The sequence below is a fragment of the Gordonia sp. McavH-238-E genome (assembly GCF_022348225.1).
In the GTDB taxonomy this organism is placed as follows: domain Bacteria; phylum Actinomycetota; class Actinomycetes; order Mycobacteriales; family Mycobacteriaceae; genus Gordonia; species Gordonia terrae.
In genome coordinates this window covers 113,409-228,751 of sequence record NZ_JAKRFE010000004.1, presented here as the reverse complement: position 1 = coordinate 228,751, position 115,343 = coordinate 113,409, and the positions used below count along the sequence as shown (strand labels likewise).

At 69.1% G+C, this 115,343-nt stretch carries 105 protein-coding genes and 2 pseudogenes (2 of these 107 cut by a window edge); 58 read left to right on the top strand and 49 right to left on the bottom strand.

All coding sequences use genetic code 11. The features are described 5' to 3' along the window. Positions 1-104: the end of a TspO/MBR family protein gene (locus tag MHN80_RS07390; protein WP_239400605.1), read on the top strand. 400 nt of this gene lie to the left of the window's left edge; only the last 104 of its 504 coding nucleotides appear in the window; its start codon lies off the left edge, out of view; the stop codon is at positions 102-104. Here MHN80_RS07390 and rocD read toward each other — a convergent pair. Continuing rightward, positions 87-1,349 (bottom strand): ornithine--oxo-acid transaminase, encoded by a 1,263-nt coding sequence (rocD, locus tag MHN80_RS07385; protein WP_239400603.1) that lies wholly within the window; start codon positions 1,347-1,349, stop codon positions 87-89. The two genes, MHN80_RS07390 and rocD, sit on opposite strands and share 18 nt — an antisense overlap. 97 nt (positions 1,350-1,446) lie before the next feature. Here rocD and MHN80_RS07380 point away from each other — a divergent pair, with 97 nt between their 5' ends. Then, the gene (locus MHN80_RS07380) at positions 1,447-1,893 is read left to right on the top strand and encodes an Lrp/AsnC family transcriptional regulator (protein ID WP_004019376.1); all 447 of its coding nucleotides are present in this window, start codon (positions 1,447-1,449) and stop codon (positions 1,891-1,893) included. Between the two features lie 249 nt (positions 1,894-2,142). Next, entirely contained in the window at positions 2,143-3,231 is a 1,089-nt protein-coding gene (locus MHN80_RS07375; protein ID WP_010841814.1) for a 3-deoxy-7-phosphoheptulonate synthase, read from the top strand. 19 nt (positions 3,232-3,250) lie between these two features. On the opposite strand, the gene MHN80_RS07370 is transcribed toward MHN80_RS07375, so the two are convergent. The 4 genes from MHN80_RS07370 to MHN80_RS07355 all read right to left on the bottom strand — a co-directional run bounded on the left by MHN80_RS07370 (position 3,251) and on the right by MHN80_RS07355 (position 7,824). Then, the gene (locus MHN80_RS07370; RefSeq protein WP_239400601.1) at positions 3,251-4,819 is read right to left on the bottom strand and encodes an alkaline phosphatase; all 1,569 of its coding nucleotides are present in this window, start codon (positions 4,817-4,819) and stop codon (positions 3,251-3,253) included. 113 nt (positions 4,820-4,932) lie between these two features. After that, positions 4,933-6,450 (bottom strand): PepSY domain-containing protein, encoded by a 1,518-nt coding sequence (locus MHN80_RS07365; RefSeq protein WP_081486969.1) that lies wholly within the window; start codon positions 6,448-6,450, stop codon positions 4,933-4,935. A gap of 94 nt (positions 6,451-6,544) precedes the next feature. Beyond that, entirely contained in the window at positions 6,545-7,096 is a 552-nt protein-coding gene (locus MHN80_RS07360) for a hypothetical protein (protein WP_239400599.1), read from the bottom strand. A gap of 59 nt (positions 7,097-7,155) precedes the next feature. Further along, positions 7,156-7,824 carry a hemolysin III family protein gene (locus MHN80_RS07355; protein WP_239400597.1) on the bottom strand — a complete coding sequence of 223 codons (669 nt, stop codon included), beginning with the start codon at positions 7,822-7,824 and terminating at the stop codon, positions 7,156-7,158. A gap of 155 nt (positions 7,825-7,979) precedes the next feature. Between MHN80_RS07355 and MHN80_RS07350 the strand changes: the two genes are divergently transcribed. Beyond that, on the top strand, positions 7,980-8,762 hold the full coding sequence (locus tag MHN80_RS07350; RefSeq protein ID WP_004019366.1) for an isoprenyl transferase: 783 nt from the start codon (positions 7,980-7,982) through the stop codon (positions 8,760-8,762). A gap of 27 nt (positions 8,763-8,789) precedes the next feature. Here MHN80_RS07350 and MHN80_RS07345 read toward each other — a convergent pair whose 3' ends face one another. Next, positions 8,790-10,256 carry a PLP-dependent aminotransferase family protein gene (locus MHN80_RS07345; protein ID WP_239400595.1) on the bottom strand — a complete coding sequence of 489 codons (1,467 nt, stop codon included), beginning with the start codon at positions 10,254-10,256 and terminating at the stop codon, positions 8,790-8,792. A gap of 82 nt (positions 10,257-10,338) precedes the next feature. Between MHN80_RS07345 and MHN80_RS07340 the strand changes: the two genes are divergently transcribed. Together MHN80_RS07340 and MHN80_RS07335 are read left to right on the top strand one after the other, a co-directional pair. Continuing rightward, complete coding sequence (locus tag MHN80_RS07340) at positions 10,339-11,136, top strand: SDR family oxidoreductase (RefSeq protein ID WP_239400593.1); 798 nt, start codon at positions 10,339-10,341, stop codon at positions 11,134-11,136. Positions 11,137-11,162: 26 nt separating this feature from the next. After that, complete coding sequence (locus MHN80_RS07335) at positions 11,163-11,642, top strand: carboxymuconolactone decarboxylase family protein (RefSeq protein ID WP_239400801.1); 480 nt, start codon at positions 11,163-11,165, stop codon at positions 11,640-11,642. Here MHN80_RS07335 and coaA read toward each other — a convergent pair. Next, the gene (coaA, locus tag MHN80_RS07330; protein WP_004019361.1) at positions 11,614-12,555 is read right to left on the bottom strand and encodes a type I pantothenate kinase; all 942 of its coding nucleotides are present in this window, start codon (positions 12,553-12,555) and stop codon (positions 11,614-11,616) included. The genes MHN80_RS07335 and coaA overlap by 29 nt on opposite strands. A 97-nt stretch (positions 12,556-12,652) precedes the next feature. Here coaA and MHN80_RS07325 point away from each other — a divergent pair, with 97 nt between their 5' ends. The 5 genes from MHN80_RS07325 (at position 12,653) to MHN80_RS07305 (ending at position 19,470) form a co-directional block, all read left to right on the top strand. Further along, positions 12,653-13,894 (top strand): DUF2268 domain-containing protein, encoded by a 1,242-nt coding sequence (locus MHN80_RS07325; protein ID WP_239400591.1) that lies wholly within the window; start codon positions 12,653-12,655, stop codon positions 13,892-13,894. A gap of 190 nt (positions 13,895-14,084) precedes the next feature. Further along, positions 14,085-15,392, top strand: coding sequence for a serine hydroxymethyltransferase (glyA, locus tag MHN80_RS07320; RefSeq protein WP_101819148.1), 1,308 nt, complete (start codon positions 14,085-14,087; stop codon positions 15,390-15,392). Between the two features lie 43 nt (positions 15,393-15,435). Further along, positions 15,436-16,302: an acyl-ACP desaturase gene (locus MHN80_RS07315; protein ID WP_239400589.1), complete on the top strand. Its 867-nt coding sequence runs from the start codon at positions 15,436-15,438 to the stop codon at positions 16,300-16,302. Positions 16,303-16,658: 356 nt separating this feature from the next. Continuing rightward, the gene (locus MHN80_RS07310; protein ID WP_004019356.1) at positions 16,659-17,951 is read left to right on the top strand and encodes a PhoH family protein; all 1,293 of its coding nucleotides are present in this window, start codon (positions 16,659-16,661) and stop codon (positions 17,949-17,951) included. A gap of 553 nt (positions 17,952-18,504) precedes the next feature. After that, positions 18,505-19,470, top strand: a complete 966-nt coding sequence (locus tag MHN80_RS07305) for a L,D-transpeptidase (RefSeq protein ID WP_101819146.1) — start codon at positions 18,505-18,507, stop codon at positions 19,468-19,470. A gap of 380 nt (positions 19,471-19,850) precedes the next feature. Here the strand turns inward: MHN80_RS07305 and MHN80_RS07300 are convergent, their stop codons facing one another. Both MHN80_RS07300 and MHN80_RS07295 read right to left on the bottom strand, forming a co-directional pair. Next, positions 19,851-20,750: a universal stress protein gene (locus MHN80_RS07300; protein WP_239400587.1), complete on the bottom strand. Its 900-nt coding sequence runs from the start codon at positions 20,748-20,750 to the stop codon at positions 19,851-19,853. Between the two features lie 136 nt (positions 20,751-20,886). Continuing rightward, positions 20,887-21,534 (bottom strand): response regulator transcription factor, encoded by a 648-nt coding sequence (locus tag MHN80_RS07295; RefSeq protein ID WP_239400585.1) that lies wholly within the window; start codon positions 21,532-21,534, stop codon positions 20,887-20,889. A 160-nt stretch (positions 21,535-21,694) separates the two neighbouring features. Between MHN80_RS07295 and MHN80_RS07290 the strand changes: the two genes are divergently transcribed. Further along, positions 21,695-23,416 carry a GAF domain-containing sensor histidine kinase gene (locus MHN80_RS07290; protein WP_239400583.1) on the top strand — a complete coding sequence of 574 codons (1,722 nt, stop codon included), beginning with the start codon at positions 21,695-21,697 and terminating at the stop codon, positions 23,414-23,416. On the opposite strand, the gene MHN80_RS25680 is transcribed toward MHN80_RS07290, so the two are convergent. From MHN80_RS25680 to glpX, 5 genes are all read right to left on the bottom strand, one after another. After that, positions 23,402-23,524 carry a hypothetical protein gene (locus MHN80_RS25680; RefSeq protein WP_255220170.1) on the bottom strand — a complete coding sequence of 41 codons (123 nt, stop codon included), beginning with the start codon at positions 23,522-23,524 and terminating at the stop codon, positions 23,402-23,404. The genes MHN80_RS07290 and MHN80_RS25680 overlap by 15 nt on opposite strands. Positions 23,525-23,722: 198 nt before the next feature. Beyond that, complete coding sequence (locus MHN80_RS07285) at positions 23,723-24,412, bottom strand: PIG-L deacetylase family protein (protein ID WP_239400581.1); 690 nt, start codon at positions 24,410-24,412, stop codon at positions 23,723-23,725. Between the two features lie 5 nt (positions 24,413-24,417). Continuing rightward, positions 24,418-25,824 (bottom strand): class II fumarate hydratase, encoded by a 1,407-nt coding sequence (locus tag MHN80_RS07280; RefSeq protein ID WP_239400579.1) that lies wholly within the window; start codon positions 25,822-25,824, stop codon positions 24,418-24,420. A 6-nt stretch (positions 25,825-25,830) separates the two neighbouring features. Continuing rightward, positions 25,831-27,528 carry a fumarate hydratase gene (locus MHN80_RS07275; RefSeq protein ID WP_101819276.1) on the bottom strand — a complete coding sequence of 566 codons (1,698 nt, stop codon included), beginning with the start codon at positions 27,526-27,528 and terminating at the stop codon, positions 25,831-25,833. Positions 27,529-27,649: 121 nt separating this feature from the next. Beyond that, positions 27,650-28,645, bottom strand: a complete 996-nt coding sequence (glpX, locus tag MHN80_RS07270) for a class II fructose-bisphosphatase (RefSeq protein ID WP_004019347.1) — start codon at positions 28,643-28,645, stop codon at positions 27,650-27,652. Between the two features lie 130 nt (positions 28,646-28,775). On the opposite strand from glpX, the gene MHN80_RS07265 reads away from it, so the two are divergent. Both MHN80_RS07265 and MHN80_RS07260 read left to right on the top strand, forming a co-directional pair. Next, the gene (locus MHN80_RS07265) at positions 28,776-29,354 is read left to right on the top strand and encodes a DUF4245 domain-containing protein (RefSeq protein WP_239400575.1); all 579 of its coding nucleotides are present in this window, start codon (positions 28,776-28,778) and stop codon (positions 29,352-29,354) included. Between the two features lie 57 nt (positions 29,355-29,411). After that, positions 29,412-29,741 carry a hypothetical protein gene (locus MHN80_RS07260; protein WP_239400573.1) on the top strand — a complete coding sequence of 110 codons (330 nt, stop codon included), beginning with the start codon at positions 29,412-29,414 and terminating at the stop codon, positions 29,739-29,741. Here MHN80_RS07260 and MHN80_RS07255 read toward each other — a convergent pair whose 3' ends face one another. The 3 genes from MHN80_RS07255 to MHN80_RS07245 are packed head-to-tail and all read right to left on the bottom strand — an operon-like array spanning position 29,742 to position 31,992. Next, positions 29,742-29,987: an exodeoxyribonuclease VII small subunit gene (locus MHN80_RS07255; protein ID WP_004019344.1), complete on the bottom strand. Its 246-nt coding sequence runs from the start codon at positions 29,985-29,987 to the stop codon at positions 29,742-29,744. It abuts the gene before it with no gap. Continuing rightward, positions 29,984-31,309: an exodeoxyribonuclease VII large subunit gene (xseA, locus tag MHN80_RS07250; protein ID WP_101819141.1), complete on the bottom strand. Its 1,326-nt coding sequence runs from the start codon at positions 31,307-31,309 to the stop codon at positions 29,984-29,986. The genes MHN80_RS07255 and xseA overlap by 4 nt, the downstream gene beginning before the upstream one ends. Then, positions 31,306-31,992: a lipid droplet-associated protein gene (locus MHN80_RS07245; protein WP_239400571.1), complete on the bottom strand. Its 687-nt coding sequence runs from the start codon at positions 31,990-31,992 to the stop codon at positions 31,306-31,308. The genes xseA and MHN80_RS07245 overlap by 4 nt, the downstream gene beginning before the upstream one ends. 52 nt (positions 31,993-32,044) lie before the next feature. Here MHN80_RS07245 and MHN80_RS07240 point away from each other — a divergent pair, with 52 nt between their 5' ends. Further along, complete coding sequence (locus tag MHN80_RS07240) at positions 32,045-32,998, top strand: 4-hydroxy-3-methylbut-2-enyl diphosphate reductase (RefSeq protein ID WP_239400569.1); 954 nt, start codon at positions 32,045-32,047, stop codon at positions 32,996-32,998. A gap of 37 nt (positions 32,999-33,035) precedes the next feature. Here the strand turns inward: MHN80_RS07240 and mycP are convergent, their stop codons facing one another. Together mycP and eccD are read right to left on the bottom strand one after the other, a co-directional pair. Continuing rightward, a complete protein-coding gene (gene mycP / locus MHN80_RS07235; protein WP_239400567.1) occupies positions 33,036-34,433 on the bottom strand; it encodes a type VII secretion-associated serine protease mycosin in 1,398 nt (465 codons plus the stop codon). After that, positions 34,433-35,986 (bottom strand): type VII secretion integral membrane protein EccD, encoded by a 1,554-nt coding sequence (gene eccD, locus MHN80_RS07230; RefSeq protein WP_239400565.1) that lies wholly within the window; start codon positions 35,984-35,986, stop codon positions 34,433-34,435. Before eccD ends, mycP begins: the two co-directional genes overlap by 1 nt. 98 nt (positions 35,987-36,084) lie before the next feature. Between eccD and eccCa the strand changes: the two genes are divergently transcribed. The 6 genes from eccCa (at position 36,085) to MHN80_RS07200 (ending at position 44,797) form a co-directional block, all read left to right on the top strand. Continuing rightward, the gene (gene eccCa, locus MHN80_RS07225; protein WP_239400563.1) at positions 36,085-40,164 is read left to right on the top strand and encodes a type VII secretion protein EccCa; all 4,080 of its coding nucleotides are present in this window, start codon (positions 36,085-36,087) and stop codon (positions 40,162-40,164) included. 13 nt (positions 40,165-40,177) lie between these two features. After that, entirely contained in the window at positions 40,178-41,584 is a 1,407-nt protein-coding gene (locus MHN80_RS07220) for a type VII secretion-associated protein (RefSeq protein ID WP_239400561.1), read from the top strand. A 195-nt stretch (positions 41,585-41,779) separates the two neighbouring features. After that, positions 41,780-42,223: a 50S ribosomal protein L13 gene (gene rplM, locus MHN80_RS07215; protein WP_004019336.1), complete on the top strand. Its 444-nt coding sequence runs from the start codon at positions 41,780-41,782 to the stop codon at positions 42,221-42,223. After that, positions 42,220-42,747: a 30S ribosomal protein S9 gene (gene rpsI / locus MHN80_RS07210; RefSeq protein ID WP_239400559.1), complete on the top strand. Its 528-nt coding sequence runs from the start codon at positions 42,220-42,222 to the stop codon at positions 42,745-42,747. Before rplM ends, rpsI begins: the two co-directional genes overlap by 4 nt. Before the next feature lie 2 nt (positions 42,748-42,749). After that, a complete protein-coding gene (gene glmM / locus MHN80_RS07205) occupies positions 42,750-44,096 on the top strand; it encodes a phosphoglucosamine mutase (RefSeq protein WP_004019334.1) in 1,347 nt (448 codons plus the stop codon). Next, positions 44,093-44,797: an HAD family hydrolase gene (locus tag MHN80_RS07200; RefSeq protein ID WP_239400557.1), complete on the top strand. Its 705-nt coding sequence runs from the start codon at positions 44,093-44,095 to the stop codon at positions 44,795-44,797. The genes glmM and MHN80_RS07200 overlap by 4 nt, the downstream gene beginning before the upstream one ends. Here MHN80_RS07200 and MHN80_RS07195 read toward each other — a convergent pair whose 3' ends face one another. The 13 genes from MHN80_RS07195 to MHN80_RS07135 form a co-directional block, all read right to left on the bottom strand. Next, the gene (locus tag MHN80_RS07195; RefSeq protein WP_239400555.1) at positions 44,798-45,550 is read right to left on the bottom strand and encodes an SDR family NAD(P)-dependent oxidoreductase; all 753 of its coding nucleotides are present in this window, start codon (positions 45,548-45,550) and stop codon (positions 44,798-44,800) included. It lies immediately after the preceding gene. A gap of 51 nt (positions 45,551-45,601) precedes the next feature. Continuing rightward, the gene (locus tag MHN80_RS07190; RefSeq protein ID WP_239400553.1) at positions 45,602-46,888 is read right to left on the bottom strand and encodes an acyl-CoA dehydrogenase family protein; all 1,287 of its coding nucleotides are present in this window, start codon (positions 46,886-46,888) and stop codon (positions 45,602-45,604) included. Between the two features lie 61 nt (positions 46,889-46,949). Beyond that, complete coding sequence (locus MHN80_RS07185) at positions 46,950-48,017, bottom strand: phosphotransferase family protein (RefSeq protein ID WP_239400551.1); 1,068 nt, start codon at positions 48,015-48,017, stop codon at positions 46,950-46,952. Positions 48,018-48,103: 86 nt separating this feature from the next. Next, positions 48,104-49,903: a GAF domain-containing protein gene (locus MHN80_RS07180; protein ID WP_308219765.1), complete on the bottom strand. Its 1,800-nt coding sequence runs from the start codon at positions 49,901-49,903 to the stop codon at positions 48,104-48,106. A 139-nt stretch (positions 49,904-50,042) separates the two neighbouring features. Further along, positions 50,043-51,323 carry a bifunctional 3,4-dihydroxy-2-butanone-4-phosphate synthase/GTP cyclohydrolase II gene (locus MHN80_RS07175; protein WP_308219763.1) on the bottom strand — a complete coding sequence of 427 codons (1,281 nt, stop codon included), beginning with the start codon at positions 51,321-51,323 and terminating at the stop codon, positions 50,043-50,045. Further along, positions 51,320-51,820, bottom strand: coding sequence for a flavin reductase family protein (locus MHN80_RS07170; protein ID WP_004019326.1), 501 nt, complete (start codon positions 51,818-51,820; stop codon positions 51,320-51,322). Before MHN80_RS07170 ends, MHN80_RS07175 begins: the two co-directional genes overlap by 4 nt. An 89-nt stretch (positions 51,821-51,909) precedes the next feature. Next, the gene (locus MHN80_RS07165) at positions 51,910-53,001 is read right to left on the bottom strand and encodes an LLM class flavin-dependent oxidoreductase (RefSeq protein ID WP_004019325.1); all 1,092 of its coding nucleotides are present in this window, start codon (positions 52,999-53,001) and stop codon (positions 51,910-51,912) included. A 64-nt stretch (positions 53,002-53,065) separates the two neighbouring features. Next, entirely contained in the window at positions 53,066-53,488 is a 423-nt protein-coding gene (locus tag MHN80_RS07160) for a nuclear transport factor 2 family protein (protein WP_239400547.1), read from the bottom strand. A 150-nt stretch (positions 53,489-53,638) separates the two neighbouring features. After that, positions 53,639-54,370, bottom strand: coding sequence for an SDR family NAD(P)-dependent oxidoreductase (locus tag MHN80_RS07155; RefSeq protein WP_004019323.1), 732 nt, complete (start codon positions 54,368-54,370; stop codon positions 53,639-53,641). After that, positions 54,367-55,167 carry an alpha/beta fold hydrolase gene (locus tag MHN80_RS07150; RefSeq protein WP_239400545.1) on the bottom strand — a complete coding sequence of 267 codons (801 nt, stop codon included), beginning with the start codon at positions 55,165-55,167 and terminating at the stop codon, positions 54,367-54,369. Before MHN80_RS07150 ends, MHN80_RS07155 begins: the two co-directional genes overlap by 4 nt. Next, the gene (locus tag MHN80_RS07145) at positions 55,148-56,326 is read right to left on the bottom strand and encodes an LLM class flavin-dependent oxidoreductase (RefSeq protein WP_239400543.1); all 1,179 of its coding nucleotides are present in this window, start codon (positions 56,324-56,326) and stop codon (positions 55,148-55,150) included. The genes MHN80_RS07150 and MHN80_RS07145 overlap by 20 nt, the downstream gene beginning before the upstream one ends. A gap of 10 nt (positions 56,327-56,336) precedes the next feature. Beyond that, positions 56,337-58,013, bottom strand: coding sequence for a long-chain-fatty-acid--CoA ligase (locus MHN80_RS07140; RefSeq protein WP_239400541.1), 1,677 nt, complete (start codon positions 58,011-58,013; stop codon positions 56,337-56,339). Next, positions 58,010-59,050 carry an LLM class flavin-dependent oxidoreductase gene (locus MHN80_RS07135; RefSeq protein WP_239400539.1) on the bottom strand — a complete coding sequence of 347 codons (1,041 nt, stop codon included), beginning with the start codon at positions 59,048-59,050 and terminating at the stop codon, positions 58,010-58,012. Before MHN80_RS07135 ends, MHN80_RS07140 begins: the two co-directional genes overlap by 4 nt. A 214-nt stretch (positions 59,051-59,264) precedes the next feature. Here MHN80_RS07135 and MHN80_RS07130 point away from each other — a divergent pair, with 214 nt between their 5' ends. The 6 genes from MHN80_RS07130 to MHN80_RS07105 all read left to right on the top strand — a co-directional run bounded on the left by MHN80_RS07130 (position 59,265) and on the right by MHN80_RS07105 (position 65,429). Then, the gene (locus MHN80_RS07130; protein ID WP_239400537.1) at positions 59,265-59,630 is read left to right on the top strand and encodes a hypothetical protein; all 366 of its coding nucleotides are present in this window, start codon (positions 59,265-59,267) and stop codon (positions 59,628-59,630) included. Then, positions 59,627-60,730: a hypothetical protein gene (locus MHN80_RS07125; RefSeq protein WP_239400535.1), complete on the top strand. Its 1,104-nt coding sequence runs from the start codon at positions 59,627-59,629 to the stop codon at positions 60,728-60,730. The genes MHN80_RS07130 and MHN80_RS07125 overlap by 4 nt, the downstream gene beginning before the upstream one ends. Further along, positions 60,727-60,987 (top strand): hypothetical protein, encoded by a 261-nt coding sequence (locus MHN80_RS07120; protein ID WP_064571971.1) that lies wholly within the window; start codon positions 60,727-60,729, stop codon positions 60,985-60,987. The genes MHN80_RS07125 and MHN80_RS07120 overlap by 4 nt, the downstream gene beginning before the upstream one ends. 10 nt (positions 60,988-60,997) lie before the next feature. Continuing rightward, positions 60,998-61,981: an alpha/beta hydrolase gene (locus MHN80_RS07115; protein WP_064571970.1), complete on the top strand. Its 984-nt coding sequence runs from the start codon at positions 60,998-61,000 to the stop codon at positions 61,979-61,981. Positions 61,982-62,081: 100 nt separating this feature from the next. Next, on the top strand, positions 62,082-63,944 hold the full coding sequence (gene glmS / locus MHN80_RS07110; protein ID WP_004019175.1) for a glutamine--fructose-6-phosphate transaminase (isomerizing): 1,863 nt from the start codon (positions 62,082-62,084) through the stop codon (positions 63,942-63,944). Between the two features lie 9 nt (positions 63,945-63,953). Then, positions 63,954-65,429, top strand: a complete 1,476-nt coding sequence (locus tag MHN80_RS07105; RefSeq protein WP_239400533.1) for an NAD(P)H-hydrate dehydratase — start codon at positions 63,954-63,956, stop codon at positions 65,427-65,429. On the opposite strand, the gene MHN80_RS07100 is transcribed toward MHN80_RS07105, so the two are convergent. Beyond that, complete coding sequence (locus MHN80_RS07100; RefSeq protein ID WP_239400532.1) at positions 65,377-65,847, bottom strand: hypothetical protein; 471 nt, start codon at positions 65,845-65,847, stop codon at positions 65,377-65,379. The two genes, MHN80_RS07105 and MHN80_RS07100, sit on opposite strands and share 53 nt — an antisense overlap. Before the next feature lie 173 nt (positions 65,848-66,020). Between MHN80_RS07100 and alr the strand changes: the two genes are divergently transcribed. The 8 genes from alr to groL all read left to right on the top strand — a co-directional run bounded on the left by alr (position 66,021) and on the right by groL (position 73,300). After that, positions 66,021-67,205: an alanine racemase gene (alr, locus tag MHN80_RS07095; RefSeq protein ID WP_239400530.1), complete on the top strand. Its 1,185-nt coding sequence runs from the start codon at positions 66,021-66,023 to the stop codon at positions 67,203-67,205. Next, positions 67,202-68,341: an alpha/beta fold hydrolase gene (locus MHN80_RS07090; RefSeq protein ID WP_239400529.1), complete on the top strand. Its 1,140-nt coding sequence runs from the start codon at positions 67,202-67,204 to the stop codon at positions 68,339-68,341. Before alr ends, MHN80_RS07090 begins: the two co-directional genes overlap by 4 nt. Continuing rightward, complete coding sequence (gene tsaE / locus MHN80_RS07085; protein WP_004019181.1) at positions 68,338-68,814, top strand: tRNA (adenosine(37)-N6)-threonylcarbamoyltransferase complex ATPase subunit type 1 TsaE; 477 nt, start codon at positions 68,338-68,340, stop codon at positions 68,812-68,814. The genes MHN80_RS07090 and tsaE overlap by 4 nt, the downstream gene beginning before the upstream one ends. Further along, positions 68,811-69,521, top strand: coding sequence for a tRNA (adenosine(37)-N6)-threonylcarbamoyltransferase complex dimerization subunit type 1 TsaB (tsaB, locus tag MHN80_RS07080; protein WP_064571652.1), 711 nt, complete (start codon positions 68,811-68,813; stop codon positions 69,519-69,521). The genes tsaE and tsaB overlap by 4 nt, the downstream gene beginning before the upstream one ends. Then, positions 69,518-70,027, top strand: coding sequence for a ribosomal protein S18-alanine N-acetyltransferase (rimI, locus tag MHN80_RS07075; RefSeq protein WP_064571634.1), 510 nt, complete (start codon positions 69,518-69,520; stop codon positions 70,025-70,027). Before tsaB ends, rimI begins: the two co-directional genes overlap by 4 nt. Next, complete coding sequence (gene tsaD / locus MHN80_RS07070) at positions 70,024-71,070, top strand: tRNA (adenosine(37)-N6)-threonylcarbamoyltransferase complex transferase subunit TsaD (protein ID WP_064571633.1); 1,047 nt, start codon at positions 70,024-70,026, stop codon at positions 71,068-71,070. Before rimI ends, tsaD begins: the two co-directional genes overlap by 4 nt. Positions 71,071-71,264: 194 nt before the next feature. After that, complete coding sequence (gene groES / locus MHN80_RS07065; protein WP_004019185.1) at positions 71,265-71,564, top strand: co-chaperone GroES; 300 nt, start codon at positions 71,265-71,267, stop codon at positions 71,562-71,564. 119 nt (positions 71,565-71,683) lie between these two features. After that, a complete protein-coding gene (gene groL / locus MHN80_RS07060; RefSeq protein ID WP_239400527.1) occupies positions 71,684-73,300 on the top strand; it encodes a chaperonin GroEL in 1,617 nt (538 codons plus the stop codon). A gap of 102 nt (positions 73,301-73,402) precedes the next feature. Here the strand turns inward: groL and MHN80_RS07055 are convergent, their stop codons facing one another. Next, positions 73,403-73,699 (bottom strand): WhiB family transcriptional regulator, encoded by a 297-nt coding sequence (locus MHN80_RS07055; protein WP_004019187.1) that lies wholly within the window; start codon positions 73,697-73,699, stop codon positions 73,403-73,405. 415 nt (positions 73,700-74,114) lie between these two features. On the opposite strand from MHN80_RS07055, the gene MHN80_RS07050 reads away from it, so the two are divergent. The 3 genes from MHN80_RS07050 to MHN80_RS07040 all read left to right on the top strand — a co-directional run bounded on the left by MHN80_RS07050 (position 74,115) and on the right by MHN80_RS07040 (position 76,855). After that, positions 74,115-75,047, top strand: a complete 933-nt coding sequence (locus tag MHN80_RS07050) for a hypothetical protein (protein ID WP_239400525.1) — start codon at positions 74,115-74,117, stop codon at positions 75,045-75,047. A gap of 175 nt (positions 75,048-75,222) precedes the next feature. Then, the gene (locus MHN80_RS07045) at positions 75,223-75,810 is read left to right on the top strand and encodes a sigma-70 family RNA polymerase sigma factor (protein WP_033203601.1); all 588 of its coding nucleotides are present in this window, start codon (positions 75,223-75,225) and stop codon (positions 75,808-75,810) included. Next, a complete protein-coding gene (locus MHN80_RS07040) occupies positions 75,794-76,855 on the top strand; it encodes an anti-sigma-D factor RsdA (RefSeq protein ID WP_004019190.1) in 1,062 nt (353 codons plus the stop codon). The genes MHN80_RS07045 and MHN80_RS07040 overlap by 17 nt, the downstream gene beginning before the upstream one ends. A gap of 133 nt (positions 76,856-76,988) precedes the next feature. On the opposite strand, the gene MHN80_RS07035 is transcribed toward MHN80_RS07040, so the two are convergent. Beyond that, positions 76,989-77,378, bottom strand: a complete 390-nt coding sequence (locus tag MHN80_RS07035) for a DUF5319 domain-containing protein (protein WP_064571630.1) — start codon at positions 77,376-77,378, stop codon at positions 76,989-76,991. Positions 77,379-77,525: 147 nt separating this feature from the next. Between MHN80_RS07035 and guaB the strand changes: the two genes are divergently transcribed. The 4 genes from guaB (at position 77,526) to MHN80_RS07015 (ending at position 83,164) form a co-directional block, all read left to right on the top strand. Next, positions 77,526-79,037, top strand: coding sequence for an IMP dehydrogenase (guaB, locus tag MHN80_RS07030; protein ID WP_064571629.1), 1,512 nt, complete (start codon positions 77,526-77,528; stop codon positions 79,035-79,037). Between the two features lie 88 nt (positions 79,038-79,125). After that, positions 79,126-80,283 (top strand): GuaB3 family IMP dehydrogenase-related protein, encoded by a 1,158-nt coding sequence (locus MHN80_RS07025; protein WP_033203751.1) that lies wholly within the window; start codon positions 79,126-79,128, stop codon positions 80,281-80,283. Positions 80,284-80,353: 70 nt separating this feature from the next. After that, complete coding sequence (locus MHN80_RS07020; protein ID WP_275447476.1) at positions 80,354-82,132, top strand: GMC family oxidoreductase N-terminal domain-containing protein; 1,779 nt, start codon at positions 80,354-80,356, stop codon at positions 82,130-82,132. 96 nt (positions 82,133-82,228) lie between these two features. Continuing rightward, positions 82,229-83,164, top strand: a complete 936-nt coding sequence (locus tag MHN80_RS07015; RefSeq protein ID WP_239400521.1) for an epimerase — start codon at positions 82,229-82,231, stop codon at positions 83,162-83,164. A 28-nt stretch (positions 83,165-83,192) separates the two neighbouring features. On the opposite strand, the gene MHN80_RS07010 is transcribed toward MHN80_RS07015, so the two are convergent. The 3 genes from MHN80_RS07010 to MHN80_RS07000 are packed head-to-tail and all read right to left on the bottom strand — an operon-like array spanning position 83,193 to position 85,120. Beyond that, positions 83,193-83,795, bottom strand: a complete 603-nt coding sequence (locus MHN80_RS07010; RefSeq protein ID WP_239400519.1) for an energy-coupling factor transporter transmembrane protein EcfT — start codon at positions 83,793-83,795, stop codon at positions 83,193-83,195. Next, complete coding sequence (locus MHN80_RS07005; RefSeq protein ID WP_239400517.1) at positions 83,792-84,466, bottom strand: energy-coupling factor ABC transporter ATP-binding protein; 675 nt, start codon at positions 84,464-84,466, stop codon at positions 83,792-83,794. The genes MHN80_RS07010 and MHN80_RS07005 overlap by 4 nt, the downstream gene beginning before the upstream one ends. Before the next feature lie 21 nt (positions 84,467-84,487). Next, the gene (locus tag MHN80_RS07000; protein ID WP_239400515.1) at positions 84,488-85,120 is read right to left on the bottom strand and encodes a biotin transporter BioY; all 633 of its coding nucleotides are present in this window, start codon (positions 85,118-85,120) and stop codon (positions 84,488-84,490) included. A 97-nt stretch (positions 85,121-85,217) separates the two neighbouring features. Here MHN80_RS07000 and guaA point away from each other — a divergent pair, with 97 nt between their 5' ends. Then, complete coding sequence (guaA, locus tag MHN80_RS06995) at positions 85,218-86,834, top strand: glutamine-hydrolyzing GMP synthase (RefSeq protein WP_064571626.1); 1,617 nt, start codon at positions 85,218-85,220, stop codon at positions 86,832-86,834. Between the two features lie 77 nt (positions 86,835-86,911). On the opposite strand, the gene MHN80_RS06990 is transcribed toward guaA, so the two are convergent. Both MHN80_RS06990 and MHN80_RS06985 read right to left on the bottom strand, forming a co-directional pair. Beyond that, complete coding sequence (locus MHN80_RS06990) at positions 86,912-87,157, bottom strand: hypothetical protein (RefSeq protein ID WP_101819109.1); 246 nt, start codon at positions 87,155-87,157, stop codon at positions 86,912-86,914. Then, positions 87,154-88,686: a PspC domain-containing protein gene (locus MHN80_RS06985; RefSeq protein ID WP_239400797.1), complete on the bottom strand. Its 1,533-nt coding sequence runs from the start codon at positions 88,684-88,686 to the stop codon at positions 87,154-87,156. Before MHN80_RS06985 ends, MHN80_RS06990 begins: the two co-directional genes overlap by 4 nt. 171 nt (positions 88,687-88,857) lie before the next feature. Between MHN80_RS06985 and MHN80_RS06980 the strand changes: the two are divergent. Next, a pseudogene (locus MHN80_RS06980) lies at positions 88,858-89,955 on the top strand (PspC domain-containing protein); the annotation flags it as partial. Positions 89,956-90,065: 110 nt separating this feature from the next. Here the strand turns inward: MHN80_RS06980 and MHN80_RS25885 are convergent. Next, a pseudogene (locus tag MHN80_RS25885) lies at positions 90,066-90,125 on the bottom strand (hypothetical protein); the annotation flags it as partial. A 36-nt stretch (positions 90,126-90,161) separates the two neighbouring features. Between MHN80_RS25885 and MHN80_RS06975 the strand changes: the two are divergent. Further along, entirely contained in the window at positions 90,162-90,866 is a 705-nt protein-coding gene (locus MHN80_RS06975; protein ID WP_101819107.1) for a response regulator transcription factor, read from the top strand. 21 nt (positions 90,867-90,887) lie between these two features. Here the strand turns inward: MHN80_RS06975 and MHN80_RS06970 are convergent, their stop codons facing one another. Then, positions 90,888-92,153 (bottom strand): serine/threonine-protein kinase, encoded by a 1,266-nt coding sequence (locus MHN80_RS06970; protein ID WP_101819106.1) that lies wholly within the window; start codon positions 92,151-92,153, stop codon positions 90,888-90,890. Between the two features lie 77 nt (positions 92,154-92,230). On the opposite strand from MHN80_RS06970, the gene MHN80_RS06965 reads away from it, so the two are divergent. From MHN80_RS06965 to MHN80_RS06940, 6 genes are all read left to right on the top strand, one after another. Then, complete coding sequence (locus tag MHN80_RS06965) at positions 92,231-93,256, top strand: Rv2578c family radical SAM protein (protein ID WP_239400511.1); 1,026 nt, start codon at positions 92,231-92,233, stop codon at positions 93,254-93,256. Between the two features lie 260 nt (positions 93,257-93,516). Continuing rightward, complete coding sequence (locus MHN80_RS06960; RefSeq protein WP_239400509.1) at positions 93,517-94,347, top strand: hypothetical protein; 831 nt, start codon at positions 93,517-93,519, stop codon at positions 94,345-94,347. After that, positions 94,347-96,053, top strand: a complete 1,707-nt coding sequence (locus MHN80_RS06955; protein ID WP_239400507.1) for a DNA polymerase Y family protein — start codon at positions 94,347-94,349, stop codon at positions 96,051-96,053. Before MHN80_RS06960 ends, MHN80_RS06955 begins: the two co-directional genes overlap by 1 nt. 61 nt (positions 96,054-96,114) lie before the next feature. Further along, complete coding sequence (locus MHN80_RS06950) at positions 96,115-97,344, top strand: UPF0158 family protein (protein ID WP_239400505.1); 1,230 nt, start codon at positions 96,115-96,117, stop codon at positions 97,342-97,344. Between the two features lie 106 nt (positions 97,345-97,450). Next, positions 97,451-99,361, top strand: a complete 1,911-nt coding sequence (locus tag MHN80_RS06945; RefSeq protein WP_239400503.1) for a S9 family peptidase — start codon at positions 97,451-97,453, stop codon at positions 99,359-99,361. A gap of 151 nt (positions 99,362-99,512) precedes the next feature. After that, positions 99,513-100,091: a DUF3159 domain-containing protein gene (locus tag MHN80_RS06940; RefSeq protein ID WP_239400501.1), complete on the top strand. Its 579-nt coding sequence runs from the start codon at positions 99,513-99,515 to the stop codon at positions 100,089-100,091. A 10-nt stretch (positions 100,092-100,101) separates the two neighbouring features. Here the strand turns inward: MHN80_RS06940 and MHN80_RS06935 are convergent, their stop codons facing one another. Genes MHN80_RS06935 through MHN80_RS06920 form a run of 4 tightly spaced genes read right to left on the bottom strand, consistent with a single transcriptional unit; the run spans position 100,102 to position 105,040 of the window. After that, positions 100,102-100,722, bottom strand: coding sequence for a DNA-binding response regulator (locus tag MHN80_RS06935; protein ID WP_239400499.1), 621 nt, complete (start codon positions 100,720-100,722; stop codon positions 100,102-100,104). Further along, on the bottom strand, positions 100,719-101,987 hold the full coding sequence (locus MHN80_RS06930; protein WP_239400497.1) for a sensor histidine kinase: 1,269 nt from the start codon (positions 101,985-101,987) through the stop codon (positions 100,719-100,721). Before MHN80_RS06930 ends, MHN80_RS06935 begins: the two co-directional genes overlap by 4 nt. Before the next feature lie 30 nt (positions 101,988-102,017). Further along, a complete protein-coding gene (locus MHN80_RS06925; RefSeq protein WP_239400495.1) occupies positions 102,018-103,100 on the bottom strand; it encodes an alanine racemase in 1,083 nt (360 codons plus the stop codon). Then, entirely contained in the window at positions 103,097-105,040 is a 1,944-nt protein-coding gene (locus MHN80_RS06920) for an SDR family oxidoreductase (protein ID WP_239400493.1), read from the bottom strand. The genes MHN80_RS06925 and MHN80_RS06920 overlap by 4 nt, the downstream gene beginning before the upstream one ends. A gap of 187 nt (positions 105,041-105,227) precedes the next feature. Here MHN80_RS06920 and MHN80_RS06915 point away from each other — a divergent pair, with 187 nt between their 5' ends. Then, complete coding sequence (locus MHN80_RS06915) at positions 105,228-105,983, top strand: hypothetical protein (protein WP_239400491.1); 756 nt, start codon at positions 105,228-105,230, stop codon at positions 105,981-105,983. Here the strand turns inward: MHN80_RS06915 and MHN80_RS06910 are convergent. Continuing rightward, entirely contained in the window at positions 105,919-107,862 is a 1,944-nt protein-coding gene (locus tag MHN80_RS06910; RefSeq protein ID WP_239400489.1) for a heavy metal translocating P-type ATPase, read from the bottom strand. The two genes, MHN80_RS06915 and MHN80_RS06910, sit on opposite strands and share 65 nt — an antisense overlap. A gap of 95 nt (positions 107,863-107,957) precedes the next feature. Between MHN80_RS06910 and MHN80_RS06905 the strand changes: the two genes are divergently transcribed. Genes MHN80_RS06905 through MHN80_RS06890 form a run of 4 tightly spaced genes read left to right on the top strand, consistent with a single transcriptional unit; the run spans position 107,958 to position 112,765 of the window. Continuing rightward, entirely contained in the window at positions 107,958-108,320 is a 363-nt protein-coding gene (locus MHN80_RS06905; RefSeq protein WP_004021707.1) for a metalloregulator ArsR/SmtB family transcription factor, read from the top strand. Between the two features lie 40 nt (positions 108,321-108,360). After that, positions 108,361-109,164, top strand: coding sequence for an enoyl-CoA hydratase (locus tag MHN80_RS06900; protein WP_239400487.1), 804 nt, complete (start codon positions 108,361-108,363; stop codon positions 109,162-109,164). 57 nt (positions 109,165-109,221) lie between these two features. Further along, complete coding sequence (locus tag MHN80_RS06895) at positions 109,222-112,509, top strand: error-prone DNA polymerase (RefSeq protein WP_239400485.1); 3,288 nt, start codon at positions 109,222-109,224, stop codon at positions 112,507-112,509. Positions 112,510-112,537: 28 nt separating this feature from the next. Then, positions 112,538-112,765, top strand: a complete 228-nt coding sequence (locus MHN80_RS06890; protein WP_101819092.1) for a DUF167 domain-containing protein — start codon at positions 112,538-112,540, stop codon at positions 112,763-112,765. Between the two features lie 2 nt (positions 112,766-112,767). Here the strand turns inward: MHN80_RS06890 and MHN80_RS06885 are convergent, their stop codons facing one another. Both MHN80_RS06885 and MHN80_RS06880 read right to left on the bottom strand, forming a co-directional pair. After that, positions 112,768-113,232, bottom strand: coding sequence for a tRNA (cytidine(34)-2'-O)-methyltransferase (locus tag MHN80_RS06885; protein WP_033203743.1), 465 nt, complete (start codon positions 113,230-113,232; stop codon positions 112,768-112,770). Positions 113,233-113,287: 55 nt separating this feature from the next. Further along, complete coding sequence (locus tag MHN80_RS06880; RefSeq protein WP_239400483.1) at positions 113,288-114,229, bottom strand: serine/threonine dehydratase; 942 nt, start codon at positions 114,227-114,229, stop codon at positions 113,288-113,290. Positions 114,230-114,303: 74 nt separating this feature from the next. On the opposite strand from MHN80_RS06880, the gene MHN80_RS06875 reads away from it, so the two are divergent. After that, positions 114,304-115,179: a bifunctional methylenetetrahydrofolate dehydrogenase/methenyltetrahydrofolate cyclohydrolase gene (locus tag MHN80_RS06875; RefSeq protein ID WP_239400481.1), complete on the top strand. Its 876-nt coding sequence runs from the start codon at positions 114,304-114,306 to the stop codon at positions 115,177-115,179. A gap of 110 nt (positions 115,180-115,289) precedes the next feature. Next, a protein-coding gene (locus MHN80_RS06870; RefSeq protein ID WP_004021699.1) for a DUF3017 domain-containing protein crosses the window boundary here: on the top strand, positions 115,290-115,343 show its 5' portion. The gene runs 210 nt beyond the window's last position; only the first 54 of its 264 coding nucleotides appear in the window; it begins with the start codon at positions 115,290-115,292; the stop codon falls past the right edge of the window.

The following is a 115,343-nucleotide window of genomic DNA, read 5'->3' as shown; positions in this document are numbered from 1 at the left end:
GTGCCGCGCTCGCGCCCTACCCGGCGTGGTGCGCATTCGCGACCGTGCTCTCGACGAGCACCTGGTGGCTCAACCGTGGCCGGGGGTCACCGGCGGTCTCGTAGGGTCGCGGCGAATCGTTCCATCGCCCAGTCGATCTCGGACTCGGTGACGACCAGCGGCGGCGCCAGCCGCAACGTCGACCCATGGGTGTCCTTCGCCAGCACACCGCGTTCGGAGAGCTGCCGGCAGAAGTCCGCACCGGTGCCGATCGCGGGGTCGAGGTCGATGCCCGCCCACAGTCCGATACCGCGGACCGTCACCACTCCGTCCCCGACGAAGTCGTGTAGCCGCCCGTGCAGGTGTTCACCGAGGTCGGCCGCCCGACGCTGCCACGTCCCTTCGGCGAGCATGTCGACGACGGTGTGACCGACGGCGGCGGCGAGCGGGTTGCCGCCGAAGGTCGATCCGTGTTCACCGGGGTGCAGGACGTCGAGAACGTTGCGGTCGGCCACCACCGCCGACACGGGCAGCAATCCGCCGCCCAGCGCCTTTCCCAGTAGGTAGACGTCGGGTTCGACGCCCCAGTGCTCCACCGCGAACGTCCGGCCGGTGCGGCCGAGGCCCGACTGGATCTCATCGACGATCAGCAGCGCGCCACGCTCGGTGCAGAGGGTCCGCGCGCCGGGGAGATAGTCATCGGGCGGGACGATGACGCCGGCCTCACCTTGGATGGGTTCGAGGAGGACGGCCACGGTGTTCTCGTCGACGGCGGCCTCCAGCGCGGCCAGATCGCCGAACGGGACGCGGACGAATCCCGGTGTGTACGGACCGAACCCGGCATAGGCAGCCGGATCGTCGCTGAACGAGATGATCGTCGTCGTGCGGCCGTGGAAGTTGCCGCCGGCCACGACGATCGTGGCACGGCCGTCGGGTACGCCCTTGACGTCGTAGCCCCATTTGCGGGCGACCTTGATGCCGGACTCCACCGCTTCGGCGCCGGTGTTCATCGGCAGGACCATGTCCTTGCCGCACAGGGAAGCCAGTGCGGCGCAGAACGGTTCGAGTCGATCGGACCGGAAAGCGCGGCTGGTGAGGGTGACCCGCGTGAGCTGATCCAGGGCCGCGGCGACGATGCGGGGATGGCGGTGACCGAAGTTGACCGCGGAATAGGCGCCGAGGCAGTCGAGGTGACGGCGCCCGTCGACATCGGTGATCCAGGCGCCCTCGGCGGTGGCGGCGATCACCGGCAGGGGCGAATAGTTGTGCGCTACATGGGGTTCGAGCAGATCAGTGAGGGCCGGACGGGCGACCGGGACAGGCGCGCCGGAACGTCCGGGCGTACCGGCTGCCGGGCTCGTCATGGTCATGGATCGAGCGTATCTTTGGGCTTCGGTGCAAACAATCGACGTTTCTTGCGTGATCGCGCAACGGATCGTCGAGAATTGTTGGCAGAGGAGGCTTCTGTTGCGACTATTAGACGATCTCGACGAACAGGTACTCGCCTGCCTCACCCGTGATGCCCGGGCCACCTACCAGCAGATCGGGGAGCGGATCGGACTGTCGGCTCCCGCCGTCAAACGGCGCGTCGACCGACTGGTTGCCGACGGGGTCATCCGGGGTTTCACCGCCGTCGTCGACCCCCAGGCGATGCAGTGGACCACCGAGGCCTACGTGCTCGTGTACTGCCGGGGCAACATCTCGCCCGAACAGCTCGAAGCCGCCTGGGACCCCATCCCCGAGGTCGTGAGCGCCGCGACCGTGACCGGTCAGGCCGATGCCATCCTGCGCGTCATGGCCCGCGACGTACGGCACCTCGAGCAGGCGCTCGAACGCATCCGGCGGGCGGGCCCGGTGGATCGGTCGGAGTCCATCCTCGTGCTCAGCGAGCTGATCGACCGGGGACACCCGTGAGACCGGGAACGTGAAACGCCTGTGCTAGTGTGGTCGCCGTGATCAGCACCGTGCGCGCGTATTGGCGCTTTATCGAGGCTCCGGGTGGGGCCACGATGATGCGTTTGATCTGACGCGCGTACGACACACCCGGAGCCCGAGCAGCGACCAGACGGTCGCTGCTCTTGTCGTTTGAGCGGGGCTCCGACCACACCCAGGGCATGCCTCGTCACCACATCGACACGGGCATGACCTCGAAAGGCACACAACGTGACCACCTTGCCGGACCTCCCGATCCGATCCGACGACAACGCCGAATCGACCTCTGACCGCCGGATCCGGGCCTTCCGTCCGATCCCCTCGCCCGACACCGTCCGCAGCGAACTGCCGCTGTCCGCACGACGCGCCGTCGCCGTCCAGCGCGACCGGGACGAGATCGCCGACATCCTCGCCGGGCGGGACGACCGCCTGCTCGTCATCGTCGGACCCTGCTCCGTCCACGACCCGATCGCGGCCATCGACTACGCGCGACGCCTCGCACCGCTTGCCGATGCCTACGCCGAGCGTCTGAAGATCGTCATGCGCGTCTACTTCGAGAAGCCGCGCACCACGGTCGGGTGGAAGGGGCTGATCAACGACCCCGGGATGGACAACACCTTCGACGTCGAGCGTGGTCTGCGCACCGCCCGGTCGCTGCTGCTCGACATCATCGACCTCGGTCTGCCCGTCGGCTGCGAGTTCCTCGAGCCGACCAGCCCGCAGTACATCGCCGACGCGGTGGCGTGGGGTGCCATCGGCGCCCGTACCACCGAGTCCCAGGTCCATCGTCAGCTGGCGTCGGGGCTGTCGATGCCGATCGGATTCAAGAACGGCACCGACGGCAATGTCCAGGTCGCCATCGACGGCGTGAAAGCCGCTGCGGCCGAACATGTCTTCTTCGGAGTCGACGACTTCGGCAATGGCGCCGTGGTGGAGACCGCGGGCAACGAGGACTGCCACATCATCCTGCGCGGCGGCACGCGTGGCCCCAACTTCGACGCGGAGTCGGTGTCGGCGGCGGCCGAGGCGCTCGCCGCGGCCGGGTTGCCGGCGCGGGTCATGATCGACTGCTCGCACGCCAACTCCGGCAAGGATCATGTCCGCCAGGCGGAGGTCGCCACCGAGATCGCCACTCGCCTCCGGGCGGCCCGCGAGGCCGGTGAGCCGTCGACCGTCAGCGGCGTCATGCTGGAGAGCTTTCTCGAGCCCGGCGCGCAGTCGACCGAGGCCACCCCGCTGGTCTACGGCAAGTCCGTCACCGACAAGTGCATGGGCTGGGAGGCCAGCGCTCAGGTGCTGGCGGCGCTGGCGCGGGGCTGATCCCCGAGAGGACCGGGGGTCAGACCACGTCGACCTCGGGGGTCGAGTCCGGGATCGTGATCAGTGCTCGACGCTGAAGCGTGCCGCGTGGCGACCGTACGGACGGCGCCACGCGGAACTCGGCCTCCCACCGGTCGGCGTGAATCCGATTCAGCAGGTAGCCGCGCTGTGAGTTGCCGAACCGGACGTGGGGCGAGGCCTCCTTCAGGCGGCGGTCGCCGTCGTCGCTGTCCTCTCCGTCGCCGCCGGAGGTGATCGACGTTGCGGCCAGTTCCACTCCGCGCGTAGCGGATTCAGCGGTGTACGAGGTACGGAGGTCGGCGACCACGCTGCGGTGGATGTCGCCGGCGAGGGACACCAGATTGCGTACCCCACGGTCCGCGGCGCCGTCGAGCACGCGGGCGCGCGAGGCCTCGTAGCCACTCCACCCGTCCATGCTGACCGCTCGGGTCGAGCCGACGGTCCGGGCGAGGTCGGCCATCGGAACCTGCTGGGCGAGAACGTCCCAGCGGTGTCGGGAGGACGCGAAACCGTCGAGCAACCATCGTTCCTGCTCGGCGCCGAGGATCGTCCGAGACGGGTCCGCGGTGGACGCGTTCTGACCGGTGTCGTTGTCTCCGTTGGCCTGATCGCTGCGATGACTGCGGGTGTCGAGGAGGGTGAGGTCGACGAGATCACCGAAACCCAGCCGCCGGTGCGCACGGATGACGGTTCCGTTCGGCCGGGCGGCGATCCGCACCGGGGTGTTCTCCCACCAGGCGCGCAGGGCGCGTGCGCGGCGCAGCGCGAACGCGGTCAGCGGTGCGTGGTCCTCGGGAACCGCACCCGCCCAGTTGTTGTCCACCTCGTGGTCGTCGAAGGTGATCACGAACGGTGCCGTCGCGTGGGCGAGTTGCAGGTCCGGGTCGGACTTGTACAGCGCGTACCGTTCCCGGTAGTCCTCGAGGTCGACTGCCTCCCGGGTCGCCGAGAGCGGAAGAGCGGCAGCGTTTCTCGCGCCGCCCCGCGCGGGGATCGGCTTCTCGTAGATGTAGTCGCCGAGGTGCAGGACGACATCGGGCGCGTGGGCGGCGAGGTCGGCGTAGGCGTGGTAGTAGCCGTCGGCCCAGTTCTGGCAGGATGCCACGGCCAGCGTGAGCGTGTCGACGCGTGCGTACGGGGCAGGCGCCGTCCGGGTTCGCCCGACGGTGGAGATCTCGCCGAGGGCGCGGAACCGGTAGAAGTAGTCGGCGGCGGGCGCGAGTCCGCGGACGTCGACGTGCACGCTGTGTCCCCATTCCGGTGTCGCGTGCACGGATCCGCGACGCACGATCCGGGTCATCGACTCGTCGGCGGCGACCTCCCAGTCGACCCGGACCGGTCCCGTCCCCATCCCGCCGCCCGGGGCGAAAGGGTTGCGCGACAAGCGCGTCCACAGCACAACCCCGTCGGGGAGCGGATCCCCGGACGCGATGCCGAGGCCGAACACGCCGCCGGAATGGGCCGGAGCGGGTACTGCCGGTGACGTGCCGCCGAGCAGGCCCGGGGTGAACGCCAGGCCTGTCACGAGCGCCGACCAGCCGAGGAATCGACGTCGCGATGTGCCCATGGGCACACCCGACCAGGACCACCTGACCTCGATTCCACCTGCAGGCGGCGGGGACATGATGGGGAGGTGAAGTCTGCGCCCCCCGGTGGAGTCCCCGCCGACCAGGCGCAGCGCTACGTCGAGGAGGCGGATCGGCCGCGGCGCTCGCGTAGTCCGAGCGCGACGTCGACCGCGAGGAAGGCGAGAAGGCTGAGTCCGAGCAGCGGCACGAACCAGCCCACCGCGGCCGCCACCACACCGACCGCGACGGCCGCGGGCACGGGCACCCGGCGCAGCGCGCCACGAGCCGGGGGGCGGCCCACGGCGAGCGCCCCGGAGCGTCGTGGCCGTCGTTGCCACCACATCTGGTAGCCGCGCACGATGAGCATCACCAGCGCAACCGCCAGCACCAGGAGTGCGAGCTGGCTCACCCAGCCGAACAGGATTCCCATGTGCAGGGCGATGCCCCAGGTGGTGAGTTTCGCGGCGAGCGGCCAGTCGGCGAACCGCGAGATGTCCACGACCCCACCGGTCGCACCGTTCACCGCGATCGAGTCCTGGCCGAACTGCCAGGGTTGCCTAGTCTGCGCGACGGTGAACGCCGTGTCCGCGGTGGCGGGAATGGTCACCTCGACCCTGCCGTCCACTCCCGCGACCCGCGCGGTGTCCAGGACGCGGTCGAGTTGCGCCACCGACTCACCGGACGAGCTCGGCAGATCCGGCACCTGACCCTCGTGTGCGCCATGGTCCCCATGGCCGCCGTCGTGGTCCCCGTGGCCGGCGGGCGCCGACGGCGCCTCCGACAATGCGGTCTCGACGCCGGGCGTCGTCCAGCTCAGGGCGGTGCGGAGTTCGGAGACGTTCTCGCCCGCGTACTTCGACCACGTGAGGCCGGTCGCGGACAGGAAGACGAGCCCCACCGCGATCCACACGCCGATGACCCCGTGGCGGTTCCGGGTGCGGTTGCGTCCGGTCGCCGACCGGTCGACGGTGACCAGCTCGGCGAGCCGTCGCTGCCGCCGAGCTCGGAATGCCGTGAGCCACAGGGCGAGACCGCCGAGGGCGATGACCCACAGCCAGGAGGCGGCGAGTTCGCTGTAGATGCGGCCCGGTTCGCCGAGATGGAGATTGCGGTGCAGCTCGCTGAGCCAGGTGCGCAGCGGCAACGACGCGCTGCTGCCGTAGGACACCAACTCGCCGGTCGACTCGAGAGTCACCGGGTCGATGAACACCGCCAGGCGCTTGGACGCCCCGAGCGCCGGGTCGTCGAAGAGGACGCGGGTGGTGTCGCCGGGCTCGGTCGACGGACGGACTGCGGACAGCGTGAGGTCGGGACGGAGCCGGACCGCCGCATCGACCTGTTCGGACACCGGGCGGGCATCGCCGGTGCTTTCGGTGTGGAGCTGGTCGCGGTAGACGACCTGCTCGAGTGTCGGCGCGATCGCGTAGAGCCCGCCGGTGATGGCCGCGACGACCAGGAACGGCGCGATGAAGATGCCGGCGTAGAAGTGCAGTCGTCGGAGCAACGGTTGCCAGGTGGCAGGTGGGGACCGGCGGGCGCGGGGATCGCCGTCCGGTGGGGTGCCGGGCGGGTTCTCGGGTGGATTGTCGGAACGGGACAGGTTGGGCAGGGACACGTGTTGGCCTCTCATGCGGAAGACGGCACGCGGCATCGACCACGGTCAGGTGGGATGGCAGACGCGCACCGACCGGCCCGTCGGGGTGACGGGTCGGCGGAGGAATGGATCAGCGCGTGAGGGCGGGCGGTCCGCGGGTGTCGAGGGCGGCGATGGCGCGCAGACGGGGCCGCGCGTCGTCGTGTGTCGGGCGGGGGACGAGCCCGGTGACATCGTCGGCGGGCGGATCGAGAACGGCCCGGATGAGCGCGACGATTGCGGTCAGGACGCACAGGAGCGCCGGCTCGGCGACCCGGATCGCGGCCGCGGTCAGCAGTGTCGCGACCCCGTGCACCAGCAGCATCGACTGGCTGGGGGCGTGCGTGAGCGCCGCCGCGGCGGCGTGGTGGCCCGACGAGGCGTCGAGCGCGGTGAGGGAGATATGCGCGAGCAGTTGCCCGGCGGCGAGGAGCCCCATCGTGGCGACAAACCCCGGACGTCGCCGGGACATCGCGCCGATCGCCCAGCCGAGCGCGGTACAGGCGGCGGTCATGATCACGAGTGACGTCGTGGCGGGCAGGGAACCGGCCGCGAGTCCGTGTGCGGCCACCGCCGTACTCGCCGACAGCGCGCCGACGACCCCACCGCGGAGGCGGTGGAGGGCGCGCATGTCCGGGTTCACGCAAGGAGCATAGCGGCGGTGATCTCGCCCCGACTGCGGGCGGTCACCGAAAAGGCAGGTCAGCCCAGCACGAGGAGCCACGCGGCGACGTAGTGCAACAGGGCCGCGATCGCGGTGCAGGCGTGGAACACCTCGTGATGGCCGAAGGTGTCCGGCCATGGATCGGGCCAGCGCGCCGCGTAGAGGATGCCGCCGACACTGTAGAAGACGCCTCCGAGCGCCAGCAGCACCATGACGAGCACGCCGGTCTCGCTCACGAGTGCCGGGGCGACGGCCACGATCACCCAGCCGAGCACGATATAGAGGCTCACCCCGAGCCAGCGCGGCGCGCCGGGCCACGCGATCTTGAGGGTCGCACCGGCCGCGGCGCCCGCCCAGACGATGCCGAGTACCCACCAGCTGGTCGGTGAGGGCAGGCCCAGCGCGCAGAACGGTGTGTACGTGCCGGCGATGAACAGGAAGATCATCGCGTGATCGGCGCGCTTCATGCGGGTCCGGGCACGTGCGGTCTTCCACGGGATCCGGTGGTAGCCCGCACTGATCGCGAAGAGTCCGAGCACGGTGACCGCATAGACGGCGCACGGCACGACGGCGACGGGATCGCCGACCGTGGCCGCGCCGGTGACCAGGGCGAGGCCGGCGACCGCTGCCACGTAGGCCGAGTAGTGGTGGATGACTCCGCGCAGGCGTGGGCGGACGTCGACCGGTTGGTTCAGCAACGTGCTCACCGAACCTACGGTACCGTAACTTGACGCATCGGCGGCACGTCGGCGGCTCCGCACCGGCACGCAGGGCCGCACCGCCGGTGGCCGGCGAGATGCGTCTCGGCGCGTAAGGTGTCCTGCGTGACACGAGGCCGAGACGACGCCGGAACGATCCGACGATGAAGCTGCTGCCGGATCGGCTTCGACGCCCCGTCCTCTCGGTCTACGAACGCCGGCTCATCCAGCTCCTCGACACCGAGCGCCTGCCGCGGCATGTCGCGATCATCTGCGACGGCAACCGGAGGTGGGCGCGCGAAGCGGGTTTCGAGGACGTCAGCCACGGACACCGGGTGGGCGCACAGCGGATCGCGGACATGCTCGGCTGGTGTGCCGGGCTGGGTATCGAGGCCGTCACCATCTATTTGCTCTCGACCGAGAACCTCAACCGATCCTCCGACGAGCTGGACGCGCTCCTCGAGATCGTGCCGGACATCGTCGACGAGATCTCCTCGCCCGACGGTGAGTGGCGCATCCGCATCGTCGGCACCCTGGACTCACTGCCCGAGCCGGTGGCCGGGCGATTGCGGGCGGCCGCCGACCGGACCGCCGAACGGCGCGGGATGAACGTCAATGTCGCTGTCGGGTACGGCGGACGGCAGGAGATCGTGGACGCGGTTCGCGCGTTGCTCGAGGAAAAGGTGGCCGCCGGGGCGACTGCGACCGAGATGGTGGACGCGGTGACCGTGGAGGCGATCGATGCCAACCTCTACACCAAGGGTCAGCCCGACCCAGACCTCGTGATCCGTACGTCCGGAGAGCAGCGGTTGTCGGGATTCCTGTTGTGGCAGAGCGCCTATTCGGAGATCTGGTTCACCGACGCCTATTGGCCGGAGTTCCGCCGGGTGGACTTCTTGCGCGCCCTGCGCGACTATTCCGCGCGGAGTCGGCGGTTCGGCAAGTAGCCCCTCCGGTGTCGACCCGTACCGGGGTCAGTGTGCGATGGAGTCGGCCAGCAACCCGGTCAGCGCGCGGAGATCGCTGCTGAAGGTCGACGCCGCGGGAGTCCCGAAGCCGACACCTATCCCGCCGGTGGGGAGCGGATCGGCGTCGGGATGCCGGAACAGGGACTGCCCGGTCACCGCGACCCCACGTTCGTAGGCCCGATGTACTATCGCCCCTTCTTCGGCGTGCGCGACCGGGATGAGCGCGTGCAGGCCCGCGGCGACGCCGGGCACTTCCAGACCCACGCCGGCCAGGGCTGTCACCAGCGCGTCACGCCGGGTGCGGTAGGCCTGACGGCTGCGGCGGATGTGCCGGTCGTAGGCGCCCGAGCCGATCAGCTCGGCCAGCGTCAGCTGATCGACGATACTTGCGTCGGCTTCGCGGAATCCCTTGCCGCCCAGGATCGGTTCGACCAGATGTGCGGGAGCGGCCAGCCACCCGGCGCGGACGGCCGGCGACAGGCTCTTGCTCAGCGAACCGGTGTGGATGACGACGTCGGGTCCGAGGGCCTGCAGGGCGCCGACGGGTTCGCGGTCGTAGCGGAACTCGCCGTCGTAGTCGTCTTCGACGATGACCGCGCCGGTCCGTCGCGCCCAGTCGACGACCTGCATGCGCCGGGCCGGGGAGAGGGCGACACCGGTGGGGAACTGGTGGCTGGGGGTCAGCAGCACCGCGGCCGCGCCGGTGTGTTCGAGCTCGTCGATCACCATGCCGTCGGAGTCGATCCGCACCGGCACGACCCGGGCCCCGCCGCGCTCCAAGGCGTGCCGGTGGAACGGCAGTCCGTGGCTCTCCACCGCGATGACGCCGTCGATCACCGTGCGCGCCAACAGCTCCAGTGCCGAGAGGACCGAGGTGCCGAGGATGATCTGGTCCGGGCCGATGCGGACCCCCCGTGTGCGGGCCAGGTAACCGGTGAGCGCGCTCCGCAGCTCGGTGCGACCGCGGGGATGAGCCGGGCCGAAGGCCTCGTCCGAGGTGTCGGTGAGGGCGCGACGGGTGGCGCGGATCCAGTCGTTGCGGGGGAACATGCCGGCACACGGCCGTCCGAGCGAGAAGTCGTGGCGGAGTGCGGGCACAACGGTGGAGGCGCCGGGATCGTCGACCGCCGGTGGACGTGCGGCGCCGTCGGCGACCCGGGTGGCCGATCCCTGCCGAGCGGTCAGCCAACCCTCCGCGATGAGCTCGGAGTACACCGCCGACACGGTGCCGCGCGCCAGGCCGAGGTCCGCGGCGAGGGAACGGTAGGGCGGCAGGGCGGTTCCCGCGGGTAGGCGATTCTCGAGGATCGCCGAGCGCAGGGCCTCGGTGAGGGCCCGGCGCCGGGTGGCGCCCCGTCCGCGGGCACCGGCGGCGGGATCGGGCTGCAGGTCCAGGAAGAGGTCCGCGCCGAGCCGCTCGGCGACTTCGGCCCACGGATCGGGGAGCGTCGAATTGACCCGTTTTTCTGCCATCGGATTGGACCACTTTCTTGAGCTAATCGCGGCCTAGCCTAAACCCAGAACATCCAGTTGTCCGTCCTTGAGGAGGAACGAGATGAAGATCGTGATCGTGGGAGCCAGCGGCGCGCTGGGCAGTCGGGTCGCCGACCTGCTCGTCGAGCGCGGGCACGAGGTGGTGCGTGCCCACCGCGCGAGCGGCGTCGACGCCTACACCGGAAGCGGTCTGGCGGCGGCGTTCGACGGAGCCGACGCCGTCGTCGACTGCCTCAGTCTCCAGACGTTGAAGGCCGCGGCCGCGATCGACTTCTTCGAGACCACGGCGACCCACATCGGGCGCGCCGCCACCTCCGCGGGCGTCGCACACGTCGTCGTGGTGTCGATCGCCAATGCCGACGATCCCGCGGTGAATGCCAAATTCGGTTATTACCAAGGGAAGGCGGCGCAGGAAGCCGCCTATGCGAAGGTCGTGGACCCCGCCGCGCTCACCATCGTCGCCTCGGTGCAGTGGTTCGAACTCGCCGAGCAGATGATGTCCACGATGCGATTCGGCCCGATCGCCGCGGTGCCCCGGATGCGGTGTGCGCCGGCAGCTGTGGCCGACGTGGCGGTGGCGGTCGCCGACGAGGCGACGGCGAATCCGGCCGAAAAGCGGGGTCCGTCGGGCAGGCGGAAGGTCGAGGTGAGCGGACCGGTCACCATGGACCTGGTCGATGTCGCGAAAGCGGTTGCCGCGCAGACCGGCTCGCCGCGCTGGGTACTGGGCGTGCGGTTCGGCGGGCCGGCGATCCGGGGCGGCGGGCTGGTGCCCGCCCATCCGGATGTGGTCACCACGACGACGCTCGACGGGTGGCTGGCCGGTCGCGAGCGCGCCGGGGCGGGGGACCGGCGGTGAGCGCCGACACCCGGCCGCCGACGAGAATGTGGATACCGCAGGACAATCCATCGGTCTACAAGGCTCTGGTCGCACTGCAGCGGGCGGCGTCGGCCGGCGTCGACCCGGTGATCGCCGAACTCATCGTGATCCGCGTGTCGCAGCTGAACGGGTGTGCATACTGTCTGCACATGCACACCTCCGACGCCCTGGCCAAGGACATCGATCCGCACAAACTGATGCTGATCGCCGCGTGGCGCGAGGCCGGCCCGGCGTTCACGCCGGCCGAGCGGGCCGCGCTCGCCCTCACCGAGAGCGTCACGCGGATCGGGGAGAACGGCGTACCCGACGACGTGTTCGATTCGGTGCGCGCGCATTTCGACGCCACCGAGATGGGTCAGCTGGTCGCCTCGATCGTGATGATCAACGCCTGGAACCGCATCGCACTCGCCGGCGGCTACCCGGCCGGACTCGACGAACGCCGAGCCGCATCATCGGTCAGAGCTTCCGCAGGCGCACCCGGTTGATCGAGTGGTCGTAGTCCTTGCGCAACACCAGTGACGCCCGCGGCCGGGTGGGCAGGATGTTCTCGATCAGGTTCGGGCGGTTGATCGAGGTCCACAGATCCCGTGCCGCGGCCGTCGCCTGGTTGTCGGTCAGCGACGCGTACGCGTGGAAGTGCGAGTCCGGGTTGGCGAACGACGTCGTCCGCATCTGCAGGAAACGCGAGATGTACCAGGACTCGATGTCGTCGATCTTGGCGTCGACATAGATGGAGAAGTCGAAGAGGTCCGACACCATCAGCGTCTCGCCGGTCTGCAGCACGTTGAGGCCCTCGAGGATGAGGATGTCGGGCTGGCGCACATAGTGATAGACGTCGGGCACGATGTCATAGGCGAGGTGGGAGTACACGGGCGCGGCGACCTCGCGCGCACCCGACTTCACCTCGGTGACGAAGCGGAGCAGCGCCCGGCGATCGTAGGACTCGGGGAACCCCTTGCGGTGCAGTATGCCCCGGCGCTGCATCTCGGCGGTGCGGAGCAGGAATCCGTCGGTGGTGACCAGGTCGACCTTCGGATGCGACTCCCAGCGGGCGAGCAGGGCGGCGAGAACGCGTGCGGTCGTCGACTTCCCGACCGCGACGCTGCCGGCGATCCCGATGACGAAGGGCACCTGACGATTTGTCTGTCGCTCGCCGAGGAAGGTGGAGGTCGCCGCGAACAACCGTTGCCGCGCAGCGACTTGCAGGTGGATCAGACGTGACAGGGGCAGATAGACGTCGGCCACCTCGTCCAGGTCGATCTGCTCACCGAGGCCGACGAGCTCGGCCAGTTCGTCCTCGTTGAGGACCAGGGGCATGGACTCACGCAGTTCACGCCACTGCCTCCGGTCGAGCTCCAGGTACAGACTCGGATCCCGATCGGTGGCGTTGCGGGCCATCAGGGCAGCTCCGCCGATGTCGGATCCGCCGCTCCCGGAGTGATCATGCGTACAGCTTAGGGCGACGTGTGACGGCCCCGATCGGTAGCCTGCCGATATGCCGTCCTCGCCCGTCGCCGACGCCACCCGCGCCCGAAACCCGCTGGTGACCGAATACCTCCGACTCGGACTCGCCTTCGATCGCCTCGAACGGGGCTTCGTCGACGCCTACACCGGCGATCCCGCACTGCAAGCGGAGGTCGAGAACGGGTCCGTTCCCGATCCCGTCCGGCTCGCCGAACGTGCGCGCGGTCTGCTCGACGACCTGCCCGGTGCACTCGATGCGGCGCGCGCCGAATTCGTCGGTGCGCACCTTCGCGCGCTGGAGTGCTCGGCCCGGAAGTTCGCCGGCGACGACGTCGGGTTCGTCGACGAGGTCCGGGCCTACTTCGACGTCGACATCGAGATGGCCGACCCGGACCGCTACCGCCAGGCACATTCCGAGCTCGCGGAGGCGCTCGGCGTCCCGGGCGCCACCGGCGAGGAACTCCGCAGCGCCTATGCCGCGCACCGGCGTGCCGACGAGGTCCCGCCGGAGCGGGTGGACGAATGCGTCCGCGCGTTCAGCGGCGCCCTCCGCGAACGGGTTCGATCGACATACCCGTTGCCGGACAACGAGATCGTCGAGTTCGAGGTCGTCACCGACAAGCCGTGGTCGGGGTTCAACTACTACCTCGGGGATTACCGCTCGCGCGTGGCCATCAACGCCGACCTCACGCAGTACATGGCCTCCCTGCCGGCCCTCATCGCGCACGAGGCCTACCCCGGGCACCACACCGAACACTGCCGCAAGGAGCAACTCCTCCTCGGCGCCGGACACGACGAGCAGTCGATCTTCCTGGTCAACACGCCGCAGTGCCTGATGGCCGAGGGCCTCGCCGATCACGCCCTCGCCGCGATCGCCGGCACCGACTGGGGCGCGTGGGCGCAGGAGATCTACGCCGACCTCGGCCTCCGCTTCGACGCCGAGCGCGCCATGCGCGTCGGACGTGCCACGGCCGGGCTCCTGTCCGTCCGGCAGGACGCCGCACTCATGCTGCACGACCGCCATGCCGACGCCGACACGGTCGCCGAACACCTCCGCCGCTGGCTCCTCGCTCCCGAGGAACGGGCCCGGCAGATGCTGCGCTTCCTCACCTCACCGCTGTGGCGCGCGTACATCAGCACCTACGTCGAGGGTTATCGGTTGCTCGGGCAGTGGCTCGACACCGCTGACGACCGCGCCGCCGCCTTCGGACGCCTGCTCGACGAGCCACTCATCCCGGCGAGTCTGCGGCGGGAACTGGCACACCCTTCGTGACGTCCCTCCGCAGGCTCCGGGACTCCTCAGGGAGCGGGCGGGGAGTCTGCGGCGCGAACTCGAGTAGTCACTCGGCCCGCTCGCTTCGCTCCCGGCGCCTGGTCGAGTCGGCCCGCTCGCTTCGCTCCCGGCGCCTGGTCGAGTCGGCCCGCTCGCTTCGCTCCCGGCGCCGGGTACCTAGAATCGGGGCATGACCGCGAACCCGTCATCCGTGAACTCGATGTCCCTGGCCGAGCTCGACCCCGATGTCGCCGCCGCCATGAACGGCGAACTCAGCCGCCAGCGCGACACCCTCGAGATGATCGCCTCGGAGAACTTCGTGCCGCGCGCGGTCCTGCAGGCGCAGGGCAGCGTGCTCACCAACAAGTACGCCGAGGGATATCCGGGACGCCGCTACTACGGCGGCTGCGAGTACGTCGACGTCGTCGAGGACATCGCACGCAACCGTGCGAAGGAACTGTTCGGCGCCGACTTCGCGAACGTGCAGCCGCACTCGGGTGCCCAGGCCAACGCCGCGGTGCTGCAGGCGCTCATGGAGCCGGGGGAGACCATGCTCGGTCTCGACCTCGCCCACGGCGGTCACCTCACCCACGGCATGCGCCTGAACTTCTCCGGCAAGCTCTACGAGAACGCCTTCTACGGCGTCAGCAAAGAGGATTTCCGCATCGACATGGACGAGGTGCGCAAGATCGCCCTCGACGTGAAGCCGAAGGTCATCGTGGCCGGCTGGTCGGCGTACCCCCGGACGCTCGACTTCGAGGCGTTCCGGTCCATCGCCGACGAGGTCGGCGCCCACCTCTGGGTCGACATGGCGCACTTCGCCGGCCTCGTCGCCGCCGGACTCCACCCGTCACCGGTGCCGCACGCCGACGTCGTGTCCTCGACCGTGCACAAGACGCTCGGCGGTCCTCGTTCGGGAATCATCCTGGCCAAGCAGGAGTGGGCCAAGAAGCTGAACTCCGCGGTCTTCCCCGGGCAGCAGGGCGGTCCGCTCATGCATGCCATCGCGGGCAAGGCCGTCGCCCTGAAGATCGCCGCCACCGAGGAATTCGCCGAGCGCCAGCGCCGCACCCTGTCCGGTGCCCGGGCTCTCGCCGAGCGACTCACTGGCTCCGACGTCGCCAAGGCCGGGGTCTCGGTGCTCACCGGTGGTACCGACGTCCACCTCGTCCTGGTCGACCTGCGCGACAGCGCGCTCGACGGCCAGCAGGCCGAGGACCTGCTCCACCAGGTCGGTATCACCGTCAACCGCAACGCGGTGCCCTTCGATCCGCGTCCGCCCATGGTCACCTCGGGCTTGCGTATCGGTACTCCCGCGCTGGCCACGCGCGGCTTCGGCGACGAGCAGTTCACCGAGGTCGCCGACATCATCGCGACCGCGCTCGCCGCCGGTGAGTCCGCCGACGTCACGGCCCTGCGCGGGCGCGTGTCCAAGCTCGCGCTCGACTTCCCGCTCTACGAAGGTCTCGAGGAGTGGGGCCTCATGAGCCGGATCTGACCTCGATTGCCCGGCCGGGCATCGCGTCAGTATCCTTTCACCGATGAACGCCCTCACTGAAGACGACCTGATCATCGCACTCGAGAAGGCTCTTCCCGAGATCGCGGAAGACCACCAGTCGGCTGCGAGCCCCTGGAATCCGCACGACTGGGTGCCGTGGGACGACGGACGCAACTTCGGGTTCCTCGGCGGTTCGGACTTCGATCCGTCGGAGGCCTTCCTGTCCGACGAGGCACGCGCCGGGCTCCTCGCGCTCCTGCTGACCAAGGACAACCTGCCGTCGTATCACCGGGTGCTGGCCAAGCACTTCCCGGCGTTCTCCGACTGGCGGCAGCTCGTGGGCGTGTGGACCGCCGAGGACAACCGGCACGCCATCGTGCTGCGCGACTACCTCGTCGTCCGGCGCGCCATCGATCCGGTGGACGCCGAGGAGCGTCGCCGCATCCACGTCACGCAGGGTTACCGGCAGATCCCGGAGCAGGTCGACCCGCTCGGCCCGCTCGACGTACTCGCGCTGATGGCCGTGCACGAGAACCAGTGCGTGCACTTCATCAAGCGCCTGACGGCGGTTGCCGGCGACGAGACACTCGTCGAGATCCTGACGAAGATCGCCAATGACGACCAGGGGCAGGCAACCACCTTCGGCGCGTTCCTCAACGCCGGGATCATCGCCGACCAGGACGCCACCGTCCTCGCCATCGACAGCGCGCTGGCCCTCGACGAACCCATCGGCCACGACATCGCCGATTTCGACGCCGAGCGCGCTCTCATCGCCGACTACGAGGACGACGACGTGAAGGCGGCCATCGCCGCGGCACTGGCCGACGCGGTCAAGCTCGACACCGTCTCGGGACTCGGCACGGAGGCGGAGGCCGCGCGCACCCGCATCCTCGCGCGCGCCGGCCGCTGACTCCTCGGCCCACCGCGACGGCATCGCGGACATGAACACGGCGCCACCGGGACGACAAAAGTCCTGGTGGCGCCGTGTTGCGTCTCCGCTCCTCACGATACGGCGGTTTACCCACAATTCACGCCGACACACCCGATTCCGGCGCGCCGCCTGAGGTTTTCGCGCGTACGTTGGCGAGTGACGGACCGCGGGGAAGCGGTTCGTTCGGGAGGTTCAATTCGTGGTTTGTGCGAACAACGCGAGGGGGCCGGCCCCGGTCCTCGTCCACCCCGGCTGACGCCGGGACAGCGGACAATTGGACCGCCGGTCGACCAACACCGGTTTGTGCGGGTGCCGCACGAATGTAGGAGCCCCACGTGACCACACGCACCTACGTCCTCGATACCTCCGTGCTGCTGTCCGACCCCTGGGCGGTCATGCGCTTCGCCGAACACCACGTCGTACTGCCACTGGTGGTCATCAGCGAACTCGAGGGCAAACGTCACCACCACGAACTCGGCTGGTTCGCACGTGAGGCGTTGCGCATGCTCGACGACATGCGACTCGAACACGGTCGGCTCGACCTGCCGCTCGAGATCGGCGATGACGGCGGCACCCTCCAGGTGGAGCTCAACCACACCGACCCCGCGGTTCTGCCCGCCGGATTCCGTACCGACTCCAACGACTCCCGCATCCTCGCGTGTGCCCTGAACCTGCGCGCCGAGGGCAAGGACGTGACCCTGGTGTCCAAGGACACGCCGCTGCGTGTGAAGGCCGGCGCGGTGGGGCTGGCCGCCGACGAGTACCACGCCCAGGACGTCGTCGTGTCGGGGTGGTCGGGCATGACCGAACTCGACGTCGAGACCGCCGCGATCAACACGCTGTTCGCCGAGGGCGTCGTGGACATCGACGAGGCCCGGGAGCTCCCGTGCCACACCGGAATCCGATTGCTCAGCGCCACGTCGAGTGCGTTGGGCCGGGTGAATGCCGACAAGCGGGTGCAGTTGGTACGTGGCGACCGTGAGGCCTTCGGACTCCACGGACGGTCGGCCGAGCAGCGGGTCGCGCTCGATCTGCTCCTCGACGACAGCGTCGGGATCGTGTCGCTCGGCGGCAAGGCGGGCACCGGCAAATCGGCGTTGGCGCTCTGCGCGGGACTCGAAGCCGTCCTGGAGAAGCGCACGCAGCGCAAGGTTGTCGTGTTCCGTCCGCTGTACGCGGTCGGTGGGCAGCAATTGGGCTACCTGCCCGGTAGTGAGTCGGACAAGATGGGTCCGTGGGCGCAGGCGGTGTTCGACACCCTCGAAGGACTCGCGTCACCGGAGGTCATCGACGAGGTTCTCAGCCGCGGGATGCTGGAGGTGCTGCCGCTGACGCACATCCGTGGACGTTCACTGCACGACTCGTTCGTCATCGTCGACGAGGCGCAGTCGCTGGAACGCAACGTGTTGCTCACCGTTCTCTCCCGGTTGGGTTCGGGGTCGCGGGTGGTGCTGACGCACGACGTCGCCCAGCGCGACAACCTCCGGGTGGGCCGTCACGACGGTGTGGCCGCAGTCATCGAGAAGCTCAAGGGGCACCCGCTCTTCGCACACATCACGCTCACCCGCAGCGAGCGTTCGCCGATCGCCGCACTGGTGACCGAGATGCTCGAGGAGTTCGCACCGTAGTCGGCGGCTCATCGGCCCGGGGTGCGTGATCTTCGGCCACACAACAGGTTCGGCCCGTAACGCGAAGGCCGCGTCGACTTCCCGAGGGGCGGGAGTCGACGCGGCCTTCGGTGTCGGATCAGGCGGTCGGCGGTTCGATCGGGGTGAAGTCGCCCAGCGCATTCAACAGGTCGACGATGGCGGTGAGCAGTTCGACGTTCTCCAAGGATGTCATTTGTTCTTCCTTTGATCGACTGGCTATCCGGTGTGACGAACGCCTTCTCGAGGCGACGTCGTTTGCGACAGTAATGATTTAATAACAAACGCGCAAACACGATCCTGGCTATTTCGATAAATAGACCAGAATGGTTTCTGGGAATCACGAGTTGTCCTGCATCGCAAATCATGACAATTCACAGTTTTTCTATCGAGAACCGCATTTCACGGGCGGCGCGCGAGTGGTCTGAGGGGTACCGGCCGACACCCGATCCGAACCGCACCGTGACCAGGACGTGACTCATCGACTCTTGCGCACTGTCACACTGGTGTGGTGCAGAAGTTACTGATGAGGCAAATGAGACTGTTGGGACTACTGGTGATCGCGGTGCTGGCCGCGACTGTCGGCGGTGCCGGCCAGTCGCTCGCCGCCCCAGAGACAACTACACCCGGGACGACGACGCCGGAGACCTCCACGACGCCGGGTCCCGGCGCGACGCCCGGATCGGAGATTCCGCTGCTCGACGGCATCCTCGACCAGTTGGCGGGGACCGGATCGGCCGATGGCGCCGACGCACCCGGAACGGGCGGGGCGACCAGCCAGATGATCGTCGTCACGGCGCCGAAGGCGTCCGACACCACCGCCACCCTGACGGCGTTCGACAAGGGCGCCGACGGTGGGTGGAAACCGGTCATCGGCCCGACGAAGGCATCGCTCGGATCGCTGGGCATGGGGGAGCCGAAGGACAACGTCCACCGGACGCCGGAGGGCACTTTCGCGCTCGACCAGGCGTTCGGCCGCGCGGCGAACCCCGGTACCAAGATGCCCTACCTCAAGGTCGACCAGCAGGACTGGTGGGACTCGAACATGAAGTCGCCGACCTACAACACGCACGTGCGGCAGCCGCAGAGCCCGGGCGGGGACAGTGAGAACCTGTACAACTCCGGGCCGGTCTACGACTATGCGGTCAACATCGCGCACAACCCGCAGCGCACCCCGGGCCGGGCCTCGGCGATGTTCCTCCACGTCACCAACGGTCAACCGACCATGGGCTGTGTCGCGATCGAGCGTGAACTGATGAAGCAGATCCTTGTGTGGCTCGATCCGGCGAAGAACCCGAAGATCACCATCGGGGTCAATCAGGGGGCACCGGCCGGCGAAGCGCCCGGAGCAACCCCTCAAACCGCTCCGGGCACGACGCCTCCGGGGACGACACCGCCCGCCACGTCGGGTGTCCCGGGTGCCGATGTCCTGACCGGACTGCTCTCCCAGCTGGTCGGTGTGGTTCCCTCGTTGTTCGGACTCGCCGGTCAGGCGGGCTGACGGCGAGCCGCATCCGGACTAGGACGTCGAGAGGCTCATCCGGGCGCATCGGCACCCCGGGCACCATGTGGTGTCGGTGCCGATGTGCCAGCCGTTGACCCGGGCGAGGTCATCCAGATCAGACCGACGGAGGCGAATGCGGACGGTGAAGCTGCGTCCGCAGCTGTCGCAGTTCCGGTCGAAGGGAGACCCCTCGGTTTCCACAGGTGCGGAAACAACTGTCATCTCGGTGGACCTTCTGTCGTTCGGTGAGGCATCGGGTCGCGGTCGTCCGATAGCCCTCCCACATCAGGACGAGCGACCATTTCAGTCTCAGCATATGTGATGTAGATCTCAAGGGTCCAATGACACATCGTTCGATCGACGTCGCCGGCACCGGCTCATCGACCGGACGGGAGGACCATGACCGGGCATCGGGCTCCCTGCAGGACAGCGCGGGCGGTCGAACCCAGCAGCATGTGGTCGAAGCCGCCGCGCCCGCGGGCGCCGACCACCACCAGCTGCGCGGCCTGTGCGTGATCGAGAAGTGCTCGCGCTGGACGATCCCGAACGACGGAGCGCCGAACCCGGACCGTCGGGTGGTCTGCGAGCAGCGAACGGAGTTCGTCGTCGAGCCAGCCCGTCGCAACCCGGGTGCGCAGGTTCCGCCAGGCGATCAGGTCGTGCTCGGGTGACAGTGTCGTCGGATCACGGTCGGACCCGTCCGAGTCGCTCCAGGCGTGGACAACCGTGAGGGCGACACCGCGGACCGCTGCCTCGGCGAAGGCGGCGGTCGCGGCCCGGCGACTCGCGCGCGACCCGTCCACGCCGACCACGACCGCAGCCGACAACGATTCACGAACGACCGGACCCGGGTCACGGACCACGGTCAACGGACTCCGGCAGTGTTCGGCGAGTGCAACCGCGACCGATCCCAGCGGAACGCGGTCGGCTGCGCGATGACCTCGGTTGCCGACGACCAGCATCCGCGCCGCCGACGATGCGTCGAGCAGAGTGGGTATGGGCGGTGCGCACTCGATCCGGCTGGTGATCCAGTCGATCTGAGCGGTCGTCTGACCCGACTCCGCGATCGCCCGGCGCGAGTCCGACAGCGCCCGCTCGGCGCGCCTCCGCAGTGGCTCGAGGGCCTGCGGGCTCTCGGCGACGAGGCCGGCCGACGGGCAGGCCGCGGACACGAGCTGGAGCGGTGAATCGTGCAACCGGGCATCGCGTGCCGCCCAGCACGCCGCCGTGCGGGCGGTGGCCGAACCGTCGATCCCGACGATCGTGGACGCAGTCAACGCGGTTGCCCCCTCTGCAGGCCGCACACCGGTGACCCCCGTGGGGTCCGTGCCTTCCAGTACACGACCCCGCGTCACGGCGCGCATGCGACGAAGATCCCCCACCGTGGGGACCGAGGACCCTGTCGGGGAGGGCTCAGCGTCGTCGATCGCGGTTCGCGGCCTTGGCCGCGTACACGGCCGCCTGCGTGCGCCGTTCCATCCCGAGCCGGCTGAGGAGTCGCGAGACGTAGTTCTTGACGGTTTTCTCCGCGAGATGCATGCGAGCGGCGATCTGACGGTTCGTCAGACCCTCTCCGAGGAGGGCGAGCAGTGTGCGGTCCTGTTCGCTGAGACCGTCGTCCACGGGCTTCGCGGCGTCCTGTCGCGCGCGTAATCGGTCCATCAGGGCCGCGGCGGCGCGGTTGTCGAGCAGCGATCGACCGGCGCCGACCTCCGTGATGGCCCGTGCCAGCTCCATACCGGTGATGTCCTTGATGACATAGCCGCTGGCCCCGGCCAGGATGGCGTCCATCATCGCCTCGTCGTCGGTCAGCGAGGTCAGCATGAGACAGCGGAGGCCGTCCACCCTGCTCAGCAGGTCGCGGCACAGCTCGATGCCGTTGCCGTCGGGCAGCCGGACATCGAGTACGGCGACGTCCGGCGACACCGCGGGAATCCGCGCCAGCGCCTGCGCGACGGACGCGGCTTCGCCGACCACCTCCACGTCGGCTACGGAGTCGAGGAGTTCGACAAGACCCCGGCGGACGATTTCGTGGTCGTCGACCAGGAAAACCCTGATCATGCCGTCTCCTTCCGGCACCGGACTCGAAAAGTGTACGGCGTGGTGAGCGAAATCGGCGAATGTGCGCATGCCGAACAAACGATTTCCCCGATACCGGGAACCGAAACATCGTTCGAGGGGAAGCGCGGCGGTCGCTGTGGTCTCTGACTATGATCCGAATATGGTTTCCGAATTCTCGGAACTGGACCCGAGATCGCTCGAATTGCAGAAAGCGCTGTCGCAGATGCGTTTGCGCGAGTTGCTCGACGAGGTCTCCGACCGGATCGGTCAGATCGCCGACGTGCGCGATCAGACCGACGGGCTTCTCCAGGCGATGCTCGTCGTCAGCTCCGGGCTCGACCTGGAAACCACACTCGAATCGATCGTCGCGTCGGCGATCCGGCTGGTCGACGCCGAGTACGGCGCGCTCGGTGTGCTCGGCAGCGGCCACCACCTGTCCGCATTCCTCTCGCAGGGCATCGACGACGACACCCGCGTGCTGATCGGCAACCTGCCCACCGGGGGCGGCGTCCTCGGCCAGCTCATCGATCAGCCCGAACTCCTGCGACTGTCCGACCTGTCCGAGCACCCCGAATCGGTGGGATTCCCCGCCAATCATCCGCCGATGACGAGTTTCCTCGGCACCCCGATCCGGGTTCGGGACGAGATCTTCGGCAATCTCTACCTGACCGAGAAGAAGAACGGCGGTGTGTTCACCGAGGACGACGAGGTGGTGATCCAGGCGCTGGCCTCGGCGGCCGGGATCGCGATCGACAACGCCCGGCTCTACGAGCAGGCACAGAATCAGCTGGCCTGGATCGAGGCCAACCGCGACGTGATGACCGAATTGCTGACCGGCGCAGACCATCAGGATGTCCTCGAACAGATCGCACGGAAGGTGCTGAACCTCGCCGATGCCGACCTCGTCTTCATCGCCGAACCCCACGACACCGAGGAGCCCGTCGAACTGATCGACGAACTCGTCATCACGGTGGCCGAAGGAGCCGACGGGCACGTGTTCCGCGGGCAGAGCATCCCCATCACCGGGTCGACGTCGGGAACCGCGTTCGTCCAGCGGACCCCGGTACTCCGGAACCACCTGGAATACGACGTCGGCGATTCGACGCGCTACGGGCCGGTCATGGCCGCCCCGCTGCGCACGGCGGATTTCACCAGAGGCGTGCTGATCGCGATGCGGGCCGACGGACGAGAACCGTTCGCGCGGGATCTCCTCGGCCTCAGCGCGGACTTCGCCGACCAGGCCGCACTGGCACTGCAGCTGGCCACCGCGACGATGCAGACCCACCAGATGCGGGTCCTCGAAGATCGGGAACGCATCGCCCGCGATCTACACGATCACGTGATCCAGCGGATCTTCGCCGAGGGACTCAGCCTGCAGGCAACACTGCAGCGCACCCATTCACCCGACATCCGCTCGCGACTCACCCGCTCCATCAACAACCTGCAGGACATCGTCCAGGAGGTCCGGACGACCATCTTCGATCTGCAGGCCGAGGACATGACGGTGACCCGTCTGCGGCAGCGTGTGCAAGAGGTCATCGACCAGCAGATCGACGATCTGCCGATACAGATGCATGTCCGGACCTCGGGTCCGTTGTCGGTGGTCGAGCCGCCGCTGGCCGAGCACGTCGTCGCCGTGACGCGCGAGGCGGTCAGCAACGTCGTCAAGCACGCCCGGGCGACGACGGTGACGGTGTCGATCGCGGTCGCCGACGAACTCGTGGTCGAGGTCATCGACGACGGTATCGGCCTGCCGTCGGACGTGACCCCCAGCGGCCTGCGCAATCTCGCACTCCGCGCGGAGAAGGTCGGCGGCGAGTTCACGCTGACCACTCCGCCGGACGGCGGTGGTCTCGCGCTGCGGTGGTCAGCGCAGCTCTAGCGGGGACGGGTCGGTCTCGGCGGGCAGCCGCCAGGCCGATGTCCGCTCGGTCAGCCAGGCCAGGGAGTGCAGCCCGGTCAGCACGCCGAAGAGCACCAGCAGCCACACCGACAACCCGATGATCGCGCAAGCGACGAAGGCGGCGAACAGAACGACGAGAACGGCCGTGAAGGTGATGACGGTCCCCCTGGGAGAGGCTGGCTCCGACGGTGTGCGGAGAAACGGACCCCCACACCATCCACCGGTGGCGCACCCGGCGGGAGGGGCCGAAGGTCACCGACGGGAGGGCCAAGGACCAAGCGGACGTCAGCTCCGACGGCCTCGCTTCAGCTCGAAGCCGGCCACGTGGCCGCGGGGGTCGTCGTCCCGCGGCGCCGTCGCCATCTCGATCTGTGTCCGCGCCTGATCGAGCACGGGAGTGTCCGGGTCGAGGACCGAGAGGTATCGGTCGTGCGCGGCCAGAGCGTGCACGGCCGTGTCGATCTGATCCTCGACCTCGACGACGTGCGTCGCCGCCGGGCCGTTCTCGAACAACCACAACGGTGGCGACTCCAGGGCGTCGTAGGTGTCGAGCACCGCCGCCGCGAACTCCATGTGGTCACGCTGGTTCGGCATCCCCGGCGCCCATTCGGGGCCGCCGAACAGCGACACGATGACCTGCGGGCGGACGCGGTCGACGGTCTCGGCGATCTTGGCCCGCAACTCGGGGACATTGCGGATGTCGCTGTCCGGAAAGCCCCAGAACTCGACCTCGTCGACGCCGACGATCGACGCCGACGCGCGCTGCTCGGCTTCCCGCAGCGGGCCGCATTCGGCCGGTGCCAGACCCTCGATGCCCCGCTCGCCGCTTGAGGCCAGCGCGTACACCACGCGTCGACCCTCGCCGGTCCACCGGGCGACGGCCGCCGCCATCCCGTATTCGGGATCATCCGGGTGGGCGACGAGCACGAGCGCGGTCTGCCAGTCGGTGGGGAAGGGAAGCAGTTGCGCCGCCACGGTTCTCAGCGCTCCCGGTCGAGATTGGCCATCTTCAGCACGTCGAGGCGGGCGTCGAGCTCGTCCTCGGTCAGTTTCTCGCCGACCAGGCCGCGGTCGAGGACGGTCTCCCGGATCGTCTTGCCCTCCTTGAGGGCCTGCTTGGCCACGGCTGCCGCCTCCTCGTACCCGATGGCGCTGTTGAGCGGGGTGACGATCGAGGGCGAACTCTCCGCGAGCGTGCGCAGCCGCTCGGTGTTGGCCCGCAATCCGGCGATGCACCGGTCGGCGAACAGCCGCGCGACGTTCGCGAGCAGCTTCTCCGATTCGAGGACGTTGCGCGCCATCATCGGGATGTAGACGTTGAGCTCGAACGCTCCGTTGCCGCCGCCCCAGGTGACCGCGGCGTCGTTCCCGATGACCTGCGCCGCGACCTGTGTGACCGCTTCGGGCAGAACGGGATTGACCTTGCCCGGCATGATGGAGCTGCCCGGCTGCAAGTCCGGGAGCAGGATCTCACCGAGTCCGGTGAGTGGACCCGAGCCCATCCAGCGGACGTCGTTGGCGATCTTGGTGAGTGACACCGCGATCGTCTTCAGTTGACCGGAGAGTTCGACGAGCCCGTCGCGGGCCGCCTGGGCCTCGAAGTTGTCCTTCGCGAGGGTGAGGGACTCGACGCCGGTCAGCCGCACGAGTTCGGCGACGACCTTGGTGCCGAAACCGGCCGGCGCATTGAGGCCGGTACCGACGGCGGTGCCGCCGATGGGCAGTTCCCCGACGCGGGGGAGAGTCGCAGTGATCCGCTCGATACCCGCCTCGACCTGGCGCGCGTAGCCGCCGAACTCCTGACCGAGCGTCACCGGTACGGCGTCCATCAGGTGCGTGCGACCGCTCTTGACGACCTCACGCCACTCGGTTGCCTTGTCGCCCAGCGCCTTCTGCAGGTGCTCGAGCGCCGGGATCAGATCGGTGACGGCAGCTTCGGTCGCGGCGACGTGCGTCGCCGTCGGGAACGTGTCGTTCGACGACTGGGACATGTTGACATGGTCGTTGGGGTGGACGTCCACGCCGCGTGACTTCGCGATCGACGCGATGACCTCGTTGGTGTTCATGTTCGAGCTGGTGCCCGAACCGGTCTGGAACACATCGATCGGGAACTGGTCGTCGTGGAGACCGTCGGCGATCTCGGTCGCCGCGGCGACGATCGCCTCGGCCTTCTCTGTGTCGAGGAGGCCGAGGTCGGAGTTGACCGTGGCGCAGGCCGCCTTCAGCAGTCCCATCGCGCGGATCTGCGTGCGCTCGAGCGGGCGTCCGCTGATCGGGAAGTTCTCGACCGCGCGCTGCGTCTGGGCCCGCCACAGGGCGTCGACGGGCACCCGGACCTCGCCCATGGTGTCGTGCTCGATGCGGTACTGCTCGTCTGCCTCGGTCATCGGTGACTACTCCTTCGATCGAATCCTTATGCCGCTCAGCGGAACGTTCACGGCCCCGCTCGGGTCGGTGAAAAAGTCGTTGCCCTTGTCGTCAACAACGATGAATGCGGGAAAATTCTCGACCTCGATCTTCCACACGGCCTCCATGCCGAGTTCGGGGTACTCGATGATCTCCTGGCTCTTGATGCAGTCGAGCGCCAGACGTGCCGCGGGCCCGCCGATCGAGCCCAGATAGAAACCGCCGTGCGAGCCGCAGGCCTCGGTGACCTGTTTGGATCGATTTCCCTTGGCCAGCATGACCATCGAGCCACCCGCGGCCTGGAACTGCTCGACGTAGCTGTCCATCCGGCCGGCCGTGGTCGGCCCGAACGATCCCGACGCCATGCCCTCGGGGGTCTTCGCCGGTCCCGCGTAGTAGACGGGGTGGTCGCGCAGGTAGTCGGGCATCGGCTCGCCTGCGTCGAGACGCTCCTTGATCTTGGCGTGGGCGATGTCGCGCGCGACGACCAGCGGCCCGGTCAGCGACAGACGCGTCTTGACCGGATACTCCGAGAGCTGCGCGAGGATCTCGGCCATCGGCCGGTTGAGGTCCACCTCGACGACTTCGCCGCCCGAGATGTCCTCGGCCACACCGGCTGCGGGCATGTAGCGGGCCGGATCGGTCTCGAGCTGCTCGAGGAAGACCCCGTCGGCGGTGATCTTGCCGAGGGCCTGCCGGTCGGCCGAACACGACACCGCGATCGCCACCGGGCACGACGCGCCGTGGCGGGGCAGGCGGACGACGCGCACGTCGTGGCAGAAGTACTTGCCGCCGAACTGTGCTCCGATGCCGAAGGACTGGGTCAGTTCGAAGACCTTGTCCTCGAGCTCGAGGTCACGGAACCCGTGGGCCGACATCGAACCCTCCGTGGGCAGGTTGTCGAGATAGTGCGCCGACGCGTATTTGGCGGTTTTGAGCGCGAATTCGGCTGAGGTACCGCCGATCACGACGGCGAGGTGATACGGCGGGCACGCCGCCGTGCCCAGTGAGCGGATCTTCTCGTCGAGGAACGTGAGGATGCTCGTCGGGTTCAGGATCGCCTTGGTCTCCTGGAACAGGAACGACTTGTTGGCGCTGCCACCGCCCTTGGCCATGAACAGGAACTTGTATTCCGGACCCTTGGGTCCCTGCTCGGTCGCGTAGATCTCGACCTGCGCGGGCAGGTTGGAGCCGGTGTTCTTCTCCTCGTAGGTCGTCAGCGGGGCCAGCTGCGAGTACCGCAGGTTCAGCTGGGTGTAGGCGTCGTAGACACCCCGGGAGATGGCTTCGGCGTCGTCGGTGCCGGTCAGGACCCCTTCGCTCTTCTTGCCCATCACGATCGCGGTGCCGGTGTCCTGGCACATGGGCAGCACGCCGCCGGCGGAGATGTTGACGTTCTTGAGCAGGTCGAGGGCGACGAAACGGTCGTTGCCCGACGCCTCCGGGTCGTCGATGATCTTGCGCAGCTGCGCGAGGTGAGCCGGGCGCAGGTAGTGGCTGATGTCGTGCATGGCCTCGGCGGTGAGCCTCCGGATGGCCTCCGGATCGACCTGCAGGAAGGTCCGACCGCCCGCGGAGAACGTGGACACACCGTCGGTCGTGATCAACCGGTACGGGGTCTCGTCGGCGCCGGTGGGGAGCAGATCGGAGTAGAGAAACTCGGGGGCTGAGGCTGGTTTACTCACGGACCGCATCGTATCGCCCGACGAGAACGGCCCCACGCCAGAGGTTCGCTCGTCGTCGAGCCTCGTGGACATGGGGCCGGTTCCGGGCCCGGGATCGGAAGTCACCGCATTCGGTGCGATCTCAGAGATCGAGACGCGAGTACCCGCGGAGCTTGGCCGGCTTGTGCACGGCCTCGATACGACGGACGGTGCCGGACTTCGAACGCATCACCAGCGACCGGGTGGTGGCACCGTTCGGCCGGTAGGTGACGCCGCGCAGCATGTCGCCGTTGGTGACACCGGTGGCGCAGAAGAAGGCGTTCTCGCCGCTGACGAGGATGTCGTTGGTCAGGACGCGGTCGAGGTCGTGGCCGGCGTCGAGGGCCTTCTGGCGCTCCTGGTCGGTCTGGGGCCACAGCTTGCCCTGGATCTCGCCGCCCATGCACTTCATCGCCACCGCGGTGATGATGCCCTCGGGGGTGCCGCCGACGCCCATCAGCATGTCGACGGTGGAGTAGTCGTCGGCCGCGGCAACCGCACCGGCGACGTCGCCGTCGGAGATGAGGCGGATCTTGGCGCCGGCCTGACGGATCTCGCCGATCAGATCGGCATGGCGCGGACGGTCGAGGACGATGACCGTCAGGTCCGCGACGTCGATCCCCTTCGCCTTGGCGACCGAGTTGATGTTCCACTCGACGGACTCGTTGATGTTGATGGCGCCCTTGGCGTCCGGCCCGACGGCGATCTTGTCCATGTAGAACACGGCTGACGGGTCGTACATGGTGCCGCGCTCGCTGACGGCGAGCACCGAGATCGAGTTGGGGCGGCCCTCTGCCATCAGCGTGGTGCCGTCGATGGGGTCGACGGCGACATCGCAGTCGGGGCCCTCGCCGTTGCCGACCTCCTCGCCGTTGTAGAGCATCGGCGCCTCGTCCTTCTCGCCTTCGCCGATGACCACGACACCGCGCATCGACACCGACGAGAGAAGTTCGCGCATCGCGTCGACGGCGGCGCCGTCACCGCCGTTCTTGTCACCCCGGCCGACCCATCGCCCGGCCGCGAGAGCAGCCGACTCGGTCACGCGGACCAACTCCATCGCGAGGTTGCGGTCCGGGGCCTGATGGGTGCTGGCGGTCATGGGCAATCGACTCCTCTGTTCGACGCTGATCGGGGAGCGCCGAGTGATTGTGGCGGTGGTCTCAGAGACCATCCTTGCATGTCACACCGGGCATTCGGTCAGTGACCCTGCTGGTGGGATACTCGGCGCCATGGCAGACAAACCCCGCATTCTGATCAACGGCAAGGACATGTTCTGGTCGTTGGTGCCGTTGCTCGCCCTGTGCGCGCTGGTGCTGATCGCGTCGGGGAACTGCTCGGTCGGGGCGTCGAAAGACGTGGCCGACAGCAAGCTGCCGCCGTTCGACGTGGTCAGCGCTTTGAATGCCGACGCGAGTCAGCTCCCGTTCCCGATCCGCCGCCCGCCGACGCCGGCGGGGTGGCGGCCCAACTCCGGTTCGTCGGACGCGATCGAGGGGCACCGGATCAGCACGGTGGGGTGGCTGAGCAGCGGTGGCGCGTATGTCCAGCTCAGCCAGACCGATGCGCCGGAGGACGTGTTCGTGCCGTATATGGGCGGGAGTCGGGGTGATTTCGGCGACATCGCCGGCACCGGCACCCGGCAGGCAGGTGGGCGCCAGTGGGTGACCTACGAGACGGCGGAGGGCAAGAAGTTCTGGATCACCGATCTCGGCGCCGTTCGCATCGCGGTGCTGTCGCGGGGCAGCGATGCCGACATCGAGACGATCGCGTCGTCGGTCGTCGCCCAGGCCCCGCTGCGAATGGGGTAGCGCACTACTCGTGAGGACCCGGGTCGGAGTCCATAGCGTCGTCTCCAGGAGGCGCTCATGGATGGGGGATCCGGGTTCGGGCCACACTTCGTGTGGACGCGACTCGTAGTGGTGGCCGCGGTCCTGGTGATGCTGGTGGTGGTCGTTCCGGGGCAACGTGCGGGCGCGATCGTCGTGCACGCCATACCGCCCGCCGCAGTGGCGGCGACCGCGCCCGGTCCGGGTCTGGGGCCATCCTCCGAAACCGTGGTGGGGCGGCCGCTTTCCTCCCGATCGAGGGGCCGGGAGGATCGTCGGCCGGTCCTCGCCCGAGCCGCTGCGCGACCGTCCGCCGAACATGCTCGCGTCAGCGCTCTCGACCGCGAGGTGCTCGCGCGGTTCGACTGATCAGTCGTCGTCCTCGTCGTCGGGGTCGGTGCTCTTCTCGGAGATGACCGCCTCGATGCGTTCCCGTGCTCCGCGCAGGTGCTCCTCGCAGCGCGTGGCGAGGGCCTCGCCGCGTTCCCACAGTGCCAGCGAGGCGTCGAGATCGAGCCCGCCGTGCTCGAGCGTGGTGACGATCTCGGCGAGCTCGTCCCGTGCCTCCTCGTATCCGAGTTCGTCGATGGGGGTGAATGTCTCGTCGGTGCTCACGCGTCTCCTCCGTCTGTCTGCGCGTTCGTCGGTCTCGTGGCGGATCGGGCGCGGGAGCGTCGTGGGGCGGGTCCGTCGACCCGTGCGGTCGCGGCGCCGTCGGCGACCCGGATGCGCAGGGACGCGCCCGGTGGCAGGTCCGCGAGGGCGCCGACCACATGCGGCGGGTCGGTGTCGGTGCGCTGGACCACCGCGTAGCCGCGCGCCAGCGTCTGCGCGGGACCGAGGGTGGACAGTCGCGCGGCGAGATGGTCGCCGCGGCGTTCCTCGGAGTCGATGTGGCGCAACACATCCCGACGCAGCGCGCGGACCAGCTCGGCCACCCGCGCGGCTTCGGAGTCCACCAGCACCCCGGGACGGGCCAGTACCGGACGGGCCCGGAACGACGCCACGACGCCGGACTCCCGGCGCACCCAGTTGCGCAGCGCCTGCGCACTGCGGCGACGCAGGTCGGCGATCCCGGCGAGTTCGGCCTCGACGTCGGGGACCACGCGTTTGGCGGCATCGGTCGGGGTCGCCGCGCGCAGGTCCGCGACGAAATCGAGCAACGGATTGTCCGGTTCGTGCCCGATCGCGCTGACCACCGGTGTCCGGCATCGTGCGACCGCGCGCAACAACGCCTCATCGGAGAAGGGGAGCAGGTCTTCGACGCTGCCCCCGCCCCGCGCGATGATGATGACCTCGACATCCGGATGTGCGTCGAGTTCGGCGAGATGGGTGAGGATACGGGCGACGGCCGTCGGACCCTGCACGGGCGCTTCCCGGATGTCGAACCGTACGTCCGACCAGCGTGCCGTCGCCACGCTCACCACATCGTGCTGGGCGGCGCTCGCGCGTCCGCTGATGAGTCCGACGGCCCGCGGCAGGAAGGGCAGCGGCCGCTTGAGGCGCGCGTCGAAGAGTCCCTCGGCGGCCATGAGCTGCCGCAGTCGTTCGATGCGCAGCAGCAGCTCGCCGATGCCCACCGCGCGTATCTCGCTGACCCGCAGGGAGACCGTGCCGCGGCCGGTGTAGTAGCTCGGCCGGCCCAGGACCACCACGGAACTGCCGTCGGTGAGCGGAACCTCGGTGCGCGCCAAGAGATCCGGGCTGCACGTCACCGAGATCGAGATGTCCGCGGCGGGGTCGCGGAGGGTGAGGAATGCGGTCCGGGTACCCGGGCGCCGGCTGATCTGGGTGACCTGACCCTCCACCCAGATCTGTCCGAGCCGATGGATCCAGTCGGCGATCTTGGTGTTCACCGTCCGGACCGGCCACGGGTGTTCGGCCGAGTTCGGCGACGAGGAACGTCGCGGTGTGTCGCTCGTGTCGGCCCCGGTCACGCTTCGGTGGAGCGCTTGTTCTGCGCGGCTATCCGGTTCTCCAGCATCGTCACGAACGGAGCGCGGTTGCGGGCGGTCTTCTCGTAGTCGACGAGCGCCATCAGATCGTCGATGGCCACCGAGCGGAGTCGGGCGCGCAGTTGGGCGAGGGTCAAGGAGTCGTAGTCGATGAGTTCGACGATCTCGGGACCCGAGCCGTTGGAGGCGCCCACCGCCTCGGCGCCCGGCACCTCGGCCGCGACGACGTCGTCGGGGGTCGAGCTGTACAGCGCGAAGCGTCCGGCGTCGGCTCGCGGCGGCGCGGCGAGATCGGCGTCGGTGGCGGCCTCCTCGACCTTGTCGTCGATGCTGGTCGGTGCGGGGGTCTTTGCTGCCGGCTCGCGATCCGGGGTCGGTGTGGCGGGAGCGGGCGTCGAGTCCGGCTCGAGGGCCTCCGCCTCGTCCTCGTCGAAGCGCGCCCATTCGGGCTGCTCGTCGGGTCGGTCGAAGAACATCTCGAGAGCGGCGTCGCCCTTGATGGCCAGTTCGGCGATGTTCTGCTGCGCCCGCATGCCGGCCTGCAGTGTCTGGCTGACCGCGGTCATCGGCAAGGTGATGAGGAGCGCCGGGAGCTTCCGTGTCTCCTCGAGGGCGGTGACGATCAGACCTGCGGCTATCCGGGCCGGGTATGGTGCGCGATCCATGCCAACACTCTGCCATCACGGGCAACGCCGCGTAACCCGTACCCTGGGAAGCATGTCTGAGACGAAGCGTGTCCTGCTCGCCGAACCCCGGGGCTACTGCGCTGGTGTCGACCGTGCGGTGGAGACCGTCGAGCGTGCGCTCGACAAGCACGGCGCTCCCGTCTACGTGCGCAAGGAGATCGTCCACAACCGGCACGTCGTGGAGACCCTCGCCGAGCGCGGTGCGATCTTCGTGGGCGAGACCGACGAGGTGCCCGAGGGTGCGATCGTCGTCTTCTCGGCGCACGGGGTCTCCCCGCTGGTCCACCAGACCGCCGCCGAACGCAATCTGCGGACGATCGACGCGACCTGTCCGCTGGTCACCAAGGTCCACCAGGAGGCCAAGCGGTTCGCGCGCGACGACTACGACATCCTGCTGATCGGTCACGAGGGCCACGAGGAGGTCGAGGGCACGGCCGGTGAGGCCCCCGAACACATCCAGCTGGTCGACGGCCCCGACAGTGTGGACTCGGTCACGGTGCGCGACGAGTCCAAGCTCGTGTGGCTGTCGCAGACCACCCTCTCCGTCGACGAGACCATGGAGACCGTCCGGCGCCTGCGGGAGAAGTTCCCGCTGCTCAACGACCCGCCCAGCGACGACATCTGCTACGCCACCCAGAACCGCCAGGTGGCGGTCAAGGCGATGGCGCCCGAGTGCGATCTGGTGATCGTCGTCGGGTCGCAGAACTCGTCGAACTCGGTACGCCTCGTGGAAGTGGCGCTGCAAGCGGGTGCCCGGGCCGGCCACCTGGTCGACTACGCACGGGAGATCGACGAGACCTGGCTCGAGGGTGTCGCCACCGTCGGCGTCACCTCCGGCGCATCGGTGCCCGAGGTCTTGGTCCGCGGCGTCCTCGACTACCTGGCCGAGCGCGGCTACGGCACGGTCGAGACGGTCAACACGGCCAACGAGACGCTGACCTTCGCGCTTCCGCGCGAGCTGCGTCCCGCGCGTTCGTCCAGCTGACGACGCCGCGAGCGGTGTGGCCGGTCGCGGCGCGAGGTCAGAACTCGTCCGGGTCGAGCTTGCGCACCCGCCGATGAGGTAGGGCGATCGCGAGCACCGCCGCAATGACGATCGCCGCGACCGCACTACCGGCGATCGCCACGGTGCGGGCGCTGTGATCGGGTGGCTGGGCCACCGGCGGGGCGGCGATCGGCGCCGACGCACGGTCCGGCCGTTGATCGGTCGGCAACTCGGCGGTGAGGGCGGCGACCGGGTCGACGACCCCGTGCCCGATCCGTTGATCGTGTCCGTCACCCGGCGAGTGGGCGGTGGCGATGATGCGCTCCATCACCTCGCGCGCGGACAGCTCCGGAAACCGCGACCGGATCAGCGCGGCGGTACCCGCGACGTACGGTGCGGCGAAACTGGTGCCGATCAGGGGGATCGGTCCACCGTCGCTCTCCTGCGCCGACGCCAGCCGCCGGGAACCGCGTCGACTGTCCAGGCTCACGATGTCGGTGCCCGGAGCCGCGACGCTCACCCACGGCCCGTGCAGGCTGAAGTCGCTGGGAGAACCGGTGTCGGCATCCACGGAACCCACGGTCAGAACGTACGGCGAATACCACGCGGGGCTGGCGATGGTGGAGACCGACCGCCAGCCTCCCGGATCGTCGGCGGCGGGGGCCGGATTCTGGTTCTGGCAGGCGCCGTCGCGGGTCAGGTTGCCCGCGGCGACGATCACCACGACGTCGCGGTCGTAGGCATGCCGGATGGCCGCGCCGAGGGCGCGATCGTCGACCGAGTCCGACGCCGGAGCACATGCGACCTCGGAGATGTTGATGACGGTGGCGCGCAGGTCGACCGCGCGCACGATCGCATGCGCAAGGGTCCGGACCGACCCGTACCCCGACCCGACCGACGGCGCCGCGTCGTCCCGGGCGCGATCGTCCTTCTTCTGGAATGCGCTGCTCGACTGGCGGATGGCGATGATCGACGCCGCGGGTGCCACACCCGCGAACGCGTCGGCGGTGCTGGGCCGTGCGGCGATGATGCCGGCCACCAGGGTGCCATGGGCGTCGCAGTCGTCGAGTCCACTACCGCCCGAGACGTAGTCGCCACCGGCGACGACACGGCCGAGCCGCGGATGCGGTGTCACCCCGGTGTCGATGACCGCGACCCGCTGACCCTGTCCACGGCTGAACCGCCACGCCTCGGGGAGGTTCATCATCGACTGCGCCGCAGTCGATTTCGACACATTGCGCGTCAATTCCGTGGTGTTGCACAGATGGCGCTGCTCGGTCGGTTCGGGCGGGGCGACCGGGGCCGACCGGATCAGGGCGCCGGGATCGATGCGCGGTGGGTTCACCGCCGCGGCCGGCGACGCCGACGTCGCGATCAGCGCCGCGACCAGAGCCGACCCGAGCAGCCCGGCGCCGCGGATGCGCATGCCGCGCATCAGATCTCGCGGACCATGCGATACAGATCGAGCAACCAGAGCAGCAGCGGCACGATGAGCGCGACGAGGATGTACTCGCCGATCTCCGCCCAGCGGCGCATGACGGGGGAGAAGTCCTGGTTCGGGGCGACGACCCCGAAGACGAATGCGGCGATCACCGCGAGGACGCCGAGGGCGAAGCCGATGACCGGCCATCGGTCGTCGCCGAAGGCGAGCCCGGTGATCAGCGTGATCACCACGAGCGACCCGGCGACGATGAGGATACCGGCCTGGAACAGATCGCTGTGGGAGCGGCCTCGTAGGCACAGCACGACGCCGATGATCGCGGCGTAGACGGCGTTGCGCCATTCGAATCCGGCGAGCGGGGCCGCGGTGAGGACCGCCGCGATCGCGGTGATGAGGGTCAGGCCGCCGACGATGCCGGTCAGATAGGCGTTGGCCAGATAGGAACGACGCTCCAGCGCATCGGCTTTCGGCAGCGCGGTCGCGCCGATCGCCCCGATGCCCTCGATGGCCGGGCGCGGTTCGATGTCCTTGACGTCGATGGCGGCGCCGGCCGTCGGAACCGGGGGCAACGGGAGTTTGGCGAGCAGGATGGTGGTGCGGGGCGCGAGTCCGATGAGGAGGAGGCCGACCGCGGCGATGACGGCGGCGACATCGGGCACCGGTGCATCGATGAGGAGCCGGGCCCCGGAGCCGGCCGCACCGAGCAGAGCGGCGCTGGTCACGGCGCTGTGCGCGGTCGGGCCGGCGGCGGTCATGCGGTAGCTGACGACCGCGGCGACGAGTGTCACCGCGAAGCCCAGCGTCAGGTGCGCGGCCCCGAACGACCCGGGCGTGAGGACCATGCCGGTCACGAACGCCATGGGTGCGGCGCACAGCGACAGGATGGTCGACGTCTGCTCGTCGCGGTAGTACCGGGACACGATCGTCGATGCGGTGACGAACCCGACGACAGCCAGGCCCGACAGGCCGGCGAACCACAGGGCACCGGTGTCGGACCGGATCGCGGCCAGGGATGCCGCCGCCGCGACCGCGGCGACGAGAGCGAGCGCGTAACCCACGCGTCGGGCGGCGGCGGCGGTCCAGTCGACGAACTGGGATTCGTTCAATCGGGCGACGGCGTCGACCACGTCGTCGAACAGCACCGGGGACTCCCCGGTGCGCGTCGAGGTCAACAGGAGCAGGTCGCCGTCGCGGATGCCCGACTCGGACAGCGACCGGTGCAGGGGGAGCGGTTCCTGCCCGACGAGGGCGAGCGTCCACTTGTTCTGGCGGTCGTGCGGGCGTCCGGGATTGCGCGCGTCGGCGTCGGGATCGTCGGGGTCCGACCGTGAGGGGTTGCGCGACTCGATCTGGGCGACGAGGTCGCCGATGAGTCCCGCGATGGGGATGCCTGCGGGGAGGCCGACGTCGAGCTGGGTGTTGCCGCCCAGCACCGACACCCGGACGAGCTGGGGCTCGACGGCCGCCTCACCCCGCCGACGGTCCCCGATGTCCGCGTCGGCGGCGGTCGTCGGGTACCCCGGTGCGAATCCGTCCACAGACGACATCAGGTCAATCCTCCCCCTGGGTTCAGCAGCTAACATAGCCAACCTCAGCGGGTTCGCCCGCCCGGGGATACACAGGCGCGACATGTCAGGGGGGACGTGTGGTCACGACGACCGAGGGTTTTGTGCGTCGGCCGCGCATCACGCCGCCACGCACACCCGGCGGCGAGGTCAACATCCAGGCGCCACCGGACGTACCGCGGGTGGTGCCGGGCAATCTCCTGATGAGGCTGCTCCCGGTGGTGATGGTCGTCGCGGTGGTCGGCATGGTGTCGCTGATGGTCGTCACCGGCGGACGCAACATCCTGTCCAACCCGCTGTTCATGATGTTCCCGCTGATGATGCTGATGTCGATGTTCGGCATGTTCGCCGCGGGCGGGCGCGGAGGCGGCAAGCGGGCGGGCGAACTCAACGAGGAGCGCAAGGACTACTTCCGCTATCTGGGCCAGCTGCGCAACCAGGTGTTCGAGACGGTCGACAACCAGCGTGCGGCGCGCACCTGGAGTCATCCGGACCCGCGTGCGCTGCTCGACGTGATCGGCAGCAGGCGGATGTGGGAACGCCGCCCCAATGATGCCGACTTCGCCCATGTGCGAGTGGGTGTCGGCGTCCAGCGCCTGGCCACGCGACTGATGCCACCGGAGACCGGGCCGCTGGAGGACATCGAACCGGTGTCGATGGTGGCCCTGCGTCGCTTCGTGCGCACCCACTCGGCGGTGTACCGCCTGCCGACCTCGATCTCGTTGCGCGGCTTCCCGGCGGTCAACATCGAGGGCGCCCGGCAGGAGACCCGCGACCTCGTCCGGTCGATGGTCGTGGAGTTGTGTGCCTTTCACGGTCCCGATCACCTGCACATCGGCATCGTCACCGGTGATCCCGCGGGAGAGGCCTGGGACTGGGCGAAATGGCTTCCGCACGTAGGGCATCCGACGCTGCGAGACGGCGTCGGCGCGATGCGGATGATCTATCCGACCCTGGCGGACCTGGAGAACTCGATGGCCGCCGACCTCCTCGAGCGCGGCCGCTTCAGCCGTTCGGCACCGCCGAACGCCCATCGCGCGCACCTGGTGGTGATCATCGACGACGGGTACGTCGCCGGGGACGAACGGATCATCAACGACGCGGGCATGGAGGGGGTCACGATCCTCGACCTGACGGCGCCGCCGGACGGTCTCGCGGTGCGGCGCGGATTGCAGCTCGTCGTCCGTGGCGGCAAGGTCTCGGCGCGCAGCGCGGCCGGCGTCGAGGAGTTCGCCGACATGGACTCGCTCACCATTCCCGAGGCCGAGGCGATCGCCCGCCGCATGGCGCGCTACCGACTGGCCACCGCGGCGACCCTGGCCCACCTCGAGTCCGAGGCGACCTCGGCCGACCCGGGTCTGCCCGCGCTGCTCGGCATCGACGACGCGGCGCGGTTCGATCCCGCCACCGCCTGGCGCGGGCGCACCGGCCGGGAGCGACTGCGCGTGCCGATCGGTTACACGCCCACCGGCGCGCCCGTCGAGATCGACATCAAGGAGAGCGCGCACGGCGGCATGGGTCCGCACGGGTTGTGCATCGGCGCCACCGGGTCGGGCAAATCGGAGTTCCTGCGCACACTCGTGCTGGCCATGCTGGCGACCCACTCGCCGTCCGAGCTGAACCTCGTGCTCGTCGACTTCAAGGGCGGCGCGACGTTCCTCGGCCTGGAGTCCGCGCCCCACGTGGCGGCGATCATCACGAACCTCGAACAGGAACTGTCGATGGTCGACCGCATGAAGGACGCGCTCTCCGGTGAGATGAACCGGCGCCAAGAGGTGCTGCGGGCCGCGGGCAACTACGCCAACGTCGCCGACTACGAGCGCGCCCGCGCCTCCGGAGTGCGGCTCGATCCGCTGCCCGCACTGTTCATCGTCGTCGACGAGTTCTCCGAACTGCTCTCGCAGAAGCCGGATTTCGCCGAACTGTTCGTCGCGATCGGACGACTCGGCCGCTCGCTGCACATCCACCTGTTGCTCGCGTCGCAACGCCTCGAGGAGGGCAAGCTCCGGGGTCTGGACTCGCACCTGTCCTACCGGATCGGTCTGAAGACCTTCTCCGCCAACGAATCCCGGTCGGTTCTCGGTGTGCCCGACGCTTATCACCTGCCGAGCGTTCCCGGTTCGGCCTACCTCAAGTGCGACTCGGCCGACCCGATCCGGTTCAACACGTCCTACGTGTCGGGTGCCTACCACTCGCCGACGGTCGTCGAGTCGTCCGATCCGAGCACCACGGCGTCGCTGCGGCGCGGCAACCTGAAGGTGTTCACCGCGTTGCCGGTCCCGTTGGACGAGGGCGCGTCACGGTCCCTGCTCGATCAGGCCGAGAGTCTGCTCGACGAGGAACCGCCCGCCCCCGAGGAACCCGCCGATTTCGAACCGGTCTCGGCGCCGGTGCCCACACTCATGGAGACGATCGTCGACCGCATGGGGGACGCCGGTCCGCCGGCCCACCGCGTGTGGCTGCCGCCGCTGGACGAGTCCCCGACCGTGGAACACCTTCTCGGCGAACGGGACTGGTCACGACCCGCGGTCCCCGGCGACCTCACCGTCCCGGTCGGTGTGGTCGACCGGCCCTACGATCAGCGACGCGACCCCCTCGTCATCGACCTCGCGGGTGCCGCGGGCAACGTGGCGGTGGTCGGCGGTCCGCAGTCGGGCAAATCGACGACGCTGCGCACGATCATCATGTCGGCCGCGGCATCCCACACGCCCGAGCAGGTGCAGTTCTACTGTCTCGACTTCGGCGGCGGCAGTCTGACCGGACTCGCCGGACTCCCGCATGTCGGTTCGGTCGCCTCGCGGGGCGACATGGACGCGGTCCGACGTACGGTTGCCGAGGTCGCGGCCGTGGTCCGGTCCCGCGAGCTGCTGTTCGCCCGCCTGGGCATCGAATCGATGCGCGACTACCGGGCCCGCCGTGCGTCGTGGTTCCGGTCCGGGGTCACCTCGCCGGCGACCGACCCGCTGGCCCAGGACCGGTTCGGCGACGTGTTCCTCGTCCTCGACGGCATGAACGTGCTGCGGACGGAACTGGAGTCGCTCGAGGAACAGATCACCGCAATCGTGGCCCAGGGCCTGAGCTATGGCGTGCACGTCATGGTCACCGCGTCCCGGTGGGCCGAGGTGCGCCCGGCGGTCCGCGATCTCATGGGTACGCGTATCGAGCTGCGCCTCGGCGACCCGATGGACTCCGACATGGGGCGTCGCGCCGCCGCTCTGGTCCCGCAGAACCGTCCCGGACGCGGCCTGACCGGGCAGGAGCTGCACATGCTGATCGCGCTGCCTCGCCTCGACCCGGTCAGCAGTGCCGAATCGCTCCCCGCCGGTGTCGCGCAGTCCGTGGAGAGGCTCACCGCCGCCTATCCGGGCCGTGGGGCGATGGCCGTGCGCAAACTGAGCACCGAGATCGACCACGCGTCGGTACAGCGCGCGGTCGCCGACGCCGGGCTCACCCTCGCGCCCAACCAGGTCGCGATCGGTGTGGGGGAGCTCGAGCTCGCGCCGGTGGTGCTCGACTTCACCGCCCAGCCGCACTTCATGGCCTTCGCCGATGTCGAGCACGGCAAGACCAACCTGCTCCGCACCATCGTCACCGGGCTCGTCGCGGGCGCCACACCCGAGCAGGTCCGGATCGTCTTCGTCGACTACCGCCGCACCATGCTGGGGATCATCGACGGCGACCATCTGGCCGGGTACGCGAGTTCTCCCGACCGCGCGGCGTCGATGATGACGGAGCTGGCGGCCTACCTGAAGAACCGGATGCCGCCGGAGGACGTGACCGTCCAGCAGCTGCGGGACCGCACCTGGCTCGAGGGTCAGCCGGAGGTGTACGTCGTGGTCGACGACTACGACATGGTCGTGACGTCGACGGGCAATCCGATGCTGCCGATCGTCGAGCTGGCCTCCCATGCCCGCGACATCGGCCTGCACATTGTGCTCGCCCGGCGGTCCGGTGGACTGGGACGGGCGATGTTCGACCCGCTGATCGCCCGCCTCAAGGACCTGTCGTCGGACATCCTGCTGATGAGTGGCGACCGGGACGAGGGCTTCATCACCGGGCGGTCACGGCTGCAGTCGCTGATACCCGGCCGCGGTGAGCTCGTGTCGCGGGTCCGGCCACCGGAGATGATCCAGGTCGCTCATCTCGCGGTCGGCGACTAGGCCGGATCCGCAGATGACGCGAGCGGGCGGGACGCCGGCATCGGACGCGGGGCCGGTGCTCCGGGCAGGACGGCGGCACCCCCGCCCGGCCGTGGTCGATCTCGCGTTCGGGACGCCGCTGGTCTGGGAGCCGGAGGGCGGCCTGCGCCGGGTGGATCGCGACGTGCGGATGTTGCTCGAGTCGGTGGATCACATGAGCGTCGTGGTCGACGGCCGGCGCGAACATCCACGGCAGGCGTGGCGGCGGGTCTTCGCCGACCTCGGTCTGCCTGCGGGACGGCCGCTGATCGTCGGACACCCGAGTACGTGGGGACCGCGTCGTGCGTCGACGCTTGCCGACCTCGGCGACGCCGGCGCACCGGTGTCGTTGCTGCCGCGGGCGGTTCTCGTCGCCCGCAGTCACGCCGACCTCACCGTGCAACGCTGCGCCGTCGTCGAGACCACCCACCTGCCGCGTCCGCCGACCGACCCCGCCCACCCGCGACCCTCGTGGTGGGACGTGCAGATCGTGGGCCGGGGTCCCGACGGCTGGACGGTCGAACGCTCCGGGATCATCCGTCCGGGAACCGGTCTCGCGTCGTCGGCCCCGGCCGACGGCGCGGGGATCGAGGGCGCGGGGATCGACGTCGCGGGGATCGACGTCATCGACGACTCGGTCGAGGCGGTGTTCGTCGACGGGGCGGCGGCGGACGACGTGTCCGCGGCGATCGACGTCATCTCCGCGCACGCGGTCGCGGGACGGGTCGTCGCCGTAGACCGTGACCTGGTCGTCCGGCTCGGGCACCGCACCGGCGGCGCCGCCGACGACGCGGCGGATCCCGGGCGTGACCCTCGCCCGCCGGACTCGTTGCCGGTCGGCCGCACGAGACGGCGGTCGCGCTCGCTGCTCGCGGCCGCGGTGGTGGCGGTCCTCGTCGTGAGCGGTGCGGTCGGGGTGGGCCTCTGGCAGCGCGAACCCGCATCAGGCGCGTCGTCGGCGGATGTCCGCCTGGGGCGCGCGACGTTGACCGTTCCGGGGGATTGGCGGCAGGCCGACCAGGACACCCCGAGCGACGCCGCCGACGACCCGTCCACCACTCGCGCGGTGTTCGTCGACCCCGACGACGGTCGGCGCATCATCGCCGTGCTCACCGAGGTGCGCGAGGGTTCCACCCTGGCCTCGGTCGCCGGCAGCCTGCGCAACCGGATCGAACAGCGCGGCGACGACGTCGTCACGGAGTTCTCCGCCGCCACCCGGTTCGCCGGCCGCGACGTGATCGGTTACCGCGAGTCACCGGCATCCGGGGGTGCGATCCGCTGGTACGTCGTCGTCGATGACGGTCTACAGGTCTCGATCGGCTGTCAGGCGGGTACCGCGGCCGAGCCGGCCGAGGCCGAATGCGCGGAGGCGGTCCGGACGATCCGGGTGCTGCCGTCGTAGAGCGGGCCGATGTCGGAGGCCGGCGCCCGTTTTGACCCTGACCAGCGCGGTCGCGTAACCTGGATCGCTGGTGCTCGGCACCTGGTGCACATCTGTGTGTCCAGGTCAGCGGAGGCCCGGGTCCCCACTGGTCGCCGGGAACAACCTCTGCCGTGCACCCGACCAGCACCCACAAGACAAGAGTTGAGGACAACTGTGCCTACCTACACCCCGAAGGCCGGTGACATCACGCGTACGTGGCATGTCATCGACGCCGAGAACGTGGTGCTCGGCCGGCTGGCCGTGCAGGTCGCGAACCTGCTCCGCGGCAAGCACAAGCCGACCTACGCCCCGCACATGGACGGCGGCGACTTCGTCGTCATCATCAATGCGGAGAAGATCGCGCTGACCAGCAACAAGGCCGATCGCAAGCTGAACTACACGCACTCGGGGCATCCCGGTGGCCTGAAGTCCCGCACCACGACCGAGCTGCTCGCCACCTACCCGGAGCGCGTCATCGAGAAGGCCGTCAAGGGCATGCTGCCGTCGACCAAGCTCGGCCGCGCGATGGCGTCGAAGCTGAAGGTCTACGCCGGCCCGAATCATCCGCACGCGGCCCAGCGCCCCGTCCCCTTCGAGATCAAGCAGGTGGCCCAGTGAGCAACGAGAACATCAACGAGGCCGTCGAAGAGGCCGCTGTCGCCGAGGCTGCTGTCGAGGTCGTGGAGGCCGTCGAGGTCGCCGCTGACGACTACGAGACCGCCGCTGTCGAAGACGTCCGCGAGCCGATCGTCATCGATCGTCCGATCCAGACCGTCGGCCGCCGCAAGGAAGCCGTCGTCCGCGTCCGCCTGATGCCGGGCGCCGGTGGGTTCACCCTCAACGGCCGCTCGCTGGAGGAGTACTTCCCCAACAAGGTGCACCAGCAGCTCATCAAGGCGCCGCTGGTCCTCGTCGAGCGCACCGAGTCGTTCGACATCTTCGCCAAGCTCGTCGGCGGCGGCCCCTCGGGCCAGGCCGGCGCGCTGCGTCTCGCCATCGCGCGTGCGCTCATCGAGGTCACCCCGGAGGATCGTCCCGCCCTGAAGAAGGCCGGCTTCCTCACCCGTGACCCGCGTGCGGTCGAGCGCAAGAAGTACGGCCTCAAGAAGGCCCGCAAGGCGTCGCAGTACTCCAAGCGCTGATCTTGGCACGCCTTTTCGGAACCGACGGCGTCCGAGGCCTGGCCAACGCCGAGCTCACCCCAGAGCTCGCGTTGCGCCTGGCCTCGGCCGCCGCGGTCGTTTTCGCAGAGAGTTCCACGACGGACTCCCACCGGCGCCCGCGTGCGGTCGTCGGACGTGATCCGCGTGCGTCCGGCGAGATGCTGGAGGCCGCGGTGTGTGCTGGTCTCGCCGCCACCGGAGTCGACGCCATCTGCGTCGGCACCGTGCCGACCCCGGCGGTCGCATTCCTGACCGCGGACTACCACGCCGACTTCGGTGTGATGATCTCCGCATCGCACAACCCCATGCCCGACAACGGGATCAAGTTCTTCTCCGCCGGCGGGCACAAGCTCGACGACGACGTCGAGGACCGCATCGAGGCGGCCATGGACGACGAGGTCGTCCGGCCGATCGGTGCCGCGGTGGGACGCATCGTCGCCGCGCCCGACGCCGGCGACCGTTACCGGCATCACCTCACCCAGGCCATCGACACGCGACTGGACGGGCTGACCGTCGTCGTCGACTGTGCGCACGGCGCGGCGTCGGAGCTGGCGCCGCTGGCCTACGCCGACGCCGGGGCGACCGTCATCGCGATCCACGCCGAGCCGGACGGCCTGAACATCAACGCCGACTGCGGGTCCACGCACATGGACAAGTTGCAGGCTGCGGTGCTCGAACACGGCGCCGACCTCGGACTGGCGCACGACGGTGACGCAGACCGTTGTCTCGCAGTCGATTCCACCGGTCAGATCGTCGACGGCGACGCCATCATGGCGGTGCTCGCGACGTCCCTGAAAGATCAGGGCAAGCTCCGCGAGGACGTGCTCGTGGCCACCGTCATGAGCAATCTCGGTCTGCACATCGCGATGCGCGAGGCCGGGATCACCGTGCACACCACCGCGGTCGGGGACCGGTATGTCCTCGAGGAACTGCGCCGGGGCGGTTACGCGATCGGCGGCGAACAGTCGGGCCACATCGTCGTCCCGGGTTCGGGTACGACGGGTGACGGCATCCTGACCGGGTTGATGCTCATGGCACGGATGGCTGCCACCTCGGCGCGGCTGGCCGACCTCGCCGGCATCGTCACGGTGCTGCCCCAGGAACTGATCAACGTCCGGGTCGCCGACAAACATGCGGTGTCGCAGTCGCAGTCGGTCCGGGAGGCGGTCGCGGCCGCCGAGACCGAACTGGGCGAGACGGGCCGAGTCCTGTTGCGGCCGTCGGGAACCGAGCAGCTCGTCCGCGTCATGGTGGAGGCCGCGACGGCCGACCAGGCGCTGTCGGTGGCCGGCCGGCTGGCCGATGTCGTCCAAGGTGTCGGGGCATGACCGGTCCGGCGCCCCGGGCGGTCCTGTTCGACTTCTCCGGCACGCTGTTCCGCTTCGAGGCCCGCGACGAGTGGTTCGCCGACCTGCGCGACGACACCGGCGCCGAGTTCGACCGTGACCGGCAGGCGGACATCATCCGGCGCATGGTCGCACCTGTCGGGCTGCCCGACGGCATCGTCGGGGACGACCGACATGCCTGGGAGTCCCGGGATCTCGACCCGACGCTGCATCGCACCGGCTATCTGGCGCTGCTGCGCGCGGCCGGGATGAGCAACGCCGAGCACGCGAACGCGCTCTACAACCGAGTACTCGATCCATCCTCCTGGGTCCCGTTCACCGACACCGTCACCGTGTTGCACAAGCTCGGCGCCGCACAGGTTCCGGTCGGCATCGTCAGCAACATCGCCTTCGACCTGCGCAAGGTCCTGGCTCTGCACGGTGTCGAGGATCTCGTCGCCGCGTTCGCGCTGTCCTACGAGGTGGGGGCGATCAAACCCGACCCCCGGATCTTCCATGCCGCTCTCGACCCGCTGGGTGTTCCGGCAGACGAGGTGCTCATGGTCGGGGACAGCGAGACCGCCGACGGCGGAGCGCGCGCCCTCGGTTGTTCCTTCGCGCTGGTGCACGACGTCCCGGCCGCCGAGCGGCCCACCGCGCTGCTCGATGCCGTGACCTCATACGGCATCGAACTGGGTGACTGATCAGAAGTTGCCCTTCGCGGCCCAACCTCCGTCCACCGGGTAGATCTCGCCGGTGAGGAAGTCTCCCTCGCGCATGAGGTAGGCGACCATCGAGGCGATCTCCGACGGGAGTCCGAGTCGTCTGACGATGTGCGCGTTGGCATTCGCCTGCCGCATCTCCTCGGTGATGTCGGCGAGGATGGGTGTGTCGATGGTGCCCGGGGCGATCGCGTTGATCAGGATGTTGTGCGGGCCGTATTCGTAGGCTGCCTGCTTGGTGAGCCCGACGACACCTCCCTTGGCGGCCGAATACGACGCCAGATTGGGCAGGCCCCGAAGCGCCGCCATGGACGAGATGTTGACGATGCGACCCCCACCGTTGTCGATCATGTTCGGGATGACCGCCCGCATCCCCAGCCAGACGCCCTTGAGGTCGGTGCCCACCACGACGTCCCACGCCTCCTCGGTGAGGCCGACGACGGTGTCCTCACTGATCATGTTGACCACCCCCGCCACGTTGGCGAGACAGTCGATCGCGCCGCGGGACGCGATCACCTTCTCGACCGCTCCCGACCATTCGTCCGCGACCCGGACGTCGAGTCGGATGTACTCCGCTGAGCCGCCGGCCTCGGCGATCTCCTTGAGGGTGACCCCGCAGTCCTGGATGTCGGCGGCGATGACATGGGCGCCGTCGGCGGCGAGACGTGCGGCCGTCGCCTGGCCGATGCCCTGTGCGGCGCCGGTGACGATTACGGTTTTTCCGTTGAGGGACATGGGTGTTCGCTTTCTCTGGTAGGTGAACGCCACTGGTGGGTGGAGGTGCAGTCAGGGCTGCTCGGCAAGGAGGTCGGCGAACTTGCGCCGAGCGGCTTCACGACGGGTGGGGATGTGCTCGGTCGGCCGGTCGTCGGCCGGGCGTGTGTACCCCTTCAGGTATTGCCGGGCGACGCTGTCGCGATGCACCTCATCCGGTCCGTCGTACAGACGTGCGGCGCGGGCTGCGCGATACATCGATTCGAGCGGGAGGTCGGCACTGTAACCGAGCGAGCCATGGACCTGCAGAGCACGGTCGATGACATCGTGCAGGATCTTGGCGCCGAAGAACTTGATGAGGGCGATGTCCTTGCGGGCGGCCGCGGTTCCCTCTTCGTCGATACGCCATGCGGCGTGCAGGGTCATCAGACGCAGGGCTTGGATCTCGGCGGCCGAGTCGGCGATGAAGGTGCGGATCGTCTGCTTGTCGGCGAGGACCGAGCCGTGGGCGTAGCGGTACGTGGCGCGCTCGCACATCATGTCGAACGCGCGGCTCGCCTGACCGATCCAGCGCATGCAGTGGTGGATGCGACCGGGGCCGAGGCGCTTCTGGGCGATGAGAAAGCCGTCGCCCGGATTCCCGAGGAGGGCGGTGTCGTCCACCCGCACGTTGCGCAGAAGCACCTCGCAGTGCGATCCGTAGGTGTGCGGACGCGGACGCGGGTTCTCCACGGACCCGATGTCGCGGACGACGTCCAGCCCGGGGGCGTCGATGGGGATGATGAACTGCGAAGTGCGCCGGTGACGTTCCGCGTCGGGGTCGGTGACGGCGACGACGATCATGAAGTCGGCGGTGGCAGCGTTGCTGATGAACCACTTGTGTCCGTTCAGGATCCACTCGCCCCCATCGCGAACAGCGGTCGTGGTGAGGTTGGTGGGATCGGCGCCGGCGTTGTCGGGTTCGGTCAGGGCGAAGGACGAGTAGTATTCGCCGGCAAGCAACGGCTCGAGCCATCGGCGCTTCTGCTCCGGGGTACCCACCGCGGCGAGGATCTCGCAGTTCCCGGAATCAGGTGCCTGGCAACCGAACACGAGCGGTCCGTACGGCGTCGACCCCAGGATCTCCTGCATCAGACCGAGTTTCACCTGACCGTATCCCTGCCCGCCCAGTTCGGGATCGAGATGTGCCGCCCACAGATCGTTCGCCCTGACCTCGTCCTGCAGCGGTGCGATCGCCGTGCGCAACTGATCCCAGTCGAGGTCGAGTGTCTCGAGGGGAAAGACCTCGGTGCGGACGAAGTCCCGCATCCAGTCCAGCTTCTTCTGGAACTCGGGTTCGGTGGAGAAATCCCAGGCCATCGGTGGTGCTCCGTTTCTGTGGGGGATTGTGACAGGTATGACGGGAGGGCGCGTCTGACAGTCAGGCGCTCGCTACGATGCGGCGGGCCCGGACGAAGAGGCCGTCGGCGTAGCGGTGGAGTCGCTCGCCGACGTCGCGGGGTGCCTTGCCCTCGCAGGACCGGGCATACGTGCCCTCGAGGATGATGCCCAGTTTGAAGCCGGCGAGTGCGGTGTACCAGTCCAGCGCATCGAGGTTCCGATCGGAACGTTCGGCGTAGCGGGCGATGATCGAGGATCGGCTCGGCAGGTCGCCGGCCAGCCCGAGGGCGCTCTCGTAGAGATCGGGGTGCCGCGGGCCGTCCGGCCAGATCGCCAGCAGCACACCGAGATCGAGAAGCGGGTCGCCGACCGTCGCCATCTCCCAGTCGACTATCGCCGCGACCGCAGGGGTGCGGTGATCGTAGAGGACGTTGGCCACATGGTAGTCGCCGTGCAGCAGGCCGGGCCGGAAGTCGGCGGGGCGATTGTCCTCGATCCAGCGGGCGATGCGTTCGAGATCGGGGAATGTACCACCCTGGTATCCCGGTGTGGCGGAGTAACGTTCGTGTTCCGCGAGCCACCGGGGCACCTGCCGTTCGAGGAAGCCGTCCGGACTGCCGAAGCCGTCGAGGCCGATCGCGGAATGATCGACGCCCGCCAGTCCGGCGAGCGCATCGACGAGGGCATAGCCCATCGCTGCGCGCCCGTCGGCGGTTCGGGCGTAGGAGGCCGGCAGGCTGTCGGCGGCGTTGAACCCGTCCACCGGCTCCATCAGGAAGAAGGAAGCGCCCAGGATGTCGGTATCGGCGCTGCCGGCGACGAACCGGGGATGAGCCACATCGGTGGAGCCCAGCGCCGACAGCAGCGTCATCTCACGCGCGATCGCGGCGTTGGATCGTGGTCGCAGGTGCCGGGGGCCCCGCCGGAGTACGTAGTCGTGCCCGCCCCGGCTGACGACGACCATGACGTTCTGGGTGCCGCCGGTCAGTGGCCGGAGGTCGATGGGGCCCCCGCCGGGCAGGCCCTGCTCGTCCATCCATGTCGCGAGCGCACCGATGTCCACCGGGATCGGGTTCGCGGGGAGGTCGGGGGTCGTGCTTCGGGCCATGAAACGAACCTATGGCGTGACCGCCGGATGGAGAACCGTCGTCGTGCGGACCTGTTGGAGGAATCTCCAACTCGTGCCTCCGTGGGTCACTGACCTGCGAGATCGAGGACCTGAAAGGCCATCTTGGCCGACAGCAGGCAGTCCAGCGACGTCGGGTCACGTCGCGCGATCTCCTTGATCCGCCCCAGTCGGTACCGGATGGTGTTCTCGTGGACCTCCAGTGCAGACGCGGTGGCCTGGACCTTGCCGTCGGCGGTCACGAACGCGCGCCACGTGGCCAACAGGGTGCCGTCGTCGTGTTGCCGTACCGGCGCGACGAAGGAGTGGGCGAAGTGCAGGGCCTCCTTGACGTGGCCGCTGGAGACTATCACCCGGAACAGGCCGAGTTCGTCGAGCGTCATCACCCGCTTGTCCCAGCCGAAAGACTCTGCCACGGAGCCCATCTCACGAAGGGCGCGATGGGCATGCGGGTAGTCGACCGGTGTGCGGCAGATCCCCGAGATCAGAGTCGCGCCGAGCGAGAGGTCGTCGGAGAGCCGATCTCGGATGGTCGACACGTGGTCGCGGACGCGCCCGACCTCGTCGAGGTCGTCGGACTCCAGGCGGACCATCACGACCACCGCCCCGGGCAGTCGGACGGCCGGCGGCGGGGAGATGGACATGACCGAGGCGAACGTGCGCGTGACCAGGGACTGGATCGCCGACGCCGTCAGTCTGTCGGTGGCATCGTCGACGGTGAAGCGAACGAGGACATGGGGATTGGTCAGATCGATCCCGAACTGCGGACCCCGCCTGACCAGGTGCTCCTTGTCGCGGCTGTTGCGCAACAGATCCGACAGGTAGTCGTCGCGCGCCTGTCCCTCGGTTTCGATCTGCCTACGTTCGGAGAGCATCTGGAGCGCCAGGACGGTGGCGCCGCGTTCGGCGATGTTCGCGTCGAGGGCCTCCAGGCTCCGGCCGACCTCGACGATGCCGAGAAAGCCGGTCTGCTTTCCCTCGATCACCATGCGGCACATGAGATGCCGGCGACCGAGGCCGACCGCGAGCTGCGCGGGGACGATGGCCGACGGCGTGCTCACCGACAGTTCGGCCAGTGCTTGTCGTACCGAGGCGGTGGCGCGCACCTTCTCGCTCATCACCGGGGGAGTGCCCAGTTTCAGCGCCTCCGGTGCGGCCCAGGCGAGTACGTCGAAGGAGTTGTTGTAGAGAATCACCGGCTTCGCCGACAGCTCCGACAGCAGCTCGACCACGCGATGTATGTTGGCGCCCTCGAGCACCGCACTCGTCAGTCGATGGTGGACGTCGGCAAGATAGGCCAAAGTGGCGTTGTTCCGGGCGATCTCGGCGGCCTGACCGCGTAGGCGGGTGTTGAGCATCGCCTGGCTGATGAACAGGGCGGACAGCCGGGCGAAGAGCTCGGCGACCTCGATGTCCCCGGGCGTGAACTCGTGCTCGCGACCGCGGCTGTCGACGAAGATCAGGCCGATCACCGCATCGTCGAAGGTGAGGGGGACACCGAGCATCGCCCGGACGTCCCAGTGCGCCATCGTCCGGCGATGGGGCCGCGGATCGTTGAGCGCGTCGGCGATCACCACCGGAGCTCGGGTGGTGATGACCTCCTGGCTGAACAGGTCGCCGTCGAAACCCGAGACCTGCCTCTTGACCGCCTCGGTGATGTCACCGGCCTCCTGGCAGAAGCCCGCGGCGCCGCGATAGCTGCCGTTGGAGTGCCGCAGGTACACCGAGCAGCGGGTGACGCCGAGAAGTGCACACAGCTTCTGACCGACCAGGCTCAGCAGGTCTGGAAGTCGGCTGTCGGTGATGGCCTCGGTGGTGATCTCCGCGAACGCAGAGATGACAGCGCGCTCCCGACTCGGGGTGACCATCGGGTCGGTGTCCGAGGAGGGGGCGGTGTCCGAGGTGGGGTCGGCGCCGGTCGACTGCGCGGTGGATGTCATCCGCACGGCCTCCTCACCACCACGAGCTCATGGTGGCCTTCACAGTACCAACCGGATGTGATCCCGATCATGCCCCAGAGGTGCCGGCCACGGCGCCGTCGTCCAGTACATGACCCATCCGCTCCCGCTTGGTGCGCAGGTAGCGCACGTTCTGCGGTGTCGGCACGGTCGGCAATCCGACGCGTCCCACGATCTCGAGGCCGTGACCGCCGAGTCCGCCGTACTTCGCCGGGTTGTTGGTGATGAGTCGCAGACGTCGGATGCCGAGGTCGGACAGGATCGCCGCCCCCGTTCCGTAGGTGCGGGAGTCCACCGGCAGGCCGAGCGCGGTGTTGGCATCGACCGTGTCGTATCCCTGTTCCTGCAGGGCGTAGGCACGGATCTTGTGACCCAGCCCGATCCCACGACCCTCGTGACCGCGCAGGTAGACGATGGCACCGCAGCCCTCCTCGGCGATCGCCGCAAGGGCCTGCTCGAACTGCGCACCGCAGTCGCAGCGCAGGGAACCGACGATGTCGCCGGTGAGGCACTCGCTGTGGATGCGGACCAGCGCGCCGTCGTCGCCGGCACCGGCTTCGGCGACATTGCCCATGATGAGTGCGAGGTGTTCGATGCCATCGATGTCGGACCGGTACGCGACCGCCCGGAACTCGCCGAAGACGGTGGGCATCGCCGCGCCGGCGATCTGACGGACGAAGGAGCCCGACGCCCTCCGGTGGGCCACGAGGTCGGCGATGCGCAGCATCGGCAGTCCGTGATGTCGGGCGAACTCGCGGAGGTCCTCGCCGCGCCGCATCGTCCCGTCATCGGCGATGATCTCGCCGATGACCCCCACCTCACCGACGCCGGCCATGGTGACCAGGTCGACGGCGGCCTCGGTGTGTCCGGCGCGGGTGAGGACGCCCCCATCGCGTGCCTGCAGCGGGAAGACGTGCCCGGGGCGCCGCAGATCGCCGGCCGGGGTGTCGTCGGACGCGAGTGCGCGGATGGTGAGGGCGCGGTCGTGCGCCGAGACCCCGGTGCCGGCGTCGCTGTGGTCGACGCTGACGGTGAAGGCGGTGCCGTGCGCGTCCCGGTTGTCCTCGACCATCTGCGGCAAGTCGAGCCGTCGGGCGCGGTCGGCCGACATGGGGGCGCAGATGATGCCGGTGGTGTGCCGGATCAGGAACGCCATCTGCTCGTCGGTGATCGAGGCGGCCGACCCGATCAGGTCGCCTTCGTTCTCCCGGTCGTCGTCGTCGACGACGACGACCAGACCGCCGGCGGCAACAGCCGCGACGGCGCGGGCGACGGCCTGGGTCGATGCCTCGGTCGCGATGGGTGTCGGGGTGTCGGCGGTCGTGTTCACGAGGCGACCTCGAATGCTCGGTGGGTGCCGAACACCCGGTCGTGGTAGGTGAGGGGTGGTGCGGGGGTGGTGCCGGTCGCGACGATGTTGCCCAGTGCGACAACATGATCACCGCCGTCGACCAGGGCTTCGGTCGTACACGCGAGCCAGCCGGAGGCGCCGTCGATGCGGGGGAGCCCGGCCGAATCCGACCAGCAGACCCCGTCGAATTTGTCGTCGCCCTTACGCGCGAACCGCAGCGCGACCTCGGCCTGGTCGTGGGCAAGCACGTTGACGCCGAATCGTCCGGTGCGGCGGACGATCGCGAGCAGGTCGGAGCCGCGATCGAGGGACACCAGGATCATCGGTGGTCCCATCGACAACGACGTGAATGCGCTGACCGTGGTGCCGTGCGCTCGTGGACCGTCGAAGGCGGTGACGACCGCGACGGGCGTGCAGACCCGGGCCATCACCTCACGAAACTCGAGGGCCACCTGGTCGATGACGTTCTCGCTCATCGATTCTCCTTCGATGCTGTGGGGATTGGGGTCGCTGCGGCGCCGGGGATCGGTCGGCGCGCCGGCGCCGCAGCGATGTTCGGAAGGGCTCAGACGGTCGCGGGCGTCTTTGCCTTCATCTTGTGGACCTCGGGGACGACCTTCTCGCCGAACAGCTTCAGACTGTGCTCGGCGGTGTCGAAGGGCAACCCGCCGAAGGCGAAGGCCGCGTTGGGCAGGAAGTCGCCGATGAGCTGGTGACGGTATGCGTACTTCTCGACGCACTGCTCGGGGGTGCCGTAGATGTTCGCCTCGACATAGGCATCGGCCGCGGCCTCCATACCCGCCTCGCGGATCATGTCCGCCCCGGCCTGGTAGGTCTCGTAGCCCTTGGTCTCCCGCCAGTGCTTACCGGCGAAGTCGTAGTGCTTGATGACCGACAGGAAGTAGCGGTTGATGTGCTCGTAGGCGAGGCGACGGGCCTCCTCCTCGTCCTCGTGACAGATCACGAAGTCCTGGATGACCGGCGGGCCGGGCTCGGTGCCCTGCGCGTCGCGGAACATCTGCTTCCACCCGTTGATGGCCTCGGCGTGCTTCTCGAACGGGAACTGCATGAAGGTCATCATCTGGACCCCGAGGTCGGCGACCACCGGGACCGAGTCGGGTGACATCGCCGCCGCGAAGAGCCGTCCGTCCCAGGAAGCGTTGGGATTCGGGGCCGGCCGCAACGCGATCTCGGGTTGTGGGTACATCGGGCCGTCACCGGAGACGACACCGGTGCGCAGGCCGCGCAAGACCATCTCGGCGGCTTCGTTGAATCGGGCCCGGGCCTCGTCCATCGGGATCCCGAAGGCTTCGTACTCCATTTTCGCGAGACCGCGCCCCATGCCGAGAAGTACACGGCCGCCAGACATCTGGTCGAGCATGATGGCCTTCTCCACGACGCGCAGCGGATCATTCCACGGCAGGATCGTTGCGCCGATACCCAGCTTGACCTTCGAGGTCCGGCCGGCGAGATAGGACAGGATCGCGAAGTTGTCCGGACACATCGAGTAGTCGTCGAAGTGGTGTTCGGCCGACCAGACCGAGTCGAAACCGGACTTCTCGGCCAGGACGCCGAGTTCGAGGTCACGGAGGAAGACCTCTTCGTCGCTGATGTTGTCGTGGTAGTTCTGGAAGACGAGCAGTACGCCGACATCCATGGCATTGACTCCTTGTTCAGAAGGTTTGGGGTACTGGGTGTTCAGAGGGAATGGGCCGGGGTCCTCAGCCGAGGAAGACCGCGCGGGTGTGTTCGGTGTCGAGGAACTCCTTGACCTCGTCGATCTTTCCGTCGCGGACGACGAAGACGAAGTGGTAGAGGTTGTTGTAGATCTTGCCGTTGTTCATCTCGGAGTACGATTCGGTCTCGACGGCCACGCGTTCGCCCTCGGCGGTCCACGCCAGCGGCTTCAGTGCAATGGCACCGGATTTCGTGGTGGCGGAGAGCCCGGCCAGCATCGCGCCGAACTCCTCTTTGTTCTTGGTTCCGGAGATGCCCTCGATCCCGCCGCCCACCCACCAGGTGGCCGTCGGAGCCAGGTAGGACAGGATGGCGTCCACGTCGCCGCGGGAGAACACCTCCATGAATTCCGCGACCAGAGCCCTGTTCTGCTGCTCCGTGCTGACGTTTGCTGTACTGGTTGACACCGATCGGCCTCCTTGTGACTCCCCACCCTGCGGGGCAGGCGAAAAACTGTGTGCAACAACGACGTTATGGGTCGATGTGGTGTGAGTCACCCTTGCGTTCTGCGCCGGTTGTGGGTTGCCACAACCGGGGTGAGGTGTCGTGAGGCCGCGTCATCGTCCACCGCCGTTGAAGGTGTTCATGAGCCCGCCGTCGACGGGGACGATGGCGCCGTACATGTAGGTGGACAGCGCGACATCGACGACAACCTGCGCGATCTCCTCCGGCCGTCCCGTCCGCCCGGCCGGGATGGACGAGACGATGCGTGCCCTGGCCCGGTCGCTGAGTCCGGAGGTCATGTCGGTATCCACAAAACCGGGGATGACCAGGTTGACCCGGATGTCGCGCGGGGCGAGTTCGGCGGCGAGGACCTGTGTCATCCCGCTGAGGCCGGCCTTCGCCGAACCGTATGCCACGTCGCCGGGAAATCCGCGAAACCCCACCACGGCACCGACATTGACGATCGACGAGCCGGGTTCGAGGATCGGGACCGTGGCCTTGCACATCTCGAAGGCGCCCGTGAGGTTGGTGGTGAGCACGAGATCCCAGTCCGCGCGACTCAGGTCGTCGACGCGTCCACCGCGGTGCACGCCTGCGACATTGATCAGCCCGTGTGCGCTGCCGTGCTGCTCCTCGACGGTGGCCAGCGCGCGGGCCACCGACGACGAGTCGGTGATGTCGGTCTTCAGTTCGAGGACCTGAGCAGGTCTGGTGAACGGAGTGGTCGACACGCCGCGGGCGAGCGATACGACGGAATCGCCTCGCCCGATGAGGTTCTCGGCGACCGCCCGGCCGATGCCGCGCGATCCGCCGGTGACGATCCAGACCCGTGGACGGGTGTTCATGACGTCAGGAAGCCGGTCAGTTCGGCGAGGTACCGGTCGCGGTCCTCGAGGAACGGCGCATGTCCGCACCCGTCGAATGCCACCAGGCGCGCATGGGGATTCAGGCCGGCGGCGGCCTCGGCACCGGCGAAGGGAACGAACGCGTCGTCGCGACCGTGGAGCAACAGGATGGGGATGTCGAGCTCGCCGAGTTCCTTGCGCAGATCGGTTCGGGCGAGGTCGCGAAGTGTCTCGTCGCCGATCGGTCCCATCTCCATGAACATGCCCCAGATCCAATCGAGTACATCGGAACTCGGCGCCGTCGCGAACACTGCGGCGGCGACGCCACGGAATGTGTCGGCACGATTGGCGGCGGCTCCGGCCAGGACGCCGTCGACATCATCGGAGGTGCCGCCGAAAGGCCAGCCATCGGTCGCGGTGTACCGCGGCGATGCACCACCGGTGAGGACCAGCCCCCCGGCACGCGAACCGAGTGCGGCCGCCGCGGCGGTGGCGACCGCGCCGCCCAGCGACCAGCCGTTGATGACCGGAGCGGACAGTTCGAGGTGATCGACCACCTGCACGACGTCGTCGGCCAGCGTCGCGATCGAGACATCCTCGAAGTCGTTGTCGGAGCGGCCACATGCGCGCAGATCGACGAGTACGACCTCGTGTCCCGCGGTTGCGAGCGCGGGAGCGGTGGTGTCCCAGCAGCGGGTGTTGGCGCCCCAGCCGTGGATCAGCACGATGGGTCGTCCTCCTCCGCGGTGGTGCTCGAAGTAGATCCGGCGATCGTTCTCAACCGCGAGATAGCTCATGGACTTCTCCTTCTTCGTCGAACTCGATGTCGAAAAACCTGTCGGTCTGGGTGGCGGGTTCCTCGTGGCGCAGGGCGCGGGGAACCAGCGCCGGGGCGTCCGCGAAATGTGGCATGACATGTTCGGCGAGCAGCTCCATGGACCGCACGACGTCCTCGTGGGCCATACCGCCGAATCGCATCCAGCAGATGAGATGATCGAGACCCGTTTCCTCACGCAGGATCTCGATCTCGCGGATGAGTCCGTCCGGGTCGCCGACGTAGCAGATCCCGCCCTCGCGCAGGCCGGTCAAGGACATCGCCCCTTCGGCGGCCGCTTCGGCCAACGCCGCGTATCGCTCATAGCCCGCGGGTGTCGCGTCACCCTGCGGGACCGCGGACATGACGTTGTCGAAGTACCACTCGAGGCTCGGCCGTGCCTCCCGGACGGCTTGTGCGTCGTTCTCGGCGAGATGGATCTGCCAGTTCATCGGGAAGTCGAGCGACAGCGGATCGCGGCCCCGGTCCATCAGCGTGCGTTTGGCGCCGACGACGAACGCGTTGAGCTCGGGCAGGGTCATCAGCGTCGGTGTCACCAGCATGTTGTGTCCGTGGTCGGCGACCAGGTCGAAGGTCTCGGGACTGATCGATGCCACATAGATCGGTGGTGTCGGCCGCTGAATCGGCGTCGGCCGGCAGTCCACGCCGTCGATGTGGAAGTGCCTGCCGTGGAACGTGTACGGCTCTCCGACGGCCTTGGTCCACAGGCCGGTGACGATCTGGAACGCCTCGTCGAAGACCTCACGGCTGACGCCTTGTTTGTCGGCGACGCCCATCGCGCGGAACTCGTGCGGTTGGTAACCGCGTCCGACGCCGAAGTCGAGCCGACCGTCGGAGATGACATCGACCATCGCGAAATCCTCGGCGATCCGAACCGGCCACGCGAGTGTCAGGTTGCTGACCGCGATCCCGATGCGCATCCGGGAGGTCCGGGCGGCGATCGCGGCCGCCGCCACCTGTGGCGAGGGCATCGACCCGTAGGCGCTGCCGTGGTGCTCGGCGAGCCACACCCCGTCGAACCCGAGGCGCTCGGCGATCTCGACCTGCGACAGCATCTCCGCATAGGCCCGGCGGAAGTCGCCATCCGGACTCTCCAACACGTAGAACAGGCTGAACTTCACACTGTCGACGTTAGGAATCGCCGTGCGTCACCGGAACGGGAGAATCCGCGGCGGTTGTGGGTTCCCACAAGTCGGGCGTCCCGGCGGCCTGCTCACGGAGCGCCCGTTTGTCGAGTTTCCCGACGCTCGTCCGCGGGAGACGGTCGACGGCGACGATCAGGTCGGGCACCCACCAGCGCGGGACCCGCGCGGCCAGCTCCGCCCGGACCTCGTCCACGTCGAGGCCGTCCTCGCCGACGATGTAGGCAACCGGTCGTTCCTGCCAGCGCGGATGCGGAACGGAGACCACCGCGGCCTCCTGGATCGACGGATGCTCGAGCAGTGCTTCTTCCAGGGCGACGGAGCTGATCCATTCGCCGCCGCTCTTGATGAGGTCCTTGGTTCGATCGACGATCGAGAGACAACCGTGTTCGTCGATGATCCCGATGTCACCGGTGCGCAGCCAACCGTCGTCGAACCTGTCCGGATGGTCCGCACGGTAGTAACCGGTGGCGACCCAGGGGCCGCGGATCAGGATCTCACCGCGGCTGATCCCGTCGTGGGGCATGACCTGGCCGGCGTCGTCGACGAGTTTCCATTGCAGGCCGGGCAGGAGTCGACCTTGCTTGCGGATGTACGTCCAGCGCGATTCCGGGTCGTCATCGGTCGAGGCTGGCGGGCGTGAGAAGGTCGCCATCGGCGAGATCTCGGTCATGCCCCACCCCTGGAAGACGGGCACGCCGAGATCCTCGAGGTCGCGGATGAGGCCGAGCGTCGGCGTCGACCCGCCCAGGACGAGCGCTCGGAGGCTGCTCAGGTCGGTGCCGGCCTGTCGCGCGTGGACGAGCAGGTCCACCGCCACGGTCGGCACCATGCCGGTGTAGGTCACCCGCTGGGCGGCGATGATGCCGGCGATCTGCGCGGGTGTGGGGTGAGGCCCGGGCAGGATCTGCGACGCACCGGACATCAACGCGGCGAACGGGACCCCCCACGCGTTGGCGTGGAACATCGGGACCACGAGGAGCGCGCGGTCGCGTTCGGAGATCGCGTGGCCGTCCGCGAGGCACGCCGCCATGGTGTGCAGATACAGCGACTTGTGGCAATACCCAACCCCCTTCGGGGCCCCGGTCGTGCCCGAGGTGTAGCAGAGCACCGCGAGGTCGTCGTCTGTGCGGGCGATGGGCGCCGCAAGCGGCTCGGCCGATCCGACCATCGAGTCCAGCGACGGTCGTCCGATGTCACCGTCACCGTTGCAGTTGCCGTCGCCGTCCTCGTCGATCGACACGATCGAGATGTCGGGGCGCTGTGCCCGCACGTCGTCGAGCAGGTACTCCAACGACCGGTCGGCGAAGATCATCGTGTCGTCGGCATGGTCGACGATGTAGGCGATCTCCGGTGGCGAGAGTCGGATGTTGATCGTGTGCAACACGGCGCCGGCCAATGGCACGGCGAGGTAGAGCTCGAGGTGACGACGGTGGTTCCAGGCGAGTGTGCCGACCCGGTCGCCCGGGCGTACGCCGCTCGCGATGAGGGCGGCCGCGAGCCGCATCACCCGATCGGCGTACTCGCGATAGGTGTATCGGAAGACCTCCGCACCGTCGATGTGATCCACGATCGCCTTGTCGCCGAACATGTCTCGGGCACGGAAGAGGAAGTCGGTGATCACGAGTGGGTGGGCCGCGGGAGTGGGTCCCTCGGCCCCGATCACGCGGGCACCTCGACCGCCGCCGCGGCGGCGAGTCTGGCCCGGACCTCGGGGATGACCGCGGTGGCCAGCAATTCGATGCGTGCGCTGCCGCTGTCGACGTCTTCGCCGGGCAACTGCGCCCAGAAGTGGACATCCTCGATTTGCGGGGTCTGCGTCAGGAGCGTCGTGAGTTCGTCGACGGCGGTTGCGGGATCCCACAATGTGAAGGAGCCGGCGTCGACGAGCTGGTCGGGTTCGGTGAACTGCGGAACGGGTCCGAACGCGCCCATCTCGATGTACTTGTTGATCTGGTAGAGCGCATGGACGCCGATCCGCGACCATTCCCGCTCCGGGTCGTCGGCGATGATCGTCCACTGTCCCGCGAAGATACGTCCCTCCGAGCGGGGTCGTCCGAGGCGTTCGAGTGCGTCGAGGTACGAGGCGTGATGGGCGTTCTGGGTGCTGAGGAACCCGTCACCGATCCGCGCAGCACGCTCGATCGCCGGGTCGGCCATCGCCCCGACGAGAAGGTCCGGGGTGATCTCGGGGGTGGGGGTCACCGGTAGGGCCGGTTTGTGAAGGCGTTTGCCGTCGAACGGGTCGGCAGAGCCCGACCAGCATCGGCGCACGATCTCCACACCCTCCTCGAGCAGGCTCGGCCGGTTGATGAGACGCCGATCGAAGGCGGCGAACTCGGGTGCCCAATATCCCTGGCCCACGCCGAGCGAGAATCGTCCTCCGGTGAGCAGCGAGAGGGTGGCCGCGTCCTCGGCGAGCCGGATGGGATTGTGCAGCGGCGACACCACGAGGTTGGTGCCGATGCGCATGGTCGTCGTCCGATCACCGATCGCGGATGCGAGGAGGAACGGTGACGGGGTGTAACCGTCGTCCATGAAATGGTGCTCGGTCAGCCACACCGAGTCGATCCCGATCGACTCGGCCCACGCGATCTGGTCGAGTGTCGCGCGATAGAAATCCCCGAAACCCCTGGTGGCGCCGTCACTCGCGGGGTTGCGGAAGTCGTACCAGAGTCCGAAGCTCGCGCTCGACGTTCTCATTGCATGTCCTCTCGACGCCTGTGTGGTCGATGTCACTCTCGATGATCGTCGTCGGTGACGGAAGGTCGCGCGGTCGTGGCCCTTGTCGGAAATCCCAACCGCGGAGATTCGGGGCGATGGAACCGGAGGGCGGCCGCGTGCGTCCAAGGTTCATGTCGTGGCGGTCCGCGTCGGGGTGGGTACGATCACGGCACGTCGTCGAGGGGGTGGGGACATGAACGGCACCGGCAGGCAGCGGATCGCGATGGACACCGCCCAGGTGTCGGCGGTCGCGTCGTACTACCGCAGGTCCTCGCTGGTGCTGTCGGCGGTCGCCGACGATCTGGCCGCGCACGACTTCGGGGCCTGGGCTCGACAATCCACGGTGCGGGACGCCGACTCCGCCACCTTCGGACCATCGGCGGCGACCTACGCAGACATGACCACGACCCTGTCGCGCCGGTTGCGCGTACAGGCCGCCGCAGCCGCGGCGCTCGCCGACACCCTGCGCAACAGTGCGCTGACCATGGCCGACGGCGACGGCCGCGCGGCGGTGGAGATCTCGCGAGCGCTACCCGCGGCGGAGGTGGACGGCCGGTGAGGCGCGGCGCGGACTCGCTGTCGGTGCTGAGAGCTGATGCCCGGGAAGGCGTCGAGGCGTTGATCGAGCTCGTGTCGGTGGGGCGCCTGATGGGGATCGGTGCGCCCGACGAGTCCACCATCCGCAACGGAGTGGGTGTCGTCGACGGCTTCGACATCGCGGCACTGTCCGCGGACAGTCGGGCCCTGGTGTCGGCGCATCGCGCCGTGTCCGAACTGCTCCACCATCTCCCCGAGCAGCAGGTCCGGCTCGACGACGGCTGGAACAGCGAGTCCGCGACCGTCGCGATCGCCACGGTCATCGATCATCAGCGTCGTGCCGAGTCGGATCTGCACATCCTGCGCACCCTCACCGAGGCCACCTCGGCCGCAGCGTCGGGTATCGACCGGTTGTTACGCACCTTCTATCTGACGCTCGCCCGGTTGTCGGCGCCGGCCGCTGCCGGTGTGCCGCCGGCAGAGCTGCCGCAGGCGGTGCTCACCGGTCGGGTGCCGATGGGGGTGGCGGTCGAGGACATCTCGTCGAGGCTTGCCCTGTTCACCACGTCGCTGGAGACCACGACCCGGGGTGTCGCCGGGATTCTCGACCTCCTGAACCGGTCCGTCGACGGCATCGACGACGAGGCGTATCCGGTCGACGCCGAGCGCTCGGGCCGCGTTCCGTCCGCGATGCCCGATCCGCCGCCCGCGACACCGGACCCACCGGTCGCGTCGGCGCCCGTGCACACCGTCGCCGCGCCCTCGCCGGTCACCCAGACGTGGCTCGCCGAATCGACCACCGAGGACCGAACCCACGAGATCGGTGCCGCGAGTGCATCCGCCGTGTCCGCATCGGCACCCGACGAGGTCGAGGCAGCCCGCGCCGTCCCCGAACCCGATGACGGAATCGACATCCCGTTTCGGCTCGGCGGCACCGAGGGACTCGACGCACCCGTGGCCACCGTCGAGGAGGCAACCGCCGAAACCGGGCCCGCCGAAACCGGGCCCGCCGAAACCGGGTCCGCTGACACCGAACCCGCCGGACCTGATTCACCTGGGCCGATACCGGACGCATCGTCTGACCGGTCCTCGGGTGACCTCGCCCTGGCAGGCGACCAGTGAACCTCGCCGACCAGATCGAGGCGATGGCCCGCACCGCGACCGCCGGTGTCGCCGAGGCATCGCACCGGTTCTCCGCGCAGCAGCGTGACCTCGAACTCGCGATGGCCGACCATCGTCGCAACGCGGTGCGGTCCGAGACACAGCGGCTGCGCGACGATCTCGAGAACGACGCCGATGCCGCGGACGCCACCCCGGGCATTCTGCTGCCGGCCGACGTGGCCGACGCCAGTCCCCATCTGCCGCCGCCGAACACATAGGCTGTCTGCTGTGCCAGGCAAGAAGCAGAAGCCGCAGTCGCCCGCGAAGCTGATGTCCGCGCTCGCCCGACGCGGCCCCCATCGTGTGTTGCGCGGCGACCTCGGGATCGTCGGAACCCCGGGCGTCGTCTTCACTCCCGCCGAGGGCGAACGACTCCCGGCCGTCGCGTTCGGCCACGGATGGATGACCTCGGTCGAGCGGTACCGCGACCTGTGTCACCACCTCGCGTCGTGGGGCATCGTCGTCGCCGTCCCCGCGGGTCAGCGCGGCCTGCTGGTGTCCGATGACGCGATGGCCGCCCAGCTCCGCTCGGCACTGTCGATCGTGACGAGGGTCCCGCTCGGCTTCGGCGAGATCACCGTCGACCCGCGCAAGATCGGGTTCGCCGGTCACGGCTTCGGTGCCGCCGCCGCGGTACTGGCCGCATCGGAGGGCGTGCTGCACGGCCAGCCGCAACCGCAGGCCCGCGGGGTGGTCGCGCTGTTCCCGGCGCCGACGACCTCCGCGCTGCTGCCCGCGGCCCGTCGGTTGAGTGCTCCGGGCCTCATCGTCTCGGCCATCGGCGAACTCGACACCATCGACGGCAACGCGCTCCCGCTTGCGCAGGCGTACGGGTCGGAGTCGTCGGCCGACCCCCGGCCGGCCGCGGTGCTGCGCACCCCGCCGGGCGCCACCTCGCGCGGACTGATCGAACACCGGTCCATCAAGTCGTTGCTCGGCGGCAACGGCGCCGACAAGAAGACCCACACCGCGGTACGGGCGATGACCACCGGATTCCTGCTGCACACCCTCGACGGCGACGACCGCTACGAGGCCTTCGCCGACGCCGACACGGTGCTCGGGAAGGTGCCTGCGGTGGACCTCGACGATCCCCCGGAGATGCAGGACAAGATCGCCAAGTTGCTGGGCGCGAAGGAACGCAAGCGCCGTCGCGCGGCGAGCCCGGTCCCGTCCGGTGCGCCGAACGCGGTGGTGCCCGACACCATCGAGTGACGGCGGTGCGGAATCACCCGATCGGGGCCCGTTGTGACCCCGGCTCGGGACGCGACGCGGCGCGCTGCCACTCCCGCGTCCGCAGGTACCCTGACTAGCTATGTGTGGAATCGTGGGATACGTGGGGCGGCGCGATGCCCTGGACATCGTCGTCGACGCGCTGCGACGGATGGAATACCGCGGATACGACTCGGCGGGCGTCGCGATCCTCGACGGCGAGGGAAGCACCGCCATCCAGAAGAAGGCGCTCCGACTGGAGAACCTGGAGAAGCAGATCGCCACCGTCGGTCGCGAATCCCTGTCGGGGACGACCGGAATCGGACACACCCGCTGGGCGACGCACGGCAAGCCGACCGATCGCAACGCGCATCCGCACGCCAGTGACGACGGCAAGCTCGCCGTCGTGCACAACGGCATCATCGAGAACTACGCGGAACTGCGCGCCGAACTCGAGGAGGACGGGGTCGAGTTCACGTCCGAGACCGACACCGAGACCGCCGTGCACCTCGTGTCGAAGTACTACGCGCTGGGTCCGACCGCCGGCGACTTCGTGGCCAGCGCCTACGCGGCGCTCCGTCGTCTCGAGGGGGCCTTCACCCTCGTGTTCACCCACGCCGACCACGCGGACACCATCGTCGCGGCGCGACGGTCGACACCGCTCGTGGTGGGCGTCGGGAAGGGGGAGATGTTCCTCGCGTCGGACGTGACCGCATTCATCGAACACACCCGGGACGCAGTCGAACTCGGCCAGGACGAGGTCGTGGTGATCACCGCCGACTCGTACACGGTCAGCGACTTCGACCAGAACGTCCGCGAGGGCAAGCCGTTCCACATCGACTGGGATCTCGCCGCCGCGGAAAAGGGCGGCTACGACTTCTTCATGCTCAAGGAGATCGCCGAGCAGCCGCGCGCGATCGCCGACACCCTCCTGGGGCATCTGCAGAACGGCCGCATCGTGCTCGACGAACAGCGCCTGACCGACGACGACCTACGCGACGTCGACAAGGTGTTCGTGGTCGCCTGTGGAACCGCCTACCACGCGGGTCTGCTCGCCAAGTACGCGATCGAGCACTGGACCCGGCTCCCGGTCGAGATCGAACTCGCCAGCGAGTTCCGCTACCGCGACCCGGTGCTCGACCGGTCGACGCTGGTCGTCGCGATCTCGCAGTCCGGTGAGACAGCCGACACGCTCGAAGCCGTCCGGCACGCGAAGGACCAGAAGGCTCGCGTCCTGGCCATCTGCAACACCAACGGCGCACAGATCCCGCGGGAATCCGACGCGGTCCTCTACACTCACGCCGGCCCCGAGATCGGCGTCGCGTCGACCAAGTGCTTCCTCGCGCAGATCGTCGCCGCCTACCTGGTGGGCCTCGCGCTGGCGCAGGCCCGGGGCACCAAGTACGCCGACGAGGTCGCCCGCGAGTTCGCGGCCATCGAGGCGATGGCCGATTCCGTCGCCCAGGTGCTCGACACCATGGAACCGGTGCGCGAACTCGCGCGCTCGCTGGCGCATCACAACACGGTGCTGTTCATCGGCCGCCACGTCGGATATCCGGTCGCGCTCGAAGGTGCCCTCAAGCTCAAAGAACTCGCGTACATGCACGCCGAGGGGTTCGCGGCGGGTGAGCTCAAGCACGGGCCGATCGCCCTGATCGAGGACGGGCTGCCGGTGATCACGGTCATGCCGTCCCCGGACGGACGCGCCGTGCTGCATTCCAAGATGGTCAGCAACATCCGCGAGATCCAGGCCCGTGGCGCGCGCACGATCGTCATCGCCGAGCCCGACGACGTGGCCGCCCGTGCGGTCGCCGACGAGTTCATCCCGATCCCGAAGACGCCGACACTGCTGCAGCCCCTGGTCTCGACGGTCCCGCTGCAGGTGTTCGCCGCCAGCGTCGCCCAGGCGCGCGGCTACGACGTCGACAAACCGCGGAACCTGGCCAAATCGGTGACCGTCGAATAGTCGATCCGCATGCCGATCCGCTATCTGACGGCTGACGAGGTCCGCGACGCCGAGCGGGCCTCGGGGGACCTGCTCACCGGCGGCGTCCTGATGCGCCGGGCGGCGCATGGGGTCGCCCAGGTGATCGCGGCGGAGCTGAACCGGACCGGCGGCTGCTACGGACGGGCGGTCGGCGTCGTCGTCGGTGCCGGGGACAACGGCGGCGACGCGCTGTTCGCCGGCGCCGAACTGTGCCGCCGCGGAGTGCGGGTCGCGGCGGTCCTCCTCGCTCCGGACAAGGCCCACGCCGCCGGTCTGGCGGCGTTCCGCGCCGCCGGCGGACGGACCGGTGAGCGACTCCCCGACGAACTCGACGTGATCGTCGACGGCGTGGTCGGTCTCGGCGGCCGGGGTCCGTTGCGGACGAACGCCGCCGAGGTCTTCGCGGGTGTCGATCCGGACACCACGGTCGTCGCGGTGGATCTGCCGTCGGGTGTCGACGCCGACACCGGTGAGGTCCACGATCCGGCGGTTCGTGCCGACATCACGGTCACCTTCGGGGTCCGGCGTCGTGCGCATCTGCTCGCCGCTCCGCAGTGTGGGGCGGTCGTCCTGGTCGACATCGGCCTCGACGATGTCCTGCCCGCGACGAGCCGACTCGCCACACCGACGCTCAGCGCGCTCGTCGACGACGAGATCGACTGGCCCACACCGGGTCCCGGAGATGACAAGTACACGCAAGGGGTCGTCGGGGTCATCGCCGGGTCGCATCGGTACCCGGGCGCCGCGGTCCTCGCCACCGGCGCGGCGGTGACCGCGACCTCGGGGATGACGCGCTTCGTGGGGTCCGCGCACGCCGAAGTGGTGGCGCGGTGGCCGGAGGTCGTCGCGACGCCCGATCTCGCCGACGCCGGTCGCGTCCAGGCGTGGGTCCTCGGCCCCGGTATGGGTACCGACGACGCCGCCGCGGCGACCCTGCGGACGGTCCTGGCCACCGACCTGCCGGTCCTCGCCGACGCCGACGCACTGACCCTGATCGCCCGCGACCCCGGTCTCGTCGACGGACGGACGTCGCCGACCCTGCTGACACCCCACGCCGGCGAGTTCGCCCGGCTGACCGGCACCGAGCTGGGCGCCGACCGTCTCACCGCTGTCGCCGACCTCGCCGCGAGGTGGGGCGTCACGGTGCTGCTCAAGGGGCGCGTCACGCTGGTCGCCGACCCGACGGGTCACGTCCTCGGCAACGACGCCGGGTCGTCGTGGGCCGCGACCGCCGGGGCCGGGGACGTCCTGTCGGGGGTGGCCGGGGCCCTTCTTGCCGCCGGGACACCGCCTCGGATCGCCGGTGCGGCGGCCGCGCGCGTCCACGCCCGGGCGGCGGAGCTCGCGAGTGGCGGCGCGCCGATCGGGGCGTCGGCCCTGCTGTCGGCGCTGCGTCCGGCGATCCGCGAGTTCACCACGCGCCGAGCACGAACACGAGTGGGTACAGCGCCGTCAGCGCGGTGAACGCGGTGACCGACGACAGCACGATCGCATCGGCGATGATGCCCGCGCGCCGCAGCGCGCCGTGCCGGATGCGCTGGGTGACCGAGATGGCCAGCGCCGCGCAGGCGGCGACCGCCGCGACGACCCCGACGCCGAAGGCGACCAGGGCCGCGACCCCGTAGGCGTCGGCGGGTTCGCCGGCCATCGCGTGGCCGAGGGCGAGCAGGAAGAGCACCCCGGCCGTGATGAACGCCACCCAGGCGATCGCATTGGCGGCCCAGGAGGTCAGCGATGCGCTCAGGCCCGGACGGGCGGGGCCGGCGGGCGGGATGATCGGATCGACGGGGGAGAAGGCGGCGAGGTCCTGGCCGTACGGCGGGGGCGCGAGGCGGGCGGGGGCGAACACGGCGGTGGCCTGCGGATTCGGATTGTTGTACATGGTGACTCCGTGGGTGCGGCGACGGTCGGGACTGCAGTGGGGTCCACTCAACCGCCCGGAGCACGCCGGTGCATCGGTGTGACTACTCAGACCCCGTCGGTAGATCGTCGCCCTCCTCTCGCTGCGGGCAGCCGGGGTCGGCCCGACCCGGCGATCTGGGACAATGAACGACGATGACTTCCCCTGCTCTGACCGCGACCGTCGATCTCGGCGCGATCGCCCACAACGTCGGTGTGCTGCGTGCCGTCTCGGGTTCCGACGTGATGGCGGTCGTGAAGGCCGACGCCTACGGCCACGGCGCGCTGCCGGTGGCGCGTGCCGTGCTCGCCGCGGGTGCCACCGAACTCGGTGTCGCGCACCTCACCGAGGCCGCCGCGCTGCGGGCAGCCGGCATCGACGCCCCGATCACGGCATGGCTGCACACGCCGGGTGCCGACTTCGCCGGTGCGATCACCGACCGCATCGACATCGCGCTCTCGTCGATCGCGCAGCTCGACGCGGTGGTCGCCGCCGCGCGGCGCGCCGGTCGGCCCGCCCTGGTGACCGCCAAGGTCGACACCGGCCTCAATCGCAGCGGCGTCGCGGTGGACGAGTGGGCCGACTTCGCCGAGCGGGTCGCGAAGGCACACGCGGACGGATCGGTGATCCTGCGCGCGGCGATGTGCCATCTCGCGCGCGGAGACGAGCCCGAGCACCCGTTGAACGACGCCCAGGCGCAACGGCTCGACCTCGCGGTGGCCGACCTGGTCCGGCTGGGGGCGACGCCGCAGGTGGTGCACATCGCCAATTCGCCGGCGGCGCTGACCCGCCCGGATCTGGCCCGTGACCTCGTCCGTCCCGGGATCGCCGTGTACGGCCGCACCCCGGTGCCCGCACAGGGCGACTTCGGGCTGATCCCGGCCATGACGCTGACCGCGCGCATCGCGCTCGTGAAGAAGGTTGCCGCGGGGCAGGGCGTGTCCTACAGCGAGACATGGATCGCGCCGCGTGACACGGTGGTCGCCGTGGTCGCCGCGGGATACGCCGACGGCGTACCGCGACTGTTGTCGGGCCGCATCCGGGTCCGGATCGGTGATCGGATGTTCGACGGCGTGGGCCGGATCTGCATGGATCAGCTGGTCGTCGACCTCGGACCGGACGGGGCCGGTGTCCGCGAAGGGGACGAGGCCGAACTGTTCGGCACCGGAGCCGCCGGCGGCCCGACCGCGAAGGACTGGGCGGACGCGATCGGCACCATCGACTACGAGATCGTCTCGCAGGTCGGGACGCGGGTGGTCCGTAGGTACGTCGGCGAGAGGGTCGCCGGGGTAGATTCCGAGGACACGGTGACACCCGAGAACGCGGGGACCGGACAGTGAGCGGGGCACCACTGGTGGACGATTCCGAACGCGTCGGATTGCTGGCCGGGGTGGCGGGGATCGCCGCCCTGGGCGGTATGGCGGCCGTCGGGGCGGCACGAAACATCGCTCGCAAGAGTGTGGTCGGCCGGGCGGACCCACACGCCGACGTCGACCTCACCGCGCTCTACGGCGAGCGGGCGACCACGGTCACCACCGATGACGGCCTCGAGCTGGCGGTGCGGATCGTCGACCTCGGGACGGTGACGGCCGACTCGGCGCCCGACCTGACGATCGTGTTCGTGCACGGCTTCAGTCTTCGGTTGTCGAGCTGGCACTTCCAGTGCGAGCAACTCGCCGCGGAGTGGTCCGACCGCAACTACCGTCTGGTGTTCTTCGACCATCGGGGTCACGGGGAGAGCGACCCGGCTCCGACCGAGACGTGCACGATCGCCCAGCTCGCCGACGACGCGGCAGCCGTGGTCCGGGCCACCGTCCCGGTCGGACCCGTTGTCCTCGTAGGTCATTCGATGGGGGGCATGACCCTGATGGGCCTCGCTCGCCGCCACCCGGCACTGTTCTCGACCCACGGTCCGGTGGCCGGTGTGGGTCTCGTGGCGACGGCATCGCGCGGTATCACCGACGCCGGACTCGGTGAGGGACTGCGCAATCCGGTGGTGGACGCCTTCCGGATGAGTGTCCGCCGCGCCCCGCGCCTCGTACAGGCCGGCCGCGGACTGACCCGCTCGGCTCTCGAACCGGTGCTGGTCGCAGCGAGTTTCGGACCGACGTTCTACAGTCCGGCGCTCGGTGCGGCGGTGGACAAGATGATCCAGAGCACGCCGATCGAGACCATCGTGAACTTCTTGCACGCGTTGGAGATCCACGACGAATCCACCGCCCTGCCGGTGATCGCGCAGGTCCCGACCACGGTTGTGTGCGGCGATCGGGACCGACTGACGCCGCTGCGCAACTCGGTGCGGATGTACTCCCAACTCGGCGCCGACTCGCGACTGGTGGTCGCCAAGGGCGCCGGTCACATGGTCCAGATGGAGGAGCCGCGTCTGGTGAGCGACGCGATCGTCGAACTGGTCGACCGCGCGCGGGTCGCGCTGCCTGCTCCCCGCCGGCGCTGGTGGAAGCGAGGCCGGGGATGAGCCGACCGGGTCCCGGCGGTGCGCGTGAACTTCCCGACGTCGCCGACACCGAGGCCTTCGGTGCCGAGCTGGCGTCGACCCTGACCGCGGGGGACGTGGTCATCCTCGACGGACCGCTGGGTGCGGGGAAGACGGCGCTGGCCCGCGGGATCGGAGCCGGGCTCGGCGTCGTGGGCCGGGTGACGTCGCCGACCTTCATCATCGCGCGCGAGCACCGACCGGGCCGCCCGGACCGACCGGGGATGGTCCACGTCGATGCGTACCGGCTCGGCGGCACCGGGAACGGTTCCGGCGTCCTCGACGAGCTCGATGCCCTCGATCTGGACTCCGACCTCGACGAGGCGGTCGTCGTCGTGGAGTGGGGTGAGGGCGTGGCCGAGCGGCTGGCCGATCGGCATCTCGTCGTGCGGCTGCGCCGGGACGCCGACAGCGATGTGCGACATGTGGAGTGGGAATGGGTGAGCGCCGAATGAGCGAGGGTCTGGTGCTGGCGGTCGACACCGCCACCGACTCGGTGGTGGCCGGAGTGGCCGCCCTGCACGACGGCGAGGTGCGGGTCCTGGCCGAGCGTGTGGTCGCCGACCATCGGCGGCACGCGGAACTGCTCACCAGCCTCATCGCCGAGAGTCTCGCCGAATCCGGCGCCGCCCGAACCGATCTGACCGCGGTCGTCGTCGGCTGCGGGCCCGGGCCGTTCACCGGGCTCCGGGTCGGGATGGCGACCGGCGCCGCCTTCGCCGATGCGCTCGGGATCCCGGCGTACGGTGTGTGCTCCTTGGATGCACTTGCCGCCGAAGCCGATCCGGGCGCCGCCGATGCCTCGTCTCGGATTCTCGTGGTGACCGACGCGCGCCGGCGTGAGGTGTATTGGGCGCTGTACGGGGGCGGCCGCCGGCTGCGCGGGCCCGAGGTGGCCGCGCCCGGGGTGGTCGCCGATGAACTCGCCGCCGACCGGTCCGCAGGACGGATCGGGGCTGCTGCCGGTTCTGCCGCCCATCTGGAGCTCACCGGCTGGACCGGCGGCGCACCCGCGATCGCGGTACCGACCGTCCGCGGGCTCATCGCGGCCGCGGCCGCCGACATCATCGCCGGACGGGAGCCCGCACCGCTTGTCCCGCTGTATCTCCGACGCCCCGACGCCGTCGAGCAGAAGGACCGCCGGGCGGGTGCGGCGCGATGACCACACCCGAATTGATGATCGACGCCCTCACCTACGGCGACATCCCGCGCTGTGCCGCGCTGGAACGGCAGATGTTCGCCGACGATTCCCCCTGGCCGGCAGCGGCTTTCCGGGCCGAACTCAACGCGCCCTACAACACCTATTTCGCGGCGCGGGAACGCGCCGGGGCCGACGTCATCGGGTATGCGGGCGTCTCCCTGCTCGGACAGCCGGACGCCTGGGAGTGCGAGATCCACACCATCGCCGTCGATCCGGACCATCGGGGCCGGGGAGTGGGCAAGGCCCTGCTCGAGGCCATGCTCGTCGTCGCCGACGAGAACGACGCCCCGGTGTTCCTCGAGGTGCGCACCGACAACGACGTGGCGATCGCGCTGTACTCGCGGCACGGGTTCAGCACCGCGGGTCTTCGCCGCAACTACTATCAGCCGTCCGGCGCGGATGCCTACACGATGTTGCGGCTACCGGTCTCGGGCCGGCCGCTCGAACCGGAGGAGGGCCCCGCGTGATCGTCATGGGTATCGAGAGTTCGTGCGACGAAACGGGTGTCGGCATCGTCCGGTGGACGCCGGGCGACGGTGACGCCCCCGGATACGCGACGATGCTCGCCGACGAGGTGGCGTCGAGCGTGGACGAACATGCGCGATTCGGCGGCGTGGTCCCCGAGATCGCATCGCGTGCGCATCTGGAGGCGATCGTCCCCACGATGCGCCGGGCGCGGGAGGCGGCCGGGATCGACCGTCCCGACGCCATCGCCGTCACCATCGGCCCGGGCCTGGCCGGTGCGTTGCTCGTCGGGGTCGCCGCGGCGAAGGCCTACGCACTCGCCTGGGATGTGCCGCTGTATGCGATGAACCATCTCGGCGGCCACGTCGCGGTGGACACCCTCGAGCACGGACCCATGCCGGAGTGCGTCGCGCTGCTCGTGTCCGGCGGGCACACCCACCTCCTGCACGTCACCGATCTCGCCGAGCCCATCGTCGAACTCGGCACCACGGTCGATGACGCGGCGGGGGAGGCCTTCGACAAGGTCGCCCGTCTGCTGGACCTCGGCTTCCCGGGCGGTCCGGCACTCGACAGCGCCGCCCGCGCGGGCGACCCGGGCGCGATCGCCTTTCCGCGCGGGATGACCGGTCCCCGCGACTCGCGGCACGACTTCTCGTTCAGCGGAGTGAAGACCGCTGTCGCACGGTATGTGGAGAAATGTGAGCGCGACGGCGCGGAGGTGCCCGTCGCGGACGTGGCGGCCTCGTTCCAGGAGGCGGTCGCCGACGTGCTGACGATGAAGGCGGTCCGTGCGTGCCGTGACCTCGGCGTGGACACCCTGGTCCTCGGGGGCGGCGCGACCGCCAATTCCCGCATCCGGTCGCTCGCCCAGGAGCGCTGCGCGGCGGCCGGGATCGACCTGCGGGTGCCCAAGCCGCGGCTGTGTACCGACAACGGGGTCATGATCGCGACCCTCGGTGCCCATGTGATCGCCGGGGGAGCGCGGCCGTCACCGCTGACCGTGGCGTCGGACCCGGCGATGTCGGTGCGAGTCAGCCAGCTGTAGTCGAGGGTCGTCGACGGATTCGCGGGCAGCGAACACGTCCGGGTTTTTGCAGCCGCCACCCTTGAGTGCTGGCACTCGCATGTATAGAGTGCTAGTTGGCGCTGAGCGAAGCCTCGGATACCCGCGACGACGGGGTTTCACAGGGCCGTGAACGTGCAGATTCTTTCTCAGTACGAAAGTTGAGGACTCACATCGTGGCGAGCGTGAACATCAAGCCGCTTGAGGACAAGATCCTGGTGCAGGCCGTCGAGGCCGAGACGACCACCGCCTCGGGCCTGGTCATCCCGGACTCCGCCAAGGAGAAGCCGCAGGAAGGCACCGTCATCGCTGTCGGCGAGGGTCGGGTCACCGAGCAGGGCAACCGCGTCCCCGTGGACGTCAAAGAAGGCGACACCGTCATCTACAGCAAGTACGGCGGCACCGAGATCAAGTACGCCGGCGAGGAGTACCTGATCCTCTCGGCACGCGACGTCCTCGCCGTCATCGGCAAGTAGGACCGGCCGAGTTAGACCCCGCGAGCCGTTTTCGCGTCTCACATCGCCCCGGCGCCCCGTGCAGGGGTACCGGGGCGATGTGCGTTGCGGCGATCGGCTCCTGCTGAAGAAAGAGATTCATGGCCAAGCAGATTGAATTCAACGAAACCGCGCGACGGGCGCTCGAGCGAGGCATCGACCAGCTCGCCGACACCGTCAAGGTCACCCTCGGCCCCCGCGGACGGCATGTCGTCCTCGCCAAGGCCTTCGGCGGACCGAGCGTCACCAACGACGGCGTCACCATCGCCCGCGACATCGAACTCGACGATCCGTTCGAGAACCTCGGCGCGCAGCTGGTGAAGTCCGTCGCCACCAAGACCAACGACGTCGCGGGCGACGGCACCACCACCGCAACGGTTCTCGCGCAGGCGATGGTCAAGGCAGGTCTCCGGAACGTGGCGGCCGGGTCCAACCCGATCGCCCTCGGGCAGGGGATCAGCAAGGCTGCCGATGCGCTCAGCGAGGCCCTGCTCGCCGCGGCCACCCCCGTCTCGGGCGAGAAGGCCATCGCACAGATCGCCACCGTGTCCTCCCGGGACGAGGAGATCGGCGAGATGGTCGGCAAGGCGATGACCGCGGTCGGCGCCGACGGTGTCGTCACCGTCGAGGAGAGTTCCGGACTGAGCACCGACCTCGAGATCACCGAGGGCGTCCAGTTCGACAAGGGCTTCCTCTCGCCGTACTTCGTCACCGACGTCGACAGCCAGGAAGCGGTCCTCGAAGACGCGCTCGTGCTGCTCTACCGCGACAAGATCAGCTCCCTGCCGGAGTTCCTGCCGCTGCTGGAGAAGGTCGTCGAGGCGGGCAAGTCGCTGCTGATCGTCGCCGAGGACGTCGAGGGCGAGCCGCTGTCGACCCTCGTCGTCAACTCGATCCGCAAGACGATCCGCGCCGTCGCGGTCAAGGCGCCGTTCTTCGGCGACCGCCGCAAGGCCTTCCTCGAAGATCTCGCGGTCGTCACCGGCGGAACCGTGGTCTCCTCCGACATCGGTCTGAGCCTGTCGACCGTCGGCCTCGAGGTGCTCGGCTCGGTCCGCCGCGTCGTCGTCACCAAGGACGCGACCACCCTGGTCGAGGGTGCCGGGACCAAGGACGCGATCGCGGACCGTTCGGCCCAGCTCCGGCGCGAGATCGAGCAGTCCGACTCCGACTGGGACAAGGAGAAGCTCGCCGAGCGTCTGGCCAAGCTCTCCGGTGGTGTCGCCGTCATCCGTGTCGGCGCGGCCACCGAGACCGCCCTCAAGGAGCGCAAGCACCGCGTCGAGGACGCCGTCGCCGCGGCCAAGGCCGCGGTCGAGGAGGGCATCATCCCCGGCGGTGGCTCGGCCATCGTGCAGGCGTCGAAGAAGCTCGACGCACTCGCCGAGTCGCTGACCGGCGACGAGGCCCTGGGCGTGCGGGTCGTACGCGACTCCGCGCGTGCACCGCTGTACTGGATCGCCGCGAACGCGGGCCTCGACGGTGCGGTCGTGGTCGACAAGGTCGCAGGCGCGGCCGACGGCTCGGGATTCAATGCCGCCAGCCTCACCTACGGCGACCTGGTCGGCGAGGGCATCATCGACCCGGTGAAGGTGACCCGTTCGGCAGTCGTCAACGCGGCATCGGTGGCCCGGATGGTGTTGACCACCGAGACCGCCATCACCGACCAGCCGGCCGACGAGGCCGCCGGTCACGCCGGTCACGGGCACGCGCACTGACGTAGGACCTCGCCGGTCGCACACCGACGAACACGAGAGCCGGGTATCCCCGCAGGGATACCCGGCTCTCGCCGTCGTCAGATGGGCTCGTCGCCCCGGGCCTCAGCTGGCCATCCGGCGGCCGACGCCGCGCTTCATCAGGATGCTGCGCTCGGATTCGGAGAGGCCGCCCCAGATGCCGTACGGCTCCGCCACCGCGAGGGCGTGCTCCCGGCACTGCGCGATGACCGGGCACTGGTGGCACATCTCCTTCGCGCGGCGCTCACGTTGCGCTCGGGCCCGGCCGCGCTCGCCGTCCGGATGGAAGAACATGGCCGAGTCGACGCCGCGGCAGAGTCCTGACATCTGCCAGTCCCAGATGTCAGCGTTGGGGCCGGGGAGATGATTGGGCTGAGGCATGACAGCTACTCCTTGTCGTGGGCCGCACCGAGGTGCTCGGTGAGAAACGTCGATTTCCTGCAACGCTGAACTCACATTAAGCGGGCCTGAGAAATGGCGTCAATAGGCCCGAAATGGGACGTGATTGCCGCGAAAGTCTCAGAAATGTTAACGGCGGGTTAGGTGATGTCGGTCGGATAGCACAGCCGTGGCGAGGGTTTCTTGCGGCCCCTGGATCGGATGGTCTCACCCCATGTGACCAGCGAATACAGCGAACCTCGCGTAGTCTTTGTCCAGCGTGACGTGCGCCGGGGTGTGGTGACGTCGAGCGAACCGATTTACACGTCGGAAATCCTCCGATGATGCACCCGTGATCTGTCCAGAGAATTAACGTTGGGAATCGTTCGTTAAATTCATGCAAACCAAAAAAGTCGGAGTGACCAAGAACACCTGGGCGGCGCTCGAGAACGCCGTTGAGCTGCGTCGACACCCGTCCACCGCGTCGGTGGTGGCACCGCTTCTGCGCGCTTGGGCCGACGCGGTCTCCGCCGGTGGACGCGGGGACTACGCGGGCGCGCTGACGACGCTCATCGACCTCGAGCGGGTCGTCGGTCCGCAGACCGGCCCGTCGACGCCTCCGGGACCGCGAACCGCACTGCTGTCGCTCTGCCAGAGCACCCGCGCATCGCTGGTGCGTCAGGCCGGGCGTCATCGGATCGCACATGGGATCGACGGCCGGTCCCTCGCGACCCTGGGTCTCTCGGATGGGATGGGATCGCCGGGCCCGGCCGAGGTCTCGCTGACGCGTGCCGCGGTCGCGGACGGACTCGTCGGGCTCGCGGCCGACAATCTCGGCCTGCTGAGATTCGGTGCCTCTCGCCGGCTGCTCGATCGGGCGAGGTCGGTTCTCGACCCGTCTACCGGACCGGCCCGGGGTGAATGGTCCTGGCAGGCGCCGGACGCCGATTGGGCCACGGCGACCCGCTGTCGGTTGCGCTGGGAGTGGGTGAGCGCCGAACTCGGTCTCTATCGTGGCGACGTCTCGACCGGGCTCGGCCATGCCCGGGCGGGAGCGTTGTTGATCCGGGAGATGCGGGAGGCGGGAACCCCGGTTCCGGCTCGGTATCGCATCAAGACCGATCTCATCGCCGCGGCCGCCACCGCGGGTGGTGGGGATCGCGGCGGCGCGGCGACGGTTGCGCGCGGTGTCGCCGACGATGCTCGCGACGAGGGTCTCCGCCCGCTGGAATGGGCCGCGTTCAGTCTGCTGCTGGGCGCCGGGTCCGCCTCCGACGACGACGCCGCACGCCACCGCGAGCTCCGCGCCACGCTGATCGGCAAGGGCATGGCGCTGATGCCCGGGGGTTGATCGCTAAGGTGTGTTGGGGTCTGCCACGCCGTCGCCGCCGGGGACGTCGGGGAACGCTGCTCACCAGCCGCGGTCCACGACGGTCGCCACCGGCGGCGTCACCGTGTCGGGGCCCGTACCAGGACTGGCGGCGAGGCCGGTTGGCCGATCTGTAACACGGGGATTCCTACGCGCGATGAAGTTGACAGGTGGTGAGTTGAACGACGCCGTCCGGGCCGCGGGCCAAGGCGATCGTGCCGCTCTCACGTCAGTTCTCGAAAGCGTGCAGGAACCGATCCTGCGCTACTGCCGAGGACGCATCGGGGTCGGGGAACGCCATCTGTTCTCCGCCGACGACATCGCGCAGGAGGCATTGATGGCGGTGATGACCGCACTGCCCCGTTATCGGGACCAGGGCAAACCGTTCATGGCCTTCGTCTACGGCATCGCGTCGCACAAGGTTGCCGACGCCATGCGGGTGGCGGCGCGGGTGAAATCGGACCCGGTCGACGAGATCCCCGAGGTCTCGCACGTCGCCGGCGGCCCGGAGCAGTTCGCCATCGACGCCGACGGCAGCAGACGGATGCGAGCCCTGCTGGGCATCCTGCCGGAGAAACAGCGCGAGGTCCTGGTCCTGCGGTTGATCGTCGGCATGTCGGCGGAGGAGACCGCGCAGGCCATCGGCAGCACTGCCGGGGCGGTGCGAGTCGCCCAGCACCGGGCGCTGGCGAAATTGAAAGACGAGTTGAGACGGACAGGAGGTCACGATGAGCGGACAGTCTGATTGGCGTAGACGCCGTGTCGTCGGTGGTGACCAGCCGAACCGACCCGGCCAGCCACCGGCGCATCGCCGTGCGCCGGGTGCGAGTGGCCCGTCGCCGGCCGGTCCCGGACCCCGACCGCTGGACTCGGCTCCGTCAGGCGTCGATCCCGCCTCGGTCGAGGACGACGCCCTCGACCTCTCCGAGGTCAATTTCGACGAGAACTTCCTCGACGCGCTCACCCGCGACGTGCCGGTGCCGACCCGCGACGCGGCCGAATACCAACTGGCCGAGATGCTGTCGGGCTGGAAGTCCGAGATCATGTCCACCCCGGAGCCGGAGCTGGTGTCCGTCGACGATGTCGAACGGGCGATCGGCACCACCGAGCGGGCCAGTCGCGGGCGCCGGATGGTCCGTCACCTCCGCGTCGTGTCGGGTGCGGCCGCGATCGTCATCGTCGCGGCGGCCGGTCTGACCGTGCTCTCCGAGGGCTCGCAACCCGGTGACCCGCTGTGGGGCATCAAGCAGGTCGTGTTCGCCGAGGCGGCGTCGCAGACGCAGGCCGCGCACGATGTCCGCAACAATCTCGAGCGAGCCGAGGCCGCGATCGCGGCGGGCGACCCGGGCGCGGCGGCCGGCCTGCTGGCCGAGGCGCAGGAACGCATGGGACCGATGGACAGCGAGATGCGCGACGAGATGACCGAGTGGATGAACCGCATCCGCGACGGCGCCGGTCTGCCGACCGAACTCACCGTTCCCGCGCCGTCGACCGGCGCGGAACAGCCGGCCACGACCGAGCCGACCCGACCGGATCTGACCAGCCGCGAGGACGAGCCCTCGTCGCCCGGCGAGTCGACCCCGCCCGGTGGCGGTACCGATGAGCCGACCACGCCGTCCGAGCAGACGAGCGAACCGCAGGTGCCGTCGACGGTCCCCTCGTCGAGTGCTCCGACACAACCCTCGACGCCGTCCTCGAGCACCAAGGTCACGCGTTACCCGGCCGAATTCCCCGAGATCCCGTGGACCCCGCCGCCCGGTGTGGATGCATCGGGTCGGCCGATCGGCTGACGACCCCGGCACCACGTTCAACGAGTGAGGCCCTGCACCGAAGCGGTGCAGGGCCTCACTCGTATGGTCTGGCCGACGACTCGGTCACCGGACCGGCGAGCCGATGCGGGCTGTCCGCGTTCGTCTGCGGCAGTCAGCGTTCGTCGTCGAGATGGCTGCGCGCGTCTGCGTACCCGCGGCAGTAGTCCCACGTGACGTAGGCATCCGGGCGTGGATCCACCGCCGGCTCATGGGGCCGGACGGTGCCATCGATGAGAAGCTGGATCAGGTTGGCGCGCAACATGTCCCAGTCGTGGTAGTGGTCTTCGTGGCAGTCTTCGCAGACCACGACGAGGCCGCGCACGCCGCGATTGGCCAGCAACGCCTCGTAGAGTGCGAGATCGGCGAGATCCTCCTCGACCGCGAGCCGTTCGTTCTCGTCCAGCGGGATACCCGGTTCCACGCTGTCCAAGGCGGATGCGGGATCGCTGGGATCGTCGGCGAACGGGTCCGGCGGGAGGCCGGGTGGCAGGTGGTCACGCACCTCACCACCGTAGCCGATCCCCAGCCGCCCGCGCCGCAAGCATTCACCGGTCCCGGCGGCCGTGACCGGAGTCGATCAGGCGGTCTCACCGGCACGAAGACGCCTGTGTGACGATCGCCGCACCAGGGGAGTCGATACGATGGTCCGATGACTGCTGTTCGTACCGGTGGAGACGATCCCGGCAAGGTCGCGATGCTCGGCCTGACCTTCGACGACGTCCTGTTGCTGCCCTCGGCGTCGGACGTGATCCCCAGCGAGGTCGACACCTCGTCGCGGGTGACCAAGAACGTGACGTTGCGGGTCCCGCTGGTGAGTTCGGCGATGGACACCGTGACCGAGTCCCGGATGGCGATCGCCATGGCCCGTGCCGGCGGTATGGGTGTCCTGCACCGCAATCTGTCGATCGAGGAACAGGCCGGTCAGGTCGAGACGGTCAAGCGGTCCGAGGCCGGGATGGTCACCGATCCGGTCACCTGCACGCCCTCCCACACGCTCGCCGAGGTGGATGCGATGTGTGCGCGCTACCGCATCTCGGGCCTGCCCGTCGTCGACGACAAGGGTGAGCTCGTCGGCATCATCACCAACCGCGACATGCGCTTCGAGGTCGACCAGAGCCGACCGGTCGCCGAGGTCATGACCAAGGCGCCGCTGATCACCGCCCAGGAAGGGGTCTCCGCGGAGGCCGCGCTGGGACTGCTGCGCCGGCACAAGATCGAGAAGCTGCCGATCGTCGACGGCAACGGCCGGCTGACCGGACTCATCACCGTCAAGGACTTCGTCAAGACCGAGCAGCATCCGCTGGCGACCAAGGACTCCGACGGACGGTTGCTCGTGGGCGCAGCCGTCGGCACCGGCGACCCGCAGTGGGACCGTGCGATGGCACTCGCCGACGCCGGCGCGGACGTGATCATCGTGGACACCGCCCACGCGCACAACCGGCTCGTGCTCGACATGGTGGCCAAGCTGAAGGCCGAGGTCGGCGACCGCGTGGACGTGGTCGGCGGCAATGTGGCGACCCGTGAGGCCGCGCAGGCGCTCGTCGATGCCGGTGCCGATGCGGTGAAGGTCGGCGTCGGCCCGGGCTCGATCTGCACCACCCGCGTCGTCGCGGGCGTCGGCGCCCCCCAGATCACCGCGATCCTCGAAGCGGTGGCGGTCTGCCAGAAGGCCGGTGTGCCCGTGATCGCCGACGGCGGTCTGCAGTACTCCGGCGACATCGCCAAGGCACTCGCCGCCGGCGCGTCGACCGCGATGCTCGGTTCGCTGCTCGCGGGCACCGCCGAGGCGCCCGGCGAGCTGGTCCTCGTCAACGGCAAGCAGTTCAAGAGCTACCGGGGCATGGGCTCGCTCGGTGCGATGCAGGGGCGTGGGCAGGCGAAGTCGTACTCGAAGGACCGCTACTTCCAGGACGACGTCCTGAAGGAGGAGAAGCTGGTTCCCGAGGGCATCGAGGGACGCGTGCCGTTCCGGGGCCCGCTGTCCCAGGTGATCCACCAGCTGGTCGGCGGCCTGCGTGCCGCCATGGGCTACACCGGCGCGTCGACGATCCCGGATCTGCAGACCGCGCGGTTCGTCCAGATCACCGCGGCGGGACTCAAGGAATCCCATCCGCACGACATCACCCTGACCGCCGAGGCACCCAACTACTATTCCCGCTGAACTCCCCCGAGGCCGTTCCCGCCGGATTCGTCCGGCGGGCCAGGCCGTAGGGTCGTTGTGCAGCTGAACTCCGCAGAAAGGCGCAGTGGTGCGTGACCTCGTCGAAATCGGCATGGGCCGGACAGCCCGACGGACCTACGAGCTGGGCGACATCAGCATCGTCCCGTCCCGTCGGACCCGTTCGTCCAAGGACGTCTCCACGGCGTGGCAGATCGATGCCTACCGGTTCTCCTCGCCGATCCTGAGTCATCCGACCGATGCCCTGGTGTCGCCGTCGGTCGCGATCGAGCTCGGCAAGCTCGGTGCGCTGGGCGTCCTGAACGGCGAGGGGCTGTGGGCCCGTCATCGCGACGTCGAGGCCAAGATCGCCGAACTCGTCGCGATCGCGGCGGAGGATCCGGATCCCTATGCGGCGGTTCGGCATCTGCAGAAGCTGCATGCGGCTCCGCTCGACAGCGGCCTGCTGGGCGAGGCCGTGGCGCAGGTCCGCGATGCCGGCGTCACCACGGCCGTGCGGGTCAGCCCTCAGCATGCGCCGGAACTGACCCCGGCGCTGCTGGCCGCCGGGGTCGAGATCCTGGTGGTGCACGGCACGATCATCTCGGCCGAGCACGTGGCACAGGTCGACGCCGACGGCGCCGCGCGCGAACCGCTCAACCTCAAGACCTTCATCGCCGACCTCGACGTACCCGTCATCGCGGGCGGCGTGCACGATCACCGCACCGCCCTGCACCTGATGCGGACGGGCGCCGCGGGCGTCATCGTCGGCTACGGCTCGGCCGCGGGGGCCACCACGACCGGCGAGGTCCTCGGCATCGGTGTGCCGATGGCGACCGCCATCGCCGACGCCGCCGCCGCGCGTCGCGACTACCTGGACGAGACGGGCGGTCGCTACGTCCACGTCATCGCCGACGGCGACATCCACAGCTCGGGCGACCTGGTCAAGGCGATCGCGTGCGGCGCCGACGCCGCGGTTCTCGGAACCTCGCTCGCCGCAACGAGTTCGGCGCCCGGCAACGGCTGGTACTGGCCGTCGGCCGCGGCGCACCCGGACACCCCGCGCGGCGCGCTCCTGCAGGTCGCCGCGGGCGAGGACCGCCCGAGTCTCGAGCGTGTCCTCAACGGGCCGTCCGATGATCCCTACGGCGAACTGAACGTCGTCGGCGCGCTGCGTCGGGCCATGGCGAAGGCCGGGTACTGCGACCTGAAGGAGTTCCAGCGCGTGGGGCTGTCCGTCCACGCCTGAGTTCCCCCTGGCCCCGCGTCACGACGGGTTAGGGTGACCTGGGTCTCCTTATGTGACAATGCGCGTTAGTATGTTCGCCATGGGATTGGACAGGTCGACCGAACACGCCACCGACTTCGACGTTCTGATCGTCGGCTCCGGGTTCGGCGGGAGCGTGAGTGCGCTGCGGCTCGTGGAGAAGGGGTATCGCGTCGGCGTGGTCGAGGCGGGTCGTCGTTTCGAGGACCAGGACTTCGCCAAGACCAGCTGGCGCCTGAACCGGTGGCTGTGGGCGCCGAAGCTGGGCCTGTACGGCATCCAGCGCATCCACGCACTCAAGGACGTGATGATCCTGGCCGGGGCTGGGGTCGGCGGCGGGTCCCTCAACTACGCCAACACCCTGTACAAGCCGCCGACGCCGTTCTTCACCGATCCGCAGTGGAACCACATCACCGACTGGGAGGACGAACTCGGTCCGTATTACGACCAGGCCCGCCGGATGCTCGGCGTGGTGACCAACCCGACGGTCACCGCCTCGGATCGTGTCGTTGCCGAGGTCGCGGCGGAGATGGGTGTCGGCGACACGGTGACACCGACGCCGGTCGGGGTGTTCTTCGGTGCGAAGACGGGCTTGTCCGGGGCGCCCGGCGAGACCGTCGCCGACCCGTATTTCGGCGGTGCGGGGCCGGATCGAACCGCGTGCACCGAATGCGGCGCATGTATGACCGGATGTCGGGTGGGTGCGAAGAACACCCTGTTGAAGAACTACCTCGGTCTCGCGGAACGCAACGGCGCCACCATCATCGACCGGACGACCGTGGACTCGCTGAACCGGCGCGCCGACGGTGTGTGGGAGGTGGGCACCCATCACTCGTCGTCGTGGGGGCCGCTGGGGCGTCGCCGGCGGACGATCACCGCGGGGCAGGTGATCCTCGCGGCCGGCACGTTCAACACCCAGCGACTCCTGCATCACGCGAAACTCGCTACGCTGCCGCAAATTTCGGACGCGATGGGCAGGCTCACGCGAACGAACTCGGAGTCGATCCTGGGCGCGATGGGTTCCCGGATCGACCCGGAGAACGACTACTCGCGCGGGGTCGCGATCACCTCGTCGTTCTATCCGGAACCGAACACGCACATCGAGCCGGTGCGATACGGCAAGGGCTCCAACGCGATCGCGTACCTGCAGACCCTGCTGACCGACGGCGGGAGCCGCCGCAACCGGTTCGGCCAGTTCCTCCGCCAGGTCGCCCGCAATCCGTTGCTGCTGGTGCGGCTGCTCGTGGTGCGACAGTGGAGCGAGCGGACCGTGATCGCACTGGTCATGCAGAACAACAACAATTCACTGACCACCTTCGTCCGCAAGCGCGGACCGCTTCGCTATGTCACCAGCAAGCAGGGCCACGGGGAACCGAACCCCACCTGGATTCCCAAGGGCAACGAGGCGACTCGGCGGATCGCGGCGAAGCTGAACGGCGGTGTCGCAGGCGGAACGTGGGGCGACATCGTCAACATGCCGCTGACGGCGCATTATCTCGGCGGGTGCGCGATCTCCGACGACCCGGAGAACGGTGTCATCGATCCGTACCAGCGCGTGTGGAACTACCCGACGCTGCACATCGCCGACGGTGCGTCGGTGTCGGCCAACCTCGGTGTCAATCCGTCGCTGACGATCTGCGCGCAGGCGGAACGCGCAGCGGCGCTGTGGCCGAACAAGGGGGAACAGGATCAGCGCCCCGCACAGGGTGACCCGTACCGCCGCATCGAGCCGACGACGCCGAGGTCGCCGGTGGTCCCGGCCGACGCGCCGGGCGCCCTCCGGTTGCCGATCATCCCCGTCGTACCGGTCACGGCCCAGCGGATCTCGTAGCAACCGTGCGCGGACAGCGCGCACTGTGAGCAGGGGATCCCGTTCGGGGTCGTCGCCGGGGTAGGGTCGGCGTGCACGGCCGAACGGGGGAGACGCATGTCGGGCACAGAGTCGCCGACCGTGGTGTTGGCGGGCGGAAGTGGTTCGCTGGGAACGCATCTGGCGACCGATCTCGCCGCGCGCGGACACCATCCGGTCATCCTGACGCGGCGGATCGATCCGTCGTCGCCCTTCGAGCAGGTGATCTGGGACGGCAAGACCCAGGGCGACTGGGTCGAAGTGCTGGCCGCGGATCGCCCGACGGCGGTGGTGAACCTCGCGGGCAAGCTCGTGGACTGTCGCCCCACCGAGGCCAACATCGCCGCGCTGCGGAGCAGTCGGGTGGATGCGACTCGCGCTCTCGTCGTCGCCTCCCGGTCGCGGTCGACCCCGATCTCGTACTGGTTGCAGTCCAGCACGACGGCGATCTGGAGCGACGCAGGCGACCAGTGGTGCACGGAGTCGACGCCGGTCCCCCTCGGCCTGCCACAGATGACCGGCGTCGCGCAGCCGTGGGAGGACGCGGTGGACGGCGCGAACACCGATCACCTGACCGTGCTGCGGACGTCGATCGTCCTCGACGCGGATGCCCCGGCCATGCGCCGTCTCGTCGGCCTGACGAGATTCGGTCTCGGCGGGCGGGTCGGCGACGGCCGGCAGTGGTTCAGCTGGATTCACATCGACGACTGGCTCGCGATCGCCCGCGCGGCACTGCGCGTCGACGACGCGGTGTCCCTTCCCGACGGTGTCGTCGTGGCGGCCAGTCCGTATCCGGTGCGCAACACCGAGCTCATGGCGATGCTGCGCGCGGAGATCGGACGCCCGCCGGCGCCGCCGACGCCGGCCTGGTTGCTGAAACTCGGTGCGGTGGTGCTGCGTACGGATCCGGCGCTCGGGCTCACGGGACGCCGTGCGCGATCGGATGTCCTGGCCGACGTCGGGTTCGAGTTCCGCTTTCCCCGGCTCGAGGACGCACTCTCGGATCTGCTCTGAGTCGTCGTCCGTTGGCGGCAGCGGGGAGTCAGTCCAGGCCGCGCGCGGTGAGGGTGTCGGCGAAGCCGTCGGCGGTGCGCAGCGCGGCGAGCACGACCGGGGCGACGAGGATGCGTGGCCCGGGACGCAACCCGCGGGCCTTGCGCGCCTCGTCGACCTCGCGCACCACCTCGACCATCAGCGGGATCGCCCGGATCGTGAGCGCCAACGCGATCGCGATGAGGTCCACGCGCACACCGAAGCGGGCCAGCGGTCCCAGTGCTCGGACGATCGTGTCGAGCATGTCCGTGGTACGCGTGGTCAGCGAGACGACGGCGGCGAGCGCGACCGACAGCGCGAGGACCCCGCAGATCACCACGGCCCGTCGCCAATCGGTGAACACGACCTGGAACGCGAAGATGAACAGCAGCAGCCACAGCAGCGGGCGCAGCTGCCGCCATGCCTCGCGGGGGCCGATCCCGGCCAGTGCGTAGATCACTGCGACGCCGAGGGTTGCGATCCCGAGAGCCGGCAGCGACCGCACGGTCAGCGACAACACGAGGATGAGCACGCCCATCGCGAGGAACTTGAACCCGGCGGGCAGGCGGTGCACGAGGGTGTTGCCGGGCCGGTAGACGCCGAGCACGTTCACGACATGAGCCTGCGGTACGCCGCGAGCGCGGGCCCGGGGGAGTCGTCGGCGACGACGCGCCCCTCGTCGATGGCGATCACCCGGTCGAAGCCGGCGAGGATGTCGAGGTCATGACTGACGACGACGAGCTGTTCGTCCAGGGTGTCGAAGACCCGGGTGAGCATGCGGGTGTTGCGCAGGTCGAGCAGGGTGGTGGGCTCGTCGGCGACGATGATCGCCGGGTCGGTCACGAAGATCGACGCGAGGGCGAGGAGTTGTTTCTGTCCACCGGACAGTCGCTGGGCGGGATGGTCGGCGTGGTCGCCGAGTCCGAACCGGGCGAGTACGGCACGAGCGCGATCGGCGCGCGCCGCCTTGTCGAGATCGGTTCGGCGGAGGGACAGCTCGATGTCCTCGAGCACCGTCGGCATGATGATCTGGCGGTCGGGGTCGGAGAAGATGAATCCCACCCGTCGGCGGACCTCACGCTTGTTCTTCGCGACCGGCAGGCCGTCGACGGTGACGGTCCCCGAGTCGGGCACGACGAGCGCGTTGATCATCCGCGCCAGCGTCGACTTACCGCTGCCGTTGGCCCCGACGATCCCGATGCGGTTCTCCGACAACGTCAGCGAGACGTCGCGCAGCACGACACGACCGTCGTAGGCGTGCGAGACGTTCTCGAACTCGATCATCCGGCTCGGGCCACCGCCGCGTCAGCTGTCGGCGACGCCGGCACGCCGCGACAGTCGCATCGGCGCGATGAGTCCGGGCCGCCCGCGATGGACCTGGGCGGCGACCAGCGCGGCGATGACGGCCTTCGCGATGTCACCCGGGATGAACGGGCCGTTGGCCGACAGCGCCGCCCACACCGTCAGGTCGGTGCGCAGGAGCATGCCGACGATCCCGAACACGTAGAGCACGACGATCCCGCCGAGCACGTTGATGCCGATGCCCCAGATCACGCGGTAGCGCGGGGTGGTGCCGACACCGAGCATCATCGCGGTCAGCACGCCGATCACTATGACGGCGGGCAGGAACCCGATGAAGAAGCCCGCGGTGGGCGAGGAGAGCGAGGTGTACCCGTTGCGGCCGCCGGCGAGGATCGGCAGCCCGGCGATCGCGAGCACCATGAAGAGCACGACCGCGAGGGTTCCCTTCTTGGGTCCGAGAACCGCACCGGCGAGGATGACGCCGAGCGACTGGAGGGTGATCGGCACACCGCTGGAGCCGATGTTGATGGTCCCGGGCAGTCCGAGCGCGGCGATCAGCGCGGCGAACACGGCGGCCTGGGTGAGGTCGCCGATGCTCAGCGACCAGCGATGGGGGGTTTCCGGCGATGCAGTCATGTCGATTCCGGAGTATTTCACGCGGGTATCGCGGGCCCGCATCCGCCGGGCGGGGTGACCAGGGACGGGCGCCGGTCCGCCCACTAGACTCGGCCCGGTGACAGACTCTTCTGCGACAGATTCTCCTGCGAACTCCCCCGAGGATTTCCTCGAGGGTCCGCGGCCGGTGCTCGTCGTCGACTTCGGCGCGCAGTACGCGCAGCTGATCGCCCGCCGGGTGCGCGAGGCACGCATCTACTCCGAGGTGATCTCCCACGACGCTCCGATCGAGAAGATTCAGGAGAAGGATCCGGTTGCGATCATCCTGTCGGGTGGTCCCTCGTCGGTGTACGCCGAGGACGCGCCCGATCTCGATCCGGCCCTCTTCGACCTCGACGTCCCGGTGTTCGGCATCTGCTACGGATTCCAGGCGATGGCCGACAAGCTCGGTGGCGAGGTCGCCAACACCGGCGGCCGCGAGTTCGGGCGCACCACGCTGACCGTCAACGGCGAAGGTGTTCTGCATCAGGGCCTGTCGGACACCCAGCCGGTGTGGATGAGCCACAACGACGCCGTGCAGAGTCCGCCCGAGGGATTCACCGTCACCGGGTCGACGCCCGGTGCGCCGGTCGCGTCGTTCGAGAACCTCAAGCGCCGGATGGCCGGGGTGCAGTATCACCCCGAGGTGCTGCACACGCCGCACGGCCAGCAGATCCTCACGCGCTTCCTCTACGAGATCGCGGGCCTCGAGGCCACCTGGACCGCCGCGAACATCGCCGACGCGCTCATCGACGCGGTCGCCGACCAGATCGGCGACGGACGGGCCATCTGCGGACTGTCCGGCGGAGTCGATTCCGCGGTGGCGGCCGCGCTCGTGCAGCGGGCCATCGGGGATCGGCTGACCTGTGTCTTCGTCGACCACGGACTGCTGCGCGCGGGTGAACGCGAACAGGTGCAGCACGATTTCGTGGGCGCGACCGGCGCCAAACTCGTCACCGTCGACGCCGCGGACGTGTTCCTGCGCGAGTTGGCCGGCGTGAGCGATCCGGAGACCAAGCGCAAGATCATCGGCCGGGAGTTCATCCGGTCGTTCGAGGGTGCGGTCAGCGAGGTGCTCGGCGAGGAGGCAGAGGCGGGGGAGAAGGTCGACTTCCTCGTGCAGGGCACGCTGTATCCCGACGTCGTCGAGTCCGGCGGCGGCAGCGGGACGGCGAACATCAAGAGCCACCACAACGTGGGCGGCCTACCCGACGACCTCGAGTTCAGCCTGGTGGAGCCGCTGCGGCTGCTCTTCAAGGACGAGGTGCGCGCGGTCGGCCGCGAACTCGGGCTGCCCGAAGAGATCGTCGCACGTCAGCCGTTCCCCGGACCGGGTCTGGCGATCCGGATCGTCGGCGAGGTCACCGGCGACCGCCTGGAGATGCTCCGCAAGGCCGATCTGATCGCGCGCGAGGAACTCACCGCCGCGGGACTCGACGCACAGATCTGGCAGTGCCCGGTGGTGCTGCTGGCCGATGTGCGCAGCGTCGGTGTCCAGGGAGACGGCCGGACCTATGGACACCCGATCGTCCTGCGCCCGGTGTCGAGCGAGGACGCGATGACGGCCGACTGGACGCGCGTGCCCTACGAGGTGCTCGAGATCATCTCGACCCGCATCACCAACGAGGTGGCCGAGGTCAACCGCGTGGTGCTCGACGTGACGAGCAAGCCGCCGGGCACCATCGAATGGGAATGAGGCGATGAGAAGCGGCCGGTGGCAGATGCCACCGGCCGCTTCTCTGTCTCCGCCGGGAATCGGGACCGTTGTCGCGGTCAGCGCCGGGAACGAGTCCCGGACACGATCAGCACGAGCCCGATCAGCAGGCCGATCCCGACCGCGACCCACCCGAGGTCGGCGGCCTCGGGCAGTGCCGGCCCGTCGGCGAGTCCCCATCCGGCCACCGCGAGGGCCGCGATCCCGAGGAGTCCGAGCCCCGGTGCGCGATGGGTGGACCCGCATCCCCGGTCGTCGCTGGTGGCCGCCGGGTCGTCTCCGTAGGTGTTGTCGGGTGCGTTCATCGCAGGACCTGAACCTCTCCCATGCCGGTGCGGGCGTCGATCTGCAGGACCGGGCCATCGGTGCCGTCGCGGCCGCCGTCGAGCCCGGTGGGGCAGGTGTAGTCACCGATGCCGGTCTGGCAGTTGGCACGCACGTTCATCGTGTCGGGGACGTGGACCCGGATCGTCCCGACGCCGTTCTCCAGGCGCACCGTCCGGTCGGCGGTGAGATCCACCGCGCGCAGGTCCAGGGTCATCTCGCCGACGCCGAGCGAGTATTCGGCCTGGATGTCGTTCTCGGTCAACGGCTTCCATTCGCGCTCGCCCGCCCCTCCGGCGGGTAGCGGTCCGGACAGCCCGCTCACCCCGGAGATCACGGTGGTGACCACGACGGCGGCTCCCAGGACGATCGCGATGGGCACGAGGCCGGTGCTGTGTTCCCCGGTCCGGCGCCGGACGACGGCGGCGACCAGCAGTCCCGCGCCGATGACGGCCAGCGAGAGCGAGAGGATGTGCGGCACGGTGAACCAGTCGACGCCGATCTGGTGCAGGCCCGTGCCGACGGCGCCCGCGATGATCGCGAGACCGATCACGATCAGCGTCAGAGGTGAGCGTCGGCGCCTGCGGGCGGGCGGCTCCGCCGGGCTGGCCGGCTCGGGCAGATCCCACGCGAACCGCGCCGCCCCCAGCGGATCCCACGCGGGCGGACTCGCGTCGAGGTCGACGTCGTCGCGCGCTCCACTGCTCCCTGAGGTGTGCGGAGCGTCGGCGACCGCTCCTCCGCTCCCTGAGGTGTGCGGCGCGTCGGCGACCGCTCCTCCGCTCCCTGAGGTGTGCGGCGCGTCGGCGACCGCTCCTCCGCTCCCTGAGGTGTGCGGCGCGTCGGCGACCGCCCCTCCGCTCCCTGAGGTGTGAGGAGCGTTAGCGACGAGCCTCGAAGGGTCCTTTTCCAACTCGACCCGGGGCGCAGGCGTCACCGGATGGGTACCGGCCGGATCACTCATTGCCCGCGGTACCCAGCGCTCGAACTGACCGGCGGCCGGCGGCGGGACGACGATGTCGGTGACCGCCGCGGTGTCGATGCTCGTGCCTACCGGTGGAGTCGGGGTGCGCAGATACAACAGGAACCAGCCGCCGAGCATCAGAATCGCGCCGACGAGTCCACCGGAACCCCATGTCCGGTTGGGTCCGACAGACGTGACGATGACGATCGCGAGCACGACCAGGAGGATGACCTGGGGGTTGCCGAGTCCGTGCATCGAGCCGTGCGAGCTGTGGTCGGCTCGCGCGGATTCGACCCGGAGCGCATCGGCGCGTGCGCGGCCGGCGCCCGGGAACGCGACCCAGGCCGCGAGGTAGAGGATGAGTCCGCTGCCACCGAAGAACGCCGCCACCACGAACGCGACCTTCACCAGCGTCGGGTCCACGCGGTAGCGCGCGGCGATGCCGGTGCAGACGCCGGCGATCGTCCGATCGTCGGGCCGATACGGGCGGGTCGACCACATGCCCTGGATCTGCTGCTGGAACTCCTTGGTCTCCATGCCGATCATCGTGCCGCCCACCGGGCCACGAACACATCGGGTGATCCCCTGAATTGTCCCCCGGAGAAACCCGGTGTGCAGGGGTGGTGGAGCGACACACCCTGAGATCGACACGCACGAACCGGGGTTGACCCCGATGTCGCGGAGCCGATCGCATGGGACGATCGAGGAGTGAGTCGAATGGAGGTCGAACCGGTCCCGAGGCTGGTGCGCCGCGACGGCGGGCGCGTGGTCGCCGGCGTCGCCGGTGGACTGGCCGACCATCTCGGTGTCGATGTGTTCCGCGTGCGGATCGTGTTCGTGGTGCTGGCCGCGCTGGCCGGGGCCGGTGTTGCCGCCTATGGTCTGCTCTGGTTCTTCTGCCCCCAGGGGAGCGACACCGCGCCACCGGCGCCGGGTGTGCGCCGTCAGTCGCTCGGACTGGCGATGATCGGGCTGGTGGCGATGGCCGTGGTGGGGTTCGCGGCCTCGGGGACCCCGGCGTCGTACCTCGTACCGTTCGTCTTCATCGCGCTCGGCGCAAGCCTGGTGTGGCGCGAGTTCGACACGTCCCATCGGGCACCGCGTACCCCGCTGCTCACCTGGACCCGGCTGATCGGCGGCGTCGCGCTCGTCGTCGGCGGTCTGGTCGTCGTGGTGGTCGCGGGCGACCGCAGCTTCGGCGGACTCAACTCGACGATCCTCGCGGTCGGCGCGACCCTCATCGGCGTCGTGTTGCTGACCGTACCCCTGTGGATGCGCCTGCTGCGCACCCTCAACGAGGAGCGCTCCGCCCGGATCCGGAATGCCGAGCGCGAGGAGATCGCCTCGCACCTCCACGACTCGGTTCTGCAGACCCTGGCGCTGATCCAGAAGAAGGCGGGTCGGCCCGACGAGGTGGCACGGCTGGCTCGGAGCCAGGAACGCGAGCTGCGGGCGTGGCTGTTCGGTGATCCGGCGACCGAACGCGGTTCCCTGGCGGCGGCGCTGCGCAGTGTGGGCGCCGAGGTCGAGGACGCCTACGGTATCGAGGTGGAGATCATCACCGTCGGTGATCTGCGCCCGAACAACACCCGCGACGCCAAACGATGGTCCGCTCTCGTCGGCGCGACGCGCGAAGCCCTGGTCAACGCCGCCAAGCACTCCGGCGAGCGCACGGTGGACGTATACGGCGAGATCACCGACGACGAGGTCGAGGTGTACGTGCGCGACCGTGGCCTCGGCTTCGACCCCGAGACGGTCGACGACGACCGGCAGGGGATCTCCCGGTCGATCCGCGCTCGCGTGGAACGGATGGGCGGGCGCGTGCGGATCACCTCGACGCCCGGACGCGGAACCAACGTGGGCCTCATGATGCCGCGCGGTGACGGGGGTTCGGTGGAGGAGAGATCGGACCCGGAGAGATCTGACCCGGAGAGATCTGACCCGGAGAGGTCCGAGCCACCCGCGCGGACCGGCGAGATGAGCATGGATGCGGTCGCCCCGGCCGACAACAGGAAGGCACGATGACAGCGAGTCCGACGAGCCCCGACCCCTCCGGTCCGGTGACCGTGTACCTGGTCGACGACCACGCCGTCTTCCGTTCCGGGGTCCGTGCCGAACTGGCCGACGAGCCGGGTCTGCGTGTCGTCGGCGAAGCGGGTGCCGTGGCCGACGCGATCGACGGGATCGTCTCGACGGCGCCGGATGTGGTCCTCCTCGACGTGCACATGCCGGCCGGTGGCGGGGTGGCCGTGCTGCGCGGCGTGCTCGATCGGATCGGTTCGGCCGCACCGGGCTCGGTTCCACCGGTGTTCCTCGCGCTGAGCGTGTCCGACGCCGCCGAGGACGTCATCGCGACCATTCGCGCCGGCGCCCGCGGTTACGTGACGAAGACGATCGCAGGTCCGGAACTCGCCGACGCGGTCCGTCGGGTGGCCGACGGCGACGCGGTCTTCAGTCCGCGTCTGGCGGGTTTCGTCCTCGACTCGTTCACCGGCAAGTCCTCGGCCCCCGAGCCGCCGCTCGACCCCGAACTCGACTCGCTGACCAGGCGAGAACTGGAGGTGTTGCGTCTGCTCGCGCGGGGGTACACCTACCGCGAGATCGCCGAGGAGCTGTTCATCTCGATCAAGACGGTCGAGACCCACGCGTCGAATGTCTTGCGCAAGACGCAGCAGTCCAACCGCAACGCCCTCACCCGGTGGGCGGCCACCCGCCACATCGGCTGAGCGCCCGCCGCGGACGACCGCTCAGCGCACCAGCGCGATCGCGAGTACGACGACCACGGCGAGCACCGCGAAGAACACGAAGATCGACACCGCGAGCGCGGTGCTCGACGTGCCCGACGGTTGCGCGGGCGGACCGTACGACGGCCGGCGTCCATCGGACGGATGGTGCTGTGCCGTGGGCGGTCTCGGCGTCGACGAGTGTGGTTGCGGCGTCGACATCATCGTGGGGGACATGCCCTGTCGGGTGCGCGGCAGGTCGCGGGAGCCGCGATCGGCCGACATCGTCGGGGCGTACGGGGGCAGGGTGGCGCCGGCGGGGCGGTGCGGACCGGTGGTGGACGATCGGTTGGTCCGCTGCGACCAGACCGGCGTACCCGCCCCCGGGCGGGTGATCAGGCCGGTCAGGACCTGATCACGGGTGCCGCGGGAGCCGGCCGCGAACGAGGTGAGGAGATCTCGAGCCTGGCTCATCGTCGGGCGTTTGGTCGGGCTGGGTTCGAGGAGACGCAGCAGGACCGGCTCGAGTTCGGCGGCATTCTGCATGGGATTGATGCGGGCCCGTGCGACCTTGTGCAGCAAGGCGATCGAGTTGTCGTCGACGCCGAACGGCGGCTGGCCCTCGACCATCGTGTAGATCGTCGCGCCCAGTGAGTACACGTCCGACGCCTCTTGTGGATCGGCTCCGCGGGCGACCTCGGGGGCGAAATATGCCGGCGTGCCGGTGATCACGCCGGTCTGGGTGAGGGTGACATCGTCCTTGGCTCGTGAGATCCCGAAGTCGGTGATCTTGACCAGGCCCGTGTGGCGGCCGCCCTCGGCGATGAGGATGTTGCCCGGCTTGATGTCGCGGTGCACGATCCCCGCGGCATGGGCCTCGACCATCGCATCGGCCACCTGCGCGCCGATCTGGGCGGCTTCGGCAGGTGCGAGTGTCTTTGTGGCATGGAGGATCTGGGCGACGCTGCGCGACGGCAGGTACTCCATGACCAACCAGGGTTCGCCCCGGTCGAGGGCCACGTCGTGCATGGCGATCGCGTTGCGGTGGGAGAGTTTGGCGGCGATGCGGCCCTCTCGCATGGCCCGCTGGCGAACATTGTCCGCGGAGTCCTCGGTGAGGCCCTCGGTGGAGACGACCTGCTTGACGGCGACGTCGCGGTCGAGGAGCTGGTCGCGGGCGAGCCAGACGGTGCCCATGCCGCCCCCGCCGATCCGCGACTTCAGGCGGTATCGTCCGGCCACCAGATACTGGGGACCCGGGGCATGGTGGGGTCCGGCGGTCGTCGACATACGGAGATGATAGCGGCGCGGCCCGCACGGCGGGCACGCACTTGACAGTCGAGTCGTACGTATGTTCGACTCGGATCATGCGATGGTCCGATCAGGCGGTGGACGTCGACGACGGGTCGCTCCCCGGGCTGAGCCGGTCGGGTCTGGTCCGGTCCGTTCGCACGCCCGAGTTCGAGGGTGTCACATTCCACGAGGTGCTGGCCAAGAGTGCGCTCAACCGCGTCCCGGAGGCCTCGCAGCTCCCGTTCCAGTTCACGGTCAACACCTTTCGCGGGTGCACGCATGCCTGCCGCTACTGTTTCGCCCGTCCGACGCACGAATACCTGGACCTCGACGCGGGGACGGACTTCGACACCCAGGTGGTCGTGAAGCTCAACGTGGCGGCGGTGTTGCGCAAGGAACTCAAGCGCCGATCGTGGACCCGGGAGACGGTGGCACTGGGCACCAACACCGACCCCTACCAGCGGGCCGAGGGGCGATACCGGCTCATGCCGGGTGTGATCTCCGCGCTCGCCGAGTCCCGGACGCCGTTCTCCATCCTCACCAAGGGCACCTTGATCCGTCGTGATCTGTCGCTGTTGCGTCAGGCCGCGGGGGAGGTGTCGGTCAGCGTCGGGATCTCGCTGGCGATCCTCGATCCGGATCTGCAGAAGAAGATCGAGCCCGGGACACCGTCACCGCAGGCCCGGCTCTCGCTGATCCGCGACCTCGCCGACGCCGGGATCGCGCCGCATGTGATGGTGGCCCCCGTCATCCCGTATCTCACCGACTCCTCCGCGCATCTCGACTCCTTGCTCGAGGCCCTCGCCGACGCCGGTGCGTCGGGCGTGACCGCGTTCCCGATGCATCTGCGGTCCTCGACGAAGCCGTGGTTCCTGGAGTGGCTGGCGGAAGAGCATCCGGCTCTCATCCGCCGCTACCGAGGGCTGTACGGGCGTGGCGCCTATGTCACCCCGGAGTACTCGTCGTGGCTCCGTGACCGGATGAAGCCGCTCGTGCACCGACACGGCCTCGCGGGGTCCGGTGGTCTCCGGCAGGCGGGTCGGGACACGTCGACGACGGTGGCCGCGCCCGAGTTGCAGCACGCCCTCACCCTGTTCTGACCCCTGCTCTTCCGAGTCGGCGCAGTCCTGATCTGCGCCGATTCGACGTGTTCGAGTACATGTGCTGTCGCGCAACGGATTTCGATGTCAGTTGACGCTTGTCGGTGGTTGGTTCTACTCTCGAATCATCGAAAAAGTGTTCGAATGATCTGCGGCCGGGGGTACCCCTCGGGATCACTCGGAAGGCTGTTCGAGACCCTGGTGGCGCGCACCTTCCCGGCTCGCTCGAGTACCTCATGTCGACTGGAGGGTGTCCGGAGATGGATGTGTCAGCTGGTGTTGCCGTGACCGATGTCGCGGCCCGTGGACGCGCCGACGAACTGGCGGGATTGCGTCGGCGGATGGCGGCCATGTCCGGTCGGCCCGATCAGCGGGTGGTCGAGGTCCGCGATCGGGCGGTGGGTGTACTCCCGATGCCGGATTCGTTGTCGGAGGTGATGCCGCACAACGGGATTCCGCGGGGTACGGTGGTCGGTCTCGATGGTGCCCGCTCGGTGCTGGTCGCGATGATCGCAGCGGTGACCCGTGCCGGTGGGCAGGTGGGGATCGTCGGTCTGCCACGGTTGAGCTTGTTGTCGGCGGCGGAGATGGGTGCCGACCTGTCCCGTATCGCCACCATCCCCGATCCCGGCCCCGATCCGGTCGAGGTGGCGGCGGTCCTGCTCGACGGTATGGACCTGGTGATCCTGGACCTGGCGGGCGACGGCGTGGGGACTCGCCCACGGACCGAGGTGGTGGCCCCGTCACGTGCCCGGGTGGTCATGGGTCGGGTACGCAAGCAGTCGTCGGTGTTGCTGGTGACCGGTGGCACCTGGCCGGGCGCGCAGCTGGCCGTCGAGGCCCGTGTCCTCACCTACCGGCACAGCCCGCACCTTCCGGGCCGAACTGCTTCCCGCGCAGCCGGTCTCGACTCCGCGCGCAGTGGCTACGGCCGCATCGGCGGGATGCGGTTGCAGGTCACGGTGTCCGGCCGCGGCCGGCAGTCCGCGAGCACCGAGGTCGAGCTCCTGGCGGCGGGTCACGGCGCCGACCGCATGGTCGAGATGGTCGCGGCGACGAGTACCTCCCCGGTGCTCGCGGTGGCGAACTGATGCCCCCCGAGGAGACGGGGGCCCGGCGGATTCTCGCGCTCTGGTGCCCGGACTGGCCGGCGATGGCGGCCTCGGCCGAAGCGGACCTGCCCCCACTGCATCCGGTGGCGGTGCTGTCGGCGAATCGGGTGGTGGCCTGCTCGGCGTCGGCCCGGGCGGCGGGTGTCCGCCGTGGGATGCGCAAACGCCAGGCGCAGGCGGCGTGTACGGAGATGACCGTGGTCACCGCCGACGAGAACCGGGACGGGCGGTTGTTCGAACCGGTGGTCGCCGCGGTCGCCGAGGTGATACCAGCTCTCGAAGTGCTCCGGCCGGGTCTCCTGGTGATCGCCGGCGACCGCGCGGCCCGCTACTTCGGGGGGATGGAGGCCCTCGCGGAGGAACTCGTCGACGTGGTGTCGGCATGTGGCATCGAGTCGCAGGTCGGCATCGCCGACGAGATCTTCACCGCCGTCCTCGCCGCCCGGAACGGGCATCAGGTGGAGCCCGGAGGTGACCGGGAATATCTCGCCGGCCGGCCCGTCGCCGATCTCGCCGTCGAACCCAGCATGAGCGATCCGTCCCGGGCCGATCTCGTGGAGTTGCTGCGCCGGCTGGGGATCGGCACGATCGGTGCCTTCGCCGACATGTCCGTCACCGACGTCGCCACCCGGTTCGCCCGGGATGCGGTGGTCGCGCATCGGCTCGCCAACGCGTTGCCGGGGCGCGTCCCCTCGTCCCGCGGTGTGCCCGCCGAACTCGACGTCGACCACACCTGCGACCCGCCGGTCGACCGCATCGACGTCGCGGCGTTCATCGGCCGTACCCTCGCCGACGCGCTGCACCGACGCCTGCGCGATGCCGCGGTGGCCTGTACGCGACTCACGATCACCGCGATCACCGAACGCGGACAACAGCATTCGCGAACCTGGCGGTGCGCCCAACCGCTGACGCCGGAGACGACCGCGGATCGTATCCGATGGCAACTCGAGGGGTGGCTGACCGGCGCGGCACGACGCACCTCCCCGCTCGAAGCCCCCTACGGGAGCACAGCCCAGGGGAGAGGTGCGCAGCGCGTCACGGTGCGGGACACCCGGCCCGACTCACCGATCGTCCGCTTGCGGCTCGAGCCGGTCGAGGTCGTCGAGGCCGGTGCGCTGCACTACCAGCTCACCGACGATCTCGCCCGTGGCGGACTGGCCGGTGAGCCCGACGTGGAGGAGCGCGCCCGGCGTTCGCTGGTGCGGATACAGGGCTTGCTGGGTGGTGACGCCGTGCGCATCCCCGTGTTGAGCGGTGGTCGCGGACCCGCCGAACGGATCACGATGGTCTCCCTGGGCGACGAGCCTGCTCCGCACCGGGACCCATTGGCGCCGTGGCCCGGGCGCCTGCCACAACCCAGCCCGACGGTACTGGTGGAGACCGCGATCCATGTGCTCGACGCCGTGGGGCAACCGGTGAAGGTGACCGAACGCGGGGCCTTCACCGCCGAACCGGTGACCGTCGCCTTGGCATCATCCCGGGCACGCCGATCGAGTTGGGGCCTGTGCTGGTGGGCCGGGCCCTGGCCGGTCGGGAGCACCGACCGGCCCACCGGGCCACCGGGGCCGGCCGGAACCACCGAGACCGGACTGATCGCCCGGGCACAGGTGTTGCTCGACGATTCGCGTGCCCTGCTGCTGTGCTACCGCGCAGGCGAGTGGATCGTCGAGGGGGTCTATGAGTGACTAACGAAACGCCCGAGTACGAAACGGTGCGTTTTCGCCTCCAAGATGTCACTCTCGACGCATGGCGCGCACATGGTTGTCGGTGACCGTGGAACTGCTCGGTGGTCGAGGTACGGAACTGTGGCCCTGGCCGGGCAGGGTTTTTGCGGTCGGACCGGCGCACACGTTCAAGGATCTGGCGACCGCCATCGATGACGCGTTCGCTCGATGGGATCGTTCCCATCTGTCACTTTTCACCCTGGACGACGGCAGGGTGGTCGCCGACGCCGCGCTCGGTGCCGACCTGGCCGGTGGTATCGCCGGCCCGATCTCCGAGCCCGTGGACATCGCCACGGCCAAGGTCGCCGCGTTCGCAGCGACAGGCTCCGAGTTCCAGTACACCTTCGATCTCGGCGACGAGTGGACCCATCGGTGTGTCGTGGGAGATCTGAAGGTTGACCCGTTGGACGTGTTGGGCATCAAGCCGAGAACGCCGCTGGCGTACTTCGGCTGGGGCGACATCCCGGATCAGTACGGTCGACGGACGGCCGATGGGGACGACGAGACGCCACCACTCCCCACCGTTCCGCATCCGATGCTCGTCGGGCAGTGGCCCGCGCAGAAGGAGATACGCGAACTCGATCTGGGCGAGGTACGCGGGTCGATCGCGTCGTCGGATGCCGATCGCTTCCTGGATGCCGTCATCGGATGCGATCTGCACGACGTACTCCAGCAGGTCGGCCCCGGGGTACCGATGGCACTGCAGAAGCGCCGCGAGCGAGCCGAACCGGTGGCCGTGTCGATCGTCGAACAACTCAACCGACGGGGAGAGTCCGGCGATGCCGAACTCGCCGAGGACCTGCTCGCGAGTCTGCGCGGTGAACCCGCACCGGGACGGCCGGTCACGGTGGATCTCGAGATGCTCAGCGACCAGATGGAAGGCGATCCGAGCCGATCGACCGGTGGCTACGTCGACCTGACCACCGGTTTCGCCTACGACGACGAGAGTCTCGAGCCGGGGGTATTTGATGAGGAGATCGATGTCGAGGAGGACCCGGATCGCTGGCTGCGCTTCGACTGCGTCGGTTCGCGCGACAGCTGGCGGGACATGGCGGATTTCGCCACGCGCATCTCCGATCCCGATCTGAGGAATCGTCTGGAACGTGCGATCGAGGGGCGAGGGGCGTTCCGCAGGTTCCGGGACGTCGTCCACGAAGCGGGCGTGAATCAGCGCTGGTACGCGTTCTCCACCGATCGCAAGTTCGGACGGGCGCGCGAGTTCTTGGTCCGGCAAGGATTCCGACCGACCTGACCTGCGCACTCTGACATCTGTCACGGGTCGTCGGACCGGAATGTCACGACATTCTGATGATCGGCGACACTACAGGCCACGCCTCGTCGCGGGCAGGGTCGAATGCATGACGACGACACGAGAACACACCGCACCAGGACTCATCCCGCTCGAGGACTTCTTCAGCCCGCCGCAGCGCACCGGCGCGACGATCTCGCCCGACGGCACGCGGATCGCGTTCCTCGCCCCGTGGCGCAACCGACTCAACGTCTGGGTCGAGGATCTCGAGCCCGGCAGTGAGCCACGTTGTGTCACCGCGGATGCGACGCGCAGCGTTCGCAACTTCCGGTGGACCGATGATCCGCGGTGGCTGGTCTACCTCCAGGACACCGGCGGTGACGAGAACTGGCATCTGTTCCGCGTCGACCTCGATGCCGACGATGCCGGTTCGGTCGACCTGACCCCGTTCCCCGGGGCACGGGTCGTCGGAGCCGAGACGGTCGCCGGCCGGGCGGGCACGATCTCCTTCCTGATGAACGCGCGCGACGTGAGTGAGTTCGACCTTCACGAGATCGACATCGCCACCGGGGAGACCACCGTGGTGGCGCAGAGCCCGGGCGTGGCCATGTCCTGGATGCGCGGACCCGGGGACGACATGATCCGCCTCTCGCAGACCGACGACGGTGATCACGAGATCGCCCGCCTCGACTCGGCCACCGGTGAACTCCGTCCGGTCGTCACTTTCGACGGGGAGGATTATCCGTTGGGAGTGGCCCCGCTGGAATCCACTCCCGACCGCACCGGGATCTGGGCGGGTTCGAGCGACGGTGCAGACTTGACACGTCTGGTGCGCATCGATGTACGGACGGGCGAGATCACCGAGGTCGACGCGCATCCGACGCTGGAGATCGACGGTGCCCGGCGGGCGGTGGCCGAGATGTCGTCGGCGCTGCTCCGTGACCGTGGCACCGGCGAACTCATCGGCGTCCGCTATCTCGGCGAACGGCAGGTCATCCACGCGCTGACAACGGAGTTCGCAGAGGTCCTGAAGAACCTCGAAGTCCTGTCCGACGGCGATGTCGGCGAACTGTCCTCGGACGAGAGCGGACAGAAGTGGATCGTCAGCTTCACCCACGACCGCGACCCGGGTGCGACCTGGTTCTACGATCACTCCACCGGCGAGAGCCGTCGGCTCTATCGTCCGTTCCCGCATCTGCATCCCGAGGCGTTGGCACCGATGACCCCGGTCACGATCACCGCCCGCGACGGCCTCGAGCTGCCGTCGTACCTGACCCTGCCCGTCGGCACCGATCCGACCGGACTGCCCCTCGTGGTGCTGGTCCACGGCGGTCCGTGGTACCGCGATTCGTGGGGATACCAGCCGACGGTGCAGTTGCTCGCCAATCGCGGATATGCCGTGCTGCAGGTCAACTTTCGCGGTTCCGTCGGATATGGGCCGACGCACACCCGCGCGGGGATCGGTGAGCTCGCCGGCAAGATGCACACCGATCTGCTGGACGCCGTCGACTGGGCCGTGGCACAGGGGTACGCCGACCGTGACCGCGTCGCCATCATGGGTGGTTCCTACGGCGGGTACGCGGCACTCGTGGGTGCGGCGTTCACCCCGGACGTGTTCGCCGCCGCCGTCGACTACGTCGGCATCTCCGACCTCGAGAACTTCATGCGCACGCAACCGTCGTTCCTCGGCAAGGAGTCCCTGGCCAACAACTGGCACCTCTACGTCGGCGATCCCGACGACCCGCAGCAGGTCGACGAGATCCGTGCTCGCTCACCGATCAGCCGGGTCGACGACATCCGGCGCCCGCTGTTGATCGCGCAGGGAGCGAACGACGCCCGCGTCGTCAAGGCCGAGTCCGACACCATCGTCGAGGCGCTGCGGCACCGCGAGATCGACGTCGAGTACCTCGTCTTCGACGACGAAGGCCACGGGTTCGTCAATCCGGAGAATCAGATGACCTTCTATCGCGCCGTCGAGCGCTTTCTCGCACGGCATCTCGGTGGGCGGGAGCAGTCATGACCCATGCTGCCGAATGCACGCGCAACCAGATGTTCGACACCCGAGGACGATCGGAGGGCACCACCATGGACGAGACCACCCAGAAGGAGACCCGAAGAAGAACGACGCGGCCGATTCTCGGCCGAAGACCACCGACGCTCAACAGGTCTTGATGGATCAGCTCGGCGGTGTGTCGGGGATGATCTACTCCGCGATCCCGGTCGTGGTGTTCGTCGCGGCGAACGCGGTGGCGAATTTGCCGATCGCCATCGCCGCCGCGATCGCCGTCGCCGTCCTCACCGCGGGCATACGTCTCGCCCGGGGTGAGCCCGTGGTGCAGGCGTCGGGCGGCATCATCGGAGTGGCCGCCGCCGGTGCGGTCGCCGCCGCCACCGGGTCGGCGGACGGGTACTTCCTGCTCGGGATCTGGGCCAACGGGATCGAGGCGGTCATCGTGCTGGCGACCGTGCTGATGCGTAGGCCGCTGACGGGAATGCTGTGGAACCTGCTGCACGGCAACAAGTATTCGTGGCGTCAGGACCGAGTCGTGCTGCGCGCGCATGACATCGCCACCCTCATCCTGACCGCGGTCCTCGCGTCGCGATTCGGTGTCCAGCTGTGGTTCTACGAGACGCATGCCACCGGGATGCTCGCGACCGCGAAGATCGCGATGGGATTCCCGTTGTTCGCCGCCTTCATCGGTGTTGCGGTGTGGGCGTTCCGACGGTCGACTCGACGACTCGACGGGTGACGCGAGGGTGTCAGATCCAGCCGAGTTCGCGAGCCTTGAGGGCGGCCTCGTAGCGGTTCGACGCGTCGAGCTTGGACATCGCCGACGACAGGTAGTTGCGTGTCGTCCCCGACGAGAGGTGGGCACGGCGGGCGATCTCCTCCACCGACGCCCCGTCGAGGGCGAACTCGAGGACGTCCGCCTCGCGGGCGGTCAACACCGAGTCGCCGGTGCTGATCGCCTCGGTGGCGAGCTCGGGATCGATGTACCGACCACCGGCATGGACCGTCGAGATCACCTGCGCCAGTGTGGTGGCTGGGATGGTCTTCGGCAGAAAACCGCGGACACCCGCGGCCAGCGCACGTTTGAGGTAACCGGGCCGTCCGTGGCTGGTCACGATGAGAACCCCGGCGTCCGGTGTGAGGGTGAGGAGCTCGATGGCGGTGTCGATGCCGTCCATGCCGGTCATCTGGAGATCCAGGACGGCCACCGCCACGGGTTCGCCGGCGTCGACCCGTGCCCGCCACTCCTCGAGGAGTTGCTCTCCCGACTCGACGTGCGCGACCACCTCGATGTCGGCCTCGAGATCGAGCATCGTCGCCATCGCTGTCCGTACGAGAGTCTCGTCGTCGGCCATCAGGACCGGGATCATGGCTTCGCCCAACCGATCTGTAGAAGAAACTCATCGTCGCGCACGCTGGTGTCGAGAGTCGCGCCCACGGGCTCGAGTCGCTCGGCGAGGCCACGGAGGCCTGACCGCGGTGACGGTGTGTGCATGTCACCCACCCCGACCCCGTTGTTGCGCAACGACATACCGTCCGGCTGCAACGTCAGTCGCGCCGACGACGCGGCCGAGTGCTTGACGATGTTGGTCGTACCCTCGCGGACCACCCACGCGGCCACCTCACGGTAGCGATCGGGTACCTCGGCCGGTTCACCGTCCACGACGAGTAGGCAACCGGCGGCCGACAACAGCGATCGGGCGCCGGCGACCTCACCCGTCAGGTCGACGTCGCGGTAGCCGCGGACCAGCGAACGCATCTGTTCCATCGACCGGACGGCGAGCGACTTGATCTCGTCGATCTCGGTCGCCGCCCGGGCGGTCACGGTCTCGCGATCCGCGGTGGGGGACTCCGCGGCGCGGAGCAGGGAACCGGCCAACTCGCTCTTGACGGCGATCGCGGAGAACCCGCGTCCGACGACGTCGTGGAGGTCGCGCGAGAAGCGCAGTCTCTCCTCGGCGACGCGGAGTCGTGCCTCGACCGCCTTGGCGCGCTCGAGGTCGTCGATCACGTGTAGGCCCCACTGGGTGGCGAGGGTGGTGGCGACCATGACGAGCCCGATGACGAAGACGTAGACCGTGAGTCGGACCGCGCCCGGCACCGAACCCGACAGCAGCGCACCCGATCCGAGACTCAGTGCGGCCAGCACCCACCAGCGGTGGCGGAGGAACGGCAGTACCGACAAGGCGACGAGGAAGGCGACGTATATGCCGAGCGTGCGTGCCGCGTCGATGTCGGAGCCCGCGACGCCGGAATCCTCGGCGGCGGTGTGCGAGGCGATCACCGCGGCCACCCAGACCGCTGCCATCACGAGCACAGCACCGATGAGCAGGCCCCGACGCCAGCGGGCGGTCGGCCCGACGGCGAAGTCGGGCTGTGCCTCGAGGGCGACGACGGCGGCCGCACCGCCGAGGAGGATCCCGGCGATCGACCATCCGGTACCGGCGGAGACGCTCAAGACGATCGAGATGGCGACGATGACGGCTTGGAGGGTGCATCGGGTGTAGAGCCGGTACCGCTGCGGTCCCGAGAGTTCCCGCCACCGGGCCGCCGTGCGCGTCACCACCGACCGTCGTCCCCGCCCCTCCGGAGACGCCGAAGCCGAGCGGGCGACGCGATCACCGGAGCGGTCCATCCGTCCAGTGTCGCAGGCCCGGCAACCAGATCAGGTGTTGCGTCCTCGCGCGATGACCGGCCACCGGCTGTCCGAGCCGTCGATCGCCACCAGTTCGTCGACGAGGTTGACCGCGTTGCAGACGTGGTTCGGTACCACCCTGAGGACATCGCCCGGCCGGGGGACCGACGTCGACTCCGTCGGGAACTCGACGACGGCGTGGTGTTCCGACAACTGCACGACGCGAGCCTCGGGGTGGTCGAGGAGCCGCCCGTGACCGGTGGCCCAGGCGGCGCGGTCGGCGCCGAGGATCTTGCTGCCGGCGTCGACGACAACTCGGCCGGCGTCGCTCCGCACCACGGTCGTCACCGCGGTCAGCGCGACGTCGTCGAATCCGCAGGCGCCCATCTCGATCTGCTGGGCATCGTTGAAGGGGTACACGCCCGGACGGATCTCGGTGAGCACACCCGCGTGCGACGGGTCGCCGACGAATTCGATGGTGGGCGTGGACCCGCCGCTGCGTACCCGCGGATCGATCCCCTGCGCTCGCAGACCGTCCGCCGCCGTACGGAGCGCCGCCACCTCCTGGTCCGCGGCCCGCCGCCGGGTGTCGCCGACGCCGTAGCCGTGACCGGGGAAGGTGAACACGCCGACGACGTCGAGTCCGGCTGCCACTGCTGCCGCCGCGACCTCACCGGCCCCCGCGGGCGCGGTTCCGGTGCGGTGCTGTCCGGAGTCGACCTCGACCAGGGCCTCGATCCGCTGCTCGCCGAGCAGCGCTGCGAGATGCCGTGCGCCCTCGACGGAGTCGATACCCACCCGCAGCGACACCCGGTCCGCGAGGGCCCGCAACCGGGCGGCCTTCGCCGGTGTCGGCCAGATCGGGTAGGCGATGAAGATGTCTGTGCACGCGGTGATCTCGGCGGCGTCGGCGAAGGCCTCGGCCTCGCCGATGGTCGCCACCGCCAGACCCGCGGCACCGAGATCGAGCTGCATGCGGGCGATCTCGGCGCACTTGTGGGTCTTGGCGTGCGGACGCACCGCCACGCCGATCGATCGCGCACGGTCGGCGAGGAACGTGAGGTTACGCGTCATGCGGTCGACGTCGACCTCGAGATAAGGGGTGTCGATCACGAATTCTGCCCGCCGGCATCACGATCCGACCGACCGAGCGCCGCTGCCGATTCGCCGAACACGAGGAACTCCTGGTGCAGGATGCGGGTGGTCAGGCCGGGGGTCACCCGGTGCCCGATCTCGGCGACGAGCCCGACGAGCGAGTCGACGCGTTTGGGCCGGTCGACGATGGCGTGCAGGACGCGCGCCGCGGCGCGGTCCACATTCCAGGTCCCGGGCTGGTTGTCGTAGGCCTCGGTGGGCGCGATCATTCGCGTCTTCACCAGGGGGAGGCGAACATTGGAGAAGGTGACATGGTCGGAGACGGTCTCGGTGCCGGTGACGTCGCTGAAGGCCTCCAGTGCGGCCTTCGACGCCGCGTACGCGCCGAAACGGGGCCCGCGCGACTGCACCGCGACCGACGTCACGTTCACCACGTGGCCTGCCTGCCGGGCGACCATGTGCGGCAGCAATCCGAGGACGAGGTTCACCGCGCCGAAGTAGTTGACCGCCATCACCCGGTGGTAGTCGTGCGACCGGTCCACCGAGTTGACGGTGGCACGACGGATCGACCGCCCGGCGTTGTTGACCAGGATGTCCACGTGACCGTGTGCGGCCAGGACGGTCTTGACGAGGGCATTGACCGATTCCTCGTCGGTGATGTCGCACTGATACGAGGTCACCTGGCCGGGCGGGATGCCCCTCTTGCTCGTCGTCGAGTTCAGTTCCGCTGTCGCCGAGGCGAGTTCCTCGGCATTGCGGGCGACGATGAGGACGTTGGCGCCGCGGGCGACACACATCCGGGCGGTGGCCTTGCCGATCCCGCTCGACCCTCCGGTGATGAGGATGTTCTTGCCGACGAGCGGCCCGCGCGGATCGGTGCGGCGGTTGCGTGACCGGTCGAGGTGTCGCGACCAGTAGGTCCACAGGCGCGGAGCGTATTCGGCGAAGTCGGGCACGGTGATGCCGAGGTCGTGCAGAACCGCGACGGTGGTGTCGGCGCGGAAGTCGACCGGGATCGTCACCGCATCGAGCAGTGCCCCGGGTATGCCTTGCTGCGCGGCGACGAGGTTGCGTCCGACGCGCGCGATTCCCATGCCGGACAACGCCATCACGGGTTCCACCGCCGCCCGCGGAATGGCATCGAAGCCGCGCGGGGCGCGGAATGCCGGTGCCAGCGCGTTGTACATCTCGGTGGTGGTGAGCGACTTCGGGTCGCTGAGGTGGAACACCAATCCACTGCGAGTGGGATTGACGCCGATGAGTGCGACCATCGCGTCGGCGACGTAGTCGACGGGCACGATGTTCAGCGTCCCCAGGTCGGGCATCGGCAACCGCAGCATCGAGGGCAGCCGGCCGAGCGCTCCCAGGTGGCCGAAGAAGTAGTAGGGGCCGTCGATCTTGTCCATCTCGCCGGTACGCGAGTCGCCGACCACGATCGACGGCCGGTAGACGCGCCAGCGGAGTCCCTCACGATCGCGGACCACGCGCTCGGCCTCGAATTTGGTGCGGTGGTACGGAGTCGGAAATCCCTGTCCGACTTCGAAATCCATCTCGGTGAAGCGCCCACGGTGGTCACCGGCCACGGCGATCGAGGAGACATGGTGGAACAGTGCATCGTGTGCGATCGCGAAGTCCGCGGCGCGCGAGGTCCCGACCACATTGGCGGCGCGCTGCGACTCGGCATCGGCGGCCATGTCGTAGATCGCGGCCAGGTGGATGACGTGATCGATCGCGGGGACCGCGTCCGGTGAGATGCCGAGCCCGGGCGCGGTCAGGTCGCCGACCACGGGTGTCACGCGGTCACCCGCGCCGAGGTCGTCGAGCATCGCGACGAAGGCCGCGCGTGACGACTCGCGAACCAGGGCGTGGATCGTGTCGTCGGGAGAGGCTGTCAGGAGACGATCGAGAACGCGACGTCCGATGAATCCGCTGCCCCCGGTGATGAAGTAGCTCGTCATGTGAGAGATCCCATCAGATGGGCGGGCCGACGGCCCGCTGGCTGTCCGCGCCCCGCGGGCCGCGGATGTGTCTGGTACTTAGAGTGACACCAACTTGCGGCCTTGGCAACGGTTCGTCCCGTCGCGAGTCGCCGGTGTTGACCATTCGTGAGCAGTGCTCTCTAATAGTGAGAGCACTGCTCACGAATTGAAACGGACTGGCTCATGTACCCCGCTTCTCGCCTCGCACTGCCCCCTAGCTCCGCACTACTTCGGTCTCGCAGCGCTCTCCTTCCTGCTGTATCCGTTGCTGCGTGGTTTCGGCCCGGAGGTCGGAGTCGCCGGCGCCCGGCATCTCGGCTCCCCGAGCTGGGTCGCCGCACATGTGGCGGCGATGATCGGATTCGTCGCCCTGGCCATCGCTCTGCGCCGGGGAGCCGACGATCCGCGACGACGGTCGACCGAACTGCTCGCCTGGCTCGCGACCTGTCTGCTCCTCCCGTACTACGGCGCGGAGACGTTCGCGCTCAACGACGTCGGTCAGTGGGTCACCTCGGGTGGTGATCCGGCCGCGATGGCGGTTGCCGACGATTTCCGGATGTCGCCGGTCCTGCTCGTGACCTTTGTCGCCGGATGGGTGCTGCTGGGGTGGGTGGCGGTTCGGCTCGTGCGGGACGACGGCCGGGCTGCGTCGCCGCAACGGTGGGGTGTCCGGATGACCGCGATCGGGCTCCTGCTCTTTCTTCCGCAGTTCTTCGCGCCGGGGCCGGTGCGCATCGCGCACGGGATCATCCTGGGTCTCGGTCTCGCGATCTGGGCGATCACCGAAGCCCGGCGCGACGACGGCGTCAGCGCCGCGAACTCGACTGTGCGCCCGAAACCGTCGACTGTGCGTCCGATTACGCCGACTGTGCACCCCGAGACCCCGACCACGCAGAACTCCGGAGCAGACGTGCGCCGTTGAGGGCGACCAGAACGGTGGAACCCTCGTGACCGGCCACGGCCAGGGGGAGAGGCAGGGTTCCGATCAGGTCCCAGGTCACGAGCGCGACGATCACGGTCGCCGCGATGCAGAGGTTGGCGATCACGTAGCGACGGGCGAGGCGTGACAACCGGATCAGTGCGGCGACCGCGGTGAGATCGTCGCGGACGATGATCGCGTCGGCCGTCTGAACTGCGAGATCAGCCCCACGGCGCCCCATCGCGACGCCGGTCCCGGCTGCGATGAGCGCCGGTGCGTCGTTGATCCCGTCGCCGACCACCAGCACGTGCCCGCCCGCCTCGCCGACGACCCGGACCTTGTCTTCCGGCAGGAGGTCGGCGTACACCTCGTCGATGCCGGTCCGGGCGGCGACGTCGGCCGCGACCGACGGGCGGTCGCCGGTCAGCAGGAGGACCGGACCCGACGTGACGTCGCCGATCAGACGTACCGCGTCGGCCGCATCGTCCCGGAGACGGTCGACGAGCTCGACCCGACCGATCTCCACGTCGTCGACGAGCACGCCGACCACGGTGCCGGTCGAGGCGGCGAGCGTGCGCTCGACGGTGATCCGGCGTCCACCGACCGTGCCGGTGACGCCGCGCCCGGGAAGTGCCCGGAAGTCGTCGACCGGTTGAACATCCAGCCCGCGGTCGGCCGCGGCCGTCACGACCGCGCGACCCAGCGGGTGTTCGCTGGGGTGCTCGACCGCTGCGGCGAGTGCCAGTACGTCCGACGGCTCGCGACCATCGAGCGCCGTCACATCGACGACCTGGGGCCGCCCCTCCGTCAGGGTGCCGGTTTTGTCGAAGGCGACGACGGAGGTCCGTCCGACCGACTCCATCGCCGCGGCGGACTTGACCAGGACGCCGTGGCGGCCGGCGTTGGCGATCGACGCCAGCAGCGGCGGCATCGTCGACAGGACGACAGCGCAGGGTGAGGCCACGATCATGAACACGATGGCTCGGCGCAGGGACTCATCGAAGGCGCTGTCGGACAACAGCATCGGGATGCCCAGCACCAGAAGTGTGGCGACCACGACGATGGCGGAGTATGCCTGCTCGACCTTCTCGATGAAGAGCTGGGTCGGCGCCTTCGTCTCGGAGGCCTCGGCGACGAGTGTCGCGATGCGCGCGATCACCGACTCCGACGCCGGACGTGATACTTCGACGATCAAGGCGCCGGTGCCGTTGACGGTGCCGGAGAGCACCTCGTCACCGGCCTCGCGCACGATGGGTACCGACTCGCCGGTCACCGCCTGCTGGTCGACCTCGCTCCGGCCGCGGACGACCACTCCGTCGGCGCCGATCCGTTCACCGGGTCGGACGAGGATCTGTTGTCCCACGTCGAGGTCGCGACAGTCGATCTCGTGTGTCGTGCCGTCGGCTGCGTGGCGGGTGGCCCGCTCGGGGGCCAGCCCGAGCAGCGCGGTCACCGAGTCGGCGGTGCGCTGGGTGACGACGACCTCCAGTGCGCCCGAGGTCGCGAAGATCACGATCAGCAGCGCGCCGTCGACGACCTGTCCGATCGACGCGGCCGCGATGGCGGCGACGATCATCAGCAGATCGACGTCGAGTCGTCGCTGCCGGAGTTCCTGCAGGCCGGACCGGGTCGGTTCCCACCCGCCGCTCAGGTAGCACGCGAGAAACACGGTCCACCACGACCATTCGGGCGCGTTGCCGAGTTGGAGCAACCACCCCGCGAGGAACAGAGCCAGCGCGATACCCGCTCGGCGCACCTCGGGCAGGCGGAGTCCGGTCCGGACCAACGACGGCGGGACGACGCTCCCGCGTTCGGCTCGCTGTCCCGGTGCATCGTCAGGTGCCGCGCGTCCCGTCGTGTCGGTCGCTCTCGTCGCGCCCATCGTGTCTCCCGTCTGCCGCCACCAACCAGATCCTGACAGTAACAGTTCATATGAAGAGATATTCATGTGAAGGGCAACCGGTAGCATCTCGCTGCATGGGACACGGCATCGACGAGGGGATGCGGCCGGCTGCGCGGCTCGACCCGGAGTCGGCTGTGCATGTCGCCACCACGCTGCAGGCGCTCGCGACCCCGAGCCGATTGCTGATCCTCACCGCGTTGCGCTCCGGTCCGCGTTCGGTCACCGATCTCGCCGACGCCGTGGGCATGGAGCAGTCCGCGGTCTCCCATCAGCTCCGGTTGCTCCGGAATCTCGGACTGGTCACCGGCACGCGATCGGGCCGGTCGATCAGTTACAGCCTGTACGACAGTCATGTGGCCCAACTGCTCGACGAGGCCGTCTACCACAGTGAACACCTGCGGCTCGGGCTCGCCGAGCGTCCGCCGTCGGCGGGTTGACCCCGGCGCCACGCGCAGGCGACGAACCGAAAGGCAGCGCATGAGCAGTGATCAGACGTCCACGCCGGTCGAACCGCCTCTGTTGATCGAGCAATCCGGAAGAGTGCGGACGCTCGTCCTCAACCGTCCGGAGGTCCGGAATGCGCTCAGTTCCGGCCTGATCGACGCTCTCCGAACCGAGTTGGCGAACGCGGATCATGCCGACGACGTCGACGTCGTCATCCTCACCGGCGCCGGCTCGGCATTCTGCGCCGGCCTGGATCTGACCGAGTTGGGCTCGTCGACCGAGAGTGCTCGACTGCTCGATCATGCGGACGTGCCCGTCGGGCATCCGTGGCGCCCCATCTCGAAGCCGATCATCGGCGCCGTCAACGGCGTTGCGGCCACCGGTGGTCTGGAGTTCGCCCTCGCGTGCGATGTACTGATCGCGTCCGAACGGGCTCGCTTCGTCGACACCCATTCACGGGTCGGGGTGTTGCCGGGCTGGGGGCTGACATCCCGATTGCCGGAGGCGGTCGGCCGGGGTTTCGCGCGCCGCATGAGCTTGTCCGGGGAGTTCGTCGATGCCCAGACGGCGCTGCGGGTCGGTTTGGTGACCGAGGTGGTGGCCCATGATCAGCTGATGGCCTCGGCGATGGACCTCGCGGTGTCCATCGCCGGGAGTGACCAGCTCGCGGTGCGGACCATGCTCGACTCGTACCGGCGTGCCGAGGATCATCTCGTCGGTCCGGCGCTCGATGCGGAGCACTCCACCTCGGTGGAATGGATGGCGGGTTTCGACCCTGCTCGGGTGGCCGACCGTCGGTCCGGCATCGTCGAGCGTGGCCGGGTCAACAACAGCTGATCGACGGGGGCGGCAGTCCCGCTGTCGTATCGAACTCATGTTCGATAAACTCTGTGAGTGGGCTGGGATCAAGGGCCTCCGACATGGTCGGAGATGGAGCGGGTGCTCGCGGGCCGAGCGCCCGGGAACGCCGACCGGCCAGGCACCGAATTCGGCCCGGATCTCAGCGAATGGGCACCGTTTCCCGGCGACGGGGGTGACAGTCCGGCGTGGTCGCGCAAGCGCGGCGCCTATCAGGCCGAGGACATCTCCCGTGGTTCCTCGGCGGTGTCCTACGCCGAACTCCACGCGCACAGTTCGTACAGCTTCCTCGACGGTGCGTCGATGCCGGAAGAGCTGGTCGAGGAGGCGCAACGACTCGGTCTCCGCGCCCTGGCCGTCACAGATCACGACGGGTTCTACGGCATCGTGCGCTTCGCCGAGGCGGCCCGCGAGTTCGAGATGCCGACCGTCTTCGGCGCCGAGTTGTCGCTGGAGCCCGACGTCGCTCGGACGGGTCAGAACGATCCGCCGGGAGAGCATCTGCTGGTCCTCGCCCGGGACGGTGAGGGCTATCGGCGCCTGTCCCGGACCATCGCCGCCGCGCACATGGTCGCCGGGGAGAAGGGGCTGCTCCGCTACGACCGCGACACCCTGGCCGGTGCCGGTGGCGGGCACTGGCTCATCCTCACCGGGTGCCGGAAGGGTGCTCTGCGACGCGCCCTCGATCGCGGCGGCATCCCGGCCGCCGAGCAGGCGCTGCGGGAACTGATCGAGACCTACGGCCACGGCAACGTCGTCGTCGAGCTGACCGCGCAGGGCATGGCCGATGACGACGAACGCAATGCGGTGCTCGCCGGCCTCGCCGCCGGTGCGGGCGTGCCGACCGTCGCCACCACCGGCGCCCATTTCGCCGCGCCGCGACGCCGGCGGCTGGCGATGGCGATGGCCGCCGTTCGGGCCCGCACCGACATCGACACCATCTCGGGGTGGATGCCCGGGGTCGCCGGAGCGCACCTGCGCAGCGGTGACGAGATGGCCCGCCTGCTGCCCGCGCATCCCGATGCCATCGACAACGCGGTGGGCATCGCCGCGGACTGCGCATTCCATCTGGGCCTCATCGCGCCGCAGTTGCCGCCGTTCGACGTTCCTGACGGTCACACCGAGGCGAGCTGGCTGCGCGAACTCACCATGACCCGGGCACGCCGTCGCTACGGCACCCCGGCCGAACATCCGCAGGCCTACCGGCAGATCGAGCACGAACTCGCCATCATCGAGACGCTCACGTTCCCCGGTTACTTCCTCGTCGTCGCCGACATCGTCGACTACTGCAAGGACAACGACATCCTGTGCCAGGGTCGGGGGAGCGCGGCCAACTCGGCCGTCTGCTACGCCCTCGGCATCACCAACGTCGACCCGGTCGCCAACACGCTGCTCTTCGAACGGTTCCTGGCCCCCGAGCGCGACGGGCCGCCCGACATCGACATCGACATCGAATCCGACCGACGCGAGGAGGCCATCCAGTACGTCTACCGCCGCTACACCCGGGAGCGCAGCGCGCAGGTCGCCAACGTCATCACCTACCGAGGGAAGTCGGCGATCCGGGACATGGCCCGGGCGCTCGGCTATGCGCCGGGCCAGCAGGACGCCTGGGCCAAGATGCCCGACACGGCACCGACCGACGTCGCCGAGCTGGCCGGCGAGATCCTCGGGATGCCACGGCATCTGGGTATCCACTCCGGCGGCATGGTGATCTGCGACCGGCCGATCGCCGATGTCTGCCCCACGGAGTGGGCGCGGATGGAGAACCGCAGCGTCCTGCAGTGGGACAAGGACGACTGCGCCGCCATCGGGCTGGTCAAGTTCGACATGCTGGGCCTCGGCATGCTCTCCGCGCTGCACTACGCGATCGATCTGGTCGCCGAACACAAGGGGATCGACGTCGACCTGGCCACCCTCGACCTCGGTGAACCGGCAGTGTACGAGATGCTCTGTCGCGCAGACTCGGTCGGCGTGTTCCAGGTGGAGTCACGTGCGCAGATGGCCACGCTCCCGCGGTTGAAGCCGCGCTGCTTCTACGACCTCGTCGTCGAGGTGGCACTGATCCGTCCCGGCCCCATCCAGGGCGGCTCGGTGCATCCGTTCATCAAGCGGCGCAACGGGGAGGAGCCGGTGACGGTCGAGCATCCGTCGATGAGCAAGGCGCTCGAACGCACCCTGGGAGTGCCGCTGTTCCAGGAACAGCTGATGCAGCTGGCCGTCGACGTGGCCGGCTTCGACGCCTCCGAGGCAGATCAGCTGCGCCGGGCGATGGGATCCAAACGGTCGCCGGAGAAGATGGAGCGTCTGCGGCAACGCTTCTACGAGGGGATGGAGAACCTGCACGGCATCACCGGGGACATCGCCGACCGCATCTTCGAGAAGATGGCAGCGTTCGCCAATTTCGGTTTCCCGGAGAGTCATTCGCAGAGTTTCGCGTCACTGGTGTTCTACTCGTCGTGGTTCAAGCTGCATCATCCGGCGGCATTCTGCGCCGCATTGCTGCGGGCTCAGCCGATGGGCTTCTATTCGCCGCAGACCCTGGTTGCCGACGCCCGGCGGCACGGCGTCGCGATCCATCGTCCCGACATCAATGCCTCACTCGCGCACGCCACCCTGGAGAACGAGGGTCTCGACGTCCGGTTGGGTCTCGACGGGGTGCGCGGGGTCGGGGAGGAGGCGGCGCAGCGCATCGTCGAACGGCGGTCCGACGGCCCGTACCTCGACATCACCGATCTCTCTCGCCGGGCCGGGCTGACGACCAAGGAACTCGAGGGACTCGCCGGCGCCGGCGCCTTCGACGGGTTCGGCCTCAGCCGGCGCCAGGCCCTGTGGGAGGCGGGGGCCGCCGCGACGGTGCGTGATGATCAGTTGGCCCTGGAGTCGGCGCAGGCGACCCCCACACTCCCGGGACTGTCCGACGTCGAACTCGCGGCCACCGACGCCTGGGCCACCGGGATCACACCCACGTCGTACCCGACGCAGTTCCTGCGCCCCCGGCTCGACGCGATGGGCGTGCTGGCCGCCGACCGACTGCTGTCGGTGCCCGACGGTTCGCGGGTGCTGATCGGTGGTGCGGTGACCCACCGCCAACGACCCGCCACCGCGTCCGGGGTGACCTTCATCAACCTCGAGGACGAGACCGGGATGGTCAACGTGGTGTGCTCGGTCGGCCTGTGGGCGCGGTACCGTGTACTCGCCCAGACGGCGCCCGCACTGCTGGTCCGCGGACGGGTGCAGAACGCCGAAGGTGCTGTGACCGTCGTCGCAGATCGTCTGCAACGCATGGATCTTCGGGTGGGAAGCAGATCCAGGGACTGGCAGTAGTGCTCGAGCAGAATCAGGGAAAGAGTCGATGCCGCAACAGGTCGTGGTGACCGTCAAACCGAAGAGCAGCAAGGGCCCGTTGGTCGAGACGGGGCCCGACGGCGCGATCACCGTCTACGTCCGTGAACCCGCAACGGAGGGCCGGGCGAACAAGGCGGTCTCCGAACTGCTCGCCGCTCACCTCGGGGTTCCGAAGAGCAGGATCGCGCTCATCGGCGGCGCCACGGCACGCACCAAGCGCTATCGCGTCGGCTGATCCTAGACAGCACCGGAAAAGCCGTGCTGCCGCCACGCCTCGTACACCACGATGCTCGCGGCGTTGGCCAGGTTGTGGGAACGACGACCGGCGAGCATGGGGATGCGCACCCGGTCGGTGACCTCGGGTTCGTCGAGGACCTCCGCGGGCAACCCGGTCGGTTCCGGGCCGAACAGCAGCACGTCACCGGGCCGGTAGTCGACGTCGGTGTGGTACCGCTCGGCGTGGGCGGTGAACGCGAACACCCGCTCCGGCTTCAGCGTCGTCCAGGCGGTCACCAGGTTGGGATGAACCGTGACGTTGGCCATCTCGTGGTAGTCGAGTCCCGCGCGTTTCACCTGCGCGTCGGACATGGAGAAACCGAGCGGTTCGATGAGGTGGAGTTCGCACCCCGTATTGGCGGCCAGCCGGATCGCATTGCCCGTGTTCGGCGGGATGCACGGCTGGTAGAACATGATTCGGAACATGATGGTGTCAGCGTAGTCGGTGCCGTACGACGCGGATCCCACTCGATCCCGCCCCTCACACCGCCAACGGGGTGTTGGCCCCGCACAGCACGATGCACAGCGTCGAATCCGGTTGCGGCCGAATCTGTCCCGAGGTCACACCGGCGACGGCCGTGGCGGTGCCGTGTTCGACGAGGATGCGATGGGAGTCCCAGAGCATCCGTCGCGCCGCGATGATCTGGTCGTCGGTCACGATGATGCTGCGGACGGCGGGGTTCTCGGCGACGGCATTCCAGCACAGGTCGCCGACCCGGGTCGCGCCGAGAGAGTCGGCGGCCACGCTCTCCAGTTCGACGGGCACGGGCGTCCCTGCGGCGAGTGCCTGGTGTAGGCACGAGGCACCGAGCGGTTCGACGCCGACGAGGTGATCGCCCGGGCGTAGCGTCGCGGCGAGGCCGGCCAGCAGTCCGCCACCGCCGACACAGACGACGGTCGTGAGTGGCCCGGGCACGTCGTCGATGAGCTCGAGACCGATCGTGCCCGCGCCGGCGACGATGTCCGGTAGATCGTAGGCGTGGAGCGCCAGTGCGCCCGTCTGGTCTGCGAGCTCCTCGGCCGCATCGGCGGCCTCGGAGTAGCGCCGTCCGATGAGATGCACCCGCGCACCCGCGGCGCGCAGCGCGTCGATCTTGACCGGCGGTGCCGTCTCGGGGATGACCACGGTGACCGGGACGCCGACGATCCGCGCCGCGACCGTCGCGCCGATCGCGGCATTGCCGCCGGAGGCGACGAGCACACCGGCGTCGGTCAGAATCCCCTGGTCGCGGGCATGCAGGATCGCCCACAGACTGCCCCGCGGTTTGAAACACCCGCCGAGCTGGGTGTACTCGAGTTTGAGGGCCACGTCGACCGGGCCGTCGACGGTGTCGATGACCGTGCGCAGGGTCGGCGTGCGTCGGAGATGGGGAGTGATCGCCGCGCGGGCGAGGTCGACGTCGACGGGTACCACGGTCACCACCCCGACCCTAGTGGTGCAGGACCCATCCGTCCGTCGATGACGGATTACCCGGGCACGAGTGGAAGAATGTCGGCGTGACCGCGATACGACTCGATGGGAAGACCACGCGCGACGAGATCTTCGCTGATCTGGCCGAACGGGTGGAGAAGCTCCGGCTGGCGGGTGTCACCCCTGGTCTCGGAACCGTTCTGGTCGGCGATGACCCGGGTTCGCACTCCTACGTCAAAGGCAAGCACGCCGACTGCGCGCGCATCGGTGTCGCGTCGATCCGCAAAGATCTCCCGGCCGACGCCACGACCGAACAACTCAACGCCGCGATCGACGAACTCAACGCGGACCCGGCCTGCACCGGCTACATCGTGCAGTTGCCGCTGCCCCGGCACCTCGACGAGAACGCCGCGCTCGAGCGGATCGATCCGCTCAAGGACGCCGACGGACTCCACCCGATCAACCTCGGGCGGCTGGTCCTGGGCAAGGAATCGACGCTGCCCTGCACCCCGCGCGGCGTCATCCACCTGCTGCGCCGCTACGACGTCCCGCTGGCCGGAGCCCGGGTCACCGTCGTCGGGCGCGGCGTCACCATCGGCAGGCCCATCGGTCTGCTCCTCACCCGCCGCAGCGAGAACGCCACGGTCACCCTGTGCCACACCGGGACCACCGATCTCGCGTCCGAGATCGAACGCGCCGACATCGTGGTCGCCGCCGCGGGTGTGCCGCACCTCATCACCGCGGACATGGTCAAGCGAGGTGCCGCGGTGGTCGACGTGGGGGTCAGCCGCACCGACGAGGGTCGTCTCGTCGGCGACGTACATCCCGACGTCTGGGACGTCGCCGGCCACGTGTCACCGAACCCCGGCGGCGTGGGACCGCTGACGCGAGCGTTCCTGCTCGTCAACGTCGTCGAACGCGCGGAGCAGACGCTCGCCTCCGGGGGTGGCGGCGACGCGTGACCCGAGACGAGCGCCCGAGTGAGTCCGCTCACTCCCAGCCGCGTGGTGTCGACAACTCCCGCCCGAAAGGCCGGACCCGCGCTTCCGCCGACCGCACCCGCCTTCGAGAGATGCTCGTCCAACTCCCGTATCTGCTGGTGATGGTGGGTGTGCTCGTTGCGGCA

Bases quoted from the DNA above. Each gene is read 5' to 3' on its own strand.
- rocD (WP_239400603.1), bottom strand. From the start codon at position 1,349: ATGACCATGACGAGCCCGGCAGCCGGTACGCCCGGACGTTCCGGCGCG.
- MHN80_RS07370 (WP_239400601.1), bottom strand. From the start codon at position 4,819: ATGGGCACATCGCGACGTCGATTCCTCGGCTGGTCGGCGCTCGTGACA.
- MHN80_RS07365 (WP_081486969.1), bottom strand. From the start codon at position 6,450: ATGAGAGGCCAACACGTGTCCCTGCCCAACCTGTCCCGTTCCGACAAT.
- MHN80_RS07350 (WP_004019366.1), top strand. From the start codon at position 7,980: ATGAAGCTGCTGCCGGATCGGCTTCGACGCCCCGTCCTCTCGGTCTAC.
- MHN80_RS07345 (WP_239400595.1), bottom strand. From the start codon at position 10,256: ATGGCAGAAAAACGGGTCAATTCGACGCTCCCCGATCCGTGGGCCGAA.
- MHN80_RS07340 (WP_239400593.1), top strand. From the start codon at position 10,339: ATGAAGATCGTGATCGTGGGAGCCAGCGGCGCGCTGGGCAGTCGGGTC.
- MHN80_RS07335 (WP_239400801.1), top strand. From the start codon at position 11,163: ATGTGGATACCGCAGGACAATCCATCGGTCTACAAGGCTCTGGTCGCA.
- coaA (WP_004019361.1), bottom strand. From the start codon at position 12,555: ATGGCCCGCAACGCCACCGATCGGGATCCGAGTCTGTACCTGGAGCTC.
- MHN80_RS07325 (WP_239400591.1), top strand. From the start codon at position 12,653: ATGCCGTCCTCGCCCGTCGCCGACGCCACCCGCGCCCGAAACCCGCTG.
- glyA (WP_101819148.1), top strand. From the start codon at position 14,085: ATGACCGCGAACCCGTCATCCGTGAACTCGATGTCCCTGGCCGAGCTC.
- MHN80_RS07315 (WP_239400589.1), top strand. From the start codon at position 15,436: ATGAACGCCCTCACTGAAGACGACCTGATCATCGCACTCGAGAAGGCT.
- MHN80_RS07305 (WP_101819146.1), top strand. From the start codon at position 18,505: ATGAGACTGTTGGGACTACTGGTGATCGCGGTGCTGGCCGCGACTGTC.
- MHN80_RS07295 (WP_239400585.1), bottom strand. From the start codon at position 21,534: ATGATCAGGGTTTTCCTGGTCGACGACCACGAAATCGTCCGCCGGGGT.
- MHN80_RS07290 (WP_239400583.1), top strand. From the start codon at position 21,695: ATGGTTTCCGAATTCTCGGAACTGGACCCGAGATCGCTCGAATTGCAG.
- MHN80_RS07280 (WP_239400579.1), bottom strand. From the start codon at position 25,824: ATGACCGAGGCAGACGAGCAGTACCGCATCGAGCACGACACCATGGGC.
- glpX (WP_004019347.1), bottom strand. From the start codon at position 28,645: ATGACCGCCAGCACCCATCAGGCCCCGGACCGCAACCTCGCGATGGAG.
- MHN80_RS07265 (WP_239400575.1), top strand. From the start codon at position 28,776: ATGGCAGACAAACCCCGCATTCTGATCAACGGCAAGGACATGTTCTGG.
- MHN80_RS07260 (WP_239400573.1), top strand. From the start codon at position 29,412: ATGGATGGGGGATCCGGGTTCGGGCCACACTTCGTGTGGACGCGACTC.
- MHN80_RS07245 (WP_239400571.1), bottom strand. From the start codon at position 31,992: ATGGATCGCGCACCATACCCGGCCCGGATAGCCGCAGGTCTGATCGTC.
- MHN80_RS07240 (WP_239400569.1), top strand. From the start codon at position 32,045: ATGTCTGAGACGAAGCGTGTCCTGCTCGCCGAACCCCGGGGCTACTGC.
- mycP (WP_239400567.1), bottom strand. From the start codon at position 34,433: ATGCGCGGCATGCGCATCCGCGGCGCCGGGCTGCTCGGGTCGGCTCTG.
- eccD (WP_239400565.1), bottom strand. From the start codon at position 35,986: ATGTCGTCTGTGGACGGATTCGCACCGGGGTACCCGACGACCGCCGCC.
- MHN80_RS07220 (WP_239400561.1), top strand. From the start codon at position 40,178: ATGACGCGAGCGGGCGGGACGCCGGCATCGGACGCGGGGCCGGTGCTC.
- MHN80_RS07200 (WP_239400557.1), top strand. From the start codon at position 44,093: ATGACCGGTCCGGCGCCCCGGGCGGTCCTGTTCGACTTCTCCGGCACG.
- MHN80_RS07195 (WP_239400555.1), bottom strand. From the start codon at position 45,550: ATGTCCCTCAACGGAAAAACCGTAATCGTCACCGGCGCCGCACAGGGC.
- MHN80_RS07190 (WP_239400553.1), bottom strand. From the start codon at position 46,888: ATGGCCTGGGATTTCTCCACCGAACCCGAGTTCCAGAAGAAGCTGGAC.
- MHN80_RS07185 (WP_239400551.1), bottom strand. From the start codon at position 48,017: ATGGCCCGAAGCACGACCCCCGACCTCCCCGCGAACCCGATCCCGGTG.
- MHN80_RS07180 (WP_308219765.1), bottom strand. From the start codon at position 49,903: ATGGTCACCCCGAGTCGGGAGCGCGCTGTCATCTCTGCGTTCGCGGAG.
- MHN80_RS07170 (WP_004019326.1), bottom strand. From the start codon at position 51,820: ATGAGCGAGAACGTCATCGACCAGGTGGCCCTCGAGTTTCGTGAGGTG.
- MHN80_RS07165 (WP_004019325.1), bottom strand. From the start codon at position 53,001: ATGGATGTCGGCGTACTGCTCGTCTTCCAGAACTACCACGACAACATC.
- MHN80_RS07155 (WP_004019323.1), bottom strand. From the start codon at position 54,370: ATGAACACCCGTCCACGGGTCTGGATCGTCACCGGCGGATCGCGCGGC.
- MHN80_RS07150 (WP_239400545.1), bottom strand. From the start codon at position 55,167: ATGAGCTATCTCGCGGTTGAGAACGATCGCCGGATCTACTTCGAGCAC.
- MHN80_RS07135 (WP_239400539.1), bottom strand. From the start codon at position 59,050: ATGAGAACGTCGAGCGCGAGCTTCGGACTCTGGTACGACTTCCGCAAC.
- MHN80_RS07130 (WP_239400537.1), top strand. From the start codon at position 59,265: ATGAACGGCACCGGCAGGCAGCGGATCGCGATGGACACCGCCCAGGTG.
- glmS (WP_004019175.1), top strand. From the start codon at position 62,082: ATGTGTGGAATCGTGGGATACGTGGGGCGGCGCGATGCCCTGGACATC.
- MHN80_RS07105 (WP_239400533.1), top strand. From the start codon at position 63,954: ATGCCGATCCGCTATCTGACGGCTGACGAGGTCCGCGACGCCGAGCGG.
- MHN80_RS07100 (WP_239400532.1), bottom strand. From the start codon at position 65,847: ATGTACAACAATCCGAATCCGCAGGCCACCGCCGTGTTCGCCCCCGCC.
- alr (WP_239400530.1), top strand. From the start codon at position 66,021: ATGACTTCCCCTGCTCTGACCGCGACCGTCGATCTCGGCGCGATCGCC.
- tsaE (WP_004019181.1), top strand. From the start codon at position 68,338: ATGAGCCGACCGGGTCCCGGCGGTGCGCGTGAACTTCCCGACGTCGCC.
- tsaB (WP_064571652.1), top strand. From the start codon at position 68,811: ATGAGCGAGGGTCTGGTGCTGGCGGTCGACACCGCCACCGACTCGGTG.
- rimI (WP_064571634.1), top strand. From the start codon at position 69,518: ATGACCACACCCGAATTGATGATCGACGCCCTCACCTACGGCGACATC.
- groL (WP_239400527.1), top strand. From the start codon at position 71,684: ATGGCCAAGCAGATTGAATTCAACGAAACCGCGCGACGGGCGCTCGAG.
- MHN80_RS07055 (WP_004019187.1), bottom strand. From the start codon at position 73,699: ATGCCTCAGCCCAATCATCTCCCCGGCCCCAACGCTGACATCTGGGAC.
- MHN80_RS07045 (WP_033203601.1), top strand. From the start codon at position 75,223: ATGAAGTTGACAGGTGGTGAGTTGAACGACGCCGTCCGGGCCGCGGGC.
- MHN80_RS07040 (WP_004019190.1), top strand. From the start codon at position 75,794: ATGAGCGGACAGTCTGATTGGCGTAGACGCCGTGTCGTCGGTGGTGAC.
- guaB (WP_064571629.1), top strand. From the start codon at position 77,526: ATGACTGCTGTTCGTACCGGTGGAGACGATCCCGGCAAGGTCGCGATG.
- MHN80_RS07020 (WP_275447476.1), top strand. From the start codon at position 80,354: ATGTTCGCCATGGGATTGGACAGGTCGACCGAACACGCCACCGACTTC.
- MHN80_RS07015 (WP_239400521.1), top strand. From the start codon at position 82,229: ATGTCGGGCACAGAGTCGCCGACCGTGGTGTTGGCGGGCGGAAGTGGT.
- MHN80_RS07005 (WP_239400517.1), bottom strand. From the start codon at position 84,466: ATGATCGAGTTCGAGAACGTCTCGCACGCCTACGACGGTCGTGTCGTG.
- MHN80_RS07000 (WP_239400515.1), bottom strand. From the start codon at position 85,120: ATGACTGCATCGCCGGAAACCCCCCATCGCTGGTCGCTGAGCATCGGC.
- MHN80_RS06990 (WP_101819109.1), bottom strand. From the start codon at position 87,157: ATGAACGCACCCGACAACACCTACGGAGACGACCCGGCGGCCACCAGC.
- MHN80_RS06985 (WP_239400797.1), bottom strand. From the start codon at position 88,686: ATGATCGGCATGGAGACCAAGGAGTTCCAGCAGCAGATCCAGGGCATG.
- MHN80_RS06975 (WP_101819107.1), top strand. From the start codon at position 90,162: ATGACAGCGAGTCCGACGAGCCCCGACCCCTCCGGTCCGGTGACCGTG.
- MHN80_RS06970 (WP_101819106.1), bottom strand. From the start codon at position 92,153: ATGTCGACGACCGCCGGACCCCACCATGCCCCGGGTCCCCAGTATCTG.
- MHN80_RS06965 (WP_239400511.1), top strand. From the start codon at position 92,231: ATGCGATGGTCCGATCAGGCGGTGGACGTCGACGACGGGTCGCTCCCC.
- MHN80_RS06960 (WP_239400509.1), top strand. From the start codon at position 93,517: ATGGATGTGTCAGCTGGTGTTGCCGTGACCGATGTCGCGGCCCGTGGA.
- MHN80_RS06955 (WP_239400507.1), top strand. From the start codon at position 94,347: ATGCCCCCCGAGGAGACGGGGGCCCGGCGGATTCTCGCGCTCTGGTGC.
- MHN80_RS06950 (WP_239400505.1), top strand. From the start codon at position 96,115: ATGGCGCGCACATGGTTGTCGGTGACCGTGGAACTGCTCGGTGGTCGA.
- MHN80_RS06945 (WP_239400503.1), top strand. From the start codon at position 97,451: ATGACGACGACACGAGAACACACCGCACCAGGACTCATCCCGCTCGAG.
- MHN80_RS06940 (WP_239400501.1), top strand. From the start codon at position 99,513: ATGGATCAGCTCGGCGGTGTGTCGGGGATGATCTACTCCGCGATCCCG.
- MHN80_RS06935 (WP_239400499.1), bottom strand. From the start codon at position 100,722: ATGATCCCGGTCCTGATGGCCGACGACGAGACTCTCGTACGGACAGCG.
- MHN80_RS06930 (WP_239400497.1), bottom strand. From the start codon at position 101,987: ATGGACCGCTCCGGTGATCGCGTCGCCCGCTCGGCTTCGGCGTCTCCG.
- MHN80_RS06920 (WP_239400493.1), bottom strand. From the start codon at position 105,040: ATGACGAGCTACTTCATCACCGGGGGCAGCGGATTCATCGGACGTCGC.
- MHN80_RS06910 (WP_239400489.1), bottom strand. From the start codon at position 107,862: ATGGGCGCGACGAGAGCGACCGACACGACGGGACGCGCGGCACCTGAC.
- MHN80_RS06905 (WP_004021707.1), top strand. From the start codon at position 107,958: ATGGGACACGGCATCGACGAGGGGATGCGGCCGGCTGCGCGGCTCGAC.
- MHN80_RS06900 (WP_239400487.1), top strand. From the start codon at position 108,361: ATGAGCAGTGATCAGACGTCCACGCCGGTCGAACCGCCTCTGTTGATC.
- MHN80_RS06890 (WP_101819092.1), top strand. From the start codon at position 112,538: ATGCCGCAACAGGTCGTGGTGACCGTCAAACCGAAGAGCAGCAAGGGC.
- MHN80_RS06885 (WP_033203743.1), bottom strand. From the start codon at position 113,232: ATGTTCCGAATCATGTTCTACCAGCCGTGCATCCCGCCGAACACGGGC.